Source organism: Paenibacillus sp. FSL W8-0187, assembly GCF_037969755.1.
Taxonomy (GTDB): Bacteria; Bacillota; Bacilli; order Paenibacillales; family Paenibacillaceae; genus Paenibacillus_AQ.
The window spans coordinates 5,872,456-5,987,798 of sequence record NZ_CP150206.1; the positions used below are offsets into that span (position 1 = coordinate 5,872,456).

Sequence of the window (115,343 nt, forward strand, 5' to 3'; positions counted from 1 at the left end):
CCCAACCGATGAAGCAATTTGGACATCCCCTCTCTGTAAACATTTTCTGGAATTCACGTTCAACAAAGAGCATAGCCAGCTTTAGCGTCCAGGTATATTTGGCCTCGATGCCCACGTCAACTGGTCGCTTAGTGGCGATGGTTTCAGCTAATATTTGTTCCTGTTCATCGCTTAATCTATGCGGCTTTCCGGGGGAGTGGCCAAGCGCCAGCGCATCGATACCGCCTTCATGGTAACTGCGAATATAGCCACTGACGGTTTTCTCCGTGCGCTTGATCATCCTTGCGATTTCTCGTTTCGTATGGCCTTCTAGATGATGAAGGACAGCAAGATAGCGTTCGTACATTCGTTTGTCCGAGGTCTCTCGAAGAGCCGTTTCCAACGTTTTGACTTGGTTTGATTTTGTTTTCATCCTGATCACGTCCTAATGGTTGATGTTTCTTCTATTACCCAATTCAGGACGTTTTGTAAAGATGATTTGTAGTTCTTAAGTTCAGTCTATACAGCCAAAAAATTTACTGTGAAATTTTTATAAATTGTTCTACTTACCCATTTCTGTGTTTTTTCCCTTGTTCATGAATGATCTATGCAAGGCTAGTAGGATTTGACCCATCCCTTACGGTGGGCGTAGATCGCCAACTGTGTGCGGTCTTCCAGCTCACACTTCATCAGCAGATTGCTGACATGGGTTTTGACCGTTTTAATGCTGATATGCAGCTCTTCGCCGATATCTTTGTTGCTCTTGCCTTCGGCAATGAGCAGCAAAACTTCCTTCTCGCGCTCGGTAAGCCCGGAATCATCGCCGTTCACCATATGTCGGCGGATCCCGCGGGTGAGTGCTTCCGACACGTCTTTGGTCATGACCGGCATACCCCTGAAAGCTCCCTGAAGAGCGTAAATGAGCTCGTCGGCCGAAACGGTCTTCAGTACATAACTAACAGCCCCCGCTTCGATGCACTCAACCACAAGCTCGTCTTCGAGAAAGCTGGTCAGAATCACGATCTTCTGGTCTGGGAACTCGGACATGACCGCACGTGTGGTCTCTGCCCCGTTCATCACCGGCATCATCAGATCCATAAGAATGAGATCAGGCCTGTCTGCCTCATCCCCATTTCTTAACATATCAACGACCTCTTGGCCGTTTGCGGCCTCTCCGATCACTTCAAATCCCGGGTCCAGTGACAAATACGTTTTTAATCCCATCCGAACCATATCATGATCATCCGCCAGCAATATCCGAATCGTTCCCATAATGATGTTGTCCCCTCTCTATTCCACTGGCTCAGCCAGTACTTCCTGATCCTTGCTCTCTTCCGTAGTCGGTCCCTGATTACCCTCGGCCTCAAACAGCGGAATATTCACGCGAACTGTTGTCCCTGCACCCTTTTTACTTATAATATCGACCTGCCCACCAAGCTTTTCGGCTCGCTCACGCATCGTGGACAGCCCGTATGAACCCTGCTTGCCTGCCACCTCGTCAAACCCAATCCCATCGTCGCTAATGCTTAAAATAACGCGTTTCTGATCCTCACGAAGCGACATGCTGACAAGGCTTGCACCGGCATGTTTCACAATATTAGCCACTGCTTCCTGTATAATCAGGAACAGCTGATGTTCAATCGCATCCGATACCCCGCCGTAAAGTTCCACATCCTTCATGCCCTTTAGGCCATTTTGGCGACAGTAATCCGGGAACCACCGTTCGAGTGCCTCCTCTAGGGTTCTTCCTTCCAGTTCAACAGGCCGAAGCTGTGCAATTAGCGCACGCATCTGCTTCTGCGCCACGTGAGACATCTCAATCAACTGGCCAAGCACTTTATCGCCCTGCTCCGGGTTTCTCTTCAGAACCGCCGGAAGCGATGAAGCCGACATATGGATCGCGAACAGCTGCTGACTGACCGTATCATGCAGGTCCCGTGCCATCCGGCGTCGTTCCTCAAGCACCGCGGCTTCCGCAGCAATCTCTTTCTCAATGACATCCTGCTCACCCAGGCGCTGCAGCAGCTTCATCTTCTTCTCCAGCGCTTCTGTCATTCCGTTAAACTCATCGTAAACTCTGGCAAAAGAGCCGTCTTCCATGGCTGGCAGTCGCACGTTCAGATTTCCTTTGGCAACCTGCAGCATGTTCAGATGAAGCAGGTCCAGCGGTCGCTGGATGCGCTGTCCCGCAATGTATCCCGCAATCCCCGTAAACAGAAGTACACCGACCGTGTAATACACCCACAGCCGGTTATCTTCAATATGTATGTAGCCGGATTGGTTTGCTGTATACAGGAAAACAGCAACCCCGGCTCCAATCAACAGAAAGTAAAACAGTATCACCCATTTGGTATTTTTCAATATTCCCATCATAACGGTTATCCTACCCTATTCACTTTGACATCACCGATAAATACGCTGACGGTGATTCGAATTTTCTTACCTGCTTCCCTATAATGCGGGCTTTCCAGACCGGCATTGCTCATAAAGCCGCTGCGGCTTTCCTCCAGCACCTTCATATCGCCGATGAAGGAGTTGGTCGTGACATGAATGCCGACATCCGAATCATTTGGAACGAATACTTTGACATCCCCGATAAACGCCGAGATGTTGATTTTCGTTTCACCGTAAGGGATTTGGGCTTTAGTCAGATCCAGCACCGTATCACCGATGAACTGCGAGATATTTGTCGGCTTCAGCTGAAAATAATCTTTCCCCATATGCACGTCCCCGATAAAAGAGGACTTGTTCACCGCATCATGGCTGTGCCAAGATTGATGATGGTGATGTTGATGCTGTTCATTCTTATAATCCGATCCGTCGCTGTAGCTTTTGCCGTTATCGTCAAAATCAACATGAACTCTGAACCGGCTGCGATCTTGACGGTCCTGGCGCTGGCGTTCATGATGCTGTCCCTGCCAGCGGTACCCCTTGCCCGGCTCATGAAAATCCGGTGATTCTAGTTCAGGATCGGGCAGGATATTTCCAGTCTTGTCAGCCTTGTCTTGCTTGCCAAATCTCCGTTCGAATTCTTCATCCAGGGAAGAATCAAGCGGACGCGCTTCAGGCGGATCGGGAATGTTGTAATCGTCGCGTCGATGCGAGCTGAAGTCATCCGGACTTGGCGGTGATGGCGGCGGCGTATGAGGTTTCGGTTTAAAAATAACCTGCAATCCAAACCCAATCAGGATAATCGGAATCGCATACTTGATCAGATCGCCGAATGAGAAGTCAATCAAATCCAGGTTTCTTCCAAGAAAGTACGATCCGATAATGATTGGCACAACGGAGCCCCATAGTGCTCCTCCACGGGCATAAATTAAGCTTTGCAGGCCGAACCAGATGATGAACACCGGCCAAAAGGTCGAGAATATATAACCAAGATCCACATGTATCATATCGAGCTGATTTAGAAGAAACACCACACCAATACCGATGAGCAGCAAACCGTTGCTAAGCTGGCTCCATCCTTTTCTACTCATGGTCATCCCCTTGCCTTCCAGTTCTATTTTTTCTTAACTACAGTGTACAACATATTGCGTTGAACTGGTTAGCGGCGGTGGAATGAAGTTGATCTCGGTCTGGAGACTGAGTGAGTGGATAAAAATGGGAATTAAACCATAATAAAAGACCCCCGCTAAAGCGGAGGTCTTATTTTGGCACGTAACGGGCGCTGACATCTACACCTTAACGGTTTGCAGAATGGTCCCCTGGTGTGTTCAGTTCGCCAAACTCAGCGTCAAACTTCTCGTTCGGTTTTTTGTAGTTCTCCTGAACCTTGGAATTCCCTTTTGGATTGCTGGCTATGCTGGTATCTTCAGCAAACTCAGCGTTAAATTTTTCGTTCGGTGTTTTAAAGTTCTCTTGAACTTTGGAATTCCCTTTTGGATTGCTGGCTATGCTGGTATCTTCAGCAAACTCAGCGTTAAACTTTTCATTCGGTGTTTTAAAGTTTTCTTGTACCTTGTTCTTTTTAGCCACAGTATTCACCTCCCTGTTCATATGCAATACCATCATCCTCTTCAGGGGTTTAGCCCCCGAAAAGTAGTATGTGATGAACAGGTTGGCATTATTCTTAAATGTTTACTGCCAATCTACACGCCAAAATCATCCTAAATGGCTTCCTCCAAAACAGATGAAGGCAGGAAACGATAAGTTTCAATCGCGTTATCCAGGGTTCTCAGCATTTCTTCCGTGCATTTGCCGCTTCCGGTTTTAATAACCTGTACCTCGACGTCCTTCTTCCCCCACTCCTTAAACACTTGTTTGGTTGTGGAGAAGTAAAGATCGATTTTTTGCCCTTTGATCGCAGACCCGATATCCGCTACGATTCCATAACCATAGCCCGGTATATAGAGAATACTGCCAAGCGGGAATACATTCGGATCCGCGGCAATCGTAGATACCATATTTCGATCCCGCTTAACCTTCACCCCGGAGTAGGTGATTCCATATTGAGGATGTCCCGGCTTCTTTCCGGTCGATTCATAACCTGCCGTATACCCTGTAGCGGTTACCTTCACCGTATGCAGCACCTGGTCCTCCCTCGGCGCAAGCACAGGCATGGATTCGCGTTTCTTCCCAGGCTTGCTGGCCTTAGGCCCCGTATTCGGAACTTCCAAGTATCTATTCATATCTCTAAAACCTGCTACACGAAGCGCATAGAAGCGAGACATTTCCACGTAATCGGAGCCTTGAATTTCCCCGGCCGGATCATACACATTTCTGAAGTCTGTTGAATCATAGGATTCGCTTAGAATCAGATTGTGGGCTTCTACCATTGAAGAACCTGCACTAAACAAGACGGCTGATAAAATAAAACCAGCAAAAAACCTCTGCCACTTTTTCCATTGGATCATTGTGAGTACCTCCCCCTTACTAGCGAGGGTTCCCACTTCCCAAATAGAATATACGTGATGGCAGAGGTTTGCATGTCCCATCGTTACTTAAGCTTTATAGAGGTTGTTCAAAAAGTCCGCTTTTGATAAGAAAACCTCTATCGAGGCCACTTCAAGGATGAGCGACCGCGATGCATAGGTAGGTTTCCTTGCGATATAGAATTTCATCAGTTCCACTGATAACTCATAAATTCTATATCTAACACGAAGCGAATCAGGAAGCAGCTCGGCATCGAATCTTGAATTCAGCCGGGCCTAAGCGGATGCTTACGAAGTCATGTTTCCTGCGGAAACATCTTAGGTGCTCACGTACCCAAAACGTACGCTCCGCTCCTCACTCCCTAGCTTCATCCAACTGAAGCGTTTTGAAAAAACGCACATCGGAAGCATAAGCTTCGGTGCTGAAAATCGACCTTTTTGAACATGCACTTATAGCTAAACTTAAACGACGTGGGTGTTAATTTCTTCACGAAGCTTGAGGATGATCTCGTCCAGCGGCTGGACACCGATGTCCCCTTCGCCGCGTTTGCGAACGGAAACCGCACCCGCGTTTTTCTCGTTCTCGCCAACGATGAACATGTAAGGAATCTTCTCGAGCTGGGCTTCCCGAATCTTGTAGCCCATCTTCTCGTTGCGAAGATCCGACTCGACAGAGATACCGGCGAATTGAAGCTTCTCGGCCACTTCCTTGGCATAGTCTTCAAAGGCATTGGAAACCGGAATGACTTTAACCTGTACCGGTGACAGCCACAGCGGCAGCGCACCTGCAAAATTCTCAAGCAAGAAAGCAGTAAAGCGCTCCATCGTGCCCAGAATACCGCGGTGGATAACGACCGGACGATGCTTCTGGCCATCGTCGCCGACGTATTCCAGCTCAAAGCGCTCAGGCAGCAGGAAGTCGAGCTGAACGGTTGACAGCGTCTCTTCCTTGCCTAGAGCCGTACGAATCTGAACGTCGAGCTTCGGACCGTAGAAGGCAGCTTCGCCTTCGGCCTCATAGAACGGCATGTCCAAGCTCTCGACGACTTCGCGCAGCATACGCTGGGACATTTCCCACATTTCATCGTTCTGGAAGTACTTCTCGGTATCCTGCGGATCCCGGTAAGAAAGGCGGAAGCGATAGTCATGGATGCCAAAGTCCTTGTAGACGGTCATGATTAGCTGAATAACTCGTGCAAACTCTTCCTTAATCTGATCCGGACGGCAGAAAATATGCGAGTCGTTCAACGTCATGGCGCGCACGCGATGCAAGCCGGTCAGTGCACCGGACATTTCATAACGGTGCTGCATGCCAAGCTCAGCAATACGGATCGGCAGATCCCGGTAGCTGTGCATATCGCTCTTATATACCATCATATGGTGAGGACAGTTCATCGGACGAAGGACAAGCTCCTCGTTGTCCATCTCCATTTTCGGAAACATATCTTCCTGATAGTGCTCCCAGTGACCGGAAGTTTTGTACAGCTCCACGTTTCCGAGGACAGGCGTGTACACGTGCTGGTAACCAAGGCGCTCCTCCATGTCCACGATATAACGCTCCAGGGTACGGCGCAATTTCGCGCCGTTTGGCAGCCAGATCGGCAGGCCTTGTCCAACGAGCTGCGAGAACGTAAACATTTGCAATTCCTTGCCCAGCTTACGATGATCGCGCTTCTTGGCTTCCTCAAGCAGGTGAAGATGCTCATCGAGCTGCGCTTTTTTCACGAACGCCGTACCGTAAACGCGCTGAAGCATTTTGTTCTTGCTGTCACCGCGCCAGTATGCGCCTGCCACATTCATAAGTTTGAACACTTTGATCTTGCCGGTTGAAGGGACGTGCGGTCCACGACAGAGATCAAAGAATTCGCCTTGCTCATAGATCGTGATAACGCTATCCTCAGGCAGGGCATTGATTAGTTCCAGCTTGTAAGGATCCCCAAGCTCGCCAAAGATGCGCAGCGCTTCCGCACGGCTCACTTCCTTGCGGACAATCGGAAGATTCTCGCCGATAATGCGTTCCATTTCCTTCTCGATCTTCTGCAGGTCCTCCGGATTCAAAGGCTCTTCCAGATCCATATCATAGTAGAAGCCGTCCTCAATGACCGGACCCACGCCCAGCTTTACTTCTTTCGCTCCATACAAACGCTTGGTTGCCTGAGCCAGCAAATGCGCTGTACTGTGGCGCATCACTTCAAGCCCTTCAGGCGTATCCTGGGTTACGATCTCGATCAAAGCTCCGTCCTGAAGCGGTGTCGAGAGATCCACGACGATCCCGTCCATTTTTCCCGCGACCGCATTCTTTCTAAGTCCGCTGCTGATCGACGCAGCCACATCCTCAATACTGCTGCCCGCCTCATACTCCCGTACGGAGCCGTCAGGCAATTTAATGCTAATAGCCACCTTGTATTCCTCCCAAGAAAAAAGAATTTCACGTTTCTTCCATATATGAAGGACGCGTTAGTCTCCCCGTGAACTCCAGACATGGACCGCTCGGTACCGCCTGGACTTCAACGAAAGATACCGGAACATGCAAAAAACACCCGTCCCGCGAAGGGACGAGTGTTATACCCGTGGTTCCACCCTAATTCGATCTCTCCATCAGCTTATGTACCGGGTACATAATTGATTAAGATCCTTCATCAGCATTGAGTAACGGTCATGAACCGGTGAAGCCTACTCATCCGCATTCATCATGATGTGCGGGTTCGACGACACAGCTACAAAGGGGTAAATCAATGGCGAACCGGAGGAAATTGCAGCCGAGGTTCCTCTCTCTGAGCGGTCAAATCCGGATTGATTCATGTCTTTGTCAGAGCTTTTACGTGAATTTATCAGTAATTATAATCCTCACCGCTTCGGTGCGTCAAGTCATCATTCGTCCGCTTCCGAGAAGCGCGCTGCATTCCGGACAACTGCAGCATACTTCGGCGCGGTTATCAAAGATGTGGGCCAATGTCACAATAACGGGAAGCTCAGGCTGTCTCGTGTGGATAATCATGCGGGCCGGAGATACCGAAATCAGCGTACTGACCACCATATCTTCAATCTCCATATCCTGGTCCAGCCTTTCCATAACGAGTCCTTCATCTCGAGGACGTTCAATCGGGCGAAGATTGCCATCCAGCAGCAGAAAATCTTCCTCCCCCTTATGAATGACGTGTACCAGCGGCATTTTGGGCTCCTGAAAATAAACAAAATATTTCAGCAGGCTGACGAACTCCTCGTACTGCTGATCGAGCATAAATTCATCCACTGCATACTCCGCCATCTCGCGGAGCTCCTGTTCGTAGGACTGAAGCCGGAAGGTCATAAATCCATCCAGGTTAAGCTCAGGTGCCTCGTTCAGGCACTGATATATGCCTTCAGACAGCTTGCGTCTGCGGCTCTGCCAGAAGTCCCCGGACGGGCCTTCCTCTTTTTGCAGGAGCATCAAAAACCACTGCAGAATCCGCCCTGCTTCTTCCTCATCATCAAACTCGAATTCCGAGAACATTAACCGTGCAGCAATCTCCTGCTCCTTCTCTTCCATAATATAAGCAGTGACTGCTTCGGCAGTGAGCCGGCGCAGCGTGTCGGCCGATGCGGTCCATGAGGACAGCGGAAGCTTGCCGGAGCACGTCCAAATCACGCGGTCATCCGAAGCGCTGAATGTGAATTTCAGCTGCTTGCATTGTTTATGTAGCTCTTTCTGCTTGTCTGACAATATACGGTGAAACGCCTTTTTCTCGTCTTCCGTCCGTGTACCGACAGAAATGCTGAACAGTTCCATGGAATCACTCCTTTCGAGTTCCCTTTTCAGTATATGGGGACCCGCTCGGGGATATACGGAACTCCTGCTTGGAAAAACAAGCAAGTCCGAAAGAATATCTAATAAATGGCGCGCTGCTCGGAAGGTTATACTTTCAGATAATAAAAAAAGCGGACCGAGTTGCTCGGCCCGCCTTGCGGATCTTCATGAAGTATAGAATTAGTTCTGCATGACGAAGTCGCGCTCAACGGTGCTGTTATCTTCGAACACGCGCAGAATATCATACCGGGTGTTGCGTTGAGCCGGAATGTTGCCGGTCTCACGGATCAATTGAATAATCGATTCAATATTGACCTTATACACGGCTCCTGCGGAAGAAACCACGTTCTCCTCCATCATCGTGCTGCCAAAGTCATTACAGCCATAGCTGAGTGACAGCTTGCCGATCTCAGGTCCCATCGTTACCCAGGACGACTGCAAATTCGGAACGTTATCGATTGCCAAGCGACCGATAGCCACCGTCTTCAAGTACGCCTCCGGCGTTTCGCGCTCACGCTTAAGGTTCGTGTTGTCCGGCTGGAACGTAAATGGAATGAAGGCCAGGAAGCCTTTGGAATCATAACCGTTCTGAATGCATTCATCCTGCGCATCACGCACGCGAAGCATATGTAGCGCACGCTCTTCCATCGTTTCGCCCAGGCCGATCACCATGGTAGCCGTCGTGTTCATGCCGACTTTATGGGCCGTTTGCATGACATCCATCCACTGGCGCCATGTGCCTTTCAGACGGCTGACTTTTTTTCGGATACGATCATCCAAAATCTCTGCACCGCCACCAGGCAATGAGTCCAGACCAGCGCTGTGAAGCTCGCGCATCACCTCTTCGAGCGTAAGCCCGGAGATCTCCACCATCTTCATAATTTCCGCCGGGGAGAAGGAATGCATCGTAATGTTAGGAAACCGCTTCTTAATATTGCGAAGCAGATCCGTATAATAATTGAAAGGCAAATCCGGATTGACTCCGCCCTGCATCAGAATTTCAGTACCGTTCACATCCTCGGTTTCCTGAATCTTCTGGAAGATCGTCTCATCGGGCAGAACGTAGCCCTCGGAAGAGCCCGGTCTGCGATAAAAAGCACAGAAACGGCAGAATACATCACATATGTTCGTGTAATTGATATTCCGGCCGATAACAAATGTCGTGATAGGATCCGGATGCAGACGCTTTGTCATCACATCCGCCGCATGACCCATTTTCTCAATCTCATCACTTTCAAAAAGCGTCACGGTATCTTCGAGGTTTAAACGCTCACCGCGTAAAGCTTTATCCAATATACGGTTTACCGCACTCATTCTTGCAGCCTCCCTACTTAGAGCAAAATAACAAACACCAGTAAAACTTTTTCTATCTCATCCTACCACAATCCGGCATTAAAAACGACATCCCGTCCGTGACAGGATGCCGAATTCTATGATTTGGCAAATCTTCAAATGACGTCCTAACTTCATGCAAATCTTTAGTAACTTGCAGCAAAAGCCCGATCCAGATCAGCAATCAGATCGTCCACATCCTCGAGTCCGACCGAGAAACGGAGCAAACCATCCGTAATTCCACGTTCATGCCGAACCTTCTCGCCCATAGCTGCATGGGACATCATCGTCGGGTAAGACAAGATGCTCTCCACAGCTCCCAGGCTGACCGCTACCAGCGGCAGCTTCACATGGTTCAGCACCTGCTTGGCACGCTCGCCTGAGCCGACGTCAAAGGAGATGACCGCGCCATAACCGCTTGATTGCTTCTCATGGACCTCACGTCCCGGATGATTCAAGAGACCAGGGTAGTACACTTGCTCAATATCGCTTCTTCCTTGCAGCCAGGCCGCCAGCTTGGCTGCACTTTGCTCGGAGTGGGCCATACGTGTGCTGAGCGTCTTCATGCCGCGCATAAGGAGCCAGGAATCCTGGACCCCAAGCACCGTGCCCAAACCATTTTGCAGCTGTTTCAATTGGTCTCCAAGCTCCTGGGTTCTGGCTACCGCGAGACCTGCCAGCACATCGCTGTGTCCGCCAAGGAATTTGGTCGCGCTGTGAATGACGATATCCACACCGAATTCAATCGGACGCTGGTAAAACGGCGTCATGAACGTATTATCCAGCAGGGTAAGCAGTCCATGCTCCTTCGCCCAATCCGTCACGGCACCAATGTCGGTAATTTTCAGAGTCGGGTTCGAAGGGGTCTCCATATAGACAGCTTTCGTATTCGGTTTGAGGGCAGCCTTCACCTGATCCAGATCGGTCATATCTACGAAGGTGCTCTCGATGCCCATACGACTTAAAATGCTGGTTAGCAGGCGGTAGGTTCCGCCGTACACATCCTCCGTCACGATCATATGATCGCCCGCGGAGAGCAGCATGAACGAGCTGGAGATCGCCGCCATACCGGAAGCATAAGCGAAACCGCGTACGCCTCCCTCCAAGAGGGCGATATATTCTTCCAGCGCCTGCCTCGTCGGATTGCCGGAACGACTGTAATCATGCAGCGGCGGGTTAAAGATGTCCTCATGATGAAATGTCGAGGCTTGATAGATCGGAACGCTGGAAGCGCCGGTTGCCCGGTCGATTTCCCCGCCGAAATGCAATAGTTTCGTCTCGAAACGGAGTTCATCTTCTTCATGTCCCCGTTTTGCTGATAACTGCTTGGTTTGCGTTTCCAAGCCTGATGGACCTTTATCGATGCTCATTCTCGCGTGCTCCCTTCCACTTCAGCTATGGCTGCGCTCAGTGCAGCATCCAAATCCGCGATCAGATCATCCTCATGCTCGATGCCGACCGAGAACCGGAGCAAGCGGTCATCCACACCGATCGCTTCCCGAATCTCAAGCGGGATGTCCGCATGGGTCTGGACGGCAGGGTAGGTCATCAGAGACTCGACGCCCCCCAGGCTTTCTGCGAACGCAATCAGTTTAATGTGCCGCAGCACGGGCTCCACATAGCGGGCGTCCTTCACCTTGAAGGAGAAGATGCCGGTGTTGCCGCTGGATTGACGATTCTGGATGTCATGTCCCGGATGATCCGGCAAGGCAGGATAATACACCTCGCCAATCGCTGGGTGAGTTGTCAAAAATGTTGCCACTGCGGTTGCATTCGCTTCGTGCCGATCCATGCGCAGGGCAAGCGTCTTCATTCCTTTCATCAGCTGATAGGAATCGGTCGGGCTTAACACCGCGCCGATGGAATTATGAAGGAAAGCCATCTCTTCCGATAGTTCCTTGCCCTTCGTTACAATGATACCCGCCAGCACATCGTTATGTCCTCCCAAATACTTGGTGGCGCTATGTATGACAATATCCGCCCCAAGCTCGATAGGTCTTTGGAAATACGGAGTCAAAAGCGTATTATCCACGATGCTGATCAATTGATGGCGCCTTGCCCACGTACAGACGGCTTCGATATCCGTAATCATCATAAGCGGATTGGTCGGCGTTTCGATAAATACAGCCTTCGTGTTGGGCCTTCTTGCCCCTTCCAGCGCATCCAGGTCATTCGTATCCACATACGTAGCCGTTACGCCGAACTTGGACATAATCCGCTCCAGAAGCCTATAGGTCCCTCCATACAAATCCAGCGATACAATCAGATGATCCCCTTGACCGAACAAAGCAAAAATCGTCTGGAGGGCAGCCATGCCCGAGCTGCAGGCAAAGCCGGCATCACCGGATTCCAGCTCGGCGCAGGCGTCCTCCAGTACCGAACGGGTCGGATTTTTCGTACGGGTGTAATCAAACCCTGTGCTCTGGCCTAATTTGGGATGGCGGTATGCCGTAGCCTGATAAATCGGAAAATTCACGGCTCCGGTTACCGGTTCTTGCACCGACCCGATCTGTGCCAGTCGGCTCTCTATATTCAAAGGTTTCTTCTCCATCACAAACTCTCCTCCCGTATACTTCTATATTTGCGGACCAATATCGTATGGCGTTTCCTGATATACATAGTAATTGAGCCAATTAGTAAATAATAAGTTTGCATGCGCTCGCCATATGGACGGAGGCGTTCTTGTTGGATCATCATTCGGGTAATAGTTGCGCGGCAGCGCGATATCCATTCCTTTGGCAGCGTCCCGGTCATACTCCCATTTCAGAGAGTCCGCATCATACTCGGAATGTCCTGTGGCAAATATCTGCTTGCCATCCCGGCTTGAAACTAAATAAATTCCTGCTTCCTCGGACTCGGACAGGATGACCAGATCGTCAATGCCTGTAATATCTTCGCGCCGAACTTCCGTATGACGAGAGTGCGGAACAAAGAACATTTCGTCAAAGCCGCGGAGCAGCTTGGTACACGCTTCATTGATCGTATGTGGAAATACGCCGAAGCATTTTTCCTCGAGGCTGTATTTCGGTACGCCGTAATGATAATAAAGCCCGGCTTGCGATGCCCAGCAAATATGGAGCGTGGAGGTCACATGCGTCTTGGTCCATTCAAAAATTTCAGTAAGCTCATTCCAGTAATTCACTTCTTCAAACTCCAACTGCTCGACTGGAGCTCCTGTAATGATCATGCCGTCAAAACGACGGTTCTTCACTTCTTCAAAGGTTTTGTAAAATGATTTCAGATGCTCAGCCGACGTATTCTTCGAAACGTGGGAACTCGGATGAAGAAGGACAACATCCACCTGGAGCGGGGAGTTACCGATCAATCGCAATAATTGGGTCTCCGTCGTTTCCTTGGTTGGCATCAAGTTCAGAATAGCAATCCGCAATGGGCGGATATCCTGATGAAATGCATGACTCTCATCCATGACAAAAATGTTTTCTCCAGCCAGAACTTCCTTTGCCGGCAAGGCGTCCGGAATTTTAATCGGCATCGTGGCTCACTCCTTCGAAATATGAAATGATACATCCATAAAAAGCTGTGAGAAAGAGCGTTAGACTGTATAAACGCAAGAAAACCTTTCTCAAAGTAGAGAAAGGTCATCATATACGTATCACAATGCGCCTCTCTCATCTGTCAGACTATACAACGGCTTCTAAGAAGCGTCGTATCTCCTGCAAGAATTAGCACCGTGCGATGTTGCCGCCGGTTGCCGGGTTTCATAGGGCTAGTCCCTCCACCTGCTCTTGATAAGATTTCGCTTTATTCAGTTGTCTTAAATTGTTCGTAATTGATACTTACTTTAAATCATTCCCAATTTTTCGTCAAGAACCTTTTCATAAAGTTTGTCACACTTCACCGAAGGTTTCCATACCCTGTACCATGGTCCTTGGCTGCGCCGGATTTCAACTTGAAAGGTCCTACACCCGGCGTTATACTAGACAAGTGCTGTTGAAAACCGAGTATGAAAGAGGTGACATGGAAGATGGACGGTGACCCGAGCCAGAAACTAGATCAAGACGCACAACCGCATAGGATTAAGATCAGTCTACCGGCAGAGGACGGCGTTATTTTTCATGCGCTTTTATCGTATTCTAACCTTCCTTGACATGCCCCTACACCGGTGGGCTGATATCCTGTGCCTTTACTGCTTAACCAAGCAGCTTGTATTTGACAAAGGAGTGATATCAGATGAAAATCCGGTTGGTCGATTCGGGCGTATTTACCCCTGTTGATGACATCGAAATGACGCTGACCCCTCCGGCCAGCGGCTTCTACTGGCTGGATGCGGACGAGGATGATTTAGCCGAACTGCAACCTCTCTTCTCCCTGCATGATCTTGCGGTTGAGGATTGCCTCAGCGAAGAAGAGCAGCGTCCAAAAATTGAAATATATGAGAACCACTATTTTATCGTTGTGAACAGCATCCGGTTTGACGACGAAGAAATTTTCCTTCGGGCATTGAACGTTTTCTTGGGCAGGCATTTTATTATTACGATGACCAAGCAAAAGATCCACGAGCTTCGCAGCGTTAAACCGCTTCTCTGGGAGGATGAAGTCAGCACGCCTGACCGCTTCCTCTATCTCTTGATCGACCTCGTCACGGACAACTATTTCTCCGTTGGGGACCGCATTGAAGCACGGATTGAAAAGCTGGAGGAAGACATCCTCATGCATACCAAAAAATCCCACTTAAGCGAGATTATCGGTCTGCGAAGCGAGATTCTATGGTTGAAAAAAGTGCTTGGACCGCAGAAGGAAGTCATCAATACTCTGAACAAAAAAGACCTACGGCTGATCGATGACCAGCTGCAAAAATATTTCAGCGACATCTATGAAAATGCCGTGAAAATTTCCGAGACCTTCGAGACTTATCGAGATCTCATGGGGAACCTTCGAGAGGCTTACCAATCCAGTATCGCCAATCGGGCCAATGAAATCATGCGTGTGTTTACCGCTATTACAACCATCTTCATTCCACTGACGCTGATTACGGGCATCTACGGCATGAACTTTGACAATATGCCTGAGCTTCACTGGAAATACTCTTATTATGTGGTTCTAGGCATCATGGTTTTTGCCGGTGCTCTTATGTTTTATCTGTTCCGTAAAAAAGACTGGATATGAAATACCACAGAACCACAGACAGAATCAGGACGGATCTCCTTGCCACGAGGAAATCCGTCCTGATTTTCGTTTATGCGGATTAGCTTGCGTTTGCTTTGCCAGACTCTTCCCGCCGGAAGCGAATCCGTATCAGGCGCAGCCGCTCATACAGCTTCTCCATTCCGCCAATGTCTTCTACCTCTCCATTCCGGGCTTGTCCTTCTCCATATACCCGTTGTAATACGGGTTTAAGAAACGTATCGCCCAGCTCTTCAAACGCCTTCCATACCGTTGCCTGCTCTGAAGCCGTCATCGTATTCAATTCAACCTCAAGCAGTTGCTCCGTATCATAACCTTCCTTCTCGAGCCCCTCCAATTCCTCAACCAAATCCCGACGAGATAACGAGGTGCGCTCTTCCAGCTGGGCCAGTGAAGCTCCCTCAGCTATCCCAATCAGCATCGTACGGCGGATTCGGAAGCGGTCGAGCTCTTGCTTGTATCGCTGCTCCTTCTGTTTATACAGCCAGGACAAGAACACCTCTTCCTGCAGCTGCTCGTAAACCCAATCCAGTGGAAAGGTTGTGGTTCGTTCAATTTTCGTCGTGATCTCCAGCCACTCCGCCCCATGCTCCGAAGCCTTGCTGACCCCGATTCCCGGAAGCTGCAGCAGCTCTTCCTCATTCTGGGGGATGAAGGCGCTAATCATACGCAGCACTCGATTGCTGGCTATGAAATAAGGTGCTTTTCTTCCGGAGGCCGCCTTTCTTCTGCGCCAAGCACACAGCTCCGTGTACAACTCCTCCGAGCCATACAGCTCACTGTAGCACTGCAGCTTCTGAGCGCCGAGATTCTTGCCTCCAGTCTCTCCCGGTTCATGGAATACCCCCTCAACTAGCGGCCGGAAGCCCTCTCCAAGCTTCTTCGCTAATTGATGTCGGTACACGCATAATAACTCATTCCATGAATTTCCCTCATACCACTCATCATCGGATACATCACCGTCCGGTTCCATGTTCCGCCAGCCAAGCCGCCATCCCCCCTCTTCTTCACCGATCCATACTTGAGCAGAACGGATGTGACCTGACTCATCCGCTCCGCTCATCTGATTCATGAACACAATTTGCATCCCTCAAATACCTCCCGCTTACGCATTCAGCACAACGATGGAACAACGCAAAAAAGCACCTCTCCTCCGCCGCAGCGACAAAGAAAGGTGCTTCCCGTTCCATACGTTATACTGTTGAAATCATAATACCATAATCTGTAATAAAATCAACCTAATTTTGATTCACTCTATATAAGAAATAGGGTCAAGCTTGAACGCTCTTGGCCTCATCTACTGCCAGCTTGGCCAACGCCAATGCGCCGCAGAGACCCGCATTATCGCCGAGCATCGGCGGAACGATAAATTGATCAATCCCATCATGAAGGCTTGGATGCTGAACATATCCGGCCAGCAGCTCCTGAAGCTTCGTGCGGATCAGCGGGAACAGCTGCTCCTGCTTCATAACGCCTCCACCCATCACGATACGCTGTGGGGACAGAATGAGGACATAATTCATCAGCGCTTGAGCCAGATAATAAGCTTCCATCTCCCAAGCCGGATGATCCGGCGTCAATTCCACACCGGGAACTCCCCAACGTTTGCCAAGAGACGGTCCGGCAGCAAGCCCCTCCAGACAGTCTGCATGATAAGGGCATGTCCCTTCATACCGGTCTTCCGGATGGCGGCGCACATAAATATGACCCATCTCCGGATGAGACAAACCGTGAATCAATTCACCAGCTACCACGGCGCCTGCTCCTACTCCCGTTCCGATGGTGATATACAGACAGCTATCCAGTCCCTGGGCAGCGCCCCATGTATATTCTCCAAGAGCGGCTCCGTTTACATCGGTATCAAATCCAATCGGAACATTAAAACGCTCTTCCAATGCTTTGACAATATTGTAATTGCTCCAATGAGGTTTCGGTGTCGTAGTAATGCAGCCATAAGTCGGGCTGCCCTTCACCGGATCAATCGGTCCGAAAGAACCGACTCCGATCGCCTCTATATCCTTATCAGCAAAAAAGTTAAAGACGTTTGCCATGGTTTCTTCAGGGGTTGTTGTCGGGAAGCTCACTCGCTCCACAACCGTTCCATCCTCCATACCCACGCCGCAAACGAACTTGGTTCCTCCTGCTTCAATTGCTCCAAGTAAACTCATGCTTCTTCCATCCTCTCCACGATGTGCTATGCCTTGTTCTCTATATAGTTGCTAACAAGCTCTATTCGAAGCATATGTAAACATTGTGCTCCCGTCAAGTCCGCCCGCCTCTTTCTCTGTTTCTGCCCGTTCCTGACGCGGCCAGCAACAGCCAAGAGAACAAAATAATGACAGCCGTCCACGCCCACGCCAGCCCGCTCTCGCCATTGCTTACCGCAACGTAAATCGCCGTGGGCAGCGTTTGCGTAACACCCGGTATATTGCCTGCAACCATCCAGGTTGCCCCAAATTCACCTAAACCTCTGGCAAAAGCCAGAATGAACGCCGAAATCCCCGCTCTGCGGACAAGCGGCAGCGTAATCCAGCGAAGCACCTGCCATTCGCCGGCCCCTGCCGATCGCGCCGAATCCTCAAGCTCCGGTTCCACGGACTCAAAGCCTACCCGCATGCTCTGATACACAAGCGGAAACGAGACCACAATAGCCGCTATAACCGCGGCCCCCCAACTGAAAATGATGGGCCTGGCAAACAGCCATTGCGCAGCTGCGCCAATCCAGCTGTTTCTGCCCAGCATGACAAGCAGAAGAAAGCCAACCACCGTAGGTGGAAGCACAAGCGGAAGCATCAGCAGCGTTTCAACCGCCGTCTTGCCGACAAACGAGCGCCTGGACATCCAGCGCGCTGCCGCTAATCCCAGTATAAATGCAATGATGCTGGACAGCAGTGATGTTTTTATCGACAGCCATACCGGCATCCAGAACATTTCGGTCGCAGTCACGGCGACGCCTCCGCTACCTCAAATCCAGCTTCCGTGAAGATATCCCTGATCTCTGGCTTCCGCATAAATTTGAGGAACGCCTCAGCCTCCTGCGGATGCTTGGCATTGCCCGGAACCGCTGCAGGATATTCGATCGGCTGGTGCTTGTCCGGGTCAACCTCAAGCGCAAGTGTTGCCTTGGCGGAACTCTTCAGATCGGTTTTGTACACAAAACCGGCATCCGCATTCCCCGACTCCACATAAGCGAGAACTTGCGTCACGTCCTTGGCATACACCGCCTTGGATTCGACATCTTCCCAAAGGCCTTCATTCTGAAGAGTCTCCTTCGCGTACTCCCCGGCCGGTACAGTATCCGGCTGCCCGATAGCCAGAACTCGTACTTCAGGTTTGAGCAGATCGGATAACTGCTTCACGTTCTGTTTGCCAACAGGCTCAATCAGCACCAACGCATTTCGAAACATTAACTGAACCGCATCGGATTGTACGATCCCCTTCTCGACCAGTCGATCCATCGGCTCCGTTGCCGCGGATACAAACAAATCTACAGGCGCCCCTTGCTCAAGCTGTTGTCCTAGAGAGCCCGAACCGCCAAAATTATAACGCAGCGTAACATTCGGAAACTCTGCTTCAAATCGTCGTCCGGTCTCTTCCAGGCTGGATTTGAGACTTGCTGCTGCCGAAACCATAACTTCAACCTTCTTCTCAGCCCCTGAGGGCGGCTTAGAGGTATCGGTTAAAGGAGTCTGATTGGAGGCACATGCGGATATAAGAAGCAGCATGGCCCCAAGCAGTAATCCGGTCAAGATTGATTTTCTACCGAAATTAAACTGTCTCCACATAACTAGGAAACCACCGCCACCCCAAAAAGATGGCCCAAGCTCTTCATCTCAAGCTCCTCCAGTTTGGTTAATGCACGTTCGTGATCCACGCTCAAGCGGCATAGTTCCAGTTCGCACTCCATTGGAACCTCACAATGGATTTCCGCCAAAGACCTGGACAGATGCAGCATTTCCAGATCTGCCTCGATCTTGGTGCGGACCCCTTTGGTCAGTGACTCAAGATTCGCAAGAATTCCTTCCACGGTTTCATACTCCTGAATCAGCTTGACCGCCGTTTTCTCGCCAATCCCACGTACGCCAGGATAATTATCACTTGTATCTCCCATCAGGCCTTTCACATCGATAACCTGTCTTGGGGAAAGTCCTTTTTCGGCATACAGCGTTTCCGGGGTATAGTGCATATAATTGCCGTGTCCCTTTTTCATGATAATGACGGAAGTGGAATCGTTCACGAGCTGAAGCAGATCGTGGTCCCCCGACAGGATCATGACATTCATGCTATCCCCGTACCGTCTGGCAAGCGTACCGATGCAATCATCGGCCTCATAGCCCACGACGCCCAGGTTCGGAATTCCCAGACATTCCGTCACATCACGAACCAACGAAAACTGCGGAACCAGATCATCCGGCGCTTCCGGACGATTGCCTTTATACGAGGCGAATTGCTCGGTACGAAATGTTTTCGAACCCATATCCCAGCAGCAAGCTACATGGGTAGGCTGAAATTTATCGATAGCATCCCACATATACCGCAGGAAGCCATAAATCGCGTTGGTCGGCACCCCCGCTTTGGTTCGACGGATATAGCCGCTTGACGCGGTTGCATAGTAAGCACGAAATAATAAAGCCATCCCGTCTACAAGCATTAAGGATGGTTGTTGATTGGGTATCACAGTCATGATCGCTCCTAACTTTAACTTCTCTGGTATAACCTTAAATATACCTTGTCATTATACCATATCCCTATATAGACTTGGGCTTGTCACAAGGTATTTCTTTGAATTTCCTATCATTGCCTGTTCATAAGAAAAACGTCTATCGACGTACTTTCTCAGTAGACAGACCGCATATAGAGGAAGTTTTTCTTGCGAGATAAGGATGCTAAGCCTCGGATGTTATTATCTCTTAAAACGAAAGAGCATCCCGGCGGCCAAAAGACCTTGGGATGCTCTACCTTCATCAGCAGGAAAATGTGTCTATTCCGGATCGTTGATCTTCAACAATGGGGCCACTCAGTTCTTTCAACCGGCCTCAATTGGGCCGTCATTGCCTCCGACCAAAATAGCCATTCTACTTCTGCCATGACTCCTGATATTGTTCTGCTTTGAAGCCGACGGTCACTTTACTTCCGTCCGTCACGATTGGACGCTTGATCAATCTTCCGTTGGACGACAACAGTTCGATTTTCTCCTCATCGGAAAGTCCAGGCAGTTTGTCTTTCAGGTTCATTTCCTTGTAGACCTCGCCACTCGTATTGAAAAATTTCTTAAGCTCCAGGCCGCTCTTATCGATAAGATTGGCTAATTCTTCCTGCTCTGGCGGTTGTTCAAAAATATTTTGAAGTTCCAGCTCATGTCCTTCGTTCTGCAGCCATTTGACCGCGTTACGGCATGTCCCGCATTTCGGATATTGATATACTTTCAGTTTGCTCATTCGATACGTTCTCCTTCTCTTGTTGTTTTGAAAATATTTAAGTCGCCTCTTGCGCAAGCATATTTCTCAGAGAGTTCATATCCTCAGGAAGCGGAGCTGTGAATACCATCGTGTTCCCCTCAATCGGGTGAATCAGTGTCAGGCTTGCTGCATGCAGTGCCTGCCTGCCCATATAGCGGTCCACCCTCATGATGCATGATCCGACTTCCGGCTCTGCCGACCCCTCGTTCCCATAGGACGCAGTTTCCGTCCCATCTGATCGTAACTCCCGCTCACTGTATACCGGATGCCTATACATCTGATCTCCAATCAATGGACAACCGATGCTAAGCATATGCACCCGAATTTGATGGGTCCGGCCCGTTTCCAGCTTCAATTCAACCAAGGATGCGGAATGATAGGTTTCGCATACCTGATACCGTGTCAATGAAGGATATCCGTCCGGGGTTAAGATGCGGCGGTGGGGCTCTAAAGGATCCCGATCAATCGGACCGTCAATATCGCCTGACGGCAAAGCAGGCTTGCCATGAACAAATGCAACATACCTCTTGTCGACCGTGCCGGCTATCATTTGTTCGGAAACATGCTGGTGGATATACGGATTCTTGGCCACCACCAACACGCCGGAAGTTTCCTGATCCAGCCTGTGAACCGCTCGGAACCGGTAATTCCAGCCCTTCTCCTGCCAGTAGTGGACAACGCCGTTCGCCAGTGTGTCCGTATAATGACCATGCGTCGGATGCACAATGATCCCTGCCGGCTTGTTCAGAACAAGCAGATGCTCATCCTCGTATAGAATATGAAGGTCCATCGGCTGGGGCAGCATATCGTCTGAACGTTCCTGCTCCATCCGAATTTCAACCAGATCTCCCGCATGCACTTTCACGCTAATGTATACACGGGTCCCGTTCAGCATAATGCCCTGCTCGGTCAACTTGAGGCGCGAGAGCAGCTTGCGGGATACCCCCATTCGTTTTTGCAATATAGTCTTAAGCAGCATGCCGTCTTCGTGGGGGGACACGACATAGCTGATTGGCGGATAGTACAAACTCATGAATTACCGAAACACCTTTCCACTTCGCTCATATTCGACATCTGGAATCCCGGCGTGCACATTGGCTGCCCGAGCAGTCACAAAGAAATAGTCGGACAATCGGTTCAAATACCGGCGAACCTCCGGATTGATTTCCGTGGTTCGCTGCAGCGAAACGGTCAACCGCTCAGCGCGGCGGCATACGGTCCGACATACATGAAGCAACGAAGACAACGCGCTTCCGCCTGGCAAGATAAATCGTTCAAGCGGAGGGTTCTTCTCCTCGAATGCATCCAGCCATACCTCCAGATTATCCACTAGCTCGGCGCCTACCTTGAGTTTATCCTCGCGAGGTCTCGCATAGGCCAGATCCGAACCGCAATCGAACAGTTCATGCTGGATTCGAACGAGCTGAAGATGCAGCTCCTCAAAGTCGGCTTCCTTGGCCAAAAATACAGCTTGACCGACAAAACTGTTCAGTTCATCGATCGTGCCATACGCTTCGATGCGCGGATCATCCTTGGGCACGCGACCACCAATAATTGAAGTTTCCCCCGCATCTCCCGTTCTCGTATATACCTTCATCCCATCTTCCTCCATTTCAAAGTCCGTTCCTTATTGAACGAACATCATATTTCTTATTTTATTATGCTCAACTATAGCATAATTTCGGATAACGGTCCCTCTATGGCGGAATAAGTCCCAGGCGGGTCATGATTCCGGAGCGAGGTTCTACCATCCAGGGGAAATCATTTAAACGCAAACAAGGCTGATCCTTGAGTCATTGCACTCAGGAGCAGCCTTGTATTATTCAATCAAATCGTATTTTATAGTTTCTTTTTTGGATGAGCCTTCATATATTCGTTAATCTTCAAATCCAGCAAACTGCTGATCTCGATGACAATTTCGGACGTAAAGGACTGCTCTTCCAAAAAAATCTGTTCCATCTTCCGGCGAAGCATGTGAATTTCGTCTTCCAAGGTAATTTCCTGAGGAGTGGATTTGGCTGATTTAATTGACCATTTACCGTGATTATCGCCTTCAGCCGTATAGTCACCACGGTAGTTTGACAATTCATAATCACAAAACACTGGTGATCCCTCCTTGGAAAGTAAAATTCTGCCCCCAAAATAAAATTATAACATATATTTTCCCAATGGAAAGTGATTTTTTTGTTAATTCAAGGAAAAAGTTCAACGAATTCCTTGTCTACTTTATTTTTTCCACAAAATTGCCCATTCTCTCCAAGGCCTCATTCAGCTGGGCAATGGATGTAGCATAAGAGCAGCGGATGAATCCTTCCCCGCCTAGACCGAATGCGGTGCCTGGCACGGCAGCCACCTTGGCCTCAGTCAGCAAGCGCTGGGCAAATTCTTCTGAGCCGAGCCCCGTTCGCTTGATACTTGGAAATGCGTAAAACGCTCCCTGTGGTTCGTGGCAATCCAAACCGATCTCGCGCAGCCCTTGAACCACCAGTCTGCGCCGCTGGTTATAGGATTCAACCATTCGATCCTTCTCCCCCATACCGTTGCGCAATGCTTCGAGCGCGGCGACTTGCCCCATTGCGGGTGCACACATAACCGTATATTGGTGTATTTTCAGCATGGCGCCGATCAGATCGGCATGAGCACACACATACCCCATACGCCAACCGGTCATAGCAAACGCCTTCGAGAAGCCGCTCACCAGTATGGTGCGGTCCATCATGCCTGGCATCGAGGCAAAGCTGACATGTTTGCCTTCATATGTGAGCTCCGCATAGATTTCATCGGAGATCACAATCAAATCGTGTTTTTCCACCACTTCTGCAATGGGCAGCCAATCCTCATAAGTCATGATGGCTCCCGTCGGATTGCTTGGGTAGCACAGGATTAGAATCTTCGATTTGGGCGTGGTTTGCGCTTCAAGCGCCTCGGCCGTCAGTTTGAAATGATGCTCTGCCGTCGTTTCAATACCAACGGGTACCCCGCCACCGATTGAAGCAATCGGCGAGTAAGAAATGTAACACGGCTCGGGAATCAGAATTTCATCACCGGGTACAATCAAGGCACGCAGCGCCAGATCAATCGCTTCACTGCCGCCTACGGTTACAATCATTTCATTGGCAGGATTATAAGTCACGTGGAAACTGTCGTTCAAATATTCCGCGATCGCCTCCCGCAGTTCCGGCATACCGGCATTGGACGTATATCCTGTAAACCCGCGCTCCAATGAATACACGCAGGCTTCTCGTACATGCCACGGCGTTACGAAATCAGGCTCACCGACACCAAGTGTGATAATATCCTTATTTCCACTGACGAGATCAAAAAATTTCCGGATTCCGGAGGGTTGAATGTCCCTGACCCTAGGCGCCAAATAGGAGCTCATCGATTTCCTGTTATTTTCTGCAAGCTGCTGTTCGTTCACAATCATAGCACACGCTTCCTTTACGGCGAGATCAGGAGACGATTGTCTTCTTGACGTTCTTCAAAAATAATCCCGTCTTGTTTATATTTTTTTAAAATAAAATTGGTTTTGGTCGATAATACAGAATCGATAGGTGACAGTTTCTCCGAAACAAAGTTGGCCACCTCACGCAAGTTTCTGCCTTCCACTTCAACCAGCAAGTCGTAGGCGCCAGACATAAGATAGACCGACTTCACCTGCGGGAATAAATAAATCCGCTCGGCAATTCCTTCAAAGCCTCTTCCGCGCTCAGGTGTAATTTGAACCTCGATCAGCGCCGTAACCTTCTCGTCTTCCATCTTGCCCCAGTTGACAACGGTCGCATACTTAACAATAACGTGATCTCGTTCAAGCTCCGCAATGGAGGTCTTTATTTCTTCCTCATCTACACCGAGTAGAGTAGAGAGTAGAGCCGGCGATCTTCTCGCGTCTTCTTTCAGCAGGTCAAGCACCTTCAGTTTCAATTCGCTAAGCTCTTCCATATACGTATCCTCCAGCACTTATTCCGAATAACCTTTCTTCATGCATGATATTTCGGAACAGAGATTAATACTTATATTACAATAACTTACACGGGATGTGCAAAAAAAAATACCGATGCATCACTGCAGCAACGGGCTGCAGGTGTCATCGGCTTATTGTTTGAGTTAACCATGGGATTATTGGGTTACATTATTAGATGTAGGGGCTACATTAGTGGTATGCGGCGGTACATTCGGATGATGCGCGTACGCGCCCATACCGGAAGTTTTTTGATTAATGATTTCCCGTGTTTTTTGCTGGGACTGCTGCGCTTGCTTATACTGCTTGTCCACATCGTATTTCAATGCATGCCGAGGCGCGGTATACATGTTCTGCTGCTTCATCATATTAAAAAATTCACCTTGCAGCTTCAGTGTATCCGCAGTCAGATCCGTAAACATTTGACGGACATCAGGACAAGAAGCTTCCGTTGTAGCTGTCGTATACTCTCGCACGACCCGTTTCAGTTCTCCCAGAATAGGGCTAAGCATATCCTCTTCGGGCAGGTGCGAAGATCCATTAGGCGTTATCATAAGTCGTTCCTCCTTAACAATTATGCATCCTGGTCTATATCTCCTCTTATTGAGGCTGCGTCGGCGCGATATTGCTGTGGATCTGCAGTGAGTTAACCAATGTATCGAGATGCTGCTCATGGCGTCCTACGAATTCCAGCAGCGCCTGCTGGATTGCAGGATTTTGACTGGCTGCGGCTGTCGCGGCACAATGCTTGGCCAGCATGCTCTCGTTGGAAATGCAATCCGCAATATAGTCCAGTTCTTTTGAGGTTAGAGGCTGTAATTGCTGATTAGGTGTCATCTTTGTGTTTGTTCCCCTTTCCAATTAGGTTGCACAGGGCTAGTATGCCACCTATATAAAAATCTATGTCGTGAGATGTCATTAAATACGAAAGGAACGTCCAAACTAATAACAATGTGACAATGAGGGGGTGAGGGACCATGTTACTGACCGGCGGAACAACGCCCTGGAAATATTTAAACACCGAACCTGTAAAAAGATACCCCGGTCTATCAGAACAGCTCAGCTGTGATGTGCTAATTGTCGGCGGCGGTATTAGCGGTGCGCTGATGGCCTATGTGCTGACCAAGCAAGGCGTGGACACCGTCCTGCTGGACAAAAAACGCGTATGCGAAGGCAGCACATCCGCCAATTCGGGGCTGTTGCAATTCTCCAACGACTGCCCCCTATCTGATCTGATCCAACAATTTAACGAACAACAGGGCTCCTCCTTCTACATGATGTGCAGAAACGCCGTACGTCGGCTCACCGAAATTGCAAATCATCTGTCCAGGGATTCCGGCTTGACCCCGCGAAGCAGCCTCTACTATGCCAGTAACCCCCAAGATGTCGGCATGCTTCGCCATGAGTATGACCTGCTCAAACGAAAGGGCTTCGATGTGGAGTACTGGAGCCGCGAGCATGTGAAGGCTAACTTTCCGTTCTCAAAAGAAGCTGCCATCTATACTCGCGGCGATGCCGAAGTCGATCCCTACCGTTTTGGGCATAATCTTCTTCAAGATGCCTGGGAGCATGGGCTGCGAATTTACGAAAATAGCGAAGTGAAGGAAACTCGGTATACCGACAGCGATGTCACCGTCTTAACCGATGAAGGAAGCGTCCTCGCCAGGAACGTGATCTGGGCCACCGGGTATAGCACCCAAGAATGGAAGCCTGATTATCAAGCGGAGCTGCTCAACACCTATGCCATCCTGACGGAGCCTGTATCCGATCTGTCTTCATGGTACAAGCGAGCATTCATATGGGAAACAAATCGCCCTTATCTCTATTTCCGGACAACGCCGGATCAGCGAATCATAGCCGGAGGGCTGGATGAACCGCTTCGTCCTTCAGGCAAACCAGAGGAATACGCTGAACCGAGAGGCCGGAGATTGCTAAATGAAATCCAGAAACTGTTCCCCCATATGACGGATTTGAAAATCGCTTGCAGTTGGGCCGGCGTGTTTGCCACAACCCAAGACGGCATCCCGTTGATCGGCAGACACCCGCAGTATCCGCACAGCTACTTTATCGAGGTGTATGGCGGAAACGGGACCGTTTACAGCATGATCGCTGCGGATCTGCTGGCCGAGACGATTGCAGGACGTGAGCCCGAAGAGCTGAAATGGTTCTCCTTGATACGGCCAATCGACCTGAAAATCACATAAAATAATTGAAGGTATCTCCTTATTGGCCATGGGGCCTTGGAGATACCTTCTTCCGTTGTAGGGTTACGCCGTAACGCTGTCTCTTGTTTATCAACTCGCCGTTCGTTAACTGGCACAACGCTTTTGACGCGAGCGGATGCGATTAGGCTTCAGGTGTTCAGGTGACTTGTCCTTTGGAAGGAAACAGCTTTCGTATAAACAGCCACGATCCGATAGGGGAAGCCCCCAGAAACAGCAGCAGCAGGGTTACCGTTAACGTGTCCTGTCTAAATGACAGAACAAGAATAAACACAAGGAGACCCGTAATTCGGCCTATGGTTAGACTGAGTTCCCGCAGCACGACCAGTTCCACCCGCTTCTCCACGTTTTCCTGATTCACTCCCATAAGATCAAAGCTGGCCGATATAGCCGGCATCATGTACAGCGGAATAAACAGCGACGTCCCGATTCCCAGCACCAACAGCGTAGTATAGTTGACAGCAAATAGCAGCGGCATAATTACCAGCAGCATCAATATCGAACCTACCAGCATGCCGGTTTTACGGAATTTGGGCTTGAACCACTTCCCGCAGGCCCAGTAGCTGACCAGCGAAACCGCCGAAGTAATCAATGCGAATTGCCCCAGCTTCGATTCCTGGTCCGTCGCCACAAAAACAAGGAGGGTAATAAGAAAGGAAAACACACCTTCCCTGATTCCCTGAACGGCCAAGCCGAATACAGCGTATTTCCAGACTCCGCCCTCCTTGAGTCGGCTAACCCCCTCCAGCCAATGATAGTCGCTCTGGACCGGTCGTTTTCGCAGAAAAAAGCTCAGCACCACCGTCGCCGCGAAGATGACCATCGATACGGTAAAAATAAACCGGTAGCCCTGATCCCCATGCATCATCGTGATGATCCAACCCGCCATCCACGGACCGATAATCCCCGTTATGGAGCCCAGGAGTCCGATCCAGCCATTAAACCAGTCCCGATTCTCTGCACTTGAAATCTCGAAGTAAACCACATTAAAGGCTAACCAGAATAATCCCAATGAGACGCCGAACAGCAAGCCGAGAGGCCAAATATAATGGACGGCATCCCTCCCTGCCCACAGAACGCATAGATAAAACAGGGCGGACACTGCAATACCCAGGCGAAGCGCATTCATTTTGTTATGCTCCTTCACCCATTTGCCGGCGGTCCAGAACGTCAAACCCAATGCAACCTGCTGAGCAATCGTGAACCAACCGAGCATCGTATAGTCCTGGCGGCTTTTCCATAAGTATACGTTGAGGAATGTACCCGACAATGCACTCGATAGTATAAACAACCCATGAACGGATAACAGAAGCATAGCCTGGGGGTCCTTTGTCAACTTCATATACAGTTCCTCCCTTGCCTTCACACTTGAAGTCCAAGGTATTTTACCCCTCTAATCCCCACTTCATGAACAAAAAAAAGGAAACTGCCGCAAGCAGTTTCCTTAAACTAGCCGTGGATCGGCATACAGCGCCTTTCCGCAAACTCTATTCCTTTTTATGGATAAAACTTTTGATCATCCGAAGCCGGTCATTCTCTGCCAGATTGTGCTGTACATGGAAGCATCCAGGGCACACATATACATTTAGATCATAAGGCGGCTGAAGGATAGGGCCTTGAATCAGGGCTGCGTTAACCGGCTGGAAGCCTTCCCCACTCACATGCTGCGTTCCGGCATGAAGCATATACTCTCTGCAATGCAAGCACTCGGGAACTTCCTCTTGCTGGTCCAGAATCCCCTCTACCGTCTCCTCAAATGCAAAGAGGTCATGATCCTCCCCATACTTATCCACGGTTCGAAGCGAGGACAGTGTTTCATGGTCGGATCCCCATATACGATGAAGATCACCCGCTTCCTCATCGGAAGCCTCATAAGCCTCTTCATATTCCTCCGGATCGTCCTGTACATCCTCGTCTTCCAATGCGATATTCAATGTGCGATAGCCTTTAAGCTCGTTCGCACAGTGAGGACAAGTATCTTCGGGACCTATCTCTTCATCCCATACAATCTCACTTTGGCACCATGGGCAAACCGTCGGTTCCATCGATCATTCATCCCTTTCTTTATTCAAACGGCCATGAATGGCCCTATTAACTTTATTTTTATTGAGACATCAAGTATACAATACCCGCCACAAAAAAAATCAAGGCAGCCGCAAACAATATCCGCGGTAAATATTTCATCGTCCTTTTCCTCCCGAAGCCCTTAAATGATGCTCGCTCCAATAATGTAAGATAAAGATACGGTGATAATTAGTACGATCAAGCCAACTGCGCGGTTATCCTTGCCAATCTCTTCATCGACAGAAAATACGGGAGTCAAGAACTCAAGCAACCAATAAGCCAATAAAAGCAGTATGAACCCGAAGAATGACCATTTAATCATGCCATAAATGGACGTATTGGCTGTTATGCTATACCGCATCACGTTACAGATGCCAAAGACCTTGCCGCCGGTCGCCATAGCTGCGGCAACATTTCCTTTGCGTATTTCATCCCAGCAGTTGTACTTGGTAACCAATTCAAAGCAATACAAGTAAACAATAAGTGCAAGTATCGCAACCGAGAAATAGCCGACGAGCACCCCAAGTGGATGGGTCAGCAAATGATCAATCGCTTCCGTCATTCCCTTTTTTCCTCCCTGATATAAACGGGATGCGGCACCTTTCGCATCCCGTCGTTCTGAACCTTATGATGATATGTTATACGATTGAAGGAGAAAACGGTTCCTGATTTCTTACTTTTCTTATTTCAACTCGGCAATCGTAACGCCATTGCCGCCTTCGCCGTAATTGCCTAAACGATGACTCTTAACATGTTTGTGTTTGCGCAAATAATCCTGAATCCCGGTTCGCAGTATTCCGGTTCCCTTACCATGTATGATGTAGATCTGCCCCAGGTTCCCCAGAAAAGCCTCATCAATGAACCGATCCACCTCGATCAGCGCTTCTTCCAGATTCGCTCCTCTTAAATCCAACTCATTCCGGATGTTGGTATCGCGAGTCCGCTTCAAGACGGTAGCATGCTGTTTCGGCGCTTGTTTGGCGCTTGCTGCCGGATTCGACAAAAGCTCCAAATCATCCAGCGCCACCTTCATCTTCATAATGCCAAGCTGAACAACGGCTTCCTTGGACCCGGCCATTTCTACAACATGCCCTTTCTGATTCAGGCTGGATACCCGAACCTCATCTCCTGGCTCAATGCTGCGCTGCTGCTTCGCTGAACGTTGGCCAGCCGTCTTCTTACCCTGCTGCGGTTCGGCGTCATCCAGACGCTTTCTGGCAGCAATCAGTTTGTGCTCCTTAACCGAAGCTCCTTCCTCTTGGGCAATCTTGCGTAGATCCGCGATGATTTCCTCCGCCTCACTCCGGGCCTTGTCCACGATCTGCCTTGCTTCCGTACGAGCTTTATCAACAAGCTTGTCCTTCTGCTCTTCCAGCTTCTGAAGCTCGTGCTGGTGACGAAGACGCAGCTCCTCCATTTCCTTCCGAACCTGCTCCGCCTTCTCACGCTCTACTTCCGCGGTGTGCCGGTTCTCTTCGAGCGATGCAATCATATGCTCCACTCGTTGATCTTCTTCCTTCACTTCGCCACGGGCAAATTCCAGAATGGATCCCGGCAATCCCAGACGTTCTGCAATGGCAAACGCATTACTGCGTCCAGGCACGCCTACCAACAGGCGATAAGTCGGGCTTAGGGTATTAATATCGAACTCCATGCTGGCGTTGATGACACCTTTGCGTTCGTATGCATAAGCCTTCAATTCAGAATAGTGCGTTGTCGCGATCATGCGGCAGCCCATGCGGTGGATATGCTCCAGGATGGAAATCGCCAGAGCGGAACCCTCCGCAGGGTCCGTCCCTGCTCCCACCTCATCAAGCAGCACTAGGCTCTTCGGCGTCATCTGGCTTAATATGCGGATGATGTTCGTCATATGGCTGGAGAAGGTACTGAGGCTCTGCTCAATGCTTTGCTCATCGCCAATATCCGCGTAGATCGCATCAAATACGCACATCTGGCTGCCTTCTTCGGCAGGAATAAAGAGTCCAGACATCGCCATCAGATTTAATAATCCGATCGTTTTGAGCGTAACCGTCTTACCGCCGGTATTCGGCCCTGTGACAATGATGGATGTATAGGAATTGCCTAATTCCACATCAAGCGGCACAACCTGATCCGCCGGAATCAGTGGATGTCGGCCTTTGCGCAGCTTAATATAACCTCTGTCATTCATTCTTGGTAGTGAAGCCTTCATTACATGGGCTAAACGAGCCTTGGCAAAAATAAAGTCGAGCTGGCCGATCAGATCCAAGTCAATGGATAGTAGCTCAGCCTGCTCGCCGACCTGGGCGGTCAGCTTCTGCAGAATCACTTCGATTTCCCGCTCTTCCCGCATTCGCGTCTCGCGCAGCTTGTTGTTCATGGCTACGATGGATTCCGGCTCAATAAACAACGTCGCGCCTGACCCGGACTGATCGTGCACGATACCGCCAAAATGCGAGCGATATTCCGCTTTTACGGGAATGACAAAACGGTCGCCGCGAATCGTAATTAACTGGTCCTGCAGCATCTTCGCCACGGATTGCGATCGAATCATGGACTCCAGTTTCTCGCGAATGCGAACTTCTCCGCCCCGCAATTCCCGCCGGATCTGAGAAAGCTCCGCGCTTGCGGAATCCAGCACCTCAGCAGCATCGTCAATACAGAGCCGAATGGCATCTTCCAGAGGCTTCTGCTCCGAAATAAGATCACTCAAATTATAGAGGATCTCAATCTTCTCGTCCTCGTGGATCGCTGCAATAAACCGCTTGATTCGGCGTGATCCATGAATCGTATTCGACGCAGCCAGCAATTCATGGGGATTAAGCGTCCCCCCAATTCTGGCTCGCTTCAATGCGTCGTTAATATCGGTAATCCCGCGAAAAGACGGATTGCCCTTGAGCCTGTCTACGGTGTAAGCCTGGTCAGTAGCCGCAAGTAAATCCTTTACCGCCTCCAGGTCGGTTTCAGGCATTAACGTTTCAGCTCTCGCACTTCCCATGGAAGTTTGAGTGTATTGTGTTAATGTATTTAAAATTTTTCGGTATTCTAAAGTTTGCAAAATCTTGTCATTCAAGAAGTTCACAACTCCTCTCAATCGATGCATATATTATATCGAAACTAATACGAATTCGCCAAGGAATCCAAAAACCTTCCACACATAACCGACGGCCCTATTGAACAAAATAAATTCTGCGTAACATTCCAGTCTTATTCTAAGGAGGCAGGTACCATGCAATTTCTCGGGCATGTTGTTCGATTTATCGTTGCCGCGCTCGTTCTTATGGTTGTCGGATGGATTGTCCCCCAATTCACCGTCGGCGGATTCGGAAGCGCCCTGTTGCTTGCACTCGTTATCGCCCTGATTGGTTGGGCTATCGAGGGCATCTTCGGCAAAAAAGTCACACCGTTTGGACGTGGCATCGTGGGCTTCCTGGTGAGCGCACTCGTGATTTACCTTGCCCAATTCATCGTTGGAGGCGTTAGCGTCTCCATACTGGGCGCCTTGCTTGCTGCACTGGTCATCGGGATCATCGATCTGTTCATTCCGGTTTCCACCCCTTTTGAAGCAGGCAAATCCCGCAAAGAATAAGATAGAAGAACGCCCGCTTCTGTTAGAGGATTCCTCTGAAGCCCTCTTTCTGAACGAACCGAACGGCAGCAGTATCCCCACACTAACCCCCTGTTAATCTAAACAGGGGGTTTTCCAGCTTCCCCTATATTATAAAGTAAATCTATATCATCGTTTGAAACCGTTCACGTTCACCAATTTTTCATAACACGTATGTGCACCCACTCTTTTTCTGCGCTATCATAAAGATTGGAAATTATATTTCACAATTATTTCATAGTCAGGAGAGATTTCAGTGAAAAAAGGCATTGCTTTACTTGTTTCATGTATGCTCCTATTTGTATTGGCTGCCTGCGGTGGAGACCAGAAAGAGTCCCAGGGAGATTCAGCGATCTCGGATACTGGTGTAGCACCGGAAGCTGAACTCGTGATTAAGGGCACCAATTTCCAATTCGACCAAGAGGAATATCGTCTCAAGAAAGGCGTGCCTGTCAAGATTACTTACGAGAATGAAGACGGCAACCACGGCGTTATGATTCCTGCGCTCGGACTGCAGCTCGACCGTAAAAACAACTCAACTGTCGTTACGCCTGATGAGACCGGAGAATTCGAAGTTTCGTGTTCCATTATGTGCGGAGCGGGTCACAGCAAAATGATGTCCAAACTTATCGTCGAAGAATAGTAGATCTTCCTCACGAAAATAAACCTCCGGATCGCCAGAGTATCCTCTGTCTAATCCGGAGGTTTTTTCAGGTTCACATCTTCGCCATGGCCTAACGCTGATCCTGCTCAATCAACTCGATCCACTCATTATATTCAACTTGGAGCTTCGCATACTCTTCCTTCAACTTACGGTGTTCTTCTTCAAGCTGCGCAGATTGCTCCGCCTTCAATTCCTGTTCTGCCTGAAGCAGACGATATTGGTGCATGACCAGCTCATACTGTTCACCTAAATCGGAATACTGTTGTGCCGCTTCACTCTTCTCTTCTTCCAGACGTTCATAGGCTTGGCGTGCGGATGCAATTTCCTGCTGCCATGACTGGAGCTCTTCTTCGAGAGCAAGCTTGGTTCGTTTCCACTCATCGCGCTCTGCGGCCAGCTTCTCGCTGTCCTCGGCAAGCTGTTCCCGTTCCGCCATCCCTTGCTGGTATTGCTCCTGCCACTGAACGGCGCGTTCCTCTGAATCTCTCAGCTGCTCGGCGAGTTCACGTGCGCGCTCTTCACTGGCAGCCGCCTTCTTGCGAAGCTCATCCAGCTGATTCGACACCGTATCGTATTCTTCCTCCAGCATAGCGTACAGTTTGCTGGTCTCTTCCTCTCGGACTCCCGCTTCCTTCGCGAGCTTCTCCAGCTCTTCATGGCGAAGCTGCAGTTCATTCAATTCCTCTTGGGCACTTCTACGCTCTGACATAGTCCGGTCAGCTTCGTCCTTCATGACCTGGATCTCATCCTGAAGTCCCTTCATTCCTTCTTCCAGGCTCTCGTTCGCTTCCATAAGCTCGACAATTCTCATCTCGAGCTCAGCGGTTTCCTCTTTGCGCTGATCAGCCAGCGTGCGCCAGGATTGAAGCTCGCCGCTTAGACGCTGCAGCTCTTCTTGCTGTTTGCGGGAGGTCTGATTTGCATCCACCACAAGTTTCTGCAGACGACGGCGCTCTTCCTCCGACTTGGCGGATTCCTGCTTCAGGCCCTCGAGCTCCTTCGTCAGCCCTTCGACCTTCGTTCGGAAGGAACGCAATTCCTGCGAAGAGGCCTCGGCTTGCTGTCTGGACGACTGGAGCGCTTCCTTCAGCTTGTCCGATTCTGCTTTTACAGCACCCAGTTCCTTCTCGGCGGACGACAAACGTGCTTGGAGCTGCCCGCCCCGCGTTCGCTGCTCGGCAAGCTGCTTCTCCAGCTCTTGGACGGTACTTGTATGCTTTTGCTCCATATCCTGCACCGTCTTCGTATACTTCTGCTCCATATCGTGCACGATCTTCGAGTGCTGCTGCTCCTTCAGGAGCGCCTCTTGTTTATAGGTGCTCTCCTGTTTCTTCAATTGCTCAGCCAGCTTCTCCTCGGCCTGCTTCGCAGAGGTCCGTTGACTCTGTTCCAGCTTCTCGATGGCCTGTTTATGAGTGAGCGTCAACTGCGAAATCTGCCCTTCATAGCGGCGCTTCATATCTTCAATAGACTGCTTATGGCCGCTCTCCAGCTTCTCGCGCTGCTCCTTAAGACGGGCCTCAAGCTGCTGCTTCTCCTTCAGCAGTTCCGCCACGCGGTCCGATTCCTTCTGAAGCAATTCCTTCGTACGCTCTGACTCCGCGGTTAGATTCTCCTTGGACTTCCTGTATTCCTCAGCCAGCGTAGTCTGCTCCGCCAGTTTGTGCTCCAACTGCTCCTGCTGCTGACGATGTCTCTCCTGCTGCTCGATTTGAAGTCCTTGCACCTTGGCAAGCTCCGTACGCAGTTCATTTCGCTCGGCCGTCATCTGCTTGGCCTCATTCTGAAACTCCAGCTTCTGCAAAGCTTCTTCAGCCATATGTACTGCAGCTAGGACGGCAATGCGCGGGGTATCCAATCGAGAGTGCGCCTTGGATATGGTACGCATGCGATCATCTACATAATTCGCTACCTGTCTGGTATAATCACTGCTACTGCCAACGAGTTTATAGGAAGTTCCGTAGATATCTACGGTAACGCTTTTACGGTCCGATGTAGTCAAAATTGTGCCCTCCTTCTATTATGTGTAGATTCTATGATGTCTGAAATGGTCTATTCTCTACATTCATTATATATGAGATAACATCTGTAGACGAACCTCAAGAAAACAGACCGAAGTTTGGTATATGATAACACAGTTTTGTGCTTATAATTATGTACCCTGCGGGCGTCCTGATGCAAATCCCAGTTCAATTTAGAGCAAAAAAGCCCGCATCGAATCCCTGATGTAATGGATTCGATGCGGGCGTTCACAATTCCTGCTATTTTCTTAATTCTGCGCCAAAAGTTTGCTGAAGGGCAGCAACCGCTTTTTCCGTGACGCCGGCAACCTCTTCATCGGTCAGCGTCCGTTCCTGATGGCGGTACGTCATGGAGATGGCAACACTCTTCTTACCCTCTCCAAGCTTGCTGCCTGTGAAGACGTCAAATACCTGAATCTGCTGCAGAAGCTCACCAGCATTCTCCTTGATCACTTGAATCAGGGAGCCGGCTTCAACCTCCTCATTCACCACGATGGCAAGATCGCGTTCCATACCCGGGAATCTAGGCAAATCGCGGTAAACGACGCGGGCGTTAGTCAGATCATACAGCGGCTTAAGGAGAATCTCGGCGGCATAGGTATCTTCCAAATCCAGCTCCTGCTGGGTCTTCGGATGAATTTGTCCCAGTACACCTAACAGCCGCTTGTTCTCGCCTTGACCCGCATATACGGAAGCGGAACGTCCCGGGTGGAAGCCCTCCGGTCCGTTGGCCTCGTAAGTGATCTCTTCTGAGCCAATTCCAAGGTAGTCGAGCACCGTTTCGAGCGCCCCCTTCAAATCGAAGAAATCGACCTTGGCCGGCTGAACATTCCATTGCTTGCTGCCTTTGCGTCCCGTCAGCAGCAACCCGAGAACAGGGCGCTCCAGCGGCTGCTTCGTCAATGTCTTCTCATGCGTATGAAACAGGTTCCCTATTTCAAACAGGGCCAAGTCCGGCTGCTTGCGGTTATGGTTGTACACCGCGATATCCAGCAGCTGCGGAAGCAGGCTGGTGCGAAGGACGCTGCGGTCCTCGCTCATTGGCATGGCCAGCTTAACCGCCGTGCCATCTGACGACAGGGAGGTGAACATTTCCGCTTGCTGCGGATGGATGAAGGAATAACCCAGAACCTCCTGGAATCCGCTATGCGTCAGCAAACGGCGAAGCGAGCGGCGGATGGCCTGAGCGATGGTCAATGAACCCGGTGTCGTCGGACCTTCAATCGCCGTTGTCGGGATATTGTCGTATCCATACAGACGGGCCACCTCTTCAATGAGGTCTACGTCAAGCACGATATCGCCGCGTCGGGAAGGCACTTGAACATCCACCATTCCTTGGCCCGAATCTCCGCAAGGGAAATGCAATCGGGCGAAGATCGTTTTTACCTCAAGCAGGGACAGCTCCGTTCCCAGATAACGATTGAGCTTCTCCAGCGACAACGTAATCACGGTAGGCTCGTTGTCCGCACTGCCTGCTTCGACGATTCCCTGATGGACAGCGCCTCCGGCATATTTCGCCATCAATGCCGCTGCACGGTTCAGTGCAGGGATAACTGCGGCAGGATCCACTTCCTTCTCGAAGCGGGAGCTTGCCTCCGAACGCAGTCCGAGCTGACGGGATGTTTTGCGGACGGTACCGCCATCGAACTTAGCCGACTCCAGGAAAATATTGACCGTGCTGTCCGTTACTTCGGAGTCCAGCCCGCCCATAACGCCAGCCAAGGCTACCGGCTTGCCCCCTGCTGTAATCACCAGCATATGCGGCTCCAGGCGACGCTCCGCGCCGTCCAGCGTTACCATCGTTTCCCCAGCTTCAGCCATACGCACATGGACCGCGCCATCCTTCAGCTGATCTGCATCAAAAGCATGCAGCGGCTGGCCATATTCCAGCATCACATAGTTCGTAATATCCACGATATTACTGATCGGGCGCACGCCCGCTGCCATCAACCGATTCTGCATCCACAGCGGAGAAGGACCGATCTTAACTCCGGTAATATAACGTGCCGCGTAATGGCTGCACTGCTCGTCAGCCCCGATCGTAACCGAGATATGATCGGCTGCTGCATCTTGAACCTCCAGAATTTCCTTCTCCGGGTTCGGAAGACTCAGCTCGCGCCCCAGAATGGCGCTCACTTCGTAAGCTGCTCCCAGCATGCTGAGACAGTCAGAGCGGTTCGGCGTCAGATCCAGCTCCAAAATTTCATCGTTCAGACCCAGCACATCTTCAATTGGTTTACCGATCTCCGTCTCAGCCGGAAGTACCAGAATCCCTTCCTGCAGCTCTTTAGGCAGCAGTTTGTCATTCATGCCCAGTTCCTTCGCCGAGCAGATCATGCCTTGGGAGAGCACGCCGCGCAGCTTGGCCTTCTTGATATCCATACCGCCAGGCAGCTTCGCGCCAACAAGCGCCACCGGCACCTTCTGGCCAGCATCTACATTTTTGGCTCCGCACACGATCTGGAGATCTTCCTCCTGACCCGCATCCACGATACATACATTCAGCTTGTCTGCGTCAGGATGCTTCTCTTTACTCTTGACGTAGCCTACGACCACTTTGTTAATGCCTTGATTCCGTTTCTCGATCACATCGATTTCAATACCAGCCGAAGTAATACGGCTTGCCAAATCCTCTGAGGTTACGCCTTGGAGCGAAATATAATCGGACAACCAATCGGTTGAAACTCTCATTGTCTATTCACTTCCCTTTATCGTTAAAATTAGATCCGCGTGAATTGATTCAAGAATGCTGTATCGTTGTTGAAGAAGTGACGGATGTCATCCACGCCGTATTTCAGCATCGCAATCCGCTCAACCCCCATACCGAAAGCAAAACCGCTGTACTTCTCAGGGTCATAACCGCCCATTTCAAGCACCTTCGGATGAACCATGCCGCAGCCTAAAATCTCAAGCCAGCCTGTTTGCTTGCATACGCGGCAGCCACTGCCGCCGCATCTTACACAGGATACGTCCACTTCCGCGCTCGGCTCCGTGAACGGGAAGAAGCTTGGACGCAGACGGATCTGCGTGTCATCGCCGAACATCTCCTGCACGAATTGCAGCAGCGTCCCTTTCAGATCACTCATGCGAATGTTCTCGCCGATGACCAGGCCCTCGATTTGATGGAACTGGAACGAATGCGTCGCATCATCGTCGTCCCGGCGGAATACACGGCCCGGGCAGATGATTTTGACAGGCGCTTTCCCATTCATCGACAGCATCGTCCGGGCTTGCACCGGGGATGTCTGAGTACGCATTAGCAGATCTTCCGTCAAATAGAAGGAATCCTGCATGTCGCGTGCCGGGTGATTCTTCGGCAGATTCAGCGCTTCGAAGTTGAAGTAGTCCGTTTCCACCTCAGGGCCTTCCGCTACCTGATAACCCATCCCGATGAAAATATCCTCGATATCCTGGATCACCTTGCTCAAAGGATGGACCGCGCCTTGGCTGAGCTTGCGGCCCGGAAGAGTTACGTCCACCTTCTCTGCACGCAGGCGCTCTTCGGTTTCCTGCTGCAGGAACGCTTCCTGCTTGCCGGAGATGACTTCCTCGATCGCGCCCCGAACGTCATTGGCCACCTGGCCGATAACGGGACGCTCTTCTGCACTCAGCGCTCCCATTCCGCGCAGGATTTCCGTCAAGGCACCTTTTTTGCCAAGGTATTTCACCCGCAAATCATTCAGCTGCTGCGGATCGGTAACATCCTGCAATTGCGCCAATGCTTCCTGCTTTAATGCTTCTAATTTTTCCTTCATAGCTATTCGCACACCCCTTTGTAAACTCCATCATCGTACTGAAAACAAAAAAGGCCTCTCCTCCCAAAAAGGGACGAAGAGACCGTGGTACCACCCTTGTTAACATGCATCATACCCTAACCAAGGCGGTAAAAAACCTTAGGCCCGAGTATGCCTCACCATGCTCACTTGACCGACGTAACGAATCGGACCCGTTATCCCCTACTGACCGGCACCATGCCGTGTTCAAGGAACTGCTCCGGAGCGAACTTCACTAGCCTGTTTCTATAGGGACACTCTCAATCCACGGCATCCCTTCCCTGTAAAGAGGCACTAGCTACTTTTCTCCATCCACGCATTTATTACATATGCAAATATATAGGGTTTATTATATGCAACCTTTCGGGATATGGCAAGTTTCATTTCCCCATTTTAACCCCATCTCACTGATTTTAATCGTGATCCCTGATCTTATTCCGACTGAAGCCTGGTCAGCTCTGCCCGGAGCTCCCTGATCTCGGCAAGCCAGCTCGCCTCGTCCCCGGCTTCAAAATCTTCGGCTGATAAGCCCAGTAATTCCTGAATCCGATATTCGAGCTCCATTCGCCGATTGTCCTTCTCCGTATTCCCCCTGATCACACCGGTCCGCGAGGCCTGTTCCTCCTCCTCATCCACACTTCCCTCAAACCAAACCGGAGCTCCCCCAGGCTTCAGCGTGAGCAGCCGGTTCGCGATTTTGCGCACCAGATACCGGTCATGGGATACGAGCGCAATCGCACCCGGAAAGCTCACAAGCACTTGTTCAATCACCTCGCGGGTATCCACATCCAGGTAATTCGAGGGTTCATCCAACACGAGCAGATGCGCCCCGCTGAAATACAGCTTGAGAAAAGCCGTTCTGCACTTCTCCCCCATGCTCAGCTGCCCCATCTTCTTAAACACATCGTCCCGCCTGAAGAGGAACGAGCCCAGCAAGGTACGCGCACGGCTCTCCGTCATTCCCGGAATGACGAGCAGACTGTCCAGCAGCGTGGTCTCGGGTTCCAGCCCCTCAAGTTCCTGTGAGAAATAACCGATCTTAACGGAAGGATTTCGGGTAATTCGGCCCTCCTGCGGTTCGATTTCGCCCAGCAGCAGCTTGAGCAGTGTCGTTTTCCCGCTCCCGTTAGGGCCTCTTACGGCCAACCGGTCGCCGCGGTTCAGATAGAAGGTGAGCTTATTAAAAAGCGGTTGATCTTCGTAACCAAAACAGATGTCCTTCACTTGGATAAGGGTACGGCCGCCGAAAGCTTCCCCTTCCAGCTCCATGTTCAGCTTAGGACCGCTTCGCGGTTTATCCACCCGCTCTGCTTCCAGCCGTTCCAGCGCTTTTTCCTTGGCATGATATCTTGAGATGTTCTTCTTGGCCTTGGCCTTGTAAAAGCTGGCGGTGATCTTGACGTCATTTACGTCCCCGGCCGCGTTATGCGCTTTATGGAACCACTCCTCATATCTTCGGATCGATTCCTCCAGCGCTTTGCGGGCCAGCTCCTGCTTCCGGTAAAGCGTCTCTTGTTCGCGCAGCTCCCGTTCCTTTTCGCGGCGGTAATCCGTATATCCTCCCCGGTAACGCCGAAGTTCCTCCGAGGTCAGCTCACATACGGAGGTTGCTACCCGATCGATGAATTCCCTGTCATGGGAAACAAACAACACAGTGCCTTTATAGGACGACACCAGCCACTGCTCCAGCCAGACCAAGCTCTCGCTGTCCAAATGGTTCGTGGGCTCGTCGAGCAGTAAAAATTTCGGTGCCGATACAAGGAGCCCTGACAGCATGACCTTCGTCTTCTGGCCTCCGCTCAGCTCGCGGTAGGATACGGGCCACACCTCTGGCCCGATGCCCAGCATCGTCATCGCTTTCTCCACCTCGGTCTCCCACTGGAAACCGTTCTGGGACTCGTAACGCTCCAGCAGATTGCCATATTGCTCAAGCAATGGTTCCATTTCGACAGGACTGCCGCCATTCATCTGCTGCTCGACGCCGGCAAGCTGAAGCTTCAGCTGCCATAATGAAGGATGACTGCGGCTGCGCACCGTATCGATGGCACTCCTATCGATTTCGTCCGGCTCATCCTGCTGCCTGAGCCAGCCCCAGCGCTCTCGCGGGAGAATCGCCTCCACAACGCCGGAGGTCGGCTCAAGCTCACCGGCCAGGATGGAGAGGAGCGTGGTTTTGCCGGTACCGTTGCGCCCATACAGCGCAATCCGTTCTCCTTCCGCCACCTCCAGCTGAATGTCTTCAAACAGCGGCCTTCCTTGGAGCTCCATACTTATATCTTTCGCTTTTAGAATCATAGTCATATCGTCTCATCCTCTCTCTTTGAAAAAACTAAAAAACCGCAAGCGATGGCCTGCGGCGGATGTTATAAAGAGAGATATGGGTCTGGTCTGAATGAACGGGACGAATTTGCACGACCGACACTAACTTCGGCTGTTCATTCCAGTCCAGCCTTGACTGCTATTGAAATGAAGCTCAATAACCTCGCCGTTAGCGGAAGCTGCAAATCCGTTCCATGGATGTGATTGTATTTCATTAGAGTACCATTTCAACATAACAAAAAGAGGCACCCCAGTCACATTGTTCAGACACACCAAATCTCTCCTCTACCGCCGTAGAGAAACGCCTGCAAACCACATGCAGTTGTTTAGAGAAAAGGGTGTCTTACTTCATTGGACTAGGTTACCTCGCATTCTTGGAATGAAATTATGGTCATTATAACAGATATTCTGCGCTTGTAAAAGGGGTAAACTCATCTCGCCCGTGTCGGTCAACACTGCCGTCAACCGTCTGGATGACCAAATCTTTGCAAGGAACTAATGTCCCTCCTATATTTCGTCGTCGACCCATACCGTGTTCGGAGACACGTTATAAGGGCCTAGCTGCTTCGGAGAAAACGAATACGGCGAGTGTTCGTCCTTCAGCCACATATTCCCCTTGATGATGAAGATATACGCGGCGATAACAAAATAAACCGAGCCCAAAATCCAATCCCACGCACTTGCCAGATTGTAACTAACGATATGATAGATATACCAGCCGCCGATCGGAAAATGAAACAGCAGGACGGCGCCCAAGCCGGGATTGTATATCGTTCTTGCTTTGATGTTGGCAAATATGCCGTGCCAAATAAATTGGAAAAAGCCCATGAAGACGGGGGCAAGACCAAGCCAGATGAGATGCGGGACAAACACGGGAAGAAGATAAAACAGATAAGCGATGCCGAGATTGATGATCATAGCAGACTGCGTATTCAGCGGATAGCGTTCCGGATGCTCGCTTCGAAAAATGACGCCGTTAAACAGCCCTCCGAAATACCCCGGCCACCGATATTCTTCGAATTGATGCACCAATATCGCCACAAAGCTGAGCCATAAAATGACTTCGATTTCCGGCATGAGACTCCCATTGACCAACAATCCAATGCATACAAAGAAGGCGACAACGATGCCCAGATCCTGCCAATAATCTCTTAGAAATTTCATTTTCCTCGCTCCTTTGCTTCTCCATGTTCAGGAAAATAGCGCTCAAACAAAAAATCGATTTGCCGGTCGATGGGAGCAGGCTTGACCCCGGCTCCGGATTCGAGCAGCGGCTTCATTAATGCAGGGAGAAAAATGGCGCCGAAAATTTGCGTAACCATCATCATTAATGAGTCCGGCCGTTTCTCCCCCGTGATCTCTGTAAACACCTTTTGAAGCTTATGAAATCCAGTTGCTTGCAAAAATTCCCCATACTCATGTTGGGACGCGAACATCGCCGAGCCGGCCGCTATCGTGTGCAGCACCAGCTCCGGATATTGCTGAATGACCTGAACGTAACGGGTTAAAAATAATTTCAATCGCTCCTTCGGTGGCACAGACACGTGATCGAGCACATCGAAGGTATCCCGGAAGCCGATCAGCAATCCCTTGATCGCCTCGTTGATCAGCTTGTCTTTCGAGCCAAAATAGTAATTGACAAGCGCGATGTTGGCGTCGGAACGGGAAGCAATCTTGCGAATCGTAACACTGTCGAATCCTTCCCGCTTGATTACATCTAGTGTCGTCTGCAAAATCTTCTCTTTGGTGTCATTGCTGTGGTCTGGCGATGCCATCGAACCCCTCCCTATCTATCCTGATGCAACAATTTATTAAACATTGTTTTAAACATTGTTTAATGAGAGTATACCACCCTTTTTATGACAAAGCAATCGTTAGAATTCTCCCGAAATTCCCCGCCAACGCGGTAAAAATCTGTACTTTTGCAGCATATTAAGTCGCTAGCCCTTCATGGGGGGCATTGGCAACGCTCTACCGGCAGCCCATCAAGCTTCGGTTAGATAAGCGCATCGTTACAGCAAAAAAAAGCCCTTGTTCTTTCAAGGACTTTTTTGTGTGTATGGTGCTTGTTATATGAATCGAACGGGAAATCGAAAGTTCGTAAATTCGGATTTCCGCAAACAAAAAACCCTTGTCACCAAGGGTTTTCGTTCTAACTATAAGCGGGTGATGGGAATCGAACCCACGCTACCAGCTTGGAAGGCTGGAGTTCTACCATTGAACTACACCCGCACATATACCTACAAAAGTGACGCTATGCTTCGGAGCATATTTCGATTACTTTTGCGAGGCCCTAATTCATAAGCGAATCGGGACGACACGATTTGAACATGCGACCCCCTGGTCCCAAACCAGGTGCTCTACCAAGCTGAGCTACGTCCCGATAATGAAGATGGCGTCTTTTGAAGACAAAAATAAATATACCATGTCGAACATATAATTTCAACATGTATTTTATGGAAAATGGATCGCCCGTATATTAAAGCAAACAGCATCCTTCCCGGGAAGGATGCTGTTTTACCTTGACCTGATATGAGGGCTGTGAAAGCACCTTGCCTATTTTTTGTCGAAGGTCACTTCCGGTGTCGTTAATTTATCATAAAAATCCACAATTTTGTCTTTATCCTCCGAAGCACGGAGTGCCATGGCGGAGCGCGGATGTTCGTCCAAGGTGCCTGTAATCATGTAAGGCATAATATAACCCCACTCTTCTTTTTCGCGAAGAGGGATCATGTAGCGCTCGATAATATCCAGTACCGGACGCAGCTCATACTTCGTGCCTTTCAGATGGGTAACCAGAAGCTCGGTCGGGCAGTTGCCGGCCGCACGTCCCATCCCGTACACGGATGCATCCAGAAGCTCAACGCCAAGATCTGCAGCGACCAGCGTGTTGGAGAACGCCATCTGCATGTTGTTATGGGTATGAACGCCCAGACGTTTGTTCGGCAGATGGGTCTTGAACTTATTTACAAGGTATTCCATATCTTTATGATCAAGGCTTCCGTAAGAATCGACGATGTAGACCACATCCACGACGCTCTCCTTGATCAGCTCAAAAGCTTCCAGCAGCTCGTTCTCCATCACGTTGGAGAGAGCCATAATGTTCAGCGTAGTCTCGTAACCACGATCGTGGAAGGTCTGAACCAGCGCAAGCGCCTTATCCACGTCTTTGATGTAACAAGCGACACGGATGAGATCCAACAAGCTTTCCTCGCGTGACAAAATATCGTCTTCATCCACACGGCCGATATCTACAAGGGCGGACAGTTTGGTCTTGCCTTTATGAGGAATCACTTCTCTGAGGAAGTCATCATCCAGAAAACGCCAAGGGCCCGCCTGATCAGCGCCTTTCAGCAGTTTAGGCGAATTTTTATAACCGATTTCCATATAGTCCACGCCAGCCTCATTCAGGCCCGCATATAAATTTTGTACAAATTCCACACTAAAATCCCAATTATTGACCAGTCCGCCATCGCGAATGGTACAGTCTACAATCTTTGTCTGACTACTCTTAATCATTCTAAGCTAAACTCCTCTCGGCAATTTTTCTCTTCATCATACTTGAATGCCGGTTGAAAAGTAAAGCAAAAACGTCCGAAAGACGGACGTTTTTCTAAGGGATATGGGACTCCCACTGACATCTTCATTTCATAGCAAGCGATTCAATCCATGACGACCTGGACCTGCTTAAGAATCCAGTCGGTGATGGTGCGAACGAGCACACCCGTTGCCCCTTTGGGATCCACGCCCCGCTCCTTGGATAAGTAAGCCGTACCTGCTATGTCAAAATGCACCCAGGGCAGCCCATCAGCAAATGTCCCTACAAAAAGACCACCCGTTATCGTCCCGCCTTCTCGGCCCGTCTGATTTCGTAAATCCGCCACCTCACTCTTCAATTTATCCCAGAACTCCGGATAGGATGGAAGCGGCCATATTTTTTCGCCGGCCCTCCGAGATGAGGTAATAAGCTCTTGCAAAAAGGTCTCATCATTAGTTACGGCCCCAGTGGCTATATCCCCAAGAGCCGAAACGACAGCACCTGTCAATGTGGCCACATCAATCAAACGCGAAGCCCCGAGCTGCTTGGCATAAGTTACTCCGTCCGCAAGCACAATACGTCCCTCAGCATCCGTATTCAATACTTCGATGGTGCGACCGCTCAACGTCGTGACAATATCACCGGGTTTAAAGGCACTACCGCTCATTACATTTTCCGCTGACGGAATCACCATCACTACATTTACCCTGGGACGAATCCGTCCGAGCGCTTCCATAACGCCCAGTACGGTAGCCGCCCCGCCCATGTCGCTGATCATATCCTCCATCCCAGATGCCCTCTTCAGCGATACACCACCGGTATCAAACGTAACCCCCTTACCAACAAGGCCAATCACATCCTCCCACGTCTCCCGTCCCTGATAACGGAGCGCAATCATGCGCGGTGGATGTATGCTGCCTTTACCTACGGCCAGAAGGCCGCCCATGCCCTTCTCGACAAGTCCTTCCTCGTCCAGTACCTGTGCTTCAAAACCGTTCCGTTTTGCAACCTGAAGTGCCTTCTGGGCCAAGTCTTCCGGCAACAGCATATTGCCGGGCAGGTTCGTTAAATCCCGTGCCAGACAGGTCGCTTCTCCAATCGCTGCCCCTAATGACATCCCCTTCGTCCACCCAGCTTCAAATTCCGCATCCATATCTTCTTCTATATAATAGAGGATTTCTTCTAAATTCGTTTGTTCGGCAGCATCACGCTTATAATGAGGTTTCCGATAGCTTCCGAGGATAAAACCTTCAGTTAAAGCCTGAGCAGCATCTTGGGGAGTCTGTTCGGCAGTGAAGTTGACCATCGTATTCGGAATTTGAATGGCAGCACTGCGTGCACCCGATTTCACGGCGGCTTTCCCCGCTTGTGCTGAAAGCAGCCGCAGCTGCTCGGATGTCAAGATTCCTTCGGGGCGGCCCAGCCATATTAACAGGCGCGATTCACCTTCGATGCTCTCCGGCCATACGAATGACCGATTGGGAGTTCCGTCAAATAACCGACTCTCGGCCAACGGTTTGAGCAGTGGATCCCAGGCCTCGGAAACACCGCCTTCCGCCGTTTGTTTTTTCGTTACGGGAATGATGATAGCATCGGTATGCACCTGCCCGGATGATAAGCTGCCTTGTAATGTCCACTTCATGCGATCTTCTCCTCCTAAAAAAGAAAAAGCCATTCCATCGGAACAGCTGCTCTCGTATTTATTTCAGGCATGAATCGTACATTCTTATACTTCCGAAACGTCCAATTTAGGAAATGTAATCACAAACTCCGTCCCGCTACCAACCTGACTATCCACGGCAATCGAGCCACCATGATTTCTAATAATACTGTAACTCACGGATAATCCCAGCCCCGTTCCGCTCTCTTTCGTTGTGAAGAATGGATTGAACAGATGGTTCAATGTATTCTGATCCATGCCGCCACCGTTATCCGAAATGCAGATGTTGATATGTTTCCCCGTATCGCGGGCGGAAATATCAATTACTCCGGTGATATTCTCATCATGATGCTCATTAATCGCATCCAGGGCATTTTTAATAATATTCAGAATCACCTGTTTGATCTGCTTCACATCCACGGAAATAAACGCAGGTGGGGTCTTATCAGTGTGCAGAATAATTTGGCATCCCTTCATTAAGGCTTCACTTTCAGTTAGTAGAACGACTTCCTTCAATAAAGAGGATACGGACACAATCTTGGTTTCTGGAGCAGAGGGTTTGGAGGAATTTAGAAACTCATATATAATATCATTCGCACGATCAATCTCCGTAAGGATAATTCTGGCATATTCGTCCTTACCTAAGCTTACGAGATGTGGACGAAGCAGTTGGATGAAGCCACGGATGGAGGTCAGCGGGTTCCGTATCTCATGGGCAATGGATGCCGAGATCTTTCCCAGCATGGCCAGCTTATCGTTCTGATAAGCGGTTTGCTCAATTCGTTTGAAGTCAGATACATCCTTCACGCTGATCAGAAAATCGCCTTCCATCTGGTCCCCATAAGTCATGGTGATCAACCACGATCTGCCATATTCATCAACCAGTTCATGAAATCTCTTGCGATGGAATACCGTTTCCCGGAAAATGCGAAGTATTTTTCTCTTCTTGAATCTGGAGAGCTGGGGATGACGCAATAGTTGGGTCAGCGTACAGCCAGTCAGCGATTTACGGGATACACCTAATAATTTTGCCATCTGTACATTAACAAATGCCAACACACCGTCACTATCAAAGAGGATGATCCCGCTGTCGAGATTCTCCAGTATGTTCTCATACTTGTTCCTAATAAGCTGGCTGGAATGAAAAGAACGAATAGCCTGCAGCTCAGATTCACGGATTTGACTCAACAAGATGGCTCCCCCTTTTCTTGAAAAGTTGAACTCACCAAACCGACAAAAAACCTTGCAATAATCAGCTTGTCCGCCTTTGAATCAGAAGCAGCCCGAATCTGCTTCCTTCCATGATAGTCATCGAGACAAAGAAACGTCAATCAGAAATCCTGTCGAAAAATGGGAAATTGCATAAAAATACCATCCTTAGTTCTTATGTATTTCTGTTTATGTATTGTATCTAACACCTATTCCCAAACAACTAATATAATTATTACCCCCTTTGATTCCATTTGAAACATTAAAAAAGCCCCGAATATTCACGAGGCTTTATTAATTCCTGTTAAGGTTGCTTCTGGAGCCGGAGCCTGCGCTGACTCATCACGGCAAGTCGTCTTTTCAGTTCGCCCTGCCACTTCTCATCCTCCATCCATTTGGCAACCACCAGGAGATCTAACGACATATCAATCTGACTCTGAACCACCGTTAGCGGATCCTCCGACTCCCGGTTGACAACATTCTCAAAAATCGCGTCCTCATCTTCCATCACATAATCCTGAAAATCCACCTGGGATGCTCCGTCACCATGGGCATATTCGGCTAATATTTCATACTCATTCTCAACCCGATGGTGTACTTCGACGCGATGGCAGACCGGACAAGACAGCAGGGGAACATTATGTACTTGAGTGCGATAATGCTTCAGTGTACCCTTTGTACCCATCATACTAGCCCCACAGCAAAAACTCATATCGTTCACCCTCCTTTTGTGGATTCTCAACCGTTTCAAAATATTGTATTCGCTTTCACTCCCACTAATTCCTTCATGAAAAAAACCTCGATTAAAAATTTAGGCACGATTCCCTATGCTTAAGTCTGTAAGCCTATATATTTATTATATATCAACGCAAGAGCGGTTCTCTAAACAAGAGTCTTCCCCGATTTCATCCAATAAAAACAGAGGTGAAAAAACCCCCATTACCTGCACATAATGTCAGATAATGAGGGTTGCCTTAACTTTAACGAAATGGAATTACAGGTTGCTGTCGCCTGGTTTCCAGTTCATTGCGCACAATCCGCCGGATTGAAGTGCTTGGAGAACGCGAAGCGTTTCTTCTACACTGCGGCCTACGTCGTTATGGTTAACAACTTGATATTTCAATTCGCCTTCTGGATCGATGATGTACAAGCCGCGCAGAGCAACGCCTTCTTCTTCGATCAGAACACCATAGTCTCTTGCTACATTTTTGGTGATGTCGGAAGCCAGTGGGAAGTTCAATGCTCCCAGACCATTAGCTTCTTTAGCTGTGTTGATCCAAGCTTTGTGGCTGTGGATAGAGTCAACACTTACACCCAGAATTTCAGTATCCAATGCTTTGAATTGATCGTAAGCATCGCTGAGAGCCGTGATTTCAGTTGGACATACAAAAGTGAAATCAAGCGGATAGAAGAAGAATACGAGCCATTTGCCGCGGTAGTCGGACAGGCTTACTTTACCAAAATCTTTACCGTCTCCTGATACAGTTTCCATTGTAAAATCAGGAGCCGCTTTACCAACCAAACGTTCTGCCATGATTGAATTCCTCCTTAACATATGTAAGAAAATACGAGTATTTTCTACATGCTATGTTCCTATGAACATTTAATAGAAATGTTATCATTGAGGCTAATCAAAGTCAAGATTGTAAAGGTTACTTTATTATAATTATTATAAATAAGGAGTTTCTTTGAACGAATGCTTCTTCTATTAACGGATAGCCGCGGCGATCAAATCGCCCATTTCTGTCGTGCTGAGCGCCTTGCTCTTATCCACCGCAATGTCAGCTGTCCGATGTCCGGCATCAAGCACCTCGGCAACAGCACGTTCAATTGCGTCTGCCGCATCCTCGTAGCCGAACGTGAGGCGGTACATCAGCGCGACGGAAAGAATCGTTGCAATTGGGTTTGCCAAGCCTTGACCGGCAATGTCCGGTGCCGAACCGTGTACCGGCTCGTACAGACCGAAAGCTCCTTCACCCATGGATGCGGATGCCAGCATGCCGATGGAACCTGTCAGCATCGCTGCTTCATCGCTTAGAATATCGCCGAACATGTTCTCGGTTACGATCACGTCAAAGCTGGACGGACGACGCAGCAGCTGCATCGCGCAATTGTCTACCAGCACATGCTCCAGCTCCACATCCGGATATTCAGGAGCGATGCGGTTTACCGTTTCGCGCCACAAGCGGGACGTTTCCAGCACGTTCGCTTTATCGACAGAAGCCAGCTTCTTCCGGCGCTTCTGTGCAATCTCGAAGGCTTGATGAACGATGCGCTCTACCTCCGCCGTGTTGTATACACAGGTATCTACCGCTTCTTCCCCACCAGCACCTTCGCGTCTGAACTTCTCGCCGAAGTATATGCCTCCTGTCAGCTCACGAACGACCATCAAGTCGGTACCTTCGAGAACTTCAGGCTTCAATGTGGACGCATCTTTCAAGCAATCGAAAATGACAGCCGGACGCAGGTTGGAGAACAAGCCAAGCTCTTTACGGATGCCAAGCAATCCGGTTTCCGGACGAAGCTCCTTCGAATTGTTGTCCCATTTCGGTCCGCCCACCGCACCCAGCAATACAGCATCAGCACTTTTACATACATTCAGCGTTTCTTCTGGCAGCGGCGTCCCTTTCTCATCAATGGCAATGCCGCCAAACAGCGCATGTTCCGTTGTAAATGAATATCCGAACACCTCTTCAGTACGTTTAATGATCTTCTCCGCTTCCGCCACTACTTCAGGGCCGATGCCGTCTCCGGCAATTACCGCGATTTTTTTCGTTTCTGCCATTCTTCGTCACTCCTTATTTATATATACACTGGTCGTATTTAATCATCTAGTTACTGTTGTAACATACTTTCCCCTCGATTGACCAAGATATAGAAACTATGAACTTAATTCGTTTTGCCTATAAGTAGGGGGAATGTGGTCAGGGAGAAAACGGCTTCGAAGACTTAATGTGAAGCTCAAAGACTTAATGCAAAGCTTCGAAGGACTTAATGCAAAACTTCGAAGGACTTAATGTGGGAGGCTCCAAGTACGTATCGTTCCTCCAATCGCTGTTGTCGCCGAATTTCTGGATTGTATTTTAGGGGTTGAAATTCGGCTCCAAAGGCGACCGCTTCGCTTTTCCGGAATCGATTCGTCCTCTCCGCTGCTTTGAAGCCGAACGGATTAGCAGGTTCAATGGAGAAGAGCGAATCTCCCTGACCACAAGGGTTGTGGGAATTTGAAGAGCCGCCCTATGCATAAAGCATGGGGCGGCTCTTCAAGGTAACATCTTGTTGGGAGCTCTTTGACTCCTAGACTTTCTTTTTTCTGCTTGTCTGCTACTTGTGTCTTGCTCCCGCTACTTGGTCCTGTTCCATGCTCCTGCTGCTTGTCTCTGCTTCTTTCTTCTTGCTGCTTTATTTTTGCTCCTGCTACTTGAGTCTTCTCCCGCTACTTGATCCTGTTCCATGCTCCTGCTGCTTGATTTGCTGCTTGTTTCTGCTTCTTGCTTCTTTAAAATTAAGTTCTCCCACGTCATTAGTTACATTTTTCTGCCAATACGCTACAATAGGGGTGAATTTGTCTTATACCCTAAACGACCAAGGAGTGATCATTGATTATGCAGTACACTGCTCTAGGTAAATCCGGTATGAAAGTAAGTCGTTTATGTCTGGGGACGATGAATTTCGGTCCTGCCACGGATGAAAAGGAAGCCTTCCGCATCATGGATGCAGCGCTTGACGCCGGCGTCAACTTCTTCGATACGGCCAATGTCTACGGCTGGGGCGAGAACTCCGGGCTGACTGAAACCATTATCGGACGCTGGTTTAATCAAGGCGGGGGGCGCCGCGAGAAAGTCGTTTTGGCAACCAAATTCTACGGCTCCATGAGTGATCCTCTGGATGGCCCCAACAATGAAGCCGGACTATCAAGCTATAAACTTCGTCGTCATCTCGAAGCATCGCTCAAGCGTCTGCAAACGGATCATATCGAGCTGTACCAAATGCATCACGTGGATCCTTCCGTTTCATGGGACGAGCTGTGGGGAGCTTTTGAGGTTGCGGTTCATCAAGGAAAAATCGGATATGTCGGATCCAGCAACTTCGCGGGCTGGCAGATTGCGGTTGCGCAAGCCGCGGCCCAAAGCCGTCACTTCCTGGGCCTCGTTTCCGAGCAGCATAAATACAGCCTGACTTGTCGATTGCCGGAGCTAGAAGTGCTTCCAGCTTCGCAGCAGCTCGGACTCGGCGTTATTCCATGGAGCCCGCTGGACGGGGGACTGCTGGGACGCAATGCGCTTAAGAAAATAGAAGGCACACGCAGCGGAGGCAATGCGGAACGCGTGGAGAAGCATCGCACGCAGCTGGAACAGTTCGCGGCACTCTGCCAGGAGCTGGGCGAACCGCAGGACAATGTCGCCCTTGCCTGGGTACTTAAGAACCCGGCGGTTACGGGACCGATTATCGGACCGCGCACGCTGGAGCAATTCGAAAGCTCCCTGCGCTCGCTTGAGATTGAACTCGATGAAGCCGTGATGAAGCGTCTGGATGAAATCTTCCCGGGTCCGGGCGGCGCGGCTCCGCAGGCCTACGCCTGGTAAGATTCGGATTCCGCTTCGATGCCCAAATGAAATGCTGTCTTATCTCGTTGATCAGCTGCATCAAGCCGGTATCGGCGCACTGCAATGAGGCGTTAAGAGCTCGGTGCAAGTGTCTTGATACCAGCATTACACGTCTAGCCAACAGTTTAATAAAACAATTAAAAGAGGAGCCGCTTTAACAGCGGCCCCTCTTTTTCATGGTAAGCTCCTTTAGCGCTCACACTGCGATCAGAGCTCCCATCACGCCAAGTATGGATTACAGCGTAGCGCGCTCGCGCTGGCTGAACGTTTTGCGTTTCTCGATCAGGACGTTAACGGCATCCACGTAAGCTCGTGCACTCGCCTCCAAAATGTCCGTGCTCAAGCCGCGGCCTTGTGCTGCCACGTCGTTCTGCGACAGCACCACATGCACCTCGCCTTGAGCATCCTTGCCATGCGTAACCGACTTGATGGAATAATCCGCAAGCGTAACCTCTTCTCCGGTCACCTTGTCGATCGCGTTATAGATCGCGTCCACGGAACCGTTGCCTTCGGCCTCTCCCTCAATCGTCTGCTCCGCAGTCGCAATACGAACCCGCGCCGTCGGCGTAGATTCATTGCCGTAAGCAACAAAGATTGTTTCCAGCTTGAACACTTCCGGCGTATCGATCAGTTTCTCTTCCAGCAGAGCCAGCAGATCCTCATCGGATACTTCCTTCTTCTTGTCGGCCAGCACTTTGAATTTGGCGAATGCATCATTCACCTGTTCTTCGCTCAGCTCATAACCCAGATCCAGCAGCTTCTCCCGGAAAGCATGGCGGCCGGAGTGTTTGCCTAACACCAGCTTGCTTTCTTTGAGCCCGATGGACTCCGGCGTCATAATTTCGTAGGTCGTCTTCTCTTTCAGCATGCCGTCCTGATGAATGCCCGATTCATGAGCGAATGCGTTCGCGCCGACAATCGCTTTGTTGCCCGGTACAACCATACCGGTCAGCTTGCTCACAAGGCGGCTCGTGCGGGCGATTTCCGTCAGTACCAGCCCCGTCTTCGCTCCGAAAAACTCGGAACGCGTCTCCAGCGCCATCGCAATTTCCTCAATCGCGGTGTTACCTGCACGTTCACCGATTCCGTTGATCGTTCCTTCGATCTGATCGGCCCCGTTCAGAATGGCGGCAAGGGTGTTCGCCGTCGCCATGCCCAGATCGTTATGGCAATGCGCGCTCAGCTGCACCTTCTCGATGTCCGGAACATTTTCCTTCAAGTATTTGAAGATGGCCCCATACTCCGAAGGATTCAAATAACCCACGGTATCCGGAATGTTCACGACATTGGCTCCTTCACGCACAGCCATGCCGACAACCTCTGCCATGAAATCCAGCTCCGTCCGGCCGGCATCCTCCAGGGAAAACTCCACTTTGGAAAAGTATTTCTTTGCATAACGGATCGAGGCCTGCGCCGTTTCCAGCACCTGCTGCTTCTCCATCCGCAGCTTAAACTTGCGGTGAATCGGGGATGTGGCCAGAAACACATGAATGCATGGATCCTGTGCTCCCTGAAGCGCTTCGCGAACCGCATCGATGTCACTCTCTCTGGAGCGTGACAATCCAATGACCGTGACGTCCTTAACCGCGCGTGCCACTGCGTTCACAGCAGCAAGGTCACCGGGTGACGCCGCTGGAAACCCTGCTTCCATGCGGTCGATTTTCAACTTTTCGAGTTGAAGGGCAATTTCCACCTTTTCCCGAGTGTTCAAATTCACGCCAGGAGATTGTTCTCCATCTCTCAGCGTTGTATCAAAGACATAAATCTTTCGCATGTCGGCACCTCCTTGAAGTTTATCGCTTGACGTAAACATCCGGCGGCAGGTTGACTTAATCCCCTGCCGCCGGCTGCTTAATCTAACGGGTCCCGTGCAGCAGCATCATCCATCTCATGCTTGACTGCTCTATACCCGGAAGAATTCCTTATGAATTCTATATATTCTTATTTCTTGATCCAATGCATCATTTCACGAAGCTCGGCACCAACCACTTCAATCGGATGCTCGGACTCGTTGCGGCGGGTAGCGGTCAGGAACGCGCGTCCCGATTGGTTCTCAAGGATAAAGTCGCGAGCGAATTTACCTTGTTGAATATCGGAAAGGACTTCTTTCATTGCCTTCTTCGTATCTTCGGTCACCACACGCGGGCCTGTTACATAATCGCCGTACTCCGCCGTGTTGCTGATGGAGTCGCGCATGCTTGCAAGACCACCCTCATAGATCATGTCTACGATCAGTTTCAGTTCATGCAGACACTCGAAGTATGCCATTTCCGGCGCGTATCCAGCTTCAGTCAACGTTTCGAAACCGGCTTTAACCAATGCGGATACACCGCCGCACAATACCGCTTGCTCACCAAACAAGTCTGTTTCGGTTTCTTCGCGGAAGGAAGTTTCGATAACGCCTGCACGAGTACAACCAATACCTTTGGCATAAGCAAGACCGATCGCCTTAGCTTGTCCAGTTGCATCTTTCTCGATTGCGATCAATCCAGGTACGCCAAAGCCTTCAACATACGTACGACGAACCATGTGGCCCGGGGATTTAGGTGCAACCAGAAGGACGTCGTTGTCTTTAGGAGCTACGATTTGACCAAAATGAACGTTGAAACCGTGGGAGAACATCAGTGCCGCGCCTTTTTTTAGGTTTGGCTCGATATCGTTCTTGTACACCGCTGCTTGCGTTTCGTCCGGCATCAGGATTTGTACTACATCTGCACGGCTAACAGCTTCGGCTACAGGAAGTACTTCGAAACCATCGTTTTTCGCTTTGTCGAACGACTTGCCTTCACGAAGGCCAATGACAACCTGAAGTCCGCTGTCGCGCAGGTTTTGCGCTTGGGCATGACCTTGGCTTCCATAACCGATAACCGCGATCGTTTTGTCTTTCAACACGCTGAGTTCTGCATCTTGTTCATAATAAGTAGTAATTGCCATTTGTATAAGTCCTCCTTTGATTTTAAAGACCCTTCATGATGAGCGGGTATCTCAATAGACCGATCCCCTTTCCGATCTGCTGAGACACCCGCTCATGTCATGCAGGTGTCTAACGCTTATATTGCAATAACTTTGTCATCCGGATAAAAGAAAAACGTAAAATCATTACGCATTACCGCGAATCATCGCGGTAACCCCGGTACGGGAAAGCTCCTGGATGCCATACGGCTTAAGCAGCTCGATCATGGCATCGATTTTGACGGTATCGCCAACAACCTGAACCATCAGGTTTGCTGTCCCGATATCCACGACGGATGCACGGAAAGTCTCGACAACGCCCATAATTTCCGGTCTGGCCGATGGCTCGGCTTTTACTTTAATCAGGGCGAGCTCTCGGGCTACCATCGGTTTCGAGCTCAGGTTGATAACTTTAATGACATCGATCAGCTTGTAAAGCTGCTTCTCCACCTGTTCCAGCGTTGTTTCATCACCGGTGGTTACGATAACCATCCGGGACAAACCGGATTCCTCCGACTGTCCCACGGTAATACTCTCGATGTTAAAGCCCCTGCGTCCGAATAACCCCGATACGCGCTGCAGGACACCCGGCTGGTCGTTCACTAGTACAGCAATGGTATGTTTTGTACTCATCTTACGCATCCCCCATCAGCATTTGATCGATTGTCGACCCTTGCGTCACCATCGGATACACGTTCTCGCCTTTCTCTACAACGAATTCAACGAGGACGGGTCCCGGTGTTTCCATCGCTTCGGCCCAAGCACGCTGTGCTTCTTCTTTCGTGGTGGCACGAAGTCCTTTGACACCGTAGGCTTCAGCCAGCTTGACGAAATCAGGGCTGCCTGCCAGATCGATGTGGCTGTAACGGTTATCGTAAATCAGCTCCTGCCATTGACGAACCATGCCGAGCACCTGGTTGTTGATAACAACGATTTTTACCGGAATGTTGTTGATGGCACAGATGGCAAGTTCTTGCGAACACATCTGCATGCCGCCATCCCCGTTGATCGAAATGACCAGGCGATCTGGATGCGCCATCTGGGCACCAATCGCGGACGGGAATCCGAATCCCATCGTCCCGAGACCGCCGGAGGTGATCCAGGAACGCGGCTGGTTGAACTTGTAATACTGAGCGGACCACATTTGGTGCTGACCAACGTCAGTCGTTACAATCGCTTCACCCTTCGTGGTGTCGTTCAGCATTTCGATAACCCATTGCGGCTTCAGCACCGTATCCGAATCGACGTAACGGTATGGGTATTCAGCTTTCCATTTTCTAATCTGATCTCTCCAAGCATCTGCTTTCGCTGCGTATGGAACGAGCGGATTCAGCATCTCAAACACGGTCTTCACGTCTCCGACAATCGGGATATCGGTTGGGACGTTCTTGCCGATCTCAGCCGGATCGATGTCGATATGAACAATCTTCGCATGTGGCGCGAATCCGTCGAGCTTACCTGTAACCCTGTCATCGAATCTTGCCCCGATGTTGATCAGCAGGTCCGACTGCTGAATACCATGGTTCGATGTGTAGGTTCCGTGCATACCCGGCATTCCTGTCCACAAGTCATGACCGCTTGGGAAAGCACCCAGACCGAGGAGCGTTGTCGTTATCGGAATCCCCGATTTGTTCACGAATTCGTACAGCCCTTCATGAGCTCCGGAGTAAATCACCCCGCCGCCAGCAATGATCATCGGACGCTCAGCTTCCTCAATCGCGCGGGCCAGCTTATCCAACTGAAGTTTGTTTGGTACCGTCCGAGGATTATATCCTCTCAGTTGAATTCGTTCTTCCGGCTGGAACAGCGTCGTTGCCGCGGATACATCCTTCGGAATATCGATCAGCACCGGACCTTTGCGGCCGGTTGAAGCGATATGGAAGGCTTCGTGAATCACCCTTGGCAGATCCTTTACATCTCTTACCAGATAGCTGTGTTTCGTAATCGGCATCGTGATGCCCGTAATGTCCGCTTCCTGGAAAGCGTCCGTACCGATCAGGGTTGTTGCAACGTTACCGGTTATAACAACGAGCGGAACGGAATCCATATAAGCTGTTGCGATACCGGTCACAAGGTTCGTTGCCCCCGGTCCTGAAGTCGCTATGCACACACCGACTTTGCCGCTTGCGCGAGCGTAACCGTCAGCCGCATGAATGGCGCCTTGTTCGTGACGGGTCAAGACGTGATTAAAGTCCTCAAAACCATACATGGCATCGTAGATGTACAGGACCGCTCCGCCCGGATACCCGAAGACGCATTCGACACCTTCGAGCAGAAGACTCCGAAGCAAGATTTCCGATCCGGTAATCACTTCAGGCTTCAACCATTTCTCTCGTAATTGTTCTGTAGACCGCACTTCTGGAGTTTGCGCGCTCATCAGTCATCCTCCTCTCAAATATTGGCACTCTTCATTCAAGCAACAAAAAAACCTTCCGTCGCCACACCCGGAGTATCTCCGTGTGAGGGACGAAAGGTTTAGCTTCCGTGGTACCACCCATGTTTGCCCTACACTTCGCAGTGTAAAGCCTCAGCAGGTATGAAGAACATAATGAACACAGCTCTTCAATATCTGCAGTCCGTAACGTGGACTAAGACGATTCCCCCTAATAAACGCTGTTACGACTTAATGCGATAAAGTCATAGCGTAGCATCTTTCAGGGAAACAGCTCCGAGGTGAGCTCGTATAAAAGGGGTTTTGGTGGTGGTTTCAGCTGATCCATCCACTCTCTGAGCAAAAGAGCCCTTTAAACTTCGTCCTCATCATTGCCGATTGGATATATTCGTTAAAATGTTTAGAAACATTATATGATTCATTCATTCCAGAAGTCAACACATTTATTTTACTTCCGATGAAAGGTTTTCATTCACAACTGGAGCAATCCCTTCGTTTCCTTAATGCAAAACACGCTCTTAAACCCTGCTACATATGATAAATGGAGCTATCCTTAATCGCGGTGAAGGGAGGAAACAACACGATGATCCGCTATCGAAAACCGGGGCAGGATGATCCGATGATTCTACAACTCATTGAGTCCCAACTCGTCCCGCTTTCCCATATGACAAAAAAAGAGCTGGACGTCATCCGTAAGGATATTCCCTCTCGATTACGACGCGGCGTGACCCTTGTTGCTTCGCCTCAGGATAACGATAAAATCATTGCCTTTGTCCACTTTATGATGCACGGCGAACTGCTGTATATCGATATGCTGGCCGTCGCATCCACAGCACAGCGAAAACGGTGGGGTGTCCGATTGATGGAACATGCCGAACGTTTCGCTGTATCCCGCGGATGCAAACGTGCCAAGGTCATGGTGGACATTGGCAACCATACCGGCCTAAACTTTTACCGAAAGCTTGGCTACACGGTAACCAGAATCATCGAACCCAGTCGATGTTATGAGCTGGAAAAGATTTGGTTCCTCTAATTACCAGAAGAAGCCCGGTCCGAAGCCTGGTCCGAAGCCCGGGCCAAAACCACCAAACCCTGGACCGAAGCCTGGACCGAAGCCTGGACCAAATCCTGGACCAAAACCACCAAACCCAAATGGAGCTGTACCTATCGCAAGCAGATCAAACAATGCAAGCGGAACAATCGCCTTGATTTTCAACTTTTTACCCTTAGTTGCCTGTTCCATAAAAAGCCGGTTGCCGGATACACGTACCAGCTTGCCTGTCACCATAGTCCCGTCTTTCTTATACGCTACGATCTGTTTGCCCACATATGATTTCACCTTTGCCTTACTGACAGGTTTGTGCATAAGATCCCTCCTCAGGTAATATACAAGTCATTCTATTCCGGAAGGGGTTCCCTTGCTTGTTTCATGGCCCTCACTACGACTAAAGATGGGTGAACCGCTCCACGATGCGGAGCACAGAGCTTGCGATTCCTATGTATGACGGACAGGAGCACAAAATAAAAAAACCGCCGTACTATTACGGCGGTTTCTTCATACACGTATAATTAAGCGTTCACTTTTTCTTTAGCTACAGTAGCCAAAGAATTGAACGCGTTCAGATCATTAACAGCCAAATCAGCCAGCATTTTACGGTTAATGTCCACGCCAGCAAGCTTCAGACCATGCATCAATTTGCTGTAAGACAGACCATTTTGACGAGCAGCCGCGTTGATACGAACGATCCACAATTTACGGAAATTACGTTTCGTATTGCGACGATCCCGGTATGCATAAACGAGGGATTTCATAACCTGCTCGTTAGCTGTTTTAAAAATGCGGTGTTTGGAACCGAAATAACCTTTCGCAAGCTTCAATACTTTTTTATGTCGACGACGAACGACAAATCCGCCTTTAACTCGTGCCATATCAAAAGACCTCCCAATAATTGTTGTTTACTATTTCAAGTTAGCCAGACCTTGCTTCAAACGTTTAACATCTCCAGGCGCCATAACTGGGCTATTGGACAATACGCGCTTCGCACGCTTGGATTTGTGGGAAAGCAAGTGGTTTTTGTAAGCTTTATAACGTTTAACTTTACCAGTACCAGTAATTTTGAAGCGGCCTTTCAGGCTGCTGTGTGTTTTCATTTTAGGCATTGTAGTACTTCCTCCTCTAATTTCTCTTAGGCTTTTGGAGCCAAAATCATAATCATGCTGCGGCCTTCCAATTTCGGTTGACGTTCAATGACGCAGAGATCCGCCACTTCCACCTTCACGCGCTCCAAAATCTTCTGACCAATGCTAGCATGGGTGATTTCACGACCACGGAAACGCACAGAGCATTTCACTTTATCGCCGTCTTTCAAAAACTTAACGACATTGCGAAGCTTGGTTTGATAATCATGCTCCTCAATGTTGGCTCGGAACCATACTTCTTTGATATCCACAATTTTCTGGTTCTTACGTGCTTCCTTCTCTTTCTTCTGCTGCTCATAGCGGAATTTACCGTAGTCCATGATGCGGCATACCGGCGGTTTCGCCTGAGGGGCCACGTTCACCAGATCCAGATTGAGATCAATTGCCATTTGCAGTGCTTCACGAATCGGCTTGATCCCGATTTGTTCACCTTCGGCACCAACCAAACGTACTTCCTTGGCCCGAATCTCGTCATTGATCATATGTTCCTTACTGATAGTCCTCCACCTCCAAATTACTTGTTGTTCCTGTTTGCAAAAAAAATAAAGGGATGACGGGTTAATCACCGACATCCCTATTTGATACTCATCTCACAAATGAAGTTGAATCCATTCATTGATTTCGTGATCAAACCAGCCAACACATGTCGGTCAGGTGAGAAGCGGCGCTTCTGCTTGCAATCAGATATTCTGTTTAACAGACTAGGATAGTATAACAGGTCATCCTATCTTCTGTCAACACATATGGAATAAAAATTGGATTAGCCTTGTTTGCTTTGAACTTCTTCAAGGCGCACAACACGGGTATGCTCCGTATGGCTCCACTGCTTGTTGTTCTGCGTGAAGAACGCATATACCGTGATAGGATACCACGACAGCAGGTAAATCGGGAACAGCACCAGATACAGATATACTTTCTTGTACTTCACCTTCTCCAGAATCATCGCAATCATGAACGTGAACACATTCGCCGCGATCGCCGTAAAGCTCAGCCACAGCGGTAAGTAACCGTACAGATTCGCGATATTCGGACCATCGAAGAATGAGGTGTCAACCCAGATGATGGCTGTCAACAAGAAAGTCAGCAGCACAATGTAAACATTGACCCCGTACAATGCCAAGTCCAGCTTCACGAGGCTGCGTTCTTTAATGGCACGCCACAGCAGCGGGAAGAAATAACGGCGGGCAACCGTAAAGTGACCCTGCATCCAGCGCAGACGTTGTCTGGCCGAAGCCTTAAACGTAAGCGGCTTTTCGTCAAATACCTTAGCGTCATAGTTGAACTTCGGATACACACCGCGCATAACGCTGCGCATAGTGAACTCTAAATCCTCGACCAGACTGGTTGCGCCCCAGCCGATCTCCTTCAGGAGATTGGTCTCAAAGCACATTCCCGTACCGCCGAGAAAGTTCGCCATGTTCAGATTGCTGCGGGAAAGCTGCCACAAGCGGTTGATATACCAGTAAGACACCCCATAAGAGGCAGTGATCCAGGAATCCTCAGGGTTCTTGGTATCGATATATCCCTGGATAACTCTTGCTCCAGAGCAAAGATCATTGTTCATTTCGTTCAGGAAATTCGGATCTGCCAGATTATCCGCGTCAAACATGACGACCGCATCATACTGGCGCGGCATTGCCCAGAGCTCTTTCAGCATCCATTCGATGGCATAACCCTTGCCTCGAAGATTCTGATTCGTACGTACGCAGGCGTTCATCCCGTGGGCACGGACGATCTCTGCTGTACGATCTGTACAATTGTCGCAAATGACAAATACATCGTACAGATGTTTCGGATAATCAAGCTGTTTCAGGTTCTCCATTAATGCACCGACAACCTGTTCTTCGTTGTGCGCAGCAACTAACACTGCAAATGATTTATTGGGTTTAAAATGTTGTTTCTTTTTTCTTTTGACCAGACCAAACAAAGAGAATACGAACTGGTACACACCCACCGCGGCCAAGAATAGTTGGAGCGCGATAAAGATGGCGTCTGTCATGATTCTCCGTTACCCCCTTTTTATAACCCGAGAATGTTTGTTATTTTTTTCTCTCTAAGTTTTTCGCTTTTTTTGTTGTTGCTATGACCCTGTGACTTGTGTCTGTCCTTCTTGTAGCCTCGGTGCCGCGGGGCAACTTCGCACGTCATACACGATTTTCCACACTTTTGAATCTTTTGTCAAAACCGTGGAATGCTCTAATTCACGGAAAAACTTCGTAAAAGAGCTCAGCTTGCAATCCAGTTTGCCAGCAAGCTTCGTTTCAAACGGCTTTAGTTCTTATTTTCATCCGTTTCCTTGCTTTTTATTTCTCTTGGCTGCCCATTTTTTCTTTTTCGACTTGTCCGCCAATAAATAAACGCAACAAACACCCAAAAAGTTTTCGTTTTTTTTCATGCTCTTTCTCTAATAAACTTTTTGATGTCCGTTTGAATCATTGTAGCGGCATCTCCTACTCAAGTCAAAAGACCACGGACCCTGATTTTCTACAAAATGCGCGTCGCTGACTAACTCCTTAAGTAGCAAGGCGCCAGCGAGAATCTTGCCGAATAAAGCTTGCGTTTCCAGGACCAAAGTCCCCTAAACGCAAGTGGGGAATGGTTGATTTCTTTTCCCAAAGTCGATATGTTAAAGTTAAAGAATAACGCTGCAGAACGGGTGAAAAGTAGTGGCTAAAAAAAGAGTCTTGCTGTTATCTGAAGGGTTCGGTGCAGGCCATACACAGGCCGCTCATGCACTCTCCAGCAGCCTGCGCCAGTTATCGCCTAGCGTACAGACCAAAGTTCTCGAGCTCGGGAGCTTCTTGAACCCTAAAATCGCTCCACTGATCATTTCGGCCTACAGAAAGACGATCACAACTCGCCCGAGATTGGTCGGGTACATGTATCGCCATCAAAAGTCCTTTAACCGCTTTACGGCTTTAGCACTTCACCGAATGTTCTATACAAGCACCAAAAATGTGGTCAGACAGCTCAAACCCGACATCATTGTGTGTACCCACTTCATACCAAGTGCGGTTATCTCGCGTTTGAAGCGGCTGGGCATTGATGTGCCTCTGTGTACCGTTATAACCGATTATGATGCTCACGATACATGGATTAGTCCCGAAGTCGACCGATATTTCGTGTCCACGCCGGAAGTGAAGCGAAAGCTGCTCAATCGCGGGGTGTCCCAAGCCAAAATTCAGGTCACCGGCATTCCAATCCATCCCGACTTCTGGACGCATCCGAGCAAGAAGGAAATCAGAGAACGGTTTAATCTGTCCGATATGCCCACCGTGCTTGTGATGGGCGGAGGCTGGGGCATCATGAATGACGAAATTGTGCATGAATTCCTGACCCGATGGCGCGGAGAAGTCCAGATTATATTTTGCCTCGGCAATAACGACAAGGGACGCGAGGAGCTGGAGAACAACCCTCGGTTCCAGCATCCGAACATCCGGATTTTGGGCTTTACGCGCGAGATCGACAAGCTCATGGAGGTGTCGGATCTGCTCGTTACGAAGCCTGGCGGCATGACATGCACCGAAGGCCTGGCCAAAGGAATCCCGATGCTGTTCCATCAACCTCTTCCAGGACAGGAAGAAGAGAACTGCCAGTACTTTACGGCCCAGGGATTGGGTGAGCCTATCCACTCGCTGGAGGTTATTGGCAATTGGATGAACAAACTGCTTCATCAATATGACGTAATCCAACAGCAACGGGCGCAAAATTTGCGAGACATCGAACGATTCCATCCTATGCAAAGCGCACGCAGCATCATCGATATGCTGGAAAACGAAAAGGTGTACTCCTAAAGAGGGAGCACACCTTTTTTTACGCCTTTTTCTGTAAATATGCCATCGCAATTGATAGATTTCCTACTATTATAATAGTTGCAAACGCTATCATAGGAAAGACTCTACGTAAAGGTATTATTTACCGTATTTTTCAAGGCGATTCTTTTGGTAGGAAGCAAGTGCTTCCTTCCCGACAATGGCCTCGCAGCGATGAATCTGCATACCTTGACCAACGAATTTCGTCTCGTATTCTGTCATGACGTGCTCTTCGTTCAGCCCGTCGCGATGCAGATCCAGCGAAATATTCGTCATTTGCAAGCCATAATCGGCAAATGCATTCAGGGAGAACTCAAACAGCGTGACCGAATCGGTCTTGAAATGAATTTCCCCGCGCTCGTTCAGGATTTGGGAATACTTGTCCAGAAAACGCGGATGCGTCAACCGACGGCGGGCATGCTTGGATTTTGGCCACGGATCGCTGAAGTTCAAATATAAACGTTCGATCTCGCCGGGTTCAAAGACCTGCTCGACGTTCTCGATATTAAACAGCGCCAGCTTCAGATTCGGCGGCGTATCGATGCCGTCCTGAGCCCAAGCATTGCGTCCCTTCTCGCTAGCGCGGCGAATCAGCTCGTCGTACATATCCACTCCGATAAAATTCACATTCTGATGCTTGTAACTCATCTGGCTTATGAATTGACCTTTGCCCATGCCGAATTCAACATGGATCGGAAGGTCATTGCCAAATAATGAAGCCCATTTCCCTCTATATTGACCGGGGTCCAAAACGACCAGGTCTTCCTGCTGCTCCAGATTTTCCCGTATACCTTTTCTTCCGCGTAAACGCATGTCATACCTCCGAAAATTTCCAAGTAAATTAGAATGATATCCCCATACTGCATTTATTGTGACGAAGTTAATCCCAAAAGTAAAGAGCCCCATAGAAAAAGGAACCTATGCTTTGCTTAACGCAAAGGCTTTAGGTTCCTCTTTCTTATATTTGGAATTGGGGTTCCGCGATAGTTAAACTGTGAATAATCTACCTTTCTTCCGTTGTAAAATCAAACGTCTTCTCAAAGGCAGCCCGAATCTTGCGACGTGCCGAAGCCTTCACATCCTGGTTGGAGTTAAACTCCACGCCGGTAAGGGCTAAAGCTTCGTTCGGGGTAAGCTCCACAGCGATTTTGTCTTTACTGTCATTCTTTACTGTCGATGAATTCATTCGTAATCACCTCACGGTATTATTGTATCCATGACGTCACACAAATATGAATCCTATCCGATATATACCCATGCCAAAATGGCTTGAATCATATTTTTATTTTTCTACTTTAAATATACCAATTATATGCAATTCATTCAAGTGACAACATCTTAATTAGGCTTGAAGACCTGTATATAACGCAAAGCTTTATTTTTTGTTACAATGGATATATCTGCTTTAGTAAAAGGCAAGTAAAAACATGTATACTTTGAGGCACAGTTATACCTGCCTCTATTCATCATATGCGGCTATAAAAGGAGCACACATGAGTACATCACTTAGACCCGCCCCAACGTTATGGGGCGACAAACGATTTCATACATGGAATTACGAGATGCGCAGCCAGTTCCAGGAAAAAGTATTCAAGGTTATGCTGGATGCGGGCTTTACGTGCCCGAACCGCGACGGCACGATTGCCAAGGGCGGGTGCACCTTCTGCAGCGCCCGCGGCTCCGGTGATTTTGCCGGACGACGGCGGGATGATCTTGTTACCCAGTTCAACACCATCCGTGACCGGCAGCACCAGAAGTGGCCGAGCGCCAAATACATCGGTTATTTCCAAGCCTATACCAATACGTATGCTCCGGTCGAAGAGCTTCGGGAATACTATGAAGTCATTCTGCAGCAGCCAGGTGTTGTCGGTTTATCGATCGCTACTCGCCCTGATTGCCTGCCTGACGACGTCGTGGAATACTTGGCGGAGCTGAATGAGCGAACCTATCTCTGGGTGGAAATGGGCCTGCAAACGATCCATGATTCCACCTCTGAGCTAATCAACCGAGCCCATGATACCGAATGTTATCTGGAAGCGGTCGAAAAGCTGCGCAAGCATAACATCCGTGTCTGCACACACATCATTTACGGCCTTCCGCAAGAGGACCATGATATGATGCTCGCCACCGGCCGAGCGGTCTCCAAGATGGATGTGCAGGGAATCAAGATCCACCTGCTGCACCTCATGCACAAGACGCCGATGGTGAAGCAATATGAGGCTGGGCTGCTGCGGTTCCTGGAGCAGGACGAATACATCAGCCTTATCGCAGACAGTCTGGAGCTCTTGCCTCCGGATATGATTGTTCATCGTCTGACCGGAGACGCTCCCCGGGATCTCTTGATCGGACCGACGTGGAGTCTCAAAAAATGGGAAGTGCTTAACGGCATTGACGCCGAACTCAAGCGCCGGGATACATGGCAGGGTAAATTGTGGGGGGGATCCTGATGGGCTTCCTCTCGGTTTTGAGTTTTGCCCACAAACTCGTGTCCGAAAGGCTGCGGCCTGGAGACATTACGCTGGATGCGACGGCCGGAACCGGGGCCGATACGCTGTATCTAGCCAAATGCATAGGATCCAAGGGCAAGGTGTACGCTTTTGATATTCAGGAACAAGCACTGCAGCTGACTCGTGATAGGCTGGATAAGGAACCGCTAGGCACCCTTGCAGAGATTGCCCTTCACCACCAGAGCCATGCGCTTATGGGAGAATGCGTACCTGAGCGCGAGCATGGCCGTATAGGTGCGATCATGTTCAATCTAGGTTACCTTCCGGCAGATTCATCAGATAAACGGATCATGACGGAAACCGCCAGCACGCTAACGGCTCTGGAGGCTGCCATCGAGTTGCTTCGCCCCGGCGGCATTATCACCATCGTGCTGTATCCAGGCCACAAGGGCGGCGATGCCGAAGCAGACGCCGTGCAGGCCTGGGCGGCGGAATTGCCCCAGCACAAAGTGCAAACGATATTATATCGAGGTCTTCAGCGATCCGAAGCACCATATCTCATTGCACTGGAACGGAAGAAGCCGATATGATATAAGTTCTAGGAGAGGTACCGCACTTACATCCATAGAATATTCCAAACATGATGAAAGGTAGATGATTACAATGACAAAACCATATCCATTGTTGTTCCAACCCGAATTTAAAGAACGTGTGTGGGGTGGCCGTGCCCTGGAGCAATTCGGCTTGGACATTCCGGAAGGACATATCGGAGAAGGCTGGATGATCGCCGACCATCCGAACGGTACGACCAGTATTGTGAACGGTGAACTTGCCGGCCGCGGCCTGGATCAGGTTCGTGAGCAATTTGGACGAGAGTGGTTTGGCAGCAAAGGATTCTCCGAAGTTAACGGACGTTTCCCTCTGCTGATCAAGCTGCTTGACTGTAATGACAACCTCTCGGTCCAGGTCCATCCAACCGATGACTACGAGGGGCTTCCGAAAGGCGAGCTGGGCAAGACTGAAATGTGGTATGTGCTGGATGCGAAGCCGGACGCCAAAATCATATACGGTCTGAAAGAAGGCGTTAGCCGCGAAACTTTGAAAGAAGCTATGGAAAGCGGCAAGGTTATGGACCAACTGCAAGAAGTGTCCGTAAAAGCCGGAGATACATTCTACATACCTGCCGGTACAGTACATGCGCTGTGTGCGGGCGTTGTAGTAGCGGAAATTCAGCAAAATTCGGATACAACCTACCGGATTTTCGATTATAATCGACCAGGCCTTGACGGTAAGCCACGTGAGCTTCATATTGAAGACTCCTTGAACGTGACGGCCTATGAAGGATCGGGCGCAACCACCATGAGCACGGAAGGAACCGCGCCTGGAGAATGGCTTGAGCTTGCCAAATCCCCCTATTTTGTAGTCGAAAAAGGCGTTGTTAACGGTGCCTGGTCCTTATCTACTTCCGCGGAAAGCTTCACTATCGTGGTGGTATGCGATGGTCAAGGAACCCTCAGCTGGGATAACGGCTCCATTGATTACACGTCCGGACAATGCTTCCTGCTCCCAGCTAACCTGGGTGCATATACACTGGATGGGCAATCTACGGTTCTTCGTTCATATCTTCCTTAAACAGGGTATAAATAATTGAGATAAACCATTCGTTTTTGTGGAGGTGTTAAGCCTGTGATGCAAACCGACACGTTTACGATGCTGAATGCGCAGGGCATGCATGTTTTTGTATATCAATGGTTGCCAGAGCAGGACCATCCCATTCGTGCCATCGTGCAAATTGCGCATGGTATGTGCGAAACCGGCAAGCGGTACGAGGAGCTTGCCGAGTTGCTGACAGGGTACGGCTACGCCGTGTACTGCAACGACCATCGGGGTCATGGACAAACGTCGGGCCTTACGCTTCTCGGCGATCCCGGGGAAAACGGATTCGAAGGGATGATTGAAGACCAGTTGCTTCTTGCTTCCGAACTCAAGAAGCGCCATGCCGGTGTTCCGCATTATTTGATGGGACACAGCATGGGCTCCTTTTTGACGCAAAAGATCATGTGTTCGAACGGTGAATTATTCGACGGATTCATACTGTCAGGAACCAATGGTCCACAGGGACTGCTGACATTAGGTATGAGCTTGGCAGCTGCACAAATGCGCTTGCAAGGAGACACGCACCGGAGTCTGATGCTGAACGCCATGGTGTTCGGCCCTTACAGCAAAGGTTTCGGCCCTATTCGCACGCCGTTCGATTGGTTATCCCGGGATGAAGCGGAAGTCGATAAGTATATCAACGACCCCTACTGTGGCAAGGTATGCAGCGCTCGTTTCTTCCGTGATTTCTTTAAGCTGCTGTCCCAGATCCACAAACCTCAATTGATGGAATGCCTTCTAAAGGATAAGCCGGTTTATATTTTCTCGGGCGAGGATGATCCGGTTGGACACCGCGGTAAAGGCGTGCGGCGGTTGATCGAATTGTACCGGAAACATGGCATTCAGGATCTTGAATACCGTTTGTATCCCGGCGGCCGCCACGAGATGCTGCATGAAATCAACCGGGATGAAGTAGCGGCACATGTTCTCGACTGGCTCGAACGGCACACATCGGGATCGCATGGGTCAGAGACACCGCAAGAGTCGGAATGGGTTATGTAAAAGAATGATGCAGGACGAATTAAAAAGGGGGCGTCTCAAGGTCAACTGACCTGGGACGCCCCCTTTGTCTGTTTTTTTTATAACGCTGCGCGTACGAAGCATTCATTCCAATCGCTGGTGCCCCCAATTAATCTGGCGAGTTCCGTCAAGTAAGTTACACTGCTTATGGGACAGGACAGCCCGATCCCTTACTCTTCCTCGTTCGGCGTACGGTCGATGATCAGCTGCGTGACCTCGGTGTACTCGCCATGCGCCACTTCATCCTCTGTAGCCTCTTCACGCAGATCGTCATTGGTTTCCATACCCGGTGCGACGGTGGGCTCGTTGTGCGTATCGTGTTCTTGCCCCTTCTGTTCCCCGTTCATAAACTTCCCCTCCTCATCGGTTGATGCGATTAGAATACCGATACCAAGGGGGTTTTATTCCAGGACGCCCAGGATACCGTCCGTTACGATAACGAGGGCGGCATGATCACAGTCTCATCCTATCCGTCCCTACCAACCCCTAATCCCTAGAAGAAAGGTAATTTGCCAAAACAATGGCCAAGACGCTCGCATCAAGTCCCAGTAAGGGGTTGTCCGTAGCTTCACTACTATGCCTGCTGCGCTAACTCCACAGGCATCGTGTAGTACTGCGGCTGCCCTGTTTCGTTCTGCTGGTACAATACCAGCAGCATCGTTGCATGGTCCGCGTTATCCGGGAATCCGGTGCCACCCTGGATGGCATCGCTGAGGTTAAATGGCAGCACCTCGATCATCGCATGTTTCTGCAGATCGCGCTCCGTGATCCCCAGATTGGCAAAACCGTCGGATAGGGCCGCAGGTTCCTCAACGATTTTACGAACATTGGCGGTCCACTGCGCTTTATCCTGAGTATGATCCCACCATATTTTCCGCGGTTTATATTTATGGCCCAGGAAATAATCAAACTTCATGAGACCGGAGACAACGTTCATATGCGGGGTCTTCCGATCTTCAAGGAAAGCCGTTAAACGCGTGAACAGGTCCTCAAGCTGATGGCCGATTTTTTGCCAGCCCTGTCCTTCCCAGTAGTCGCCAAACTCTTGGAAGAAATCAAACGGCGACGTAAATTCATGCTTCATCAAATAATTCAGGGTATGGTCCATCCGGTGCGCATTCCAATACTTCTCCAGCACATCCTCCAGTCTCTTCAATCGAACGATATCCGAGAACGGAAGCACGTCGCTGCCCAGAATCTCATACGGAGCATGATCCATATAAGTGTAGTTGTACTTGTCCGCATCGATCCGCAGCCCGGTTCCCCGCAGCATCTTCAGGAAGCCTAACTGCAGCTCCTCCGGTCCAAGCGCAAATACGTCGTTAAACGTTTTGCGGAACGTATCGTAATCCTCTTCCGGAAGACCTGCGATCAAATCCAAATGCTGGTCGATCTTGCGGCTGTCCTTGATCATTGTCACCGTGCGTGACAGCTTGGTAAAATTCTGGCGACGCTTCACCAGCTCATTTGTCGGATCGTTGGTCGACTGCACTCCAATTTCAAACCGGAAAATGCCAGGAGGCGCATTTTTCGCCAAATAATCCAGCACTTCGGGACGCATGATATCTGCCGTGATCTCAAACTGGAATACGCAGCCGCCATGGTTCTCAATCAGAAACTCGAACATTTCAAGCGCGTAATCCCGCTTAATGTTAAAGGTCCGGTCTACAAACTTGATCAATTTCGCTCCGTTCTCGATCAGGTACAGAATATCCGCCTTGGTCCGTTCAATATCGTAATAGCGAACCCCCACCTCAATGCTCGACAGGCAGAACTGGCAGCTGAAGGGACAGCCCCGGCTGGTCTCAAAATAGACAACCCGCTTCCCGAGATGCGGAATATCCTCCGGAAAACGATGCGGGGAAGGCAGCTCCGCCAGAATGCTCTTCGGTCTTCCAGGATTCACAATAATTTCGTCCTGCTTGCGGTAAGCCACGCCATAGACGAAATGATACTTCCGGTCCCCTTCAATCGTTTGCAGCAAATGGTGGAAGGTCTCCTCGCCTTCTCCCATGACGATAAAGTCGACATTGTGCAGCCGTTTCATCCAATATTCGGTATCGTAGGATACTTCAGGTCCGCCCAGTATGATCGTGACCTCCGGCATAATCTTCTTCACGATATCGATCACTTTAATCGTTTCTTCAATATTCCATATATAACAAGAGAATCCGATCACATCCGGCTTGCGCTGGAACAGGTCGGAGACGATATTCATCACGGGGTCCTTAATCGTGTACTCCGTCAATTCGATATCGAAATCCTTCTCGCTGTATGCCTTCAGGCAGCGAATGGCCAAGGAGGTATGAATGTACTTGGCATTCAAGGTTGATAGTATGACTTTCATGGTAGGATCCACTTTCCTTCTAAAATAATATAAGTTTTTGTTACCGGACGGATTATCTTAAACAATCAAGCGGCAAAATGGCTTCTGCCTGCTACGCCGGCTTATCATTCATAGTCATACAAGTCGTCGCCGTCACTCGATGTGCCTTGACCATTCAGGAAGAATTCCAGGAACGGACGGCCGTATTTACGGAATTTCACTTCGCCGACCCCTTTGACATTCAGCATCTCATCCTCGCTCTGCGGGCAAACCACACTCATCTCACGCAAAGTTGCGTCATTAAAAATGATGTAGGACGGCACATGCTCTTTGCTTGCCAGCTCACGCCGAATCAAGCGCAGCTGCTCGAACACCGTCTCGTTGACGGCTGACGGCGAATAATCGCGGCGACTGCCGCTGCGCTGGCTGCCTGCGGCTTTGGAAGGGCGCGGAACACGCTGCATGACTTCGCGCTGACCTTTTAACACATCGGCCGCCTCGCTTTGCAGCTTCACGACAGGGTATTGGCCTTCCGTCAACGCCAGGAACCCTTCCGAGATGAGCACATTGATCGTCTCGGATATCTCCTTCTCGGTCCGATTCGCCATCACGCCATAGGTTGGAAGACGATCAAAACCGTACTCCAGTACTTTTTTGGCCCTTGAGCCCTTCAGCACGGAAGCGACCATGGACACGCCAAAGCGTTCGCGCATCCGGTGGATGCAGGAGAAGATTTTCTGCGCATCTACCGTGATATCGACAAGCTCCCGATCATCCGTGCAGGAGCTGCACGTACCGCAGGACTTATCTTCGTGCTCTTCCCCAAAATAATCCAGCATCGCGCTGCGCAGGCACCTTGTGGTGTAGCAGTAATCAATCATCTGCTGCAGCTTCCGGTAGTCGTTCTGCTTGCGCTCGCCCTCCTGGGGATTCTGTTCGATCAGAAACTTCTGCGTCATAATATCCTGGGCGCTGAACAGCAGTATGCACTGGCTGGGCTCTCCGTCACGCCCGGCACGACCCGCTTCCTGCACGTAAGACTCCATATTTTTCGGCATATTGTAATGGATGACATACCGGACGTTGGATTTATCGATCCCCATGCCAAATGCGTTCGTTGCAACAATAACGCGAATATCGTCATAAAGGAAGGCCTCTTGGCTCTCCGCTCGCTCCGCATCACTCATGCCGGCATGGTATCGACCCGCAAGGAGCCCCTTGGCTTGAAGGCGTTGGCATAAATCATCCACCTCTTTACGAGTGGCGGCATAGATGATGCCCGGCTGGTGGGTATGCGAGGCCGCATAGTCCAGCACGAACTCCCGCTTGTTCTCACCGCGAAGCACCGACATCTCCAGATTGTCGCGTCCAAGGCCCGTCACGAATACCTGCGGCTGCTCCAGTCGAAGCAGGCGCTGCATGTCCTCCATCACTTCAGGCGTGGCCGTGGCCGTAAAGGCCGCTACAATCGGACGGTTCGGAAGTCCTTTAACAAAAGGAGCCACCGAGAGATAGCTCGTCCGGAAATCATGCCCCCACTGGGATACGCAGTGAGCTTCATCGACAGCCACAATCGAAATATCGAGACCCGCCATCTCCTCCCGGAACCAATCCAGTTCAAGCCGTTCCGGGGCGACATATAACAGCTTCAGTTCTCCGCGCTTGGCCGCACGTATGCGCTCGTTCACTTCCTTGCCGCTGAGCGTGCTGTTGATATAGGCAGCGGCCACACCCGCTGTCGTAAGTGCATCCACCTGATCCTTCATTAAGGAGATCAAAGGCGATACAACCAACGTCAGACCCGGACATAGGAGGGCCGGGATCTGATAACAGATCGATTTGCCTCCACCCGTCGGCATAATCCCTAGCGTGTCCTGACCCGCTAGAAGACTGGCGACAATTTTTTTCTGCCCCTCCCGAAAATCAGGATAGCCGTAATATTTCTGCAGATAACCCCGTGCTGTATCCATATTCATCGATTCTCTATCATTTGTTTCCACATTCATGGATAAAAACTCCTTAATTCACCTTGGTTTTCCATTTCGAAAAGCCCTCATCCTTTAAGTTTAACGGCCTTTCCATGAATGGGCAACCAAATCGGGGAAGGAAATTGCATTGGGCGAGGAGAACTTCATAAATGTGGAAAAAGGGTTGCGATCATGTAGAGCCCAAAAAATGAAGTTGGTGATCCTAATGAATGACGCACATACCGAAGCCGTAAATCAAACTATTCAATATATGAAGAAGCATCTGGACGAGCCCATGACTACCGAGCAGCTCGCTGGTCTAGTGGGATATAGTCCCTTCCATTTCTCCAGAGTATTCAAACGAGTAACCGGCATATCGCTCCGGCAATACCTGTCCGCGCTCCGGGTTGAAGCCGGCAAAATCGAGCTCCTTCAAAGTCCTTCCCTGCTCGTGAAAATCGGAATGAGCATCGGTTTGGCAAGTCCCGGCACATTCAATACCCGCTTTAAGCAGTTTGTCGGCCTGTCTCCAAAAAAGTTCCGCACCACCACGGAGTCCCTGCATCGTTACGTGAATCAATATGAGCACAAGCCATTAACCTGGACAGAGGAAGAAAGGCATGCTCTGCCCCGGATTCATTGCCGGATCGAAGCTCCCGAGAGGTTTCGCGGCATGATTTACGTCGGTCTGTTCCCAAGACCCGTACCCGATCAGAAGCCCGTAACCGGTACGGCCGTCAACCTCAAGAACCGGACCTGCACGTTAACCGGCATCCCGGCCGGTACGTATTATGTGCTGGCAGCGGGCATCCCCTGGAGCCTCAATCCGCGGGATTATTTTCTGCTGAGCAAATCCTTGCGAGGCAAGCTGGAGGATCCTGTCCATATCGACGAAGGAACCGATCTCGCCGTGAAGATTACCTTGCGCGAGCCTCTGCCCTATGACCCGCCGATTGTTGTGAATCTGCCTCTGCTCTTGTTTGAGAAGGATCGGAATAACAGCGCAAGGTAGAAGAATTTTCGAATCGCCTATCCCTTTATAATGGAACTGCAAGAAGCGTTATCCCAAAAGAAATGAGCGCTATATGATGGAGGATTAAACATGACCATTATTCAAGAAACCGTGATTCAGGCCGATGTGCAGCTCCTCTGGCGAGCATGGACGGAGTCTGCGAGGATAACCGAGTGGTTTGCGCCGGCTGCGGAAATTGAACCGAAGACGGGCGGAAAGTTCGAGCTTTATTTTAACCCCGCCAATCGTGAATCGATGTGCACCGCAGGCTGTAACATTTTGCAGTATGATGAGCCTCGTACCCTCGTGTTTGAGTGGAAAGGACCTGATCCCTTTGCGGAAACGATGAATCAGGGGGAGTTGACCGTGGTCAAGGTGTCTTTTTGGCCTGAACAGGACGGCTGTACAAGAATCACCTTGGAGCATACGGGCTGGAAGGATACCGAAGCGTCGCTGCAAGCCCGGGAATGGCATGTGGATGCATGGAAAGGCATGCTGACCAGCTTAAAATCCAGCATTGAATCCGGTGAAGGCATTCTATGCTGCCAGTAAGACAAGCCATAAACTAGAGGAGAGTATGACCTATGCCAAATCTTTGTGTTTTATCAATCAATGTCAGCGATATGGCTCAAGCCACGCGATTTTATTGTGACATTCTAGGATTTGAAGTTTCCAAGGCTTATGATGATCAGATCACCAGTTTGAAACATGAGGGCATGTCCCTTATTCTGCAAAAATGCGATCGACCTACGAAAACCGATTACCCGCATGAAGCCCAGGTTATTATCGGACTCGAGACGGCTGATGTAAGCGCAGCGATCGCGAACTACAAATCGCAGGGCGTGGAGGTCATCTTTGATACCCCGCAGCCGTGCCCTCCCGGTCTATACAGCGCGATCCGGGACCCTTTTGGCAATGTGATCGAACTGCTGGAGTTCACGGAGTAATCGTCCGTTTGGAAGAATCATGGTTTATCGGCAATACGAAGTGAAATCCATTTAAACGCTCGAAGGATACGCTGCATGTAGCAGGTGTCCTTCTCATATGAAGGTCAGCCGGAGAACCTGGTTGGCCTTTTTGGTTGAGCTGCCGAAACTTGTCTCTACCATTCCTGAACCGTCTGTTAATATTGAACCCGATGCGGGTAAGAACATATTAATGTTAACGCAGAAGACGACGCGTGGGCAGATTAGGAATCGCCGGTTTCGGAAATAATAGGAACTCGAACTGATATATTAATGACACAAGGGGAAATTCATATGGATATGACACCAGAACAACGCGTTACCCTGCATGGGTTCAACAACTTGACGAAATCGCTCAGCTTTAATATGTACGATGTCTGCTATACGAAGACCCGAGAAGAACGGGAAGCATACTTGGAATATATTGATGAACAATATAACGCAGATCGACTCACGAAAATATTGAGCCATGTGGCCGAAATCATCGGAGCGCATGTCCTGAACATTGCCAAGCAGGATTATATCCCGCAAGGCGCCAGCGTAACAGTGCTTGTATCCGAGGGTCCTGTCGTGGAGGTTCCGGAGGAATCCTATGACGAATCGCCGGGGCCGCTTCCGGATAACGTCATCCTGCAGCTCGACAAGAGCCACATTACCGTTCATACGTATCCGGAATTCCATCCGGATGAGGGAATCAGCACCTTCCGGGCCGATATCGACGTGTCAACCTGCGGGGAGATTTCACCGCTTAAAGCCCTAAATTACCTGATCCACTCTTTTGATACGGATATTATGACGATCGACTATAAAATTCGGGGCTTCACTAGGGACATTCACGGACACAAGCTGTTTATCGACCATGAGATCAGCTCCATTCAGAACTATATTCCGGACGAAGCCAAGGATCTGTTCGATATGATTGACGTCAACGTATACAAGGAAAACATTTTCCACACGAAGTGCAAGCTGAAGCAGTTTGACCTGGACAATTATCTGTTCGGTTACACGAAGGATAAGTTGTCCGATGCCGAGCAGCAGGAAATCACCGAGCGCATCAAACTGGAGATGGACGAAATTTATTACGGTAAAAACATGGACCGCAGTTACTGATTATGGGCTCCAGATGTGATGTCACCAACATTTGCTTCTATACAGGAAACACGAATGAATCAAAACCAGGCTGGGCTCATAGGAGCCCGGCCTGGTTTGCAACTTCTATCGCTTCGTCCCGGTTGCGGACGCCAAGCTTGGCATACAAGGTTGAAGCATAATTCCGTACAGTCCCGTCTGAGAGATACAACTTCATCGCAATCGCTTTGTACCGCAATCCTTGGGAGAGATACTTCAGAACCTCAATCTCCCTTGGTGTCAGATCATAAGACTTCAGCAGTGGAGACGACCCTGGATCGACTTCCATGACGGATGCAGTGCCATCCTCTTCCTTCATGAAAACACCCACTTCACCATCGAAAAGCTTAGCCGAGATCGCCGGATTCATTAAAGTTCCGCCACGATACACGATTCGTATGTTCTCGGCAAGCTCACGCGGCTTCATCGACTTCAGCAAATAACCGTCCGCTCCGCTTCGCATAACCTCCGCAGCTTTTCCCCTCTGCTCAAATGTGGTGAATATGATCACCTTCACTAACGGCCAACGTTGTTTGATCAACTTCGTCGCTGTAATGCCATCCAGCACGGGCATCTCCAGATCCATGAGCACCAGTTGGGGGTTAAGCTTCTCACACAAGTCCAAGGCATGTTCCCCATGTTCAGCACATCCTACCACCTCAAGATCCTTCTCCGATTCCAGGATGATGCCGAGACTCTCCCTGATAAAAGGTTCATTATCCACCAATAAAAGCCGGATGACTTCATCTGCAGGTTCGGAAATTCTAGGCAAGCTGCAGGTCACAACGGTTCCTGCCTCAGGAGTCGAATATACCGATACTTGGCCTTGAAGGCGATAGGCCCTTTCCTTCATGGCGCTTAAACCGAAACCTTCCTGGATTTGCACGCTACCACTGCCGTTATCCAGAATTTCAAGCCGGGTCTGCTGCAATTCGAATTGAAGCACGGCGTCAACCCTCGTCGCATTACCGTGACGCACACTATTCGTTAAGGACTCCTGAAGACAACGGTAGAAGGTCATTTTGGCCTGCCGGGATACCGGGTACTCTTCACCAAGCACTCTAAGTCCTACCTTTACCCCGGTATTGCGCTCGAAATCCTCTGTCACCTGTCTCAGTGACTGCACCAAGGGAAGCTGCTCTTGCGGTGAATCCAGCTCATGCAAATACCCTCTGACCTCATCCAGGCTTCTCCGCGTCAGTTCCAGCAGATTGGACAGCTTGCGCTGAGCTGCTACATCCGTTTCCGTAGAACGAAGCGTTTCCAAGCCCATGATGACCGCCGTATACGTATGGCCCATGGTATCATGCAGTTCCTTGGACACGCGTTCCCGTTCTTCCAACAGCGTGACCCGTTCGATTTGAGATAAATACTGCTCCAATATCGTATTATGTGTCCGAATTATTTCGTTCTGGCTGTAGTTGGCCATCAACAGATGAAAGGCAAATCCTAATGCAAACGCAAAAGCAACATGCTCTATCATCAGTATCAAATCCGTTGACGGGGCATACAGCTTGATCAGTATTGGAACCAAGATAGCCGCAAGGGGGCCTGTCCATCTGTACGTCGTTCCATAGCTGTTCGCAGCCATCAGAAAAGCCGGAATGATAAACGACAAGTAGGCCCCCGGGAATAAGGAAGTCAAATAAACGGCGATTCCGCCTGATAATAAAATCTCGGTGATCAAATATGCTTTATGATTCAGAAGCAGACACAACCAGGGTATCGAGAAGGCTGCCAATTCCCACATGACGACGATCCATAACGCTGCGGTAAACTGGTTCCTGAACTCTATACATGTGATGATCAGGGAGATGCAGCCCATCATGCGAATAAAGAGCATCGCCCAGTCGTACCACTTCCATTGTTTCACTATATCAAACAAAAGCTTTCACTCCCTGCAGTTCCTTCACGGTTCCTCCCTAATATGACACGGCCCCAACAGTGTGTCTACCTCCAAACCGAAAACATCCACTGCGTGTACCGGCCTGTCCATCTCGCCGCTCCCTTAGCCGCCCATGACCCTGCATAAGCAAACAGAAGGCCGACTCCCATCATAAGCAGGGACTTGGGCAAGGTATCGATGCGAATAAGTCCTACGTTGATATCCGCAAAGGAACTGATACATGGGGCCAATATCCATAGAATGGGAACGATAAAGAAGATAACGGCACTGAACAAACTAGCGATGCCAACGATAAACTTCAGCATGAGTACCGATACGGCTTTCCAATTTCGGATGTCCGACAGCTCCACTTTAGCCTGACTCCAGTAGGAGCCGGATGATGTTCTCTTCATAACAGGTTCGATCGTTATGTCCGTATAAAACTTCGCCTGAATCCGATCGTAATTCATGAAGGTCCGTGACGTTCGCATTACAAAGGTGAGAACCGGTATCCCGATCAGGGTGAAACTCATGCTGAAGCCAAATACAAGGCCTACAAGATAGTAGCAAAAGTAAAACACTCCAGTTCCAAAAGTCAGCATCAAAAAACAAAAGTTTAGCAGGTACTCCCTCAGCCATTTCTTCATAGATTAGACTCCTTTCATGTCTTTATGACCTTGATATTTCTGTATCCTACTGCACTCGTTGTCATGTGTAACAGTGTCAAAATGTCATATGACACGCCTTCCCAAAGAAGTGACCGAATGTTACTGACCCATATGACACACCATCAGCCATACTGATCCTCATGGAACCATAACCCGGGGGCAGTTCGCTGACCTGCTGATCCGCTCCCATGGTTGGTACATGTTCCCTGACATGATCGATGCTAATCAACAGCAACTACTACACCCTTCCGCTAGCCTCGAAATAAATTAGGGATCATAAGTTCATGAATGATCAGCAGTACCGGGCGGAGGTTGCCAGACAAAATACAACGTACATCCAGCCCTTTTACATCGGCTTTTATTTCGCATCCGACACGGACTTCTCAGCGGTTCTCGTCCCCATCTACCAATCGCCCGGAATGCTGCTCCAGGGAACAAGCACTGAAGTTTCTATATCAATTCGTTTCTCAGCTAGGGGAGAATAAGAAACCGGAGGCGATATCGGATAGAGCCCGAATGAATTTGTCGTACCAGGCCGAGATGATCATCAACATGTGGAAGTAGTTTATCACCTGAGAGAATCGTTTTTGCTAAAAAGCCGTCTGCCAGATCCGGATTACTTCGGATCTGCAGGCGGCTTTTTCTTATAAGGGTACTATTAAAATTGAACCGAAAATCCGTTGAACCGGTGAATGCCCGTTCCAAATCGGACAAGGTCTTTTTCCCGCAGCTCTTGAACTGCCTCTTTCACCACGGACAGCAATGCCGGATCCAGCCCAAGCGTATTGTGAGAACCGTAGATTCGCTTTACACCATCGATATTCGCGATCCGCTCCAGCGAGTTTACGAGATCCTCCGGACTTGTCGTTGGATAAAAAGCATATACCGGCGTTTCATCATACAACAAATCCCCTGTGAACAAATAACCTCGGTTTATATCAAATACCGCAATATGTCCGGGAGAATGGCCCGGTGTGTGGTAAATGACCAAGCTCCGCCCGCCCAGCTCGATGACGTCTGTATCCCGGAGAATACCGGCCGGCTGGCCCTGATAAGGGGTATAGGTTGCCGGATCGAAGGAAGACGGTACAGGTCTCGTGATATCGCGTGATATGTCCTTGCGGATTTGTTCAATGGAAAGCTTCTTAATCCCGCTAACGAGCCAGTCCTCCTCTGCCTCATGTACATAAATCTCCCCGTACTGCCCATGACTGCCGATATGATCTGCGTGAACATGCGTGGTTAGCACCATAATAGGTAAATCCGTCAGCTGATCCGTCATCCGCCTCATGTTGTCGATGCCAAGTCCCGTATCGATCAATGCAGCTCGCTCGCTTCCTATCAACAGAAACGAATGCACCTTCTCCCAATGTCCGTATTCACTGATCGCAAATGTGGCCTCATCCAGCTGCGATACGGTAAACCATGCATCATCGATAACGACGTTGTATTGATTATTCTCCATATGTAATTACTCCCCCATCAAGGATTATCGAATGGTGATATCCTCCTGATCATCTTGAAATGCGATCAACGACATATAGTAATTCTTCTCTTCTGTGGACAAAGGCGCACTGCCTGTTTCGGCCATCTTCATCGTAAAGTGTTTATTCATGAGCTGCTTGAACTCGTCCACAAAGGCATGGAAGCTCTCCTTCGTTGCGTGAAAGCGGTAGGTTCCTGCAATGTTTTTTCGATGTTGTTCGCTCGCGCTGTCCAAGGTAAAAGAAGAAGCCGGTGCGCTCTCAATTTTCGTTCGAGTAACATCGAGTGTCTCCATAAACACCTGTCTGGACGTTTCTACCAAATCCAGGCTTGGCAGCAAATGATCTTCCGGTATGAAGCGGCTTGCGACGGCGCGATAGTATTTCTGCACGATACCGTTCTTCTCTTCCTTCCGGACCACATGAATGATGCCGTGCTTCTCCAGCTCTTTCAGATGAAAGTATATATTGTTCCGCGTAATGTCCAGTATCTCGGCTAGCTGCTGTCCAGTGTAGGCATCCTTCACGAGATTCATCAGTATTTTGGTACGCAGGGGATCGGCAATCGCTTTGAGCTGCTCATGGGATTTAATTCTATAGACACCTGTCATTTTTATTTTAACACCTCCATATATTTTACCGGTAAAATTAATTTTACTGTTATTCGTTTTCCATCCTATCATGATTTTTACCCGTGGGTCAATGCTGCCCTACGATTTTACGGTTATACGCAAACTGGAAACCGAGCACGAGTCAACGATGATACGATTAGGCAATACTGTTATAAAATGAAGGAAATCACGCTGAGAGGTCCCAACTTATAGCACAACAAGCGTGTTCCCCTTAAACAGCTGAATTATGATATATTATCCACAATCGTATGTACTATCATTATGATGTTCAAAGGATGTGCCTTAATGTTTGACCCGACGATATTCGAAAATTTAAAGGTTGGCATCGAGAATGCGGTCTATGATCTCGACAACCTCGATGAAATCATTCGCGTTACCGATCGGAAGGATCTCCTGGATATGGCGACTTTGTCCAGAAGTTTTAGCCTCCGGTTCGAGCTGGCTACGCCATCTACAACTTCGGCCGAAATTTGCCTGGAGACCGGGCTTCGGGATTTGGCGGCCGAGATCTTGGAAATTCCGGAAGGTCAGCCAGCCTGCGAGCTAAAGCTCCGCTTTCATATAAACATCGCTGATGCTTCCATAGCGTGTCCGGCGATCGCCCAGATCATGAAGGAGATATGGAATCCGGAGCTTCCCCCGCTGCAAACGATCCGGTATACCTACAGCGATGATGCGGTATCGCTTCACAACACGATCGAGCTTCGCTTTCCTCGTAGGATCAACGAAGAACAGATGGGAGATATCCCGAATATCTTGGAATTCATGCTTCGTACGCTGGGAGAATTAGACCGGTTATAGCCCCCAGATAAAGATTACGGTGATATCTAGTAAAGAAGCCTGCCCGCTATCATAGCGGACAGGCTTCTTCGACTTATATTATTAAGCAACAACCAACCGGATCCAAATGTCCGAAGGATCTTGAACGGCCCAGACGCCAGCGCGCTGTTCCAGACGCAGCCCCGCCTCACGAATACGGCCGGTTACCGCCTCAAGCTCCTCATCGGTAGGAAATTCAATCGTATAATCTTCCATACCCGCAGCGCTCCTTGGCGTGTTCGGTACACCGATTCCTGCCCAAACATTGAGCCCGATATGGTGATGGTATCCTCCTGCGGATATAAACAACGCAGCGCCGCCATAATGGGCTGTCAACTCAAAACCCAGAACATCGCAATAAAATACGCGTGCATCATGCAGATTAGATACGTGGAAATGCACATGCCCGATAACCGTCTCTTCCGGAAGTCCATACCATTCCTTGTCCTTGGAGAGAGCCAGCAGTCCCTCTACATCAACAGGATCTGTGGTCATCACATATTCCCCTTTGGCATCACGCTTCCAGGTATCTCTTGGCCGGTCGGCATAAATCTCGATGCCGTTTCCGTCCGGATCATTAATGTACAATGCTTCACTGACCAGATGATCGCCTTGGCCGACAGGAATGTTATGCGCGATCAGATTGGCAAGCGCAAGCCCGAGGGATTCCCGATTTGGAACCAGGATCGCAAAATGGTATAGACCTGCCGTCCGGGTCTGCGGTCTTACCAGATCTTGAATCTCCTCTATAATCAGCAGCGGCTGCTTGCCGTCTGCCGTCAATTCGGCAACCCGGCCATGCTGGCGAAGCATTTTCAAACCGACGACTTCTGTATAAAAGCGTACAGATTGTGCCAGATTACTGATCCGCAGAGAGACCGGCCCGAGCTTTGTGGATGGATGTATAATAGCAGTCATATTCTCACTCCTTAGAATGTTGTTGTTTGTTTTTTTTATAAAATATATTCAGGTCTACGACAGGCTCAACTTGTAATCAAATCAGTTACATCTCACTTGTAATCATTATAGTTACAGGACATCCTTATTGTCAAATCCAGTAATTTACAAATAGATCGAAAAGCCGCCAACGGTTAACCAAAAGAAAACGCCCATCCTGCATAGGATCGGGCGTGTGATTTTCGCTTATTCACTTGATGTTCCATTCGCAGAGGCATAAATTTTCCGGACGATTTCTTCCAGACTCACCTCATGCAGCGTGTTCTCCATGGCCTTCTGGGCGGCTGAAAAAACCGGGATGATCGCCGTTTGAATATGTTTGCCAACAGGACATTTCGCGTCTGAATTCTCGTGAATGCCAAACAGGGAATCCTCCTGCACGACATGAACGGCATGATAAATGTCAAGCAGCGTAATCTCGGACGGATGCTTTGCCAGCTTCGCTCCCGCTACGCCAGGCTTAACCTCGACCAGACCCGCTTTGCTCAGCATGCCTACAATACGCCGGATGACCACCGGATTCGTGTTCACACTCTCCGCGATATAATCTGAGGTGCTGACGCCAGCCTTATTCATCTCCAGCACGGAAAGAATATGAATGGCCACTGCAAATCGGCTGCTTATGTTCATGTGACCCCTCCTGACGGACCAAATCTTCAGATGACTATCATGTAACCATCATAGTTACATTAACCCCTAAAGTCAACGGTGAAGCCGCCGTCCCATGAGCCAAAATCAGGTGTTACATATACAAATTTCTAAATAATTATGGAATTTAATGTAATTTTATGTTGATTTTCCTGAGTTTTTCACTATAATTATCACAACATGCATTGGTAAATTCACCCTATTTAAACATATTCCAGCATCCCTACATGATCCTAAAACATTCAAGGAGGAAATCCATGGATCCAAGTCAAAACCGAAACGAAACGTATTCTATCAGACGTCCTCGAAAACCTAAACGCCATATCAAACTCAAAAAATGGATAGGAATATCCTTATCTATACTGATTCTCTTAGGCGGACTAGGCTATATTTTCAGAAAAGAATTGTCCTGGATGGTTTTTCACACCTTTTTCGCGAAAGATATCAAAGATACACTAGACCGCTCCTACAAACCCGTGGGTCCTGATTCGCCCGACCCTGTTGTGGAGGCAACGAAGCCGTTCTCGGTTTTGCTTCTGGGCGTTGATCAACGCGAGGACGAGCCTGCCCGCTCCGACACAATCATCTACTCTATCATCCGACCTGACCTTAATAAAATATTGCTTGTCTCCATTCCCAGGGATACCTACACTGAAGTCATCGGCAGGGGAGTCACCTCCAGAATCAACTCAGCTTACGCCCACGGCGGCGCAAAAATGGCCATTGATACGGTTGAGCATCTGTTCCAGCACCCTGTCGATTATTATGCGACCATCAATTTCTACGGATTAACGGATATCGTGAATGCATTGGATGGGATTAAACTCCCCATTGATAAAGTCATCGAGAACAAAAGCGCCAATCATATCAAATTACGGATCGAGCCCAACAAGCCTATTTACGATGGAACAGAGGCCTTAAATTATGTCAGGTACCGGGAAGATTCGGATTTCAACCGCACCATGCGCCAGCGCATATTCCTCAGTTCCTTAATGGATCGGGTATTTGAACTGAAAAATATAACCAAAATCCCAGAGTTGATTCGTATCGGTGGCAGCAATCTTACGATGGACTTAAACTCCGATTTCATTCTCAATCTGGGCGAAAACCTATTTTTTAACGACTCCCCACCAACGTTTGAGAATTACATGCTGAAGGGAAAAGATTTAGTAATCCGCGGCGATTACTTTTATGATCCGGACGATTCGGACATCCGGTATATTCAGGAACTGCTTGCCAACTGGTCTGATGAAGAGACCAAACTAGAGGATTTAATGATCCCAGGTGCGAAGTAAAGCTGATTGCTCGAGGTTAGGTGAATCGCCTGACTAGAAGGTGAAGCTTGATATGAAAAAAAGCCGATCTATGTTAAAAAACCTCTCTTTCGCGTACCACGAAAGGGAGGCTTTTTAACGAATACCCTCTGCTCCTTTTAGAACATCGGAAACACGTATTTGATAAGAAAATACAAAAATCCAAAGAAGATAATCAGATAAGCCACATACTTAATCAACGTAGATGCTACCCTGCTGGAGTCGTTACGCTCCTCGATATTGCGGGTCTCGATCTCCACGTCTCGGTCACGCTGCCTGCTCATGGTCTCCACCTCCATCCGATTCTTTAGTTGCAGATGATGGTATCTCTTGACGCTTACTACTCTTTACACACACGTCTTGAGATTGAACCAATCTTCAGGTCAGAAGATGGCAAGCTTAGAAAAAGCCGATCATGGCAGGCAGAACGATAAAGGAAGCCAGCGTGGTCCACAGAATGCACCTGGATACCAGCTTGGGTGCGGCATCGTATTGTTCAGCAAGGATTACCGCATTCACGGCTGCAGGCATCGCCGACAATATCAGGATAACCGCAAACAAGGTTCCCTCAATGGATAAAATCGCGAGCAAGCCCCAAGCCACCAAGGGGCCCACCAGCATTCGCATCGCCATGCCCGACCAGAATCCACGCTTTGAGACGGCAGAAGCTCCGCCCTCCCGAACCCCAACCATCTGGGCGCCCAGTATGACCAGAGCCAGAGGCGCATAAGCCGCGGACAGCATGGAGACGCCGGTATTCAACCCGTCTGGAAGCTGAAAGTCCGTCAACCGGAAGAGGACGGCGAGTGCCGCCGCATAGACCGAGGGGAGAGTAAATACCGATTTGATCGCCTTCACAGCCGAAAAATGAGATCTCGCTGCCAGGTACACCCCTAATGTATTCATAATGATAATCTGCACGATGACATACACCGATGCTTTATCCAGCCCTGCTTGCCCGAATGCAAGCAGGACGAGAGGAAGCCCGTAATTCACGCTGTTGGTAAAAATCGTGGTCAAGGCGAGGCCCGATTTCTCTGTCTGGGACAAGCCCAGCATTTTACCGGCAAAGGCACTCAGCGCCCAAAGGGCGATCACATTCAACAGGCAAAACGCAACCGTTACCGTGACCTCATTCGAGGTAATCGATGCCTTCTCCAGCGTCTCGAAGATCAGAGCCGGGCTCAGCACATATAAAGAAAGGGCCGAAAGCCCTTTGGTTTCAATGCCCTTGAACCGCTTGAGCAGGGCTCCGCCGATGACGGGCAGCGATATAGGTAGGAAAACGCTATAAATCGTAGCTAAGAAAGAAGAGATCATGAGGTCCACCTTTATGCAAAGTAAAATATCATTATCTCTACATCCTAACCCATACCTCAAGCATTCGTCCAAGATTTAAAGACTATAGGTCTAATAGGCACAGGCTTTCATTATGCCATCTTCCTGATGACAAACGACACGGTAGTTCCTCTGCCCCTTGTGCTGTCAATCATGAGCCCTTGCCCATAGACTTGCTTCAAACGACGATCCGTGTTCATCAGGCCGACTCCCTTGCCGGTACGCTGTCCACTTCCCAGCATCAAGCGGAGCTTCTCGGGATCCATCCCGGCACCATCATCCGCGATAATGACCTTGGCGGATTCAGCTTCACTTACAATGCGAATCGTTACGGTCCCTCCCTGGGTTCGTGCCAATACTCCATGAACGACCGCATTCTCCACAATCGTCTGCATGGTCAAAGGGGGAAGCTTCCACTGCTGAACAGCAACTTCCTCGGAAATATGCCAACGGACACGCAGCCGTTCCCCAAACCGCTCCCCTTCGATGTACAGGTATGAGCGAACCAAGCCCAGCTCCTGCTCCAGCGGGATAAAACGTTCCAAGTTGCTGATATCATAGCTGGCTCTCAGATAGTGGCTGAATTCTCCGATCAGCGCAACCATTCGGGAAGGGTCAATCTCACTAAGTGAAGCGATCGAATTTAAGGTATTGTGCAAAAAATGCGGCTGAATTTGAGCCTGGAGCCAAGCTGCCTCCATATGCAGCCGTTCCTTGATGGAGCGCTTCAGCTCAAGCAGTGCGCGTACCCTTGTTTTTAATTCCAGATGGTCCACCGGTTTTATTAAATAATCGTTAGCTCCGGAAATGAAGCCCATATGAATATCCTCAGGCCGGTTTCTTGCGGTCAGCAGCAGAATCGGAAGCTCCGATATCATATACCTCTGCCGAATTGTCCTGGACAATTCATATCCTGACATCTGGGGCATCATCACATCAGATATGATGAGATCCCATTCTCCCTGCTCCAATAATTGAAGGGCTTCCTCAGCCCGGGTAACAGTCACGATCTGATACCCTTCGTCTTCAAGCAAATGATGGATAACTTTTAGGTTAACCGGATCGTCATCTACGATAAGCAGCCTGCCATCGTTTTGACGAGAACGCTTCTTAGCCTCGGATTCGGCATCATCCTGTTCGTGTTTATCTGACATGTAAGATAGCCTCTCCTTCTCTTTCTCTGAATTTGAAGACGAGGAGTCGGCCATAAACTCCTGTTTATCCGTATTCTCCTGCCTCATCATATCGTCCATTTTCAGCGTGAACGTAAAGGAACTTCCATGTCCCGGAGCGGATGACACGGAGAGTTCCCCGCCATGCAGCTCAACCAGCTGCTTGCAGATGCTGAGTCCAAGCCCCAACCCGCCTCTCGCTGCGGCAAAGCTGGAGTCTCCCTGCTCGTAGGGGAGGAATATCCGTCTTAATGTCTCTTCGTCCATGCCTATCCCCGTATCAAGAACGTGGACGCAAGCCCTTCCATCAACAACGTCCGCAGCCACCGCGATTCGGCCTGACTCCGTATATTTGATTGCATTATGAATCAGATTGAATACAATCTGAACCAAACGGCCTTCATCTGCCCATACCTTGGGAAAGTCATTCTCGATCTCGCATACAAGCTCGATTCGCTTGCCCTCCGCCATCGGACGGAGCATATCCAGCACGCCTTGAGCAGTCGAACCGAGATGGACGCTCTGCACATTCAGCCGGATCCGCTTCTCCTTCAATAAGGAAACATCCAGCAAGTCATCCAACAATAGCGACATCCGCCTACCAATGCCGGTAATCAACTCCAGGTGGCCACGATCCTCTTGCTGAAGCAAACTCCCCTTGCGTTCCAGCAGCGTTTGCGCCATGTTAATCATCCCGTGCAGCGGATTTCGCAGCTCATGGGACGTATTTGCCAGAAATTCATCCTTCATCTTGTCCGCCTGCTTCAGCTGCTCTGCCTGTTCCCTCAGCACGACAGCGTTTCGGGTAAACCGGATAAACCAGAAGGAAGCAAATCCGAGAAACGCAACGATCAGATCAATCGGGTAATACGACAGTTCCTTAAAATACCGGAACCTTAAAATTCCGCTTAAGATAATGTTGCAGGAAACGGCAACCGCCGACAGCAAGATAAATATGGCCGCTTCCGTCCGTTCGCTGACCGCCTTCCTGGCAATCGAAGGCAGGAACAGCACGGAACTTATTAATACGAATGATAAATAAGTAGAGAGATGTACCGTCAGATGAAACGGAAGCAGCAAATAGGCGACGGCATACGAAACCACAAGGATCGTATAGGCCCGGTAAAATCCTTCTTTGATTCTCGGCCGGAGCAAATGCTTGGTACACAGAATCAAACATAATGATAAAGCCACATAAGCAACAACCTTAATCTTTACTGACCATTCGAAACTAATAGCAGGCTGCCAAACGAGCAGGAGTTTATCGTCGTCAACCAGCGTGGCCAGCAGCGTAAACAGGATAAGAGCCGCAAAATAAAAGAGGCCTTTGCTCCGATAACCGATTAGATACAAGATTAAGACATACATGACATGAAGAAATAGCACAATGCAGACCAGCAGCTGCATGTTCTCCGAGAACGCTTTCCCCTTCATCACCGCTTCTGCTGTCCCGAACTTGATCGGCAGCTTGATCCCGCCTGAATCAGCATATTGATAATTGCTCACTTCCAGGATAATATTCAGCTCATTCCCGGCAGCCGGAGGAATGAATTCGACATGGGGTACGTTTCTTGCCACATGGGTCTCCGGCGTATCGGAGGGATGTCCAGATTCGTACAATAACTCACCATTGACGTACAAACGATAGGCTGTACGAATATCGGTGATCCAGAGGCCGTAAGTTACGTTACGCTCCGGTACGAGCAGCTTGAGACGATAAGTTCCGAAGCCCATTTGGTTCCCGTTCTCGTTTACGCCTTCCCATGGATCGGGAACCTGTATCCAGCGCGGATCGGCGGCAGGCTGCCGCTCCCCTTGAGACACTCTATCCGGGCCTATCCATTGTTTCGGATAAAAGGCCCATTCCCCGTTCAGCGCAACCGTATTGCGGTCATCCGCCTGCCAATCCCGAAGATCCAGCACGCCTTGCTGAAACGGAACTTCCTCAGGGATCATGATGATTTTAAAATACGCCAACCGCACGGAGAGTAAGATGACAATAAACAGAAAAGTAATCCCCAGCAGCCTTCTGCCGGAGATCGGTTTCGATTTCGAGTTGGAATAGGTCGACAATCATAACAGTCCCTTATAACATATTGTAAAAAATCAACAACACTGCACAACTGTCCATTATTTTACATCGTTACGGAGCCGTTGTCTGTTCCTTTTCCATAAAGTCCAATAAATAAACAGGTCTGGTCAAGCCGCTATACAAACGATAATGTCTTGCCTGGGCGCTGCAGCGGCTGGTACGGACATAATTCCGCAGCGGATACATGCTTCACCGTATAATAAGAGTAGAATCTTTTTCTCCCGGATGCTTCATAGATCCACGAAAAAAAGTCGAAAATCGAATCATCCACCCATTTTCCGTTGTACTCGATCAACGACCGCAAATAAGGGATTTGGAGTTTCACTCCCCCGTCCCACATAAAAATAAATGTGTTAACCTCGGCATTTTTTTGCAACAAAAAATGAACGGTACGCTCATCCAGCAAGTACTTTTCCTGACCACACAGAAATACCGGACCCTCATCAGTAGCAACGATGCCAATCCGCTTGCCGTTGAAGTGAACATAGAAGCCTCTGCAATGCTGGAGGTCCTTTTCCGCATCAAGCTCGATCTCCCGAAACGTTCCAAGCTCCAATCCCATGGCCTTATGCAGCGAAGATTCCTTAAATTTCCGAATGAATTTCATAACCGAATCATGTACCTCCCGATTGTTGTGGTTCACACACAGTATAGGAGGCCGTCCTCTACAATTTCTGAACAACACGGGAGAACCATAAAATCGGGCAACAAGATACAAAAAATCACCGGTCGAACAACCGGTGATTTCATATCGAAAGTGTGTTTGGCTATTTCATCTATTTCATACTGGTGACTTGGATTCCATTGCTCCATTCGTCGTACCATTTCACAATGTAAGGACTTGGCTCCTCGCCCATCTCATCTTCTAACACCTGACACAGAAGACTGAATTGACGGTGCACCTGGGCCGGATTATCCTGCAAAGCATATATTTTCATCAATGAAAAATAAGCCTTTTCCTCCAGGTGATGCTGCCTCTGGATCGAGAAGTAGCATAATATGGCTTCATCGATGCGTTCCTGATCCACATACCATTCCGCCATGGATAAAGAAACGCTAAGCCACAACTTCTTCAGCCTTTGACGCTCTCCTTCTGCCCACCAGTAGTCATATTCCTGCAGGTAGTCCCCCGTATACAACTTCATCATTTCAATATGCCGATCAATCAATTCAGCCGACACGGAAGGGTTTAACTTGAACCAATTCTCCCACTCCTCAATGTCCAGCTCCACGCCTTCCATATTCAGCACGTAGCCTTCTGTCGTGTTGGTGATTTGGAAGCGGGTATCATAAGGCTCCAATGTTTTTCGGATATGATAAATAGCCGTGTACAGCTGGGGATAGGCTTTATCCATGTCAAAATCTGGCCATAACATATCGATCAATGCCGACTTTCGCACAAGCTGTCCTCTATGCTGAAGCAGATAAATGAATATCTCTTGAGCCCGGGTTGTCCGCCAATGAAGCAGAGCGAATTGCCCCTGCTCATTCGGCTGCTCGATCATAACCTGGCGGAACATCGTCATCCGAATGTTTCGATTGGACTCCATAACCTCTTCCGGTCTGGACGCAATGCGGCTTCGCAAACGCTCCATCGTTTTGGCGACTCGATCAAGCTGGACAGGTTTAACAATATAGTCTACGGCATTCAATTCAAACGCGGTGACTGCATATTCGTGATACCCCGTCACAAATACAATACAGAGATGAGGCTTCTGCTCAAGCAGCTGCTCCGCCAGCTCAATGCCGTTCAATTCCGGCAAGCTGATATCCAAAAACACGATATCAACGTCCCTCGTAAGAATTTCGTCTCGTCCTTCAAAGGGATTCGTATATGTACCGATTACATCTATAGACATGGTATCCAGTTTTAACAGCTGACGTTCTAAATACTTCAAGGCCAACGGTTCGTCATCTACGAGAATTACCTTCATTCATATTACTCCTTGGATTGGAAAAATACGGTCACACTTAACTATATTGATTCCTTCGCATTGTTGCAACAAGCGAAAGCATGTTTTGTAGAAATCTCGGCTTTTGCAGACTAACAAGTTTCATCGGTAAACCATAGTCTATATGTACGATACTGATCGTAACCGTACTCTATTTAACGCTTCGCTTTGGGTTGTCTTATAGGCCTTATTCCTAAGTGATAGTATCCAAACCTAATCAATTTTTTTCCTATTAAATAATTCCCTACTCTTTTCTTTCAGGATGCTCTTTTACGTATTTCTCACTATATAGTACTACATAACTAAAAAACTCATTATTATTATTGTCTCCAATATAGTATTCTTCCCAAGGTTCATGGTAGGTAGAAAATTGAAGTGCGGGAAAGCAAAGATAACAAAAAACAGGTCAATTACGGTGGTATTTGACCATAATCAACCTGTTAAAACTCTTCATGCAAGGAAAATGCCTCTACCTTATTAATAGATCTCTGATTCTCCATGATAAATCTACTTTTTCCTCTTCCGTTAACTGTTGCCCAACATCTTCTATGTTGAACTACTTCAGTTCATATATTATGTTGCTAATTTCTTCTTGTGCATTAATTCCGTTGTTAATCAATATCTCAGCTAAAGTTACTCTTATTGTAATATTCTCACTAAATGTATTCCAGCAATCTCTTTCAAAACGGACTGCCCTCATGAACGAGCGTACGATCTTTTCCCCAACTCACTTCCAGCAATATTTTTTGACCAAGCTTCCTGAAATAGGGTAACATAGAACTGATCATTCGTTTAATTATTGGAGGAGTTCATATTGGAAGCCGTCATACAACATCAGTGGAATTTAAGTGAGATGGAAGCCATTGAATTACAGCGGGAATTAGCTAAAAAAGTTATTACCGAGGATTGGTTTGACCCAATCCATTATGTTGCCGGAGTAGACGTTGCTTACAGCAAAAACAATAATACACTAATTGCAGCGATTGTCGTTTTAGAATTAGATTCATTGAAAATTGTAGAATCCGTTGTCATTGAAGATACGGTTCAATTAGCATATATCCCAGGTTTATTTTCGTTCCGAGAACTTCCTCCGATTATAAAAGCATTTGAAAAGATAAAGACCAATCCTCAATTAGTCGTATGTGACGGACAAGGGCTCGCCCACCCTAGACGGTTTGGATTAGCTTGCCATTTGGGGGTCCTGTATGATATCCCCACCATTGGATGTGGAAAAACGAAGCTATCCGGCAATTTTACAGAACCCGATCAACATAGAGGGGCTCAGTCACCATTAATCGATAATCGTGAAATCATTGGGAATGTATTAAGAACGCAGAAGAATATTAATCCCATCTTTGTTTCCATCGGCCATCGGGTATCCTTAACGACAGCCTGCCAATGGATACTCAAACTTTCACCGAAATATCGGCTACCCGAAACGACTCGGCAAGCCGATCAGCTTGTGAAAAAGACATTGTCGCTTCACAACCATTCCTGAGTTAATAAAAGATGGGCGAAAACCGCCCATCTTAGACTACGCAACAAACCATAACATAATAAATCAAGTCTTTCGCATCCAAAAGACCTTATTCAATAGTTTCGCGTATACTAACGGAGAAAGGTATTTTTACCAGACTGGTATCCTCCTAAAACCATTTAACGCTTACATTTATTCCTCTAGCTTATAACGACTTCTATATTCAGGAATTTTGTCACGAACAACATGATAGCTCGGATCTTCTTCACTTATTTCCCATGTTTCTACTATATCTCCTGCTTCATCATAAGTTATAGTCATTATGTGAACATTTCTAGCCACAATACTCTGAGATCTTAACCGACCATTCTTATAGAACTCTTTTGCTATACCATTTGTGGTATTATGATCAGTCTCATTTAATTCCTGTAACTCACCTGTGGGATAGTATATTCTCTCGATACCGGTTCTAAAACCATCTTGCACCTCAAATTCCCAAACAAGTACCCCATTACTATAGTCTACTATTATTCCGTTAAAAGGTACTGTATTATTCTGATCAATATAAAAGATATGTTCACCGGTATGAATATCATCTTTAACGAAAATATCATAATAATTCATCTTTTTCATACATCCACATCCTAAACTTTACTTTTAAAACAGCCACTTATCAAGAAGCATTAGTTATGGCCTACAGTATTAATCCCATCTGTTAAATAACGACAATGTTCACAACGGATTTTTGTTACAAGGTTACCATTTCCATCAAGTTTATATAAATCAATATTATGCAAGAATAGCTCCGAGATCGTCGAACGGTCAACAGGAAGTCCTGATTTTCTTCTTGCTTTTAATACTTGATCTAGTGCTCTTAACTCTGAATGAGCAGCCAATCGATTATCGGCAACCTCAGAGAGTTTAATCTCTCCATTCTTGATTTTAAACTCATATTCTTTTACTAAATCCTTAATTATCTGGTCAGCATCATTATCTAACCATTTTTGATACTCTAGTCTCATTGTTGCATTATTTTTGAAATTTTGACCAAAATAGGTTTCTCCCGTTAACGGGTCGTAAATTCCAGATAAGCATGGTCCCATTTCTTTTTTAGAAACTCCACTTTCAAATATTTCACGAGCACGATTAGAGGTAGCTTCAACAAGTGCTTTTTCCATTTCCTGCACATTAGGTATTTTGCTTTTGGGAGCACCCTTACCCGTCCCCTCAAATGGTCCACGTGAGCTTGTTTTCTTTTTCTCTAAAGCTTCAAGCAATTCCTTCTCTATCTTCAGATACTCATCAAACTTGGACGATCCTCTTGCAGCCGCACTCGCCTTAACATTAGCTATAACCCTAGTACGTAGTTCATTTCCATCTACACGAGTCTTAGGTGTAGAAACTTGGTCAATCCCCTTCACATATCTAGCATTATAAGCTCGTTTTGCCCCTTTCAACAGACTCTTCCCGAATATCGCTAGATCCACCGCCCCTAGAATTACCCCTGTCACATCCAGCATTTCCTGATTAATTCCTAGGAGGCTTGTATCGGATACTACCCCATCATTTAAATCCTGCAGCTTCATGAAACCTACACCCATCTGTGCGACGCCCCAAACTCCGTTGGCTGCAGCTAATAAATATAACGAACCTCCTGCGGTGAAAAAAGCACCTACGAAAGCTACGACTCCAAACATTAAATTGAGTTCTGTCATCAATTTTTGCTGCTTAACCACGAGCTCCTCAAAGGTGAAACGTGAAAAATAGATCTCCTCATCCGGGATTTTGCTAAAATAATCCGGTACCTGCGGAATCAACTCATTTAATTGATGTTCCTCTCTTCGCTCCTCCCAACGGTCCCCCCATTTTTCTATTGAGCCAGATAATGCTTTGGATGCATTCACAAGCCCCTGTAAAGCCTCATTATGATTAGCCTGTCTCTCTATATGATCCTTCACAGCTTTCCATGGGGAGGTTGGCTGCTTAGGCGGCGCCTTCTTGCCACTTCGAATGTCGATGTAGCCTTGATAGAACTCCGCATATTCTTGCTGTTCTTGGGCTCTTTCCTTTTTTGACTTGTTCTCAGGCTTAGGTGGGGGTGGAATGAACTTTTCTTTATAACGCCTCTGTAGCTCGTCTTCACCTAGGGCTTTTAATGATTCTTTAGCGCTTTCTTTCGTTTTTGGATTTTGTACTCGAGCAATGGCATCGTTTGTAATTTTTTGTCGAACTTCTTCCGTCCAATGATAAGCCGGTGCAGAAAATCCGCTAATGTATCTTCGATTTTCTTTTCTTTCTTTATTCGCTACCTCTAATTCATGATCCACATACAATTTCTCAAGCTCTTCATCCGTAAGCATATCCAGAAAGTCCATTTCGACTTTCTCAAGACTCACCTTTTTGCCTTTAATCCCTACATACTCCGGTCGGATTTCCATATAATGATCCGTGTTCGTGAAGAAGGTAATCGTCTCGTTAGCTACGAGCTTAATATGCTCCGGCATATTTTGGCCACCTAGCTCGATTTCATTAGATGCGACTACGAGAATCGATTCCGTAGCGTTTAATGATATATCGTTCCCATCCAGCGTTAAACTGACGGTATTCTTCTCGAATAATACACCGTCTTCACCAAGCTCCATCTTCGCCGCTCCAGGCATATGGAATACTTTTGTCATCGGCTTCTGGAAGACGGTGCGCGATTTCATCTCATCGTTTCTGCCTCGCACGGAGTTGATGGCAATCGCCTTTTTCTCCGTTCCCTCAGGAAAATAAACTTTGATGCACGCCCCTTTTTCCGGCATACAGTGAAAGATGTTATTGCCTTCCGGTGAGTACGGAAACCACCAATTCCCTCGTTCGTCATGATCGTGATCAATATCCAAATGCACCTTAACCATGTTGTTGCCGCGTTTTATAACGCGTCCTTCCAAGGCAACTCCCTGAAGCGCACGATTCGTTCTTACCTTACGCCGAAGTGCTGCACGCTGCATCAATACATATTCATAATAGATTAAACCAGACTCATAGGTAATAACGGATTCCGTAACCACCCACATCTGTCCCTTAAAAGAAACGTTGCCCCCCACCTGGCAGTACTGATTCGTATGTACCCGGTAACTGACGAAGTCAGACTCCCCCAAGTCTGAGCTCGCATCCGAATTCGCTTGTATATCAAGAAAGTTCCCCCGATCTTTAATGATCGAATAATGATGGGATCGGATAACCTTCCCCCAAGAGAAATCAGGTACGCCAAAATAAACCCGAGGCGCATCCATGACGATATCAGGAAGGATGACCGTACCGATCCGCGATGCCAGCCTCTTTAAAAACTGCCAATTCGTCTCTTCATACTGAACAAGGAGCTGACCAATCGTCGCTTCGGGGGGGGGTAGCTTCGTTCTGGGCATCCCCTCCGGGATACAGATTGGCAATCTGCCGAATCAAATCGGTATAAGTCAGGGACTTGTTCTGAAAGGAACGACTCTCTAAATGCCGATCCATTTCATATGTCCTTGACAGGCCTTCTATGGTTACATGGGGAATTCCATCTTCCATCTGAATATCGATATTGGAGATTCCACCTGCGAACAGGTACTCATTCCCCTGCCCGGCAGATTTACGAATAAGCAAGCTATCTCGGTATGTACCGTTTCTTAAACATATATCGGCTTGTTCCTCCGACATGGTCGTTGAAATATAACAACGGGTATGATTATTAAACTTGCACAACATGGATTCAGAAATAATAAAAAAGCTCATCCCTACCTAACAATCAAGTAGAAATAAGCTTATAATGGTCTCTGCAATATTATTTAATATATTGAAGCTAATCTAAACTACCACTAACTAATTCCGTGCTGTATATACTTCTGTCATCAATAGCGCACCAAGTTGAAATCCATGGATAAAAGAAACTTCAGCATGCATTGAACCTGATTTACTACGTAAATCAAGTAATTCTTCAAGCTGACTGAATTCTGTTGCCGATAACTTTTTCTCCCACATTTTCATGACTTCGGATATTTACCGGTTTAATGCATGGTATTCGGGGTCTGTCGGTACAATCGTTTCTTCAGGGCGAATGTCTCCACGATATAACACTTCTAAAATACCTCTCATTTTCCTCTTCCCTTCGACTGGATTACAGCCCTTGAAGGAAAGACTGACACATGATAAAGTAATTGTGCAGTCTGTCCATCAGGCAGCTGCGCAGTGGAAGTGGCGGTTTCTTTTGCGAGAGTGCGCCACTTCCTTTGTTTATTCATCTGCATTCAGCCTCTCGATGCCTCGTCTTACAGCTTCGTTCTTTGTCACCTTATTTTTCTTAACGTAACGTTCAAGAATTTCATTATGCTTCTTATCTAGCCTTACTGTAAGTCGTATTTCTTTAGGGTTTTCTAAATATGGCCGACCAATCCTTTTGGTGATTCGTTTCACCTCCTAACTTAATTATTGGCTGACAATAATAACGTATTAAATGTCTGCCATAAAGTCAAGTTTTCTTCCCAGGCTATGTTTCCCCTTCATTTGGAAATATAAAAAGCTTATTCCAAGTTGGAATAAGCCATTAAAAGTTTATTAAATGTTTTTTTGTTGGGTGTATCGTGGCAATCTTATTTTTAAGTATGTAAACCCAATCCTTTTTTTAATCTGTACAAATCAGAGATTACAATCATTATAATATAAAACTAGAATAACCCTACTCTTTTAGCATTTCAAAAAATTCTGATATATTTAGGGCGACACTTTGTGTTACAGGAGAAAATTCCTCTGACTCTTCATGAAACCAAATAACTACAGTAGGCTCTTCTGTTTCTCTAAAATCCAAACAAATAAAATCCCCTGAAAAAAGCACCGCAATAGGAACTACATTCATCCCCACTAAATCTTCATTATCAGTTAATCTATCACCTATTTGTGTAATAATAACTTCAACATCATACCATCCATTGATAGGGTCTGACTCACTATCATTCAATATACAAAGAAATTTTTCAATTATATATTCATGCTGATTAAAATTAAACATATTTGTGATTGGTACAGCTCCATTATTATCCTTAATAAAATTCCTATAAGTTTCAGGAAATGAAACTCTCAAGCTTCGCTCAACTACATCTAATAATTCATCGGTTGGCAATGGAAAGACAATCGTATTAACATCCAATCTCATTTCTTTCACTCCCTATTCTTATCTTTTAGCATGAGCCCAACCACCTGGAGCTCTCCCACCCTGATGATTTTTGGAATTATTTAGACTAAAGTAAAATTGCAATTTTAGTCCCTTCACTATAATGGTCTGCTATGTCGCTACGGAGGTGCGAAAATCTACTGCCCCCCCTGTCGGGGCGGCGTATTCTACAGTTACATAAGATTTTGTAAAACCTGTGAGAAAGCGAGCATAACGAAAACAGGTCAATGGTGGTATCTAACCATAATCGACCTGTTCAATGCAAACGCAATTGCGTTATTTAGGGTATAAAATAAAAGCATTGATGTGCATACAAACAAAATGACGAAATCTTTATACGGGTATTACATGGGTTAATTCTACTTGAAATCAGCCGCCCGACTCATTCGGCACTGGGTGGGAGTTGAGACAAGGGCAAAAGATAAACACTGTTTTATAGACTTGATGAATAATTATCGAAGCAGGCTTATAAACTCTTCAAAACTATCTGCAACATGATAGCATACTGGATCAAAGTCACCGGAATTTGAATGGTCCCACACACAAACTATCGGATTTTCTCTCGAATTTCGAAAATCTAAACAAAGAAAATCACCAGCAAATAAAACTGCAATTGGTAATAAAGCCACTCCAATTAGATCACCATCATCCGTAAGTCTTTCATCTAATTGCGTCCAAGTTACATCTATATCGAACATCCCTAATTCTGTTTCTTCTGGATCTTCTAGAATGCAAAGAAATCTAGTTAACTTGTAAGAGCGGTTATTACAATTAAAGACTGATTCTTCTGGTATACCTCCATTATTTAATTCGATAAACTTTTTATAATCATCAGGCAACTTAACTCTCCATACTATTTCATTTTCAGAGATTAATTTTTGAGATGGCAATGGCAAAATAATCGAATTGGACTTTATTTTCATTTCATTCTCCTCCTATTACTGCACTATCTAGGGGCATCTGCCCATAATCCAGCTGTTCTTCCTCCATTGTGTAAAGTGATATTATGAATTCCATACGGTACTAATTGCATTTTACCAGGCGTTTCAGTGTGATACCAGGTATACGTACCATTTCCCACAAGTTCCCTTACATTATCTGGAAGCCTTTCGTCTAGCCACGAAAACTGAGCATCATCCTTCTTCAACCAAAGACTTTCTGGTAATTCATCAGCATGTATAACTACTCCTGCCCCTTCAAAATCAGCAAAACCATATTTTAATCCTGGAACTTTAATTACAGTAATTTTTGGTATTAGCGCAAGATCCTCTGCTCTTTGCTTTATTAGAGCTCTTTGAGTAGCTGTCAATTTTGTTCCACCTGGTATGTTTTTTTTCCAAGACCAGTTTTTAATATTTATGACTTCAACATAATGCTTAGCATAATCATCTAAAACCTCTTCAAACTTCTTTTTATCTAGAACAAAGTCATTAATATTATCTAAGAAGGCTTTCTCAGCATTACCCGTCCCCCCAGAACCGCTTTTGCTGAACTGAATAAACGGTTCGTCAGCAACACGGTCAAGGCGCCATTTCCCAGGTCCTCCTCTACCCATCGTACCGGCATTAGTAGAAAGACTATACGCTTCTTCCCATGAAAGCTTGTAGTTCGACGGATTCATCTTAATATTAGCATCATTCATTGTAGCTTTGAAGCTCGCGTACTTATTGCCTGCAGCTTCTTTAAAAGCCGCCAGTCTTTGGCTGTCTTTAAATTTATCAGCGATTTTCAGGTTATTCGGTTTGAACAGGAAGGCTAAACTAACTACACCTAATCCCATCTCTAGCTGGTTTAGTGTGTCCTGGTTCATCCCCATTACCGCCGGATTGCTATAGCTGTTCCCTTCGTCCAAATCACGCAGCTTCTCGGAATTGACTTTAATCTGCATGATGCCTACACCGATTTCTGCTCCTGCTATTAACATTAAATACAGAGAACCTCCACCCGTCGGGATCGCCAAGACGATGGCCACAATGCCGAATAATATATCGAGCATTGCAGCTTGCTGCTGTGGAATAGTAACCTGTGTCATGAAATTGAGCCGTGAAAGGTATGTAACAGTTTGATCCTCTTTGCTAAAATAATTCGGTTTCTGGGGAATGACGTTCTCTAGCCAGTAATCACTATCTTTCATGCTTTCCAAGTCCTGGGATATGAACAGATCACTTATGCGAACAGGAATCTCAAAAGCTACATCACAACGTACAAACAAGACTTGATCGGCGTATTCTCGGATTTGTTCGAGCCAATGACAGAAGTAAACAAGCGACTTCGGATAGACTTCTATCCTGAGCGTGTTCTTACGAGTTTTCGGAGCAATTACCAACTTATAGGAGATAGTTAGAAAGTGTTCTCCTGTGTTGATTCTGATACGGTATTGAAATCCTCTTTCCCCCACCGTCATTCTGACCCCGTAATAGTGACAGATTCGTTTATGGAACTCATTGAAGAAGTCCCAGTACACGTCTGTAAAGTCAATGACAATACGGTCTATGGATACCGTTACCCCTTTCATATGCCACCCCTCCCGAATTTTTTCATGAATTTCGGGCTTAATTAGAGGCAGGTGGCTAGTCTTTAATCGTTACCCTGCCTGTTGTATGTCAACTGGTCGTCACCAGATTATCCTTATACAATAAAGATCGTAACTACTGTCAAACTCGTTGCATGCTTCCTTGTAAAAATGGTTCAGATACAGCCTCGCAATATAGAAGTCGAACTATCCTACAATTTAGGTGCAATGTTTCTAGCACTACTCCATCAGGAAACGTAATTTACAGTTGTGAATGATTTTGAAAAATCGGTGAGAAAGCGAACATAACAAAAAACAGATCAATTTTGGTGGTATCTGACCATAATCGATCTGTTCAATGTAACGGAATAGTGTTATTTAGGTTATAAAATTAAAGCATTTGATGTGCGTACAACCGAAATGAAGAAATCTTTATACGGGTATTACATGGGTTATATGTGTTATTGGTTCATTCGACACTGGGTAGTCTCAACTGAAAGTAACAATCCTAGTTTTGTCACCATTTAGTCAACCAGAAGCCGTTGTACTTCGTTTTCATTTGCAATCCCTTCCTTCTTGTGCTAATATGCCGCCATTGGGCGGCTATGGAGTAGGGAAGGCGGCTAGCCCGAAACGTCTCCTTACCTGTCTATGTCAATTGGTCGTCACCAGATTTGTTTATTCACGATAACCATCGCGGCAAGTAGCCCATTCGTTGCGGACGATATACAGATAAGTCCTGACAATATTAATGGTCGAGCTATCCATCCTAGAAGGTGCGATGGTTTAGACAGCTTTTCTATCGGGGCGGCGTATCCTAAAGTTGCATAACATTTTGAAAATCCTGTGAGAAAGCGAACATAACAAAAAACAGGTCAATCATGGTGGTATCTGACCATAATCAACCTGCTTAATGCAACGCAATAGCGTATTTAGGTTATAAAATTAAAGCATTTGATGTGCGTACAATTAAAATCACGAAATCTTTATACGGGTATTTCATGAGTTAGATGTGTTATTGGTTGAATGATGGATGTAATCGGCAATGGGTAGTCCTACCAAAGAAAAATGGCATTTAATTCGCTTCTTCAAACTGCTTCATTTTTTCGATCTTTATTCTGTCATTCTCTTCTTGTGGAATATTATTCAGATATTTACTTTCCCAATATTCTAACCTGTCTGAAGGACCAAAATTGGATTCTCCCCATTTTGTATAATCGTATATTATATTTAATTTTCCTTCAGATGTAAGTTTCATGGTTATTGAAAACCAAGGCTCTTGTCCATCTTCTAAAAATATATTTTTTAGATCATTGGTAACTTTCAACAACTTTCTCATCGTTTTTTTATATATTTCTGAATTAATATTGTAATTCTTCAAAATATCTCGACAATAAACATAATCATGTTTATTTATTGGTTTGAAGAAAAAGAAAACCCCCCCTTCTCCATTTTCTACCTCGCCATTAAAATAAAAATCTTCCCAATCTTCAGGTATCAATTCATTTATTGTTTCTGCTATCTCTCTATATAAATCATTCATCCGCTGTTCCATCCTACTAACCTCCCGGTTGATTCTGTATTGTAATAGTAACTTCTTTTTTCTTCCCTATTTGGTAAGTTACTTCGAATGAATCTGGTCTCATTGAACTTCCTGAATAGACTGGTTCAATTTTTACTGTAACTTTTTTAGGAGGTACTTCATTCAGGGCATTGGCCCACTCAGTTTCCATCTCATACCATTTCCCGCCACTTCGATTAATCTGGCTATTTTGTGGGACTAGATTATCAATATCTTTTGGTCCTTTAAACTGTGCTCCTATTAAGTGTCCACCGTCGTCATCAGGCAATCTGCCTTGTCCTTTTCCTACCGTCCTCTGTGCGTATTCACTCCGGTTTCCTGTACCAAGTACAAGCGTTCCTTCACATTCAATAATACGCCCTTGACTATCCGTACGATAAGTATATCCATCTGGTGATGAGTATTCCACATTTGGTTTTAAAGCCTTTTTTCTATTTTTCCTTGTAAAATGGTCACCATAGTTTACTTTTTGATAGACTGGTGGTTTACTACCAATGCCAGCATTAACCGTCCCCCCAGAACCGCTTTTGCTGAACTGAATAAACGGTTCGTCAGCAACACGGTCAAGGCGCCATTTCCCAGGTCCTCCTCTACCCATCGTACCGGCATTAGTAGAAAGACTATACGCTTCTTCCCATGAAAGCTTGTAGTTCGACGGATTCATCTTAATATTAGCATCATTCATTGTAGCTTTGAAGCTCGCGTACTTATTGCCTGCAGCTTCTTTAAAAGCCGCCAGTCTTTGGCTGTCTTTAAATTTATCAGCGATTTTCAGGTTATTCGGTTTGAACAGGAAGGCTAAACTAACTACACCTAATCCCATCTCTAGCTGGTTTAGTGTGTCCTGGTTCATCCCCATTACTGCAGGATTGCTATAGCTGTTCCCTTCGTCCAAATCACGCAGCTTCTCGGAATTGACTTTAATCTGCATGATGCCTACACCGATTTCTGCTCCTGCTATTAACATTAAATACAGAGAACTTCCACCCGTCGGGATCGCCAAGACGATGGCCACAATGCCGAATAATATACCGAGCATTGCAGCTTGCTGCTGTGGAATAGTAACCTGTGTCATGAAATTGAGCCGTGAAAGGTATGTAACAGTTTGATCCTCTTTGCTAAAATAATTCGGCTTCTGGGGAATGACGTTCTCTAGCCAGTAATCACTATCTCTCATGCTTACCAAACCCTCGGACAGCCCTTTTATTACTGAGGAGATGGGGCCCGAGGCATCTGCTGTCTCCCCGTGCATCCTTTTGCGAGCCTCATCCTTCAGATCTTCATATTCTTGTTGTTGTCTCTCTTCGGCCATCTTGGTAAAATCGATGACTCCCGGAAATTTTTGCTTTGGCGGATCTTTCTCGGCCAACATAAAAGATGGCGGCCCGTTGGCTTCTTCCATCAGCTCGTGTTGAATTTGCTTCTTCATGTTATATTTTCTATAGGCAGCTTCGTATTCCTGGTGAGCCTGTTTTATCTCTTCAGTTGTTCTCTCCTCACCTTTACCTCCTGTGACATCCGGACGATTTATTTTCTGATAATAGGATTTAATCTCGTCTTCTTTGAAGCCATTCAAAGTACTACGAGCTATGTTCTTGGATTCAGGGTCACTTTGCAACTTCTCAGCCAATTGCTTTCTTACGGCTTCCCTCGATAAGTCTACTCTTTTAGTTTCCTTATTAAAATTCTTATAGGCATCATAATCATCATATACGATATCGCCATTCGTTAACGCTTCTCCGTAGGCTTCGAGCATCGCTCCGTTCTCTAACAAATATTCAATGTAAGCCGCTTCGAGCTCTTCATCCGTCAGCATGTCCAAAATATTCATTTCAACTTTCTCAAAACTAACCGTTTTATTTTGGATTAATACCTGGCTCCCAGCAATTTCAACGAATTGACTCTCGTTCGTAATATGTGTAATTCTACTCTTGGCCTTCATTTTGATAGATTCCAATTTGGAGGCCGATTCCGCTTTCACCAGCTCTATGGTGTTAACCGCTACCACCAGAATATTCTCTTCTGCAGATAAATCAATGTTATCTCCGTCTAATTTAATCCTAACCGTATTTTTTTCGAAAAGCACCCCATCTTCGCCCAACTCCATCTTGGCTTCCCCGGGCATATGAAAGACTTTAGTCGTAGGTTTCTGGAAGACGGTTCGCGTCTTCATTTCCTCGCTCCGGCCTCGAACCGAATTAATTGCTATCGCTTGCTTCTCAACGCCACTCGGAAAGTAAATCTTGATTTGTGCCCCCTCATCCGGCATGCAATGAAAGATGTTATTGCCTTCCGGTGAATACGGGAACCACCAATTCCCTGATTCATCATATTCCTCATCAATGTCCAGTTGTACCTTGACCATGTTATTCGCCCGTTTCAATACACGGCCTTCCAAACCCACACCTTGGATTGCCTTATTTAAGCGGGATTTACGGCGAATCGCTTGGCGCTTGACTAGCATATATTCATAATGAAGCATTCCTTTATCATAGGTTATGACCGACTCGGCGATGACCCAGATCTGGCGCTTGAACCCCACATTTTCTCCAACCTTAAAATATTGGTTCGACCTTGCCCAATAACTGATCCAGTCTGCCTCAGAAGAGATTTCCGCCCCATTTTCAATGGCTTGCTCCCGGTAGCTCAAGTAGCTTTCCCGGTTTTGTAATATGGAATAATGGATCGCTTTAAAGTCCTTCCCCCAGGAAAAGTCCGGTACACCAAAATAAATACGAGTCGCATCCATCGTAATATCCGGTAGGATCACCGTCCCCAAGCGAGAAGCGAGCCGCTTCATAAACTGCCAATCAGTCTCCTGATACTGTACGATCAGCTCACCAATAGTAGCCCCTTGCTCCGTCGCCTCGTTCTGAGCGTCCCCTTTCGTATAACCTTCCGTTAATCTTTTTATCACGCTCGTATATGTCAAATGCTTATTTTGATACGAGCGGCTTTTGGGCCTGATATCCATCTCGTAAGAACGGGAAACTGCTTCTACAGTGACAACTGGAATTCCGTCCTCCATTGTTATCTCTAGGTTCGAGATTCCCCCTGCAAACCAATGATCAGCCTGTGAACCTTCGAATTTACGGATCAGCAAGCCATCTTCAAAGCTCGACTGATTCATGATTCGTTCGGCTTGCTCATCGGTCATCGTAACAGTCAGCTTACAACGAGTATGATCACTGAACTTTTGCTCAACTTGAAAGCTGCGAACAGCCAGGATCTGATACGGCCATTGCAACTGAAAACCGTCACCCTCAAACCATTTTTCCATCCCCTTCACCTTCCCTCATCACTTCACGTAATGCTTGACAAATTCCAAAGGAGGCATGTCCATTCCATTAGTCAAAAAAGTGATCTGGCCTCCCTTGAAGCAGTTCAGGCAAGATTTACTCGTCAAAGCAGGTACGCCATCAATCATTACGGTTTTACTGCCATTCTGCCACTCTGGTTCCGTACTCATGATGTCAGTTGAAGCAGGGTTAGAATAACTGGCGATAAATTCAGGAATACAAGGGTAAATATATTGGCTCAGATCAAAATTAAATACTCCGGTATCAACATCGTAATCCGGTCTACCACCAATTACATCAGGGTGGACTTCCTTTGCCTTTATAAACGCGGGATGCTGAGGACTTCGACAGTAACCAAAGGAATACATATTCCCGTCGATATCTCTTTTAAGTCTCTCTAGTGCCTTTTCTCCACTAGGAATTTCACTTGTGGATACCTTGCAATCTTTGACGGTCATCATAGGATTCTTATTAATGTAGACTCCGTTATTCGTAACTCTGTTCAGTACCTCTTCATGGGTGCCATAGGAGCACTTCATATAGGCTCCGCTCGTGATATAGGTTTCTGAATCTCTCCAAGCTGATTTCAATTCTTGAACCCGCTGCTGGCTTAGCATCGTTGAGTAAATGTCTGCTGCCATTTCACACATCACCTGCTTTCGTTAATATTCTTCGCATACTCATTCCATACAAGCTGTGTCTTAACAAAGCCTCCGCTACATCTAGACGCACAATGAGACCCGGGAATGGCAATTCAGTTGCCCAGAACATTCGGTGTCCGTTTATTTTCTTTTCATCCAAAACAACCTGCTTGATAATTCCCCTATCAATCACGGAATGCGTTTGTGAGATACAGTCCACTTGCGGGACATCAATCAGACAAAAATGCGCTTGGGCATAGGTCGCCTGATCTGTTACCAAGACCGTTTTGTATGTCAAATTTGATTCATATTGGCTTAATATTTCTCTAACTTCTGCTGAAACAAGAAAAACCGGCAGCTCAATCACACTTCGGTACTCCAGCTTTCTTCCTTCCCGAACAAATGCCATTTCATATTCCTCGGCTGTCGAAAACCCGTTCAGTACACGATCCGGGAATAAAATATTCCGACCTATCGGATTCAGACGCGGATCATGTCCGACGACAAAATACTCCACAGGTCCATCACCTCTCTTCTATCGCCTAACTTTCCAGCCAGCAAATACTGCTGCGCTGCTCTTCACTTAAAACCACACGCTGCTCATCCTGCTTTAGCATGCGGCTGCCTGTCAGGTCTGCTCCAGTAAAGTCTGCTCCGTCCAGTACGGCATAGGTAAAATCCCCTGCTACTTGGGCATTTCGAAAGCTGGCTTTGGTCAAATTGGCTCGCTGAAAACATACCCCATGAATACCGAATATTGCGCCGCGCTCTTCGTTCATTAAGTCCCGAACAGCATATGTTTGGTCAAACCAGGCTTCTTCCAGATTACACTCACGAAAATCAGCATCAATCATCACGCTGCCTCGAAAGTCGGATTGGCGACAATCACATCGTTGGAATCTTGTTCCTAACAAATAGCCGTTTTGGATGATACAATCTCTAAGGTTAACTTGTTCTAATCGAGCATAGTTGAGGTTAATTTCGGAATAATTCCCTCTAGATATATCCACTCCTTGAATATGCTCATAAATATATTCCTGCTCAAGCAAGCTTTCCAACCAACCCTTACAACTTACAGATAACCTCTGTACTTCGTTGATGCGATAGACCGACTCCGTCTGCTTCGGATCCCGGAACTCCCCAACGCGCACCTCAAAAGATTTTTCTTTTTGCAGGCTGCAAAAAGAAGGTAACACACTGATTTCCTTCATGGCATAGCGTACGGCATGGGTCATATATTCATGGAAAGGCGGAACTTGCTCGCGCACCCAAGCTTCCAGCAAAGGCAATTGTATATGTTGGGCATACTTTCTTCGCTGTTCATCGCAATATTGATACCAAACATCCCAAAAATGGTAGATCCAGTCCGCACGATACCTGAACGACGTCATTTCAATCTGATCGACCGAGCTCAAATCAAAAGCCTCGAACATATACTCCAAGTGATCTTCCTGCAATCTGGTTCTCAGGAGAGAAAGTTGAATGCTAGCACACTTCCTCCTCGAACCTTCCAATTGCTGATCTACAATATGCCGGCAAAAGGAGTCAAACAGTTCGGTCAATGGCTGCGCGATCTGGTCCTTATGTTCGCAGAAGTAATTATGCAATGCCTGTATACTTTCTGCTCGCCGTGGAATTGCATCCATCTCAACAAACCGCTTCCACGTTTCTTGTGAATTCATGACTCTCCCCTACTTCCGGTCCTTATTTTTCCATCAAAATTTCGACGCCCCTCACAACGACCTGCCCCTGGTCAATCTTGATACCTCCAAAACCTCCTTCGGTGGACATTTCAATCTGGTTGGCAAGCATCATTATGTTCTCTCCCACCATTTCAATCTGTTTTCCGGTCTGAAGGGTAATTTTGTTATTGCTGTTTAAAAGAATCGTTCCAGAGTTTGTTAATGTGATCGACGCGCCGTCCTCCGCACCGATAATCGTAATTTTATCTTCTTCGAACATAATCTTCTGTCCAGTAGGGGTAAGCAGGAATTTGGTATCCGGATTCGCCATCAAGTCATCCTTCAAATCTTTGTCGTAATGGACGATCGGCTGCAGTATTTCCTGCTTCACAACAGTTGTAGTTACGTTACCCCCGCCTTTACCACTGCTCTTTACTTGTCCACCGCCACTAACTTCGGCAGGCAGCTTTTTACGCACAGAACTCAGCGCGATACCTTCCGCTTCGTTATGACCAGGGAAATAAATCCGTACATCATCGCCCTTCTCGGGCATAGCATACCATCCCGTTTGATCCTCGGAGGCATACATTGTCGAGTAGGGAAACAACCATGCGGTATCCATGCCCCACCCTTGGTCATAATCCAGCTTCACTTTAACCTCATCCCGGACTACGGCCATGACATTCCCTTGAATAGATGCCCCAATAATTTTAGAATTGTACAATTTACGCCTGTATCCAGCTTTTTTTCGGCAAAGTACATATGTATGAGTTAATATTCCGCGGGTCATTTCCGTAGTGACTTCAAAAACATGCAACTTCTGCTTATTGAACGTGACTATATCACCAAGCTCCAGTACTTGATCGAGCACAACCTCATAACGAATAAAATCTGACTCAACAAGGTCTGTTTCTCCCGAGGGTTCAGCATTTTTATAGGCTAGCAAGTCCTTATGAATTTTGTAATGGGTTGCCTGAATCTGCCCAATATCACGGTGTTCCGGGATGCCAAGATACACGGCAATATGGTTGCGCGTTGAAACCGGAACAAGCGGGGCACAATAATGTGATGCCAGACGCTTCAGAAACTGCCAATCCGTTTCCTGATACTGCAACGTGAATGCACCAAGCTTGCGTTGTTCCTTATACGTGTTGTTAAAATCGGTGTTGCCATAAGCACTTCCGATTTCCTTCATTACATTCTCAATAAGTAAAGACTTATCCTGAAAAGCACGGTACTCCAGCTTGATATCCATAGCATATGTATGAGACGCAGCCTCAGCCTCCAGCCAATAGACTTCCCTATCTACCTTAATGTGCAACTTGAGCAGCATACCGTGAAACAGCGTCTTTTTTGCCCCCTTTTGATCGTAGTAGAGCAGTTCTACGGGGGTGTGCTCGTTGGCCATTCTCATATATTGCTCTTCCATCTCTTCAGGAATAATACCGCTGAAAGTTAGTCTCGCATGGTCATTGATCTTCTTCACCAGTTTCACGTCATGCAGCTTCATCTCAAACGGAGCAATTTTCAAGGTATCATACGCAACGATCAAGCTTGACATATACTTCATCTCCTTTGCTTACTTCTTTTCCTCTATCTGTAGGCCGACCGCACCAAACTTCCCTAATCCACAATCACCCGCTGGCCGCCGCCCGGGATCATGCCCATCTTACCGCCACTACCCCGGACACCGTCCAGGATACGGCTCAGATACTTGTGGATCTCCACGTTGGTGTACTCCCTGCTGCTCATGCCAAGACGGTTCGCCATATAGTGCAAAATGACGTCCCGAGCGAGGGTTCCCTCGTTCATGCACATCATCGTAAACATGAAGTCCTGCGGATCGCCGCTTCCCTTGCGTATCATTTCCTCTGCGAAGCAGCGCAGGATAACCGGGGACAAGGTGCTTTTGCCGTAAGCCGCATAGCGGACATGCAAAACATTCACGGTATTAAATTCAGTCGCCAGGTCCCGGAAGCCCTGGTAGTCCTGCCGCAGCCGGGCGCCTTCCTTCAGCTTGAAGCGGCACAGCTCCAGCTCGGAGGCACCCGCCTCCAACTGTTCGTCGATTACGATCTCACTGCGATACGTCCGCCAGTCGCTGTCTTCTTCGCCTGCATGGAAACGAACCTTCAACGCGGCCTCCCTCCCTGTAGCGCGGTACTTGGTGCTCACAGCATCTTCCAACAAATATAAACGCCCTTGGTGCTTGACGATGCCGGGATGAACGGTCAAGGAATCTGCTCCGACCTCAACATGGGCACCTGTAATGATGCCGTCCGTATATTCCTGATAGTAGACATCCACAAATTCGCGTGGGAAATCGCGCAGATTTTCCAGCATCGCCGTCTTTAGGATCCGGCCCTTCTCGAACTTCGGTGCGATATGGTTAAACATTGCCTTCTCCTCCTTCCGGCTGTGACGTTTACGCGACTCTCCCGGTTAAGTTCTGTGTGATCAAATGACGGATCAAGCTTAGTGTCCCTCCATATAAACTCCGTGCAGGTACAGGACAGGATTGGAAGTAAAGATTAGAAGCACACTCCCCTACTTCATCCCGTCAAAAAAGTCCAGCTCCGACCGCTCATTCTCGAACGGGAACAACTCCTTGCGGCCGAGCAGCAGCCCTTCGTCCTGGCGGGCGATCGGCAGCACGTGAAAGCCCCAGTGATTGTCATCCGCAAAGACGAAATACTTCGTCTCTCCGTTCACGATAGAGTCGGTATCGTCCTGCGGAATTTTATCCTGATAGACCGCCTGGATATCCTCATATTTCACGGACTCATAGTCCTTGATCCGGTTATGGTACACATAGCTGTGCCGCAGCACGCCGTCCGATCCCCGCAGGAGGAACTCCACTTCCTGTGTGTGGTAAGGCCGGGAGATGAAGCCCAGCACCCGGTTCGTCCGTTCCAGGCTGGAGATTAGCTCCAGCTCGCGGCGGTCATGGGTGTATGCGCTAACCGAATACGGGATGACAGCGGCATGATTCGTAATGCTCGTCTCGATGACGCCGGCCTTCCGGGCGTTCAAATAGCGGATCGCTCCGCGCAGGCAGGCCAGCTTCAGCTCGGGAACACGGCCTTCGACGGGTTTTTGCCGGAATTCGATGCTCCGTCCTGGTACAAACTCCTTCAGCGCCTCGCGAAACACCTCGATCCGGCAGGATTGACCTGTCAGCTTAATAATCGAATACTCGCCCAGCACGCCGTCCTGGTAGAATCCATCCAGAAATTTGCGCAGCACCTCGTAGATATCCCCTTTGATCAGCTGGGTAATTTCCTTGATATTGAACACAACATTCGGAATTTCATATTCATCCTTCAATTCACCGCCCCGCAGCACCGACAGGAACCATCGCTCCATCGTTGTGATCTGCAGATCGTTATCCCGGCTGTCGTCCTCCTCTGCGTCGAAGCGGTTCCTCAGGATTCCGGTCTTGCGGAAAAACTGTTCCTTCATACCCTCGGCAATCTCCCACAAGAAATAAAAATTGCCGCGAACCCGGTAATACTCGTCCCGCGAGCGATTCTCGTACATTGCAAAGGCGGTCGGAATCATCGCCTCCGCCTCACGATAACGCCGCTCCAGTTCGGTATACACTGCGGCTACGCCGTTCTCATCCACTTCGCGGAACAAATCGTTTGCCGGAATATCAATCAAATCATCGATATCCGTCACTCTGCGCCGCCCGCTTGTGTAATAATCCGCGAATATGATTTTCATAAACTGCATAATGCGATATGTAATGTTGTTGCCGCCAAAATGCGTATCCCCGTTCTCATACGTCGCATCCATCACGATGCGGTAGGACATATGCCCGTCCTCGACGCGGAAGCGGCAGGAAGATAAATCCGTCGTTCCGCCCCCGCAGTCGATCACGAGTGCTTTATACTCCGTCCCCTCCATGAATATATTCCGTTCCAGGCCGTCCGCAATTGTGTTGTACAGTACGGCCATCCCCTCATCCAGCGCCTCCTGCTGCTCAATTCGATAATCCGGCAAAATCTCGGCGAACATTTTAAGGAACGGAGCCTTCATCTTGACGGGACTCGAGAAATGCAGGTTCTTGAACTTGCATTTGAATTGATGTTCCGCCATCTGGATAACGTATTTCAAATACGCCTGGATGATATCCCGCCGCAGTACGGAAGCCGTATTTCCTTCGCTGTCCATAATCTCGACTGGCTGGTTATAGCTGTTCACCCAGCGTTTAAGCCCCTGAAATACCGAGGCCCTACTGCTGTAGCTGCTGCGGCGGATATTCAACAACGCCTCATGGCCGAACTGGTATTTTACCGCTGCCGGGTCTGAGCAATCAGCTACGCTGACCGCGGTAGGCAGCGCCTCGAGCCATTCCGTTCTTCGGTACGTCGGATCGGGAAACTTCACGAAATTCACTTCATTGGAGCGAATATGACCGTTTAACACATCAAGACTGCTCGGAGACTGCGCGTACCCGTGGTATAAAAAAGCGCCGGCCGTCGTATTGGAAGTACCGAAATCGATCGCCAGCACGGCATCCGTCTTTTGCAGCTCCCGTATGTCCAGCTCAGCCAGCGGAATTTTATAATATTGGATTTGAACGGGCGGCAGCGCCTGCGCCTGGTAATACGCCTTATACACGTATTCCGAATCACGCTTGCGTAGGAACAACAGGCTGTACTGGCGATTGGACGTGCGCTGCCATTCCATACTGCTGTCCGCTGCTAAATAAAAGCTGCCCGCCTCGCCCTCCTCTTTGCGCAAATTAAGAATGCCGCAGAGCTCCATTCGGTCGTTGACGAGCAGTACATTGGACTCCGCTAATACCGCAGGGGCCTTCACCTTATAGCCGTCGCTTTTATCGATGGCGATGTTTGGATAAATGACGATGCGGGCCGGAACGCGAATGCCCCCGTCCCCTTGAAGCGAGGCCTGCATGTATTTGCGCATCACCGTCTTTACGCGCTCGAAGCCGCCTTCGCAGAAAGGGCCGATGAACATTTCTTCGTCCGCGCCCAAATACTTCAGGATGACGCGGATCATTTCTTCCCGGTCCAGCCGATGGCTAAGCCCCTCTACGAGCCGTTCCCGGTAGCAAATATTCCGCAGTTGGAAGGTGGTCATCTCCGTAAGCTCATCCTGCGTATATGAAACCTTCCCGCGCACCCGCTGTTGGCTGGTGGAATCCGTGTACAGTTTATAGCCCTTCATGCTTGATCAATTCCTCCTCCAAAATGGTTAGGGGCATCCTTAAAAAATACCTGTTCAAAAAGTCGAATTTTCAGCACCTAGAAGGTTGAGTGAAGTCAGGACTGAGAAACTACCTCTCTCTAATACATGGCGATGCGATCCTGGATCATTGTATCCGCGGCATCGATAATCCCCACATGGCAATCCCAATACACCTCGGTGCGGTAGCGAACCGGGAGGAACAGCTCCATCAGCAGCTCCAGCTTCCGGCCGGCGAGCTCCGTCTTCTTCTGGCCGATGTAGAACAGCATCTCATCCTTCTCCTCGCTGTTGACATAAATCGTCGAGCGACGAAAAATTCGGCTTACCGTGCTTCGAAGCAGGTTCAGCGTCTCTCCCGTGTCATACATGCGGAGGATTGCGCAGGCGATCCACTCCCGTTCATCCCGCTCGAACAGACCGATCCGCTCCTTTACCCGCTCACCGAACGCCCCGGCTTCCAAATCCCGCAGTACGAATCGTATGTGATATTCCCGCTTATTCATGCCCTGCATGAAGTCCAGCTCCGCCAGGAAATGAATCAGAATATCAAACAGCGTATGGCGGATCTCCTCATCTTCCGTCAAGTTGATGTTCAGCAAATCGCGGAATACATCGGAGAATCGATAGAACGGGTTGACCTCAACCTCGACCTGCTCGCCCGCAACGGCATTTAAATCCTCTAAGCTAAGCTCCATGTATGGCGAATACACCTTGGCCGGAAGGAAAGTAACATCCCGCTTATGAATTCCGGATTCCTGCGCCTGAACGAGCAAATCCCAAATGTAATTCAAGCCCATTCTCCTTCACAGCGATATTCGGGGAATGACATCTGGACTTGGGACACCAAAAAGCTCATCATATCCTCGGCTAAATAGCCCAACTCCTTGCCGGATTCCCGGTAGATGAATTTCAGGCACATCCGCCATTTTCCGTTATCCACCCGAACCTCATCCGTAATGAACCGGTTCAGCTCATAGGTCAGTGCGTTATTAGCGGAAGGGGGCCGAATCTCTACATCCACGAGCTCCAGCCATTCCGATACGGCAAAAGAGTGGATAATCCGCACGATCTCGCCCTTGGAGCGAACGACCTGTCCTTGACTGCGGCCATAATTGCTGATGAAATCGTCCCGCTGCCGGTTCGACATCAGTGCGTAACTCAGCTTGCCCATGCCTGTACTAACCGGCTCCACCACCATCAATACCTGCCAGGAATCCGATTTATCGCGCGTCGATACAACGGTCAGTTCTTCCGGCGAACGCTTGATGTAACGAATGCTGTCGTCGTTGGTGTCGACCAGATAGCCATGCTGCAGCCCGCTTTTGCGCAGCGGCAGCGCATGCTCGAAATTCACGCGATCAGCCGCCGGAACCGGGAATCCTCCCGTTTTCAGTTCCAGGCGCTGAATGTTCCAGAGCGGAACTAGATCCGTTCTTTTATATGCTTCGTATTCCTCCAGATGAACGGTGATCTCTTGAACTTCCTCTTCTACCGCCAGCTGTACGTCCCCCCCGATCAATACGACGTTCACGAATTTGTAAGCGTAAGGATGATTGATCGTTTTCCAAGGCAGGCCATTGCTTAGAAAAACATGATACAGCTTCTCGATTTCTCGTATGTATGCGGTATTTCGCTCGAGCTTGACTTGAATGACATGACGGCCCATATTCGTAACCAGCTCTCCGCGAAATGTCCGGTCACTGTAGAGCAGCTCCTGGATCATTGGATATTTGCATTCCAGAAACAAGGAGAATAACGGCTGCTTTTCTCCTTCGTTTAGACGGGCAACCAAATGATGCAGATCAATCCTGCGCGGCTCCGTATCCTCTGTAATCATCGGGAACAAATACTCGTGCAGTGGATCCCATTCCTCACGGCGGCACATCCCCACATACACATCGTATTTGCTGTCCTGATTGCCGACCTCCTCGAATACTCGCCGCTCAATCTGGCGGTTCAGCTCCTCCTGGTATTCGACCAAGCCGAGGAACACGCCGCTCATCAGATTGCGAAGCACCCGGCGCTGCTGCAAATCCTCCATTTTACTAAGCCGATCCATCACGATATCCTTCATGATCCCCCGCCTCCTTCCGGCGTAGCTGACCGATCCTGCCTGTCGCTCGTAGAACTTGCTGGGCTTGCTCCTGACTCCTCAGATCCAGCGGTTGTACCCTGATTCACCGAACTTGGTCCTGATGAAGTTGATCCATCAGGCGAAGACGTGCCTCCTGAAGCTTGATCCTCGCTTCCTTCGATTCTAGTGGCTCGGTCCACGTTTGATTCTGAAGCACCGCTCCACTCGGAAGTCCCGCCGGATCCATTGCTCCCGTACGATCCGTTATTTCCACTTGAGCCATTCTGTCCGTTCATTTCATTCCAATCGTTCATCCCGGACATGCCCGAAACGGGCATCCCTCCATCCGGGAGCGAAGACGAATCCGATTGTCCCGCCGCAGGCACGATGGGATTGCGCTTCTCGTCGGCCTTGGCAATTTTCCGCTCCATCGCCAGCACCCGCTCCAGCTTGTCGATCTCCTGGTAAATTTCCTGGGCCAGCGAATAAGCCTCAATGGCGGCGTTATAATCCAGTGCGGCTAACGCGCGGTCACCTTTTTTCTCCAAATTGTCGGCCTTAAGCGTTTTGGTCTCCCGATAAATGGTATTGATTTTCCCCTCGGTCTCTTCCATCTTCGTCTCCAA

The 115,343-nt window shown here is 48.4% G+C and carries 100 protein-coding genes, 2 tRNA genes, 2 pseudogenes, 1 riboswitch and 2 other annotated features (2 of these 107 only partly in view); of the genes and pseudogenes, 19 read left to right on the plus strand and 85 right to left on the minus strand.

Annotated features, from left to right (window positions below; translation table 11 throughout):
- The 12 genes and pseudogenes from MKY48_RS26525 to metA all read right to left on the minus strand — a co-directional run.
- A pseudogene (locus tag MKY48_RS26525) lies at positions 1–412 on the minus strand (IS630 family transposase); it reaches 592 nt to the left of the window's first position.
- Positions 413–594: 182 nt separating this feature from the next.
- The gene (locus MKY48_RS26530) at positions 595–1,251 is read right to left on the minus strand and encodes a response regulator transcription factor (protein ID WP_339291667.1); all 657 of its coding nucleotides are present in this window, start codon (positions 1,249–1,251) and stop codon (positions 595–597) included.
- Positions 1,252–1,269: 18 nt separating this feature from the next.
- Positions 1,270–2,352, minus strand: a complete 1,083-nt coding sequence (locus tag MKY48_RS26535; protein ID WP_339267469.1) for a sensor histidine kinase — start codon at positions 2,350–2,352, stop codon at positions 1,270–1,272.
- 5 nt (positions 2,353–2,357) lie between these two features.
- The gene (gene liaF / locus MKY48_RS26540) at positions 2,358–3,467 is read right to left on the minus strand and encodes a cell wall-active antibiotics response protein LiaF (protein WP_339291668.1); all 1,110 of its coding nucleotides are present in this window, start codon (positions 3,465–3,467) and stop codon (positions 2,358–2,360) included.
- A 199-nt stretch (positions 3,468–3,666) separates the two neighbouring features.
- Complete coding sequence (locus tag MKY48_RS26545; RefSeq protein ID WP_174819260.1) at positions 3,667–3,960, minus strand: hypothetical protein; 294 nt, start codon at positions 3,958–3,960, stop codon at positions 3,667–3,669.
- A 131-nt stretch (positions 3,961–4,091) separates the two neighbouring features.
- The gene (locus MKY48_RS26550; RefSeq protein ID WP_339267473.1) at positions 4,092–4,838 is read right to left on the minus strand and encodes a 3D domain-containing protein; all 747 of its coding nucleotides are present in this window, start codon (positions 4,836–4,838) and stop codon (positions 4,092–4,094) included.
- A 480-nt stretch (positions 4,839–5,318) separates the two neighbouring features.
- Positions 5,319–7,256, minus strand: a complete 1,938-nt coding sequence (thrS, locus tag MKY48_RS26555; RefSeq protein WP_339291669.1) for a threonine--tRNA ligase — start codon at positions 7,254–7,256, stop codon at positions 5,319–5,321.
- 463 nt (positions 7,257–7,719) lie between these two features.
- Entirely contained in the window at positions 7,720–8,625 is a 906-nt protein-coding gene (locus MKY48_RS26560) for a putative sporulation protein YtxC (RefSeq protein ID WP_339291670.1), read from the minus strand.
- 198 nt (positions 8,626–8,823) lie between these two features.
- The gene (mqnC, locus tag MKY48_RS26565) at positions 8,824–9,957 is read right to left on the minus strand and encodes a cyclic dehypoxanthinyl futalosine synthase (RefSeq protein ID WP_339267477.1); all 1,134 of its coding nucleotides are present in this window, start codon (positions 9,955–9,957) and stop codon (positions 8,824–8,826) included.
- A gap of 164 nt (positions 9,958–10,121) precedes the next feature.
- A complete protein-coding gene (locus tag MKY48_RS26570) occupies positions 10,122–11,345 on the minus strand; it encodes an aminotransferase class I/II-fold pyridoxal phosphate-dependent enzyme (protein WP_339267479.1) in 1,224 nt (407 codons plus the stop codon).
- Positions 11,342–12,526 (minus strand): PLP-dependent transferase, encoded by a 1,185-nt coding sequence (locus MKY48_RS26575; RefSeq protein WP_339291671.1) that lies wholly within the window; start codon positions 12,524–12,526, stop codon positions 11,342–11,344. The genes MKY48_RS26570 and MKY48_RS26575 overlap by 4 nt, the downstream gene beginning before the upstream one ends.
- A gap of 24 nt (positions 12,527–12,550) precedes the next feature.
- Positions 12,551–13,468, minus strand: coding sequence for a homoserine O-succinyltransferase (gene metA, locus MKY48_RS26580; protein ID WP_098748553.1), 918 nt, complete (start codon positions 13,466–13,468; stop codon positions 12,551–12,553).
- Between the two features lie 133 nt (positions 13,469–13,601).
- Positions 13,602–13,731, minus strand: a riboswitch (SAM riboswitch).
- Positions 13,732–14,166: 435 nt separating this feature from the next.
- Here metA and corA point away from each other — a divergent pair.
- The gene (gene corA, locus MKY48_RS26585; protein ID WP_076324508.1) at positions 14,167–15,102 is read left to right on the plus strand and encodes a magnesium/cobalt transporter CorA; all 936 of its coding nucleotides are present in this window, start codon (positions 14,167–14,169) and stop codon (positions 15,100–15,102) included.
- 79 nt (positions 15,103–15,181) lie between these two features.
- Here the strand turns inward: corA and MKY48_RS26590 are convergent, their stop codons facing one another.
- From MKY48_RS26590 to MKY48_RS26650, 13 genes are all read right to left on the minus strand, one after another.
- Entirely contained in the window at positions 15,182–16,207 is a 1,026-nt protein-coding gene (locus MKY48_RS26590) for an HRDC domain-containing protein (RefSeq protein ID WP_098748554.1), read from the minus strand.
- 184 nt (positions 16,208–16,391) lie between these two features.
- Positions 16,392–17,288, minus strand: coding sequence for an ROK family protein (locus tag MKY48_RS26595; protein WP_215159249.1), 897 nt, complete (start codon positions 17,286–17,288; stop codon positions 16,392–16,394).
- Positions 17,289–17,382: 94 nt separating this feature from the next.
- The gene (gene modB / locus MKY48_RS26600) at positions 17,383–18,066 is read right to left on the minus strand and encodes a molybdate ABC transporter permease subunit (protein ID WP_339267484.1); all 684 of its coding nucleotides are present in this window, start codon (positions 18,064–18,066) and stop codon (positions 17,383–17,385) included.
- On the minus strand, positions 18,063–18,905 hold the full coding sequence (modA, locus tag MKY48_RS26605) for a molybdate ABC transporter substrate-binding protein (protein ID WP_339267486.1): 843 nt from the start codon (positions 18,903–18,905) through the stop codon (positions 18,063–18,065). Before modA ends, modB begins: the two co-directional genes overlap by 4 nt.
- Positions 18,906–18,907: 2 nt before the next feature.
- Positions 18,908–19,804, minus strand: a complete 897-nt coding sequence (locus MKY48_RS26610; RefSeq protein ID WP_202619001.1) for a 5'-3' exonuclease H3TH domain-containing protein — start codon at positions 19,802–19,804, stop codon at positions 18,908–18,910.
- Between the two features lie 391 nt (positions 19,805–20,195).
- Positions 20,196–20,558: an arsenate reductase family protein gene (locus tag MKY48_RS26615; protein WP_339267489.1), complete on the minus strand. Its 363-nt coding sequence runs from the start codon at positions 20,556–20,558 to the stop codon at positions 20,196–20,198.
- A gap of 37 nt (positions 20,559–20,595) precedes the next feature.
- Positions 20,596–21,612: an RluA family pseudouridine synthase gene (locus tag MKY48_RS26620; RefSeq protein WP_339267491.1), complete on the minus strand. Its 1,017-nt coding sequence runs from the start codon at positions 21,610–21,612 to the stop codon at positions 20,596–20,598.
- A 3-nt stretch (positions 21,613–21,615) separates the two neighbouring features.
- Positions 21,616–22,176 (minus strand): cob(I)yrinic acid a,c-diamide adenosyltransferase, encoded by a 561-nt coding sequence (locus MKY48_RS26625; protein ID WP_076324515.1) that lies wholly within the window; start codon positions 22,174–22,176, stop codon positions 21,616–21,618.
- A 242-nt stretch (positions 22,177–22,418) separates the two neighbouring features.
- The gene (locus MKY48_RS26630; RefSeq protein WP_076324516.1) at positions 22,419–22,682 is read right to left on the minus strand and encodes an aspartyl-phosphate phosphatase Spo0E family protein; all 264 of its coding nucleotides are present in this window, start codon (positions 22,680–22,682) and stop codon (positions 22,419–22,421) included.
- A 118-nt stretch (positions 22,683–22,800) separates the two neighbouring features.
- Complete coding sequence (locus MKY48_RS26635; RefSeq protein WP_339291672.1) at positions 22,801–24,006, minus strand: aminotransferase class I/II-fold pyridoxal phosphate-dependent enzyme; 1,206 nt, start codon at positions 24,004–24,006, stop codon at positions 22,801–22,803.
- 14 nt (positions 24,007–24,020) lie between these two features.
- Complete coding sequence (locus MKY48_RS26640) at positions 24,021–24,521, minus strand: Lrp/AsnC family transcriptional regulator (RefSeq protein ID WP_076324518.1); 501 nt, start codon at positions 24,519–24,521, stop codon at positions 24,021–24,023.
- 177 nt (positions 24,522–24,698) lie between these two features.
- Positions 24,699–25,094, minus strand: a complete 396-nt coding sequence (locus MKY48_RS26645; protein WP_339267494.1) for a spore coat protein — start codon at positions 25,092–25,094, stop codon at positions 24,699–24,701.
- 46 nt (positions 25,095–25,140) lie between these two features.
- Complete coding sequence (locus MKY48_RS26650) at positions 25,141–25,377, minus strand: hypothetical protein (protein ID WP_339267496.1); 237 nt, start codon at positions 25,375–25,377, stop codon at positions 25,141–25,143.
- A 140-nt stretch (positions 25,378–25,517) separates the two neighbouring features.
- Here MKY48_RS26650 and MKY48_RS26655 point away from each other — a divergent pair, with 140 nt between their 5' ends.
- A complete protein-coding gene (locus MKY48_RS26655) occupies positions 25,518–26,744 on the plus strand; it encodes an FAD-binding oxidoreductase (RefSeq protein ID WP_339267498.1) in 1,227 nt (408 codons plus the stop codon).
- 157 nt (positions 26,745–26,901) lie between these two features.
- On the opposite strand, the gene MKY48_RS26660 is transcribed toward MKY48_RS26655, so the two are convergent.
- From MKY48_RS26660 to MKY48_RS26675, 4 genes are all read right to left on the minus strand, one after another.
- Positions 26,902–28,104 (minus strand): MFS transporter, encoded by a 1,203-nt coding sequence (locus MKY48_RS26660; RefSeq protein WP_339267500.1) that lies wholly within the window; start codon positions 28,102–28,104, stop codon positions 26,902–26,904.
- Positions 28,105–28,249: 145 nt separating this feature from the next.
- A complete protein-coding gene (locus MKY48_RS26665; RefSeq protein ID WP_076324522.1) occupies positions 28,250–28,807 on the minus strand; it encodes a hypothetical protein in 558 nt (185 codons plus the stop codon).
- Positions 28,808–28,968: 161 nt separating this feature from the next.
- Positions 28,969–29,388 carry a DUF350 domain-containing protein gene (locus tag MKY48_RS26670; RefSeq protein WP_076324523.1) on the minus strand — a complete coding sequence of 140 codons (420 nt, stop codon included), beginning with the start codon at positions 29,386–29,388 and terminating at the stop codon, positions 28,969–28,971.
- 120 nt (positions 29,389–29,508) lie between these two features.
- Positions 29,509–31,878 carry an endonuclease MutS2 gene (locus tag MKY48_RS26675; RefSeq protein ID WP_339267503.1) on the minus strand — a complete coding sequence of 790 codons (2,370 nt, stop codon included), beginning with the start codon at positions 31,876–31,878 and terminating at the stop codon, positions 29,509–29,511.
- Positions 31,879–32,034: 156 nt separating this feature from the next.
- On the opposite strand from MKY48_RS26675, the gene MKY48_RS26680 reads away from it, so the two are divergent.
- Together MKY48_RS26680 and MKY48_RS26685 are read left to right on the plus strand one after the other, a co-directional pair.
- A complete protein-coding gene (locus MKY48_RS26680; RefSeq protein ID WP_339267505.1) occupies positions 32,035–32,394 on the plus strand; it encodes a phage holin family protein in 360 nt (119 codons plus the stop codon).
- A 274-nt stretch (positions 32,395–32,668) separates the two neighbouring features.
- A complete protein-coding gene (locus MKY48_RS26685; RefSeq protein ID WP_076324526.1) occupies positions 32,669–33,055 on the plus strand; it encodes a cytochrome C oxidase subunit II in 387 nt (128 codons plus the stop codon).
- A 91-nt stretch (positions 33,056–33,146) separates the two neighbouring features.
- Here MKY48_RS26685 and MKY48_RS26690 read toward each other — a convergent pair whose 3' ends face one another.
- The 14 genes from MKY48_RS26690 to leuB form a co-directional block, all read right to left on the minus strand.
- Entirely contained in the window at positions 33,147–35,078 is a 1,932-nt protein-coding gene (locus MKY48_RS26690) for a hypothetical protein (RefSeq protein ID WP_339267507.1), read from the minus strand.
- A gap of 259 nt (positions 35,079–35,337) precedes the next feature.
- The gene (pheT, locus tag MKY48_RS26695; protein ID WP_339267509.1) at positions 35,338–37,788 is read right to left on the minus strand and encodes a phenylalanine--tRNA ligase subunit beta; all 2,451 of its coding nucleotides are present in this window, start codon (positions 37,786–37,788) and stop codon (positions 35,338–35,340) included.
- A gap of 29 nt (positions 37,789–37,817) precedes the next feature.
- Positions 37,818–38,852 (minus strand): phenylalanine--tRNA ligase subunit alpha, encoded by a 1,035-nt coding sequence (gene pheS / locus MKY48_RS26700; RefSeq protein WP_076324529.1) that lies wholly within the window; start codon positions 38,850–38,852, stop codon positions 37,818–37,820.
- Between the two features lie 66 nt (positions 38,853–38,918).
- Positions 38,919–39,194: a binding site (T-box leader), on the minus strand.
- A 108-nt stretch (positions 39,195–39,302) separates the two neighbouring features.
- Positions 39,303–41,171 carry an ABC-F type ribosomal protection protein gene (gene abc-f, locus MKY48_RS26705; protein WP_339267511.1) on the minus strand — a complete coding sequence of 623 codons (1,869 nt, stop codon included), beginning with the start codon at positions 41,169–41,171 and terminating at the stop codon, positions 39,303–39,305.
- A gap of 525 nt (positions 41,172–41,696) precedes the next feature.
- Complete coding sequence (locus MKY48_RS26710; RefSeq protein ID WP_339267513.1) at positions 41,697–42,353, minus strand: HXXEE domain-containing protein; 657 nt, start codon at positions 42,351–42,353, stop codon at positions 41,697–41,699.
- Positions 42,350–42,964, minus strand: a complete 615-nt coding sequence (locus MKY48_RS26715) for a TetR/AcrR family transcriptional regulator (protein WP_339267515.1) — start codon at positions 42,962–42,964, stop codon at positions 42,350–42,352. The genes MKY48_RS26710 and MKY48_RS26715 overlap by 4 nt, the downstream gene beginning before the upstream one ends.
- Positions 42,965–43,350: 386 nt before the next feature.
- Positions 43,351–43,421 (minus strand) — tRNA-Gly (locus MKY48_RS26720).
- Between the two features lie 77 nt (positions 43,422–43,498).
- A tRNA-Pro gene (locus MKY48_RS26725) sits at positions 43,499–43,572 on the minus strand.
- Between the two features lie 173 nt (positions 43,573–43,745).
- Positions 43,746–44,708, minus strand: coding sequence for an aldolase catalytic domain-containing protein (locus MKY48_RS26730; protein WP_339291673.1), 963 nt, complete (start codon positions 44,706–44,708; stop codon positions 43,746–43,748).
- Between the two features lie 143 nt (positions 44,709–44,851).
- On the minus strand, positions 44,852–46,369 hold the full coding sequence (locus tag MKY48_RS26735; protein WP_339291674.1) for a leucyl aminopeptidase: 1,518 nt from the start codon (positions 46,367–46,369) through the stop codon (positions 44,852–44,854).
- Between the two features lie 84 nt (positions 46,370–46,453).
- Positions 46,454–47,578 carry an ATP-binding protein gene (locus tag MKY48_RS26740; protein WP_076324534.1) on the minus strand — a complete coding sequence of 375 codons (1,125 nt, stop codon included), beginning with the start codon at positions 47,576–47,578 and terminating at the stop codon, positions 46,454–46,456.
- A gap of 322 nt (positions 47,579–47,900) precedes the next feature.
- Positions 47,901–48,308: a hypothetical protein gene (locus tag MKY48_RS26745; protein WP_015737147.1), complete on the minus strand. Its 408-nt coding sequence runs from the start codon at positions 48,306–48,308 to the stop codon at positions 47,901–47,903.
- A 282-nt stretch (positions 48,309–48,590) separates the two neighbouring features.
- Positions 48,591–49,130 carry a peroxiredoxin gene (locus MKY48_RS26750; protein WP_009593058.1) on the minus strand — a complete coding sequence of 180 codons (540 nt, stop codon included), beginning with the start codon at positions 49,128–49,130 and terminating at the stop codon, positions 48,591–48,593.
- Positions 49,131–49,304: 174 nt separating this feature from the next.
- The gene (gene leuB, locus MKY48_RS26755) at positions 49,305–50,381 is read right to left on the minus strand and encodes a 3-isopropylmalate dehydrogenase (RefSeq protein ID WP_076324535.1); all 1,077 of its coding nucleotides are present in this window, start codon (positions 50,379–50,381) and stop codon (positions 49,305–49,307) included.
- Between the two features lie 820 nt (positions 50,382–51,201).
- Between leuB and MKY48_RS26760 the strand changes: the two genes are divergently transcribed.
- Positions 51,202–52,182 (plus strand): aldo/keto reductase, encoded by a 981-nt coding sequence (locus MKY48_RS26760; RefSeq protein WP_339267522.1) that lies wholly within the window; start codon positions 51,202–51,204, stop codon positions 52,180–52,182.
- Between the two features lie 256 nt (positions 52,183–52,438).
- On the opposite strand, the gene MKY48_RS26765 is transcribed toward MKY48_RS26760, so the two are convergent.
- From MKY48_RS26765 to ilvB, 4 genes are all read right to left on the minus strand, one after another.
- Positions 52,439–53,977: a 2-isopropylmalate synthase gene (locus MKY48_RS26765; RefSeq protein ID WP_076324538.1), complete on the minus strand. Its 1,539-nt coding sequence runs from the start codon at positions 53,975–53,977 to the stop codon at positions 52,439–52,441.
- A 167-nt stretch (positions 53,978–54,144) separates the two neighbouring features.
- Positions 54,145–55,137, minus strand: a complete 993-nt coding sequence (ilvC, locus tag MKY48_RS26770; protein ID WP_009589347.1) for a ketol-acid reductoisomerase — start codon at positions 55,135–55,137, stop codon at positions 54,145–54,147.
- A 165-nt stretch (positions 55,138–55,302) separates the two neighbouring features.
- Positions 55,303–55,788 carry an acetolactate synthase small subunit gene (gene ilvN, locus MKY48_RS26775; protein ID WP_071222673.1) on the minus strand — a complete coding sequence of 162 codons (486 nt, stop codon included), beginning with the start codon at positions 55,786–55,788 and terminating at the stop codon, positions 55,303–55,305.
- Between the two features lies 1 nt (position 55,789).
- Complete coding sequence (gene ilvB / locus MKY48_RS26780) at positions 55,790–57,532, minus strand: biosynthetic-type acetolactate synthase large subunit (RefSeq protein WP_213643476.1); 1,743 nt, start codon at positions 57,530–57,532, stop codon at positions 55,790–55,792.
- Positions 57,533–58,130: 598 nt separating this feature from the next.
- Here ilvB and MKY48_RS26785 point away from each other — a divergent pair.
- On the plus strand, positions 58,131–58,580 hold the full coding sequence (locus MKY48_RS26785) for a GNAT family N-acetyltransferase (RefSeq protein WP_339291675.1): 450 nt from the start codon (positions 58,131–58,133) through the stop codon (positions 58,578–58,580).
- Here MKY48_RS26785 and MKY48_RS26790 read toward each other — a convergent pair whose 3' ends face one another.
- From MKY48_RS26790 to MKY48_RS26810, 5 genes are all read right to left on the minus strand, one after another.
- Complete coding sequence (locus MKY48_RS26790; RefSeq protein WP_339267526.1) at positions 58,581–58,913, minus strand: hypothetical protein; 333 nt, start codon at positions 58,911–58,913, stop codon at positions 58,581–58,583.
- A gap of 203 nt (positions 58,914–59,116) precedes the next feature.
- Positions 59,117–59,476 (minus strand): 50S ribosomal protein L20, encoded by a 360-nt coding sequence (gene rplT / locus MKY48_RS26795; RefSeq protein WP_006212255.1) that lies wholly within the window; start codon positions 59,474–59,476, stop codon positions 59,117–59,119.
- Between the two features lie 30 nt (positions 59,477–59,506).
- The gene (gene rpmI, locus MKY48_RS26800) at positions 59,507–59,707 is read right to left on the minus strand and encodes a 50S ribosomal protein L35 (RefSeq protein ID WP_007127239.1); all 201 of its coding nucleotides are present in this window, start codon (positions 59,705–59,707) and stop codon (positions 59,507–59,509) included.
- A 26-nt stretch (positions 59,708–59,733) separates the two neighbouring features.
- Positions 59,734–60,228: a translation initiation factor IF-3 gene (gene infC / locus MKY48_RS26805; RefSeq protein ID WP_114149316.1), complete on the minus strand. Its 495-nt coding sequence runs from the start codon at positions 60,226–60,228 to the stop codon at positions 59,734–59,736.
- Positions 60,229–60,281: 53 nt separating this feature from the next.
- Positions 60,282–60,428 (minus strand) — a sequence feature (ribosomal protein L20 leader region).
- Between the two features lie 78 nt (positions 60,429–60,506).
- Positions 60,507–61,745, minus strand: a complete 1,239-nt coding sequence (locus MKY48_RS26810; RefSeq protein ID WP_076324543.1) for a glycosyltransferase family 2 protein — start codon at positions 61,743–61,745, stop codon at positions 60,507–60,509.
- Positions 61,746–62,412: 667 nt separating this feature from the next.
- On the opposite strand from MKY48_RS26810, the gene MKY48_RS26815 reads away from it, so the two are divergent.
- A complete protein-coding gene (locus MKY48_RS26815) occupies positions 62,413–63,540 on the plus strand; it encodes a glycosyltransferase (RefSeq protein ID WP_339267528.1) in 1,128 nt (375 codons plus the stop codon).
- A gap of 117 nt (positions 63,541–63,657) precedes the next feature.
- Here MKY48_RS26815 and trmB read toward each other — a convergent pair whose 3' ends face one another.
- Positions 63,658–64,371 carry a tRNA (guanosine(46)-N7)-methyltransferase TrmB gene (trmB, locus tag MKY48_RS26820; protein WP_098748582.1) on the minus strand — a complete coding sequence of 238 codons (714 nt, stop codon included), beginning with the start codon at positions 64,369–64,371 and terminating at the stop codon, positions 63,658–63,660.
- A 190-nt stretch (positions 64,372–64,561) separates the two neighbouring features.
- A complete protein-coding gene (locus MKY48_RS26825) occupies positions 64,562–64,744 on the minus strand; it encodes a hypothetical protein (protein WP_339267530.1) in 183 nt (60 codons plus the stop codon).
- A 307-nt stretch (positions 64,745–65,051) separates the two neighbouring features.
- Between MKY48_RS26825 and MKY48_RS26830 the strand changes: the two genes are divergently transcribed.
- The 4 genes from MKY48_RS26830 to MKY48_RS26845 all read left to right on the plus strand — a co-directional run bounded on the left by MKY48_RS26830 (position 65,052) and on the right by MKY48_RS26845 (position 68,663).
- A complete protein-coding gene (locus MKY48_RS26830) occupies positions 65,052–66,005 on the plus strand; it encodes a TIGR01212 family radical SAM protein (protein WP_339267532.1) in 954 nt (317 codons plus the stop codon).
- Complete coding sequence (locus MKY48_RS26835; RefSeq protein WP_339267534.1) at positions 66,005–66,595, plus strand: class I SAM-dependent methyltransferase; 591 nt, start codon at positions 66,005–66,007, stop codon at positions 66,593–66,595. The genes MKY48_RS26830 and MKY48_RS26835 overlap by 1 nt, the downstream gene beginning before the upstream one ends.
- A gap of 73 nt (positions 66,596–66,668) precedes the next feature.
- Positions 66,669–67,637: a type I phosphomannose isomerase catalytic subunit gene (locus MKY48_RS26840; RefSeq protein ID WP_339267536.1), complete on the plus strand. Its 969-nt coding sequence runs from the start codon at positions 66,669–66,671 to the stop codon at positions 67,635–67,637.
- Positions 67,638–67,694: 57 nt separating this feature from the next.
- Complete coding sequence (locus tag MKY48_RS26845) at positions 67,695–68,663, plus strand: alpha/beta fold hydrolase (protein WP_339273673.1); 969 nt, start codon at positions 67,695–67,697, stop codon at positions 68,661–68,663.
- A 188-nt stretch (positions 68,664–68,851) separates the two neighbouring features.
- Here the strand turns inward: MKY48_RS26845 and MKY48_RS26850 are convergent, their stop codons facing one another.
- From MKY48_RS26850 to recQ, 3 genes are all read right to left on the minus strand, one after another.
- On the minus strand, positions 68,852–69,028 hold the full coding sequence (locus tag MKY48_RS26850) for a hypothetical protein (protein WP_339267538.1): 177 nt from the start codon (positions 69,026–69,028) through the stop codon (positions 68,852–68,854).
- A 227-nt stretch (positions 69,029–69,255) separates the two neighbouring features.
- Positions 69,256–71,028 (minus strand): B12-binding domain-containing radical SAM protein, encoded by a 1,773-nt coding sequence (locus tag MKY48_RS26855; protein WP_339267540.1) that lies wholly within the window; start codon positions 71,026–71,028, stop codon positions 69,256–69,258.
- Positions 71,029–71,132: 104 nt separating this feature from the next.
- Positions 71,133–73,013 carry a DNA helicase RecQ gene (recQ, locus tag MKY48_RS26860; RefSeq protein ID WP_339267542.1) on the minus strand — a complete coding sequence of 627 codons (1,881 nt, stop codon included), beginning with the start codon at positions 73,011–73,013 and terminating at the stop codon, positions 71,133–71,135.
- A gap of 187 nt (positions 73,014–73,200) precedes the next feature.
- On the opposite strand from recQ, the gene MKY48_RS26865 reads away from it, so the two are divergent.
- The 4 genes from MKY48_RS26865 to speD all read left to right on the plus strand — a co-directional run bounded on the left by MKY48_RS26865 (position 73,201) and on the right by speD (position 76,061).
- On the plus strand, positions 73,201–73,986 hold the full coding sequence (locus tag MKY48_RS26865) for an AraC family transcriptional regulator (RefSeq protein WP_339273675.1): 786 nt from the start codon (positions 73,201–73,203) through the stop codon (positions 73,984–73,986).
- A 90-nt stretch (positions 73,987–74,076) separates the two neighbouring features.
- Positions 74,077–74,538, plus strand: a complete 462-nt coding sequence (locus tag MKY48_RS26870) for an SRPBCC domain-containing protein (RefSeq protein ID WP_076324553.1) — start codon at positions 74,077–74,079, stop codon at positions 74,536–74,538.
- A gap of 32 nt (positions 74,539–74,570) precedes the next feature.
- On the plus strand, positions 74,571–74,933 hold the full coding sequence (locus tag MKY48_RS26875; protein ID WP_339267544.1) for a VOC family protein: 363 nt from the start codon (positions 74,571–74,573) through the stop codon (positions 74,931–74,933).
- Between the two features lie 312 nt (positions 74,934–75,245).
- Positions 75,246–76,061 (plus strand): adenosylmethionine decarboxylase, encoded by an 816-nt coding sequence (speD, locus tag MKY48_RS26880; protein ID WP_076324555.1) that lies wholly within the window; start codon positions 75,246–75,248, stop codon positions 76,059–76,061.
- 76 nt (positions 76,062–76,137) lie between these two features.
- Here speD and MKY48_RS26885 read toward each other — a convergent pair whose 3' ends face one another.
- Positions 76,138–77,964 (minus strand): hybrid sensor histidine kinase/response regulator transcription factor, encoded by a 1,827-nt coding sequence (locus tag MKY48_RS26885; protein WP_339267546.1) that lies wholly within the window; start codon positions 77,962–77,964, stop codon positions 76,138–76,140.
- A 65-nt stretch (positions 77,965–78,029) separates the two neighbouring features.
- Positions 78,030–78,611 (minus strand): sensor domain-containing protein, encoded by a 582-nt coding sequence (locus tag MKY48_RS26890; RefSeq protein WP_215159323.1) that lies wholly within the window; start codon positions 78,609–78,611, stop codon positions 78,030–78,032.
- A 305-nt stretch (positions 78,612–78,916) separates the two neighbouring features.
- On the opposite strand from MKY48_RS26890, the gene MKY48_RS26895 reads away from it, so the two are divergent.
- On the plus strand, positions 78,917–79,117 hold the full coding sequence (locus MKY48_RS26895) for a hypothetical protein (protein ID WP_339267549.1): 201 nt from the start codon (positions 78,917–78,919) through the stop codon (positions 79,115–79,117).
- Positions 79,118–79,290: 173 nt separating this feature from the next.
- Here MKY48_RS26895 and MKY48_RS26900 read toward each other — a convergent pair whose 3' ends face one another.
- Both MKY48_RS26900 and MKY48_RS26905 read right to left on the minus strand, forming a co-directional pair.
- Entirely contained in the window at positions 79,291–80,097 is an 807-nt protein-coding gene (locus tag MKY48_RS26900; protein WP_339291676.1) for an MBL fold metallo-hydrolase, read from the minus strand.
- Between the two features lie 24 nt (positions 80,098–80,121).
- A complete protein-coding gene (locus tag MKY48_RS26905; protein ID WP_339291677.1) occupies positions 80,122–80,727 on the minus strand; it encodes a winged helix-turn-helix domain-containing protein in 606 nt (201 codons plus the stop codon).
- A gap of 306 nt (positions 80,728–81,033) precedes the next feature.
- On the opposite strand from MKY48_RS26905, the gene MKY48_RS26910 reads away from it, so the two are divergent.
- Positions 81,034–81,549: a hypothetical protein gene (locus MKY48_RS26910; RefSeq protein WP_339291678.1), complete on the plus strand. Its 516-nt coding sequence runs from the start codon at positions 81,034–81,036 to the stop codon at positions 81,547–81,549.
- A gap of 81 nt (positions 81,550–81,630) precedes the next feature.
- On the opposite strand, the gene MKY48_RS26915 is transcribed toward MKY48_RS26910, so the two are convergent.
- Complete coding sequence (locus MKY48_RS26915; RefSeq protein WP_339291679.1) at positions 81,631–82,485, minus strand: VOC family protein; 855 nt, start codon at positions 82,483–82,485, stop codon at positions 81,631–81,633.
- Positions 82,486–82,710: 225 nt separating this feature from the next.
- Positions 82,711–83,154: an Rrf2 family transcriptional regulator gene (locus MKY48_RS26920; protein WP_076324561.1), complete on the minus strand. Its 444-nt coding sequence runs from the start codon at positions 83,152–83,154 to the stop codon at positions 82,711–82,713.
- A gap of 275 nt (positions 83,155–83,429) precedes the next feature.
- Between MKY48_RS26920 and MKY48_RS26925 the strand changes: the two genes are divergently transcribed.
- Positions 83,430–84,467, plus strand: coding sequence for an LCP family protein (locus MKY48_RS26925; RefSeq protein ID WP_339291680.1), 1,038 nt, complete (start codon positions 83,430–83,432; stop codon positions 84,465–84,467).
- 137 nt (positions 84,468–84,604) lie between these two features.
- Here the strand turns inward: MKY48_RS26925 and MKY48_RS26930 are convergent, their stop codons facing one another.
- From MKY48_RS26930 to MKY48_RS26950, 5 genes are all read right to left on the minus strand, one after another.
- Positions 84,605–84,769: a hypothetical protein gene (locus MKY48_RS26930; protein ID WP_164817510.1), complete on the minus strand. Its 165-nt coding sequence runs from the start codon at positions 84,767–84,769 to the stop codon at positions 84,605–84,607.
- Positions 84,770–84,884: 115 nt separating this feature from the next.
- Complete coding sequence (locus MKY48_RS26935; RefSeq protein ID WP_339291681.1) at positions 84,885–85,805, minus strand: AEC family transporter; 921 nt, start codon at positions 85,803–85,805, stop codon at positions 84,885–84,887.
- 110 nt (positions 85,806–85,915) lie between these two features.
- Positions 85,916–89,068 (minus strand): ATP-binding protein, encoded by a 3,153-nt coding sequence (locus MKY48_RS26940; protein WP_339291682.1) that lies wholly within the window; start codon positions 89,066–89,068, stop codon positions 85,916–85,918.
- Between the two features lie 134 nt (positions 89,069–89,202).
- On the minus strand, positions 89,203–89,694 hold the full coding sequence (locus MKY48_RS26945) for a hypothetical protein (protein WP_339267563.1): 492 nt from the start codon (positions 89,692–89,694) through the stop codon (positions 89,203–89,205).
- Positions 89,695–89,863: 169 nt separating this feature from the next.
- Positions 89,864–91,021 carry a response regulator gene (locus tag MKY48_RS26950; RefSeq protein ID WP_339291683.1) on the minus strand — a complete coding sequence of 386 codons (1,158 nt, stop codon included), beginning with the start codon at positions 91,019–91,021 and terminating at the stop codon, positions 89,864–89,866.
- A gap of 832 nt (positions 91,022–91,853) precedes the next feature.
- On the opposite strand from MKY48_RS26950, the gene nfi reads away from it, so the two are divergent.
- Positions 91,854–92,537 carry a deoxyribonuclease V gene (gene nfi, locus MKY48_RS26955; RefSeq protein WP_339291684.1) on the plus strand — a complete coding sequence of 228 codons (684 nt, stop codon included), beginning with the start codon at positions 91,854–91,856 and terminating at the stop codon, positions 92,535–92,537.
- 171 nt (positions 92,538–92,708) lie between these two features.
- Here the strand turns inward: nfi and MKY48_RS26960 are convergent, their stop codons facing one another.
- From MKY48_RS26960 to MKY48_RS27040, 17 genes and pseudogenes are all read right to left on the minus strand, one after another.
- Entirely contained in the window at positions 92,709–93,149 is a 441-nt protein-coding gene (locus tag MKY48_RS26960) for a hypothetical protein (RefSeq protein ID WP_339291685.1), read from the minus strand.
- Positions 93,150–93,199: 50 nt separating this feature from the next.
- Positions 93,200–95,926: a hypothetical protein gene (locus MKY48_RS26965; protein WP_339291686.1), complete on the minus strand. Its 2,727-nt coding sequence runs from the start codon at positions 95,924–95,926 to the stop codon at positions 93,200–93,202.
- Between the two features lie 439 nt (positions 95,927–96,365).
- Positions 96,366–96,638: pseudogene (locus MKY48_RS26970) on the minus strand (DUF6809 family protein).
- A gap of 580 nt (positions 96,639–97,218) precedes the next feature.
- Complete coding sequence (locus tag MKY48_RS26975) at positions 97,219–97,692, minus strand: SMI1/KNR4 family protein (protein ID WP_339291687.1); 474 nt, start codon at positions 97,690–97,692, stop codon at positions 97,219–97,221.
- Positions 97,693–98,162: 470 nt separating this feature from the next.
- Complete coding sequence (locus MKY48_RS26980; protein ID WP_339291688.1) at positions 98,163–98,633, minus strand: SMI1/KNR4 family protein; 471 nt, start codon at positions 98,631–98,633, stop codon at positions 98,163–98,165.
- 23 nt (positions 98,634–98,656) lie between these two features.
- A complete protein-coding gene (locus MKY48_RS26985) occupies positions 98,657–100,225 on the minus strand; it encodes an HNH endonuclease (protein WP_339291689.1) in 1,569 nt (522 codons plus the stop codon).
- A gap of 1,072 nt (positions 100,226–101,297) precedes the next feature.
- Entirely contained in the window at positions 101,298–101,777 is a 480-nt protein-coding gene (locus MKY48_RS26990; RefSeq protein WP_339291690.1) for an immunity protein YezG family protein, read from the minus strand.
- A gap of 4 nt (positions 101,778–101,781) precedes the next feature.
- Complete coding sequence (locus MKY48_RS26995; RefSeq protein WP_339291691.1) at positions 101,782–105,084, minus strand: DNA/RNA non-specific endonuclease; 3,303 nt, start codon at positions 105,082–105,084, stop codon at positions 101,782–101,784.
- Between the two features lie 18 nt (positions 105,085–105,102).
- Entirely contained in the window at positions 105,103–105,744 is a 642-nt protein-coding gene (locus MKY48_RS27000) for a DUF4280 domain-containing protein (protein WP_339291692.1), read from the minus strand.
- A gap of 1 nt (position 105,745) precedes the next feature.
- Positions 105,746–106,261: a hypothetical protein gene (locus MKY48_RS27005; RefSeq protein WP_339291693.1), complete on the minus strand. Its 516-nt coding sequence runs from the start codon at positions 106,259–106,261 to the stop codon at positions 105,746–105,748.
- 25 nt (positions 106,262–106,286) lie between these two features.
- A complete protein-coding gene (locus MKY48_RS27010) occupies positions 106,287–107,426 on the minus strand; it encodes a pentapeptide repeat-containing protein (protein WP_339291694.1) in 1,140 nt (379 codons plus the stop codon).
- Between the two features lie 22 nt (positions 107,427–107,448).
- A complete protein-coding gene (locus MKY48_RS27015) occupies positions 107,449–108,987 on the minus strand; it encodes a contractile injection system protein, VgrG/Pvc8 family (protein ID WP_339291695.1) in 1,539 nt (512 codons plus the stop codon).
- Between the two features lie 62 nt (positions 108,988–109,049).
- Positions 109,050–109,823: a DNA and RNA helicase gene (locus tag MKY48_RS27020; RefSeq protein ID WP_339291696.1), complete on the minus strand. Its 774-nt coding sequence runs from the start codon at positions 109,821–109,823 to the stop codon at positions 109,050–109,052.
- Between the two features lie 150 nt (positions 109,824–109,973).
- Positions 109,974–112,622 carry a molecular chaperone gene (locus MKY48_RS27025; RefSeq protein WP_339291697.1) on the minus strand — a complete coding sequence of 883 codons (2,649 nt, stop codon included), beginning with the start codon at positions 112,620–112,622 and terminating at the stop codon, positions 109,974–109,976.
- 119 nt (positions 112,623–112,741) lie between these two features.
- Positions 112,742–113,440, minus strand: coding sequence for an iron-dependent peroxidase (locus MKY48_RS27030; protein WP_339291698.1), 699 nt, complete (start codon positions 113,438–113,440; stop codon positions 112,742–112,744).
- On the minus strand, positions 113,431–114,717 hold the full coding sequence (locus MKY48_RS27035; RefSeq protein ID WP_339291699.1) for a normocyte-binding protein: 1,287 nt from the start codon (positions 114,715–114,717) through the stop codon (positions 113,431–113,433). The genes MKY48_RS27030 and MKY48_RS27035 overlap by 10 nt, the downstream gene beginning before the upstream one ends.
- Positions 114,714–115,343 carry the 3' end of a serine/threonine protein phosphatase gene (locus tag MKY48_RS27040; RefSeq protein ID WP_339291700.1) on the minus strand. It continues 1,299 nt past the right edge of the window, so the window shows 630 of its 1,929 coding nt (coding positions 1,300–1,929); its start codon lies beyond the right edge, outside the window — the gene reads right to left on this strand; it ends in the stop codon at positions 114,714–114,716. The genes MKY48_RS27035 and MKY48_RS27040 overlap by 4 nt, the downstream gene beginning before the upstream one ends.

Excerpts from the sequence above, each read along its gene's own strand:
- MKY48_RS26530 (WP_339291667.1), bottom strand. The coding sequence starts at position 1,251 with ATGGGAACGATTCGGATATTGCTGGCGGATGATCATGATATGGTTCGG.
- MKY48_RS26535 (WP_339267469.1), bottom strand. The coding sequence starts at position 2,352 with ATGATGGGAATATTGAAAAATACCAAATGGGTGATACTGTTTTACTTT.
- liaF (WP_339291668.1), bottom strand. The coding sequence starts at position 3,467 with ATGACCATGAGTAGAAAAGGATGGAGCCAGCTTAGCAACGGTTTGCTG.
- MKY48_RS26550 (WP_339267473.1), bottom strand. The coding sequence starts at position 4,838 with ATGATCCAATGGAAAAAGTGGCAGAGGTTTTTTGCTGGTTTTATTTTA.
- MKY48_RS26560 (WP_339291670.1), bottom strand. The coding sequence starts at position 8,625 with ATGGAACTGTTCAGCATTTCTGTCGGTACACGGACGGAAGACGAGAAA.
- mqnC (WP_339267477.1), bottom strand. The coding sequence starts at position 9,957 with ATGAGTGCGGTAAACCGTATATTGGATAAAGCTTTACGCGGTGAGCGT.
- MKY48_RS26570 (WP_339267479.1), bottom strand. The coding sequence starts at position 11,345 with ATGAGCATCGATAAAGGTCCATCAGGCTTGGAAACGCAAACCAAGCAG.
- MKY48_RS26575 (WP_339291671.1), bottom strand. The coding sequence starts at position 12,526 with ATGGAGAAGAAACCTTTGAATATAGAGAGCCGACTGGCACAGATCGGG.
- metA (WP_098748553.1), bottom strand. The coding sequence starts at position 13,468 with ATGCCGATTAAAATTCCGGACGCCTTGCCGGCAAAGGAAGTTCTGGCT.
- corA (WP_076324508.1), top strand. The coding sequence starts at position 14,167 with ATGAAAATCCGGTTGGTCGATTCGGGCGTATTTACCCCTGTTGATGAC.
- MKY48_RS26590 (WP_098748554.1), bottom strand. The coding sequence starts at position 16,207 with ATGCAAATTGTGTTCATGAATCAGATGAGCGGAGCGGATGAGTCAGGT.
- MKY48_RS26595 (WP_215159249.1), bottom strand. The coding sequence starts at position 17,288 with ATGAGTTTACTTGGAGCAATTGAAGCAGGAGGAACCAAGTTCGTTTGC.
- modA (WP_339267486.1), bottom strand. The coding sequence starts at position 18,905 with ATGTGGAGACAGTTTAATTTCGGTAGAAAATCAATCTTGACCGGATTA.
- MKY48_RS26610 (WP_202619001.1), bottom strand. The coding sequence starts at position 19,804 with ATGACTGTGATACCCAATCAACAACCATCCTTAATGCTTGTAGACGGG.
- MKY48_RS26615 (WP_339267489.1), bottom strand. The coding sequence starts at position 20,558 with ATGAGCAAACTGAAAGTATATCAATATCCGAAATGCGGGACATGCCGT.
- MKY48_RS26620 (WP_339267491.1), bottom strand. The coding sequence starts at position 21,612 with ATGAGTTTGTACTATCCGCCAATCAGCTATGTCGTGTCCCCCCACGAA.
- MKY48_RS26625 (WP_076324515.1), bottom strand. The coding sequence starts at position 22,176 with ATGAAGGTATATACGAGAACGGGAGATGCGGGGGAAACTTCAATTATT.
- MKY48_RS26635 (WP_339291672.1), bottom strand. The coding sequence starts at position 24,006 with ATGATTGTGAACGAACAGCAGCTTGCAGAAAATAACAGGAAATCGATG.
- MKY48_RS26640 (WP_076324518.1), bottom strand. The coding sequence starts at position 24,521 with ATGGAAGAGCTTAGCGAATTGAAACTGAAGGTGCTTGACCTGCTGAAA.
- MKY48_RS26645 (WP_339267494.1), bottom strand. The coding sequence starts at position 25,094 with ATGATAACGCCTAATGGATCTTCGCACCTGCCCGAAGAGGATATGCTT.
- MKY48_RS26650 (WP_339267496.1), bottom strand. The coding sequence starts at position 25,377 with ATGACACCTAATCAGCAATTACAGCCTCTAACCTCAAAAGAACTGGAC.
- MKY48_RS26655 (WP_339267498.1), top strand. The coding sequence starts at position 25,518 with ATGTTACTGACCGGCGGAACAACGCCCTGGAAATATTTAAACACCGAA.
- MKY48_RS26660 (WP_339267500.1), bottom strand. The coding sequence starts at position 28,104 with ATGAAGTTGACAAAGGACCCCCAGGCTATGCTTCTGTTATCCGTTCAT.
- MKY48_RS26665 (WP_076324522.1), bottom strand. The coding sequence starts at position 28,807 with ATGGAACCGACGGTTTGCCCATGGTGCCAAAGTGAGATTGTATGGGAT.
- MKY48_RS26670 (WP_076324523.1), bottom strand. The coding sequence starts at position 29,388 with ATGACGGAAGCGATTGATCATTTGCTGACCCATCCACTTGGGGTGCTC.
- MKY48_RS26680 (WP_339267505.1), top strand. The coding sequence starts at position 32,035 with ATGCAATTTCTCGGGCATGTTGTTCGATTTATCGTTGCCGCGCTCGTT.
- pheT (WP_339267509.1), bottom strand. The coding sequence starts at position 37,788 with ATGAGAGTTTCAACCGATTGGTTGTCCGATTATATTTCGCTCCAAGGC.
- pheS (WP_076324529.1), bottom strand. The coding sequence starts at position 38,852 with ATGAAGGAAAAATTAGAAGCATTAAAGCAGGAAGCATTGGCGCAATTG.
- abc-f (WP_339267511.1), bottom strand. The coding sequence starts at position 41,171 with ATGACTATGATTCTAAAAGCGAAAGATATAAGTATGGAGCTCCAAGGA.
- MKY48_RS26710 (WP_339267513.1), bottom strand. The coding sequence starts at position 42,353 with ATGAAATTTCTAAGAGATTATTGGCAGGATCTGGGCATCGTTGTCGCC.
- MKY48_RS26715 (WP_339267515.1), bottom strand. The coding sequence starts at position 42,964 with ATGGCATCGCCAGACCACAGCAATGACACCAAAGAGAAGATTTTGCAG.
- MKY48_RS26730 (WP_339291673.1), bottom strand. The coding sequence starts at position 44,708 with ATGATTAAGAGTAGTCAGACAAAGATTGTAGACTGTACCATTCGCGAT.
- MKY48_RS26735 (WP_339291674.1), bottom strand. The coding sequence starts at position 46,369 with ATGAAGTGGACATTACAAGGCAGCTTATCATCCGGGCAGGTGCATACC.
- MKY48_RS26745 (WP_015737147.1), bottom strand. The coding sequence starts at position 48,308 with ATGAGTTTTTGCTGTGGGGCTAGTATGATGGGTACAAAGGGTACACTG.
- MKY48_RS26750 (WP_009593058.1), bottom strand. The coding sequence starts at position 49,130 with ATGGCAGAACGTTTGGTTGGTAAAGCGGCTCCTGATTTTACAATGGAA.
- leuB (WP_076324535.1), bottom strand. The coding sequence starts at position 50,381 with ATGGCAGAAACGAAAAAAATCGCGGTAATTGCCGGAGACGGCATCGGC.
- MKY48_RS26760 (WP_339267522.1), top strand. The coding sequence starts at position 51,202 with ATGCAGTACACTGCTCTAGGTAAATCCGGTATGAAAGTAAGTCGTTTA.
- MKY48_RS26765 (WP_076324538.1), bottom strand. The coding sequence starts at position 53,977 with ATGCGAAAGATTTATGTCTTTGATACAACGCTGAGAGATGGAGAACAA.
- ilvC (WP_009589347.1), bottom strand. The coding sequence starts at position 55,137 with ATGGCAATTACTACTTATTATGAACAAGATGCAGAACTCAGCGTGTTG.
- ilvN (WP_071222673.1), bottom strand. The coding sequence starts at position 55,788 with ATGAGTACAAAACATACCATTGCTGTACTAGTGAACGACCAGCCGGGT.
- ilvB (WP_213643476.1), bottom strand. The coding sequence starts at position 57,532 with ATGAGCGCGCAAACTCCAGAAGTGCGGTCTACAGAACAATTACGAGAG.
- MKY48_RS26785 (WP_339291675.1), top strand. The coding sequence starts at position 58,131 with ATGATCCGCTATCGAAAACCGGGGCAGGATGATCCGATGATTCTACAA.
- MKY48_RS26790 (WP_339267526.1), bottom strand. The coding sequence starts at position 58,913 with ATGCACAAACCTGTCAGTAAGGCAAAGGTGAAATCATATGTGGGCAAA.
- rplT (WP_006212255.1), bottom strand. The coding sequence starts at position 59,476 with ATGGCACGAGTTAAAGGCGGATTTGTCGTTCGTCGTCGACATAAAAAA.
- rpmI (WP_007127239.1), bottom strand. The coding sequence starts at position 59,707 with ATGCCTAAAATGAAAACACACAGCAGCCTGAAAGGCCGCTTCAAAATT.
- infC (WP_114149316.1), bottom strand. The coding sequence starts at position 60,228 with ATGATCAATGACGAGATTCGGGCCAAGGAAGTACGTTTGGTTGGTGCC.
- MKY48_RS26810 (WP_076324543.1), bottom strand. The coding sequence starts at position 61,745 with ATGACAGACGCCATCTTTATCGCGCTCCAACTATTCTTGGCCGCGGTG.
- trmB (WP_098748582.1), bottom strand. The coding sequence starts at position 64,371 with ATGCGTTTACGCGGAAGAAAAGGTATACGGGAAAATCTGGAGCAGCAG.
- MKY48_RS26825 (WP_339267530.1), bottom strand. The coding sequence starts at position 64,744 with ATGAATTCATCGACAGTAAAGAATGACAGTAAAGACAAAATCGCTGTG.
- MKY48_RS26830 (WP_339267532.1), top strand. The coding sequence starts at position 65,052 with ATGAGTACATCACTTAGACCCGCCCCAACGTTATGGGGCGACAAACGA.
- MKY48_RS26835 (WP_339267534.1), top strand. The coding sequence starts at position 66,005 with ATGGGCTTCCTCTCGGTTTTGAGTTTTGCCCACAAACTCGTGTCCGAA.
- MKY48_RS26840 (WP_339267536.1), top strand. The coding sequence starts at position 66,669 with ATGACAAAACCATATCCATTGTTGTTCCAACCCGAATTTAAAGAACGT.
- MKY48_RS26845 (WP_339273673.1), top strand. The coding sequence starts at position 67,695 with ATGCAAACCGACACGTTTACGATGCTGAATGCGCAGGGCATGCATGTT.
- MKY48_RS26850 (WP_339267538.1), bottom strand. The coding sequence starts at position 69,028 with ATGAACGGGGAACAGAAGGGGCAAGAACACGATACGCACAACGAGCCC.
- MKY48_RS26855 (WP_339267540.1), bottom strand. The coding sequence starts at position 71,028 with ATGAAAGTCATACTATCAACCTTGAATGCCAAGTACATTCATACCTCC.
- recQ (WP_339267542.1), bottom strand. The coding sequence starts at position 73,013 with ATGAATGTGGAAACAAATGATAGAGAATCGATGAATATGGATACAGCA.
- MKY48_RS26865 (WP_339273675.1), top strand. The coding sequence starts at position 73,201 with ATGAATGACGCACATACCGAAGCCGTAAATCAAACTATTCAATATATG.
- MKY48_RS26870 (WP_076324553.1), top strand. The coding sequence starts at position 74,077 with ATGACCATTATTCAAGAAACCGTGATTCAGGCCGATGTGCAGCTCCTC.
- MKY48_RS26875 (WP_339267544.1), top strand. The coding sequence starts at position 74,571 with ATGCCAAATCTTTGTGTTTTATCAATCAATGTCAGCGATATGGCTCAA.
- speD (WP_076324555.1), top strand. The coding sequence starts at position 75,246 with ATGGATATGACACCAGAACAACGCGTTACCCTGCATGGGTTCAACAAC.
- MKY48_RS26890 (WP_215159323.1), bottom strand. The coding sequence starts at position 78,611 with ATGAAGAAATGGCTGAGGGAGTACCTGCTAAACTTTTGTTTTTTGATG.
- MKY48_RS26895 (WP_339267549.1), top strand. The coding sequence starts at position 78,917 with ATGAATGATCAGCAGTACCGGGCGGAGGTTGCCAGACAAAATACAACG.
- MKY48_RS26900 (WP_339291676.1), bottom strand. The coding sequence starts at position 80,097 with ATGGAGAATAATCAATACAACGTCGTTATCGATGATGCATGGTTTACC.
- MKY48_RS26905 (WP_339291677.1), bottom strand. The coding sequence starts at position 80,727 with ATGACAGGTGTCTATAGAATTAAATCCCATGAGCAGCTCAAAGCGATT.
- MKY48_RS26910 (WP_339291678.1), top strand. The coding sequence starts at position 81,034 with ATGTTTGACCCGACGATATTCGAAAATTTAAAGGTTGGCATCGAGAAT.
- MKY48_RS26915 (WP_339291679.1), bottom strand. The coding sequence starts at position 82,485 with ATGACTGCTATTATACATCCATCCACAAAGCTCGGGCCGGTCTCTCTG.
- MKY48_RS26920 (WP_076324561.1), bottom strand. The coding sequence starts at position 83,154 with ATGAACATAAGCAGCCGATTTGCAGTGGCCATTCATATTCTTTCCGTG.
- MKY48_RS26925 (WP_339291680.1), top strand. The coding sequence starts at position 83,430 with ATGGATCCAAGTCAAAACCGAAACGAAACGTATTCTATCAGACGTCCT.
- MKY48_RS26930 (WP_164817510.1), bottom strand. The coding sequence starts at position 84,769 with ATGAGCAGGCAGCGTGACCGAGACGTGGAGATCGAGACCCGCAATATC.
- MKY48_RS26935 (WP_339291681.1), bottom strand. The coding sequence starts at position 85,805 with ATGATCTCTTCTTTCTTAGCTACGATTTATAGCGTTTTCCTACCTATA.
- MKY48_RS26945 (WP_339267563.1), bottom strand. The coding sequence starts at position 89,694 with ATGAAATTCATTCGGAAATTTAAGGAATCTTCGCTGCATAAGGCCATG.
- MKY48_RS26950 (WP_339291683.1), bottom strand. The coding sequence starts at position 91,021 with ATGAAGGTAATTCTCGTAGATGACGAACCGTTGGCCTTGAAGTATTTA.
- MKY48_RS26960 (WP_339291685.1), bottom strand. The coding sequence starts at position 93,149 with ATGAAAAAGATGAATTATTATGATATTTTCGTTAAAGATGATATTCAT.
- MKY48_RS26965 (WP_339291686.1), bottom strand. The coding sequence starts at position 95,926 with ATGCCCAGAACGAAGCTACCCCCCCCCGAAGCGACGATTGGTCAGCTC.
- MKY48_RS26975 (WP_339291687.1), bottom strand. The coding sequence starts at position 97,692 with ATGAGATTGGATGTTAATACGATTGTCTTTCCATTGCCAACCGATGAA.
- MKY48_RS26980 (WP_339291688.1), bottom strand. The coding sequence starts at position 98,633 with ATGAAAATAAAGTCCAATTCGATTATTTTGCCATTGCCATCTCAAAAA.
- MKY48_RS26985 (WP_339291689.1), bottom strand. The coding sequence starts at position 100,225 with ATGAAAGGGGTAACGGTATCCATAGACCGTATTGTCATTGACTTTACA.
- MKY48_RS26990 (WP_339291690.1), bottom strand. The coding sequence starts at position 101,777 with ATGGAACAGCGGATGAATGATTTATATAGAGAGATAGCAGAAACAATA.
- MKY48_RS26995 (WP_339291691.1), bottom strand. The coding sequence starts at position 105,084 with ATGGAAAAATGGTTTGAGGGTGACGGTTTTCAGTTGCAATGGCCGTAT.
- MKY48_RS27000 (WP_339291692.1), bottom strand. The coding sequence starts at position 105,744 with ATGGCAGCAGACATTTACTCAACGATGCTAAGCCAGCAGCGGGTTCAA.
- MKY48_RS27010 (WP_339291694.1), bottom strand. The coding sequence starts at position 107,426 with ATGAATTCACAAGAAACGTGGAAGCGGTTTGTTGAGATGGATGCAATT.
- MKY48_RS27015 (WP_339291695.1), bottom strand. The coding sequence starts at position 108,987 with ATGTCAAGCTTGATCGTTGCGTATGATACCTTGAAAATTGCTCCGTTT.
- MKY48_RS27020 (WP_339291696.1), bottom strand. The coding sequence starts at position 109,823 with ATGTTTAACCATATCGCACCGAAGTTCGAGAAGGGCCGGATCCTAAAG.
- MKY48_RS27025 (WP_339291697.1), bottom strand. The coding sequence starts at position 112,622 with ATGAAGGGCTATAAACTGTACACGGATTCCACCAGCCAACAGCGGGTG.
- MKY48_RS27030 (WP_339291698.1), bottom strand. The coding sequence starts at position 113,440 with ATGGGCTTGAATTACATTTGGGATTTGCTCGTTCAGGCGCAGGAATCC.
- MKY48_RS27035 (WP_339291699.1), bottom strand. The coding sequence starts at position 114,717 with ATGAAGGATATCGTGATGGATCGGCTTAGTAAAATGGAGGATTTGCAG.